Annotated in this window: 101 protein-coding genes (2 of these 101 only partly in view); 47 read left to right on the forward strand and 54 right to left on the reverse strand. The window is 38.9% G+C overall.

Annotated features, from left to right (window positions below; translation table 11 throughout):
• Positions 1–230, reverse strand: the 5' portion of a protein-coding gene (bioF, locus tag VXS03_RS00910) for an 8-amino-7-oxononanoate synthase (RefSeq protein WP_327762020.1). 910 nt of this gene lie to the left of the window's left edge; only the first 230 of its 1140 coding nucleotides appear in the window; it begins with the start codon at positions 228–230; the stop codon falls past the left edge of the window.
• Positions 217–1269: a biotin synthase BioB gene (bioB, locus tag VXS03_RS00915; protein WP_327761456.1), complete on the reverse strand. Its 1053-nt coding sequence runs from the start codon at positions 1267–1269 to the stop codon at positions 217–219. Before bioB ends, bioF begins: the two co-directional genes overlap by 14 nt.
• Before the next feature lie 200 nt (positions 1270–1469).
• Between bioB and bioA the strand changes: the two genes are divergently transcribed.
• The 7 genes from bioA (at position 1470) to VXS03_RS00950 (ending at position 9725) form a co-directional block, all read left to right on the forward strand.
• Complete coding sequence (bioA, locus tag VXS03_RS00920) at positions 1470–2750, forward strand: adenosylmethionine--8-amino-7-oxononanoate transaminase (RefSeq protein ID WP_327761457.1); 1281 nt, start codon at positions 1470–1472, stop codon at positions 2748–2750.
• 166 nt (positions 2751–2916) lie between these two features.
• Positions 2917–3480 (forward strand): LON peptidase substrate-binding domain-containing protein, encoded by a 564-nt coding sequence (locus tag VXS03_RS00925; RefSeq protein WP_327761458.1) that lies wholly within the window; start codon positions 2917–2919, stop codon positions 3478–3480.
• Positions 3481–4095: 615 nt separating this feature from the next.
• On the forward strand, positions 4096–5679 hold the full coding sequence (locus VXS03_RS00930; protein WP_327761459.1) for an L-lactate permease: 1584 nt from the start codon (positions 4096–4098) through the stop codon (positions 5677–5679).
• Positions 5680–5775: 96 nt separating this feature from the next.
• Entirely contained in the window at positions 5776–6495 is a 720-nt protein-coding gene (locus VXS03_RS00935; protein ID WP_080156633.1) for a (Fe-S)-binding protein, read from the forward strand.
• A gap of 12 nt (positions 6496–6507) precedes the next feature.
• Positions 6508–7923, forward strand: coding sequence for a LutB/LldF family L-lactate oxidation iron-sulfur protein (locus VXS03_RS00940; protein WP_327761460.1), 1416 nt, complete (start codon positions 6508–6510; stop codon positions 7921–7923).
• Between the two features lie 11 nt (positions 7924–7934).
• Complete coding sequence (locus tag VXS03_RS00945) at positions 7935–8678, forward strand: LutC/YkgG family protein (RefSeq protein ID WP_327761461.1); 744 nt, start codon at positions 7935–7937, stop codon at positions 8676–8678.
• Between the two features lie 144 nt (positions 8679–8822).
• Complete coding sequence (locus VXS03_RS00950; RefSeq protein WP_327761462.1) at positions 8823–9725, forward strand: LysR family transcriptional regulator; 903 nt, start codon at positions 8823–8825, stop codon at positions 9723–9725.
• Here VXS03_RS00950 and mlc read toward each other — a convergent pair.
• Entirely contained in the window at positions 9722–10936 is a 1215-nt protein-coding gene (gene mlc / locus VXS03_RS00955) for a sugar metabolism global transcriptional regulator Mlc (RefSeq protein ID WP_327761463.1), read from the reverse strand. The genes VXS03_RS00950 and mlc overlap by 4 nt on opposite strands.
• Positions 10937–11209: 273 nt before the next feature.
• On the opposite strand from mlc, the gene queE reads away from it, so the two are divergent.
• From queE to VXS03_RS00980, 5 genes are all read left to right on the forward strand, one after another.
• Complete coding sequence (queE, locus tag VXS03_RS00960; protein WP_327761464.1) at positions 11210–11890, forward strand: 7-carboxy-7-deazaguanine synthase QueE; 681 nt, start codon at positions 11210–11212, stop codon at positions 11888–11890.
• A 263-nt stretch (positions 11891–12153) separates the two neighbouring features.
• The gene (asnS, locus tag VXS03_RS00965) at positions 12154–13554 is read left to right on the forward strand and encodes an asparagine--tRNA ligase (protein ID WP_327761465.1); all 1401 of its coding nucleotides are present in this window, start codon (positions 12154–12156) and stop codon (positions 13552–13554) included.
• Between the two features lie 197 nt (positions 13555–13751).
• Positions 13752–15053: a GGDEF domain-containing protein gene (locus VXS03_RS00970; protein WP_327761466.1), complete on the forward strand. Its 1302-nt coding sequence runs from the start codon at positions 13752–13754 to the stop codon at positions 15051–15053.
• 169 nt (positions 15054–15222) lie between these two features.
• Positions 15223–16509 (forward strand): GGDEF domain-containing protein, encoded by a 1287-nt coding sequence (locus VXS03_RS00975; protein WP_327761467.1) that lies wholly within the window; start codon positions 15223–15225, stop codon positions 16507–16509.
• Between the two features lie 175 nt (positions 16510–16684).
• Positions 16685–17875 (forward strand): amino acid aminotransferase, encoded by a 1191-nt coding sequence (locus tag VXS03_RS00980; RefSeq protein ID WP_327761468.1) that lies wholly within the window; start codon positions 16685–16687, stop codon positions 17873–17875.
• Between the two features lie 80 nt (positions 17876–17955).
• Here VXS03_RS00980 and VXS03_RS00985 read toward each other — a convergent pair whose 3' ends face one another.
• Together VXS03_RS00985 and VXS03_RS00990 are read right to left on the reverse strand one after the other, a co-directional pair.
• Positions 17956–18261: a hypothetical protein gene (locus VXS03_RS00985; protein WP_080156643.1), complete on the reverse strand. Its 306-nt coding sequence runs from the start codon at positions 18259–18261 to the stop codon at positions 17956–17958.
• 207 nt (positions 18262–18468) lie between these two features.
• The gene (locus VXS03_RS00990; protein WP_327761469.1) at positions 18469–18831 is read right to left on the reverse strand and encodes a MarR family transcriptional regulator; all 363 of its coding nucleotides are present in this window, start codon (positions 18829–18831) and stop codon (positions 18469–18471) included.
• A gap of 458 nt (positions 18832–19289) precedes the next feature.
• Here VXS03_RS00990 and VXS03_RS00995 point away from each other — a divergent pair, with 458 nt between their 5' ends.
• Positions 19290–19808 carry a DUF2982 domain-containing protein gene (locus VXS03_RS00995; protein ID WP_327761470.1) on the forward strand — a complete coding sequence of 173 codons (519 nt, stop codon included), beginning with the start codon at positions 19290–19292 and terminating at the stop codon, positions 19806–19808.
• On the opposite strand, the gene VXS03_RS01000 is transcribed toward VXS03_RS00995, so the two are convergent.
• From VXS03_RS01000 to VXS03_RS01025, 6 genes are all read right to left on the reverse strand, one after another.
• Entirely contained in the window at positions 19805–21094 is a 1290-nt protein-coding gene (locus VXS03_RS01000; RefSeq protein WP_327761471.1) for an MFS transporter, read from the reverse strand. The two genes, VXS03_RS00995 and VXS03_RS01000, sit on opposite strands and share 4 nt — an antisense overlap.
• A gap of 34 nt (positions 21095–21128) precedes the next feature.
• Complete coding sequence (uhpB, locus tag VXS03_RS01005) at positions 21129–22685, reverse strand: signal transduction histidine-protein kinase/phosphatase UhpB (RefSeq protein WP_327761472.1); 1557 nt, start codon at positions 22683–22685, stop codon at positions 21129–21131.
• A complete protein-coding gene (gene uhpA, locus VXS03_RS01010; protein WP_327761473.1) occupies positions 22685–23293 on the reverse strand; it encodes a transcriptional regulator UhpA in 609 nt (202 codons plus the stop codon). Before uhpA ends, uhpB begins: the two co-directional genes overlap by 1 nt.
• A 208-nt stretch (positions 23294–23501) precedes the next feature.
• Positions 23502–24155: an MBL fold metallo-hydrolase gene (locus tag VXS03_RS01015; protein ID WP_327761474.1), complete on the reverse strand. Its 654-nt coding sequence runs from the start codon at positions 24153–24155 to the stop codon at positions 23502–23504.
• A gap of 79 nt (positions 24156–24234) precedes the next feature.
• On the reverse strand, positions 24235–24789 hold the full coding sequence (locus tag VXS03_RS01020; protein WP_327761475.1) for a YcbK family protein: 555 nt from the start codon (positions 24787–24789) through the stop codon (positions 24235–24237).
• A 200-nt stretch (positions 24790–24989) separates the two neighbouring features.
• Complete coding sequence (locus VXS03_RS01025; RefSeq protein WP_327761476.1) at positions 24990–26654, reverse strand: L,D-transpeptidase family protein; 1665 nt, start codon at positions 26652–26654, stop codon at positions 24990–24992.
• Positions 26655–27140: 486 nt separating this feature from the next.
• On the opposite strand from VXS03_RS01025, the gene VXS03_RS01030 reads away from it, so the two are divergent.
• Positions 27141–27647 carry a MarR family winged helix-turn-helix transcriptional regulator gene (locus VXS03_RS01030; protein ID WP_327761478.1) on the forward strand — a complete coding sequence of 169 codons (507 nt, stop codon included), beginning with the start codon at positions 27141–27143 and terminating at the stop codon, positions 27645–27647.
• 45 nt (positions 27648–27692) lie between these two features.
• Here VXS03_RS01030 and VXS03_RS01035 read toward each other — a convergent pair whose 3' ends face one another.
• Positions 27693–28022, reverse strand: coding sequence for a hypothetical protein (locus VXS03_RS01035; protein WP_327761479.1), 330 nt, complete (start codon positions 28020–28022; stop codon positions 27693–27695).
• A 297-nt stretch (positions 28023–28319) separates the two neighbouring features.
• On the opposite strand from VXS03_RS01035, the gene VXS03_RS01040 reads away from it, so the two are divergent.
• Positions 28320–29165, forward strand: a complete 846-nt coding sequence (locus tag VXS03_RS01040; protein ID WP_327761480.1) for a LysR family transcriptional regulator — start codon at positions 28320–28322, stop codon at positions 29163–29165.
• On the opposite strand, the gene VXS03_RS01045 is transcribed toward VXS03_RS01040, so the two are convergent.
• The 9 genes from VXS03_RS01045 to cmoM form a co-directional block, all read right to left on the reverse strand.
• Complete coding sequence (locus VXS03_RS01045) at positions 29116–29895, reverse strand: TSUP family transporter (protein WP_327761481.1); 780 nt, start codon at positions 29893–29895, stop codon at positions 29116–29118. The two genes, VXS03_RS01040 and VXS03_RS01045, sit on opposite strands and share 50 nt — an antisense overlap.
• Positions 29896–30011: 116 nt before the next feature.
• On the reverse strand, positions 30012–30467 hold the full coding sequence (locus VXS03_RS01050; protein WP_327761482.1) for a group II truncated hemoglobin: 456 nt from the start codon (positions 30465–30467) through the stop codon (positions 30012–30014).
• A gap of 100 nt (positions 30468–30567) precedes the next feature.
• Positions 30568–33048 (reverse strand): trimethylamine-N-oxide reductase TorA, encoded by a 2481-nt coding sequence (gene torA, locus VXS03_RS01055; protein WP_327761483.1) that lies wholly within the window; start codon positions 33046–33048, stop codon positions 30568–30570.
• A gap of 31 nt (positions 33049–33079) precedes the next feature.
• A complete protein-coding gene (gene torC / locus VXS03_RS01060; RefSeq protein ID WP_327761484.1) occupies positions 33080–34264 on the reverse strand; it encodes a pentaheme c-type cytochrome TorC in 1185 nt (394 codons plus the stop codon).
• Positions 34265–34304: 40 nt separating this feature from the next.
• Positions 34305–34475, reverse strand: a complete 171-nt coding sequence (locus VXS03_RS01065; protein ID WP_327761486.1) for a periplasmic nitrate reductase, NapE protein — start codon at positions 34473–34475, stop codon at positions 34305–34307.
• A gap of 220 nt (positions 34476–34695) precedes the next feature.
• Positions 34696–39156, reverse strand: coding sequence for a chromosome partition protein MukB (gene mukB, locus VXS03_RS01070; protein WP_327761487.1), 4461 nt, complete (start codon positions 39154–39156; stop codon positions 34696–34698).
• Complete coding sequence (gene mukE / locus VXS03_RS01075; RefSeq protein ID WP_327761488.1) at positions 39156–39902, reverse strand: chromosome partition protein MukE; 747 nt, start codon at positions 39900–39902, stop codon at positions 39156–39158. The genes mukB and mukE overlap by 1 nt, the downstream gene beginning before the upstream one ends.
• Positions 39883–41205: a chromosome partition protein MukF gene (gene mukF, locus VXS03_RS01080; RefSeq protein WP_327761489.1), complete on the reverse strand. Its 1323-nt coding sequence runs from the start codon at positions 41203–41205 to the stop codon at positions 39883–39885. The genes mukE and mukF overlap by 20 nt, the downstream gene beginning before the upstream one ends.
• Positions 41202–42035, reverse strand: coding sequence for a tRNA uridine 5-oxyacetic acid(34) methyltransferase CmoM (gene cmoM, locus VXS03_RS01085; protein WP_327761490.1), 834 nt, complete (start codon positions 42033–42035; stop codon positions 41202–41204). The genes mukF and cmoM overlap by 4 nt, the downstream gene beginning before the upstream one ends.
• A gap of 119 nt (positions 42036–42154) precedes the next feature.
• Between cmoM and elyC the strand changes: the two genes are divergently transcribed.
• Together elyC and VXS03_RS01095 are read left to right on the forward strand one after the other, a co-directional pair.
• Positions 42155–42961 (forward strand): envelope biogenesis factor ElyC, encoded by an 807-nt coding sequence (gene elyC, locus VXS03_RS01090; RefSeq protein ID WP_327761492.1) that lies wholly within the window; start codon positions 42155–42157, stop codon positions 42959–42961.
• Positions 42962–43163: 202 nt separating this feature from the next.
• The gene (locus VXS03_RS01095) at positions 43164–43400 is read left to right on the forward strand and encodes an RNA recognition motif domain-containing protein (RefSeq protein ID WP_327761493.1); all 237 of its coding nucleotides are present in this window, start codon (positions 43164–43166) and stop codon (positions 43398–43400) included.
• Between the two features lie 90 nt (positions 43401–43490).
• On the opposite strand, the gene kdsB is transcribed toward VXS03_RS01095, so the two are convergent.
• From kdsB to VXS03_RS01120, 5 genes are all read right to left on the reverse strand, one after another.
• Positions 43491–44237, reverse strand: coding sequence for a 3-deoxy-manno-octulosonate cytidylyltransferase (kdsB, locus tag VXS03_RS01100; protein ID WP_327761494.1), 747 nt, complete (start codon positions 44235–44237; stop codon positions 43491–43493).
• On the reverse strand, positions 44237–44416 hold the full coding sequence (locus VXS03_RS01105; RefSeq protein WP_045035565.1) for a Trm112 family protein: 180 nt from the start codon (positions 44414–44416) through the stop codon (positions 44237–44239). The genes kdsB and VXS03_RS01105 overlap by 1 nt, the downstream gene beginning before the upstream one ends.
• Complete coding sequence (lpxK, locus tag VXS03_RS01110) at positions 44397–45431, reverse strand: tetraacyldisaccharide 4'-kinase (protein ID WP_327761495.1); 1035 nt, start codon at positions 45429–45431, stop codon at positions 44397–44399. The genes VXS03_RS01105 and lpxK overlap by 20 nt, the downstream gene beginning before the upstream one ends.
• 2 nt (positions 45432–45433) lie before the next feature.
• The gene (gene msbA, locus VXS03_RS01115; protein WP_327761496.1) at positions 45434–47191 is read right to left on the reverse strand and encodes a lipid A ABC transporter ATP-binding protein/permease MsbA; all 1758 of its coding nucleotides are present in this window, start codon (positions 47189–47191) and stop codon (positions 45434–45436) included.
• A 140-nt stretch (positions 47192–47331) separates the two neighbouring features.
• Entirely contained in the window at positions 47332–49635 is a 2304-nt protein-coding gene (locus VXS03_RS01120; RefSeq protein WP_327761497.1) for a DNA internalization-related competence protein ComEC/Rec2, read from the reverse strand.
• 29 nt (positions 49636–49664) lie between these two features.
• Here VXS03_RS01120 and VXS03_RS01125 point away from each other — a divergent pair, with 29 nt between their 5' ends.
• The 4 genes from VXS03_RS01125 (at position 49665) to VXS03_RS01140 (ending at position 52313) form a co-directional block, all read left to right on the forward strand.
• Positions 49665–50189 carry a DUF2062 domain-containing protein gene (locus tag VXS03_RS01125; protein WP_327761499.1) on the forward strand — a complete coding sequence of 175 codons (525 nt, stop codon included), beginning with the start codon at positions 49665–49667 and terminating at the stop codon, positions 50187–50189.
• A 300-nt stretch (positions 50190–50489) separates the two neighbouring features.
• The gene (locus VXS03_RS01130) at positions 50490–51047 is read left to right on the forward strand and encodes an HdeD family acid-resistance protein (RefSeq protein ID WP_327761500.1); all 558 of its coding nucleotides are present in this window, start codon (positions 50490–50492) and stop codon (positions 51045–51047) included.
• Positions 51048–51232: 185 nt separating this feature from the next.
• Positions 51233–51655 carry a hypothetical protein gene (locus VXS03_RS01135; protein ID WP_327761501.1) on the forward strand — a complete coding sequence of 141 codons (423 nt, stop codon included), beginning with the start codon at positions 51233–51235 and terminating at the stop codon, positions 51653–51655.
• A complete protein-coding gene (locus VXS03_RS01140) occupies positions 51648–52313 on the forward strand; it encodes a DedA family protein (RefSeq protein WP_327761502.1) in 666 nt (221 codons plus the stop codon). The genes VXS03_RS01135 and VXS03_RS01140 overlap by 8 nt, the downstream gene beginning before the upstream one ends.
• 103 nt (positions 52314–52416) lie before the next feature.
• Here the strand turns inward: VXS03_RS01140 and VXS03_RS01145 are convergent, their stop codons facing one another.
• The 4 genes from VXS03_RS01145 to lolC form a co-directional block, all read right to left on the reverse strand.
• The gene (locus tag VXS03_RS01145) at positions 52417–52968 is read right to left on the reverse strand and encodes an outer membrane beta-barrel protein (protein ID WP_080156674.1); all 552 of its coding nucleotides are present in this window, start codon (positions 52966–52968) and stop codon (positions 52417–52419) included.
• A 620-nt stretch (positions 52969–53588) separates the two neighbouring features.
• Complete coding sequence (gene lolE / locus VXS03_RS01150; protein ID WP_327761505.1) at positions 53589–54836, reverse strand: lipoprotein-releasing ABC transporter permease subunit LolE; 1248 nt, start codon at positions 54834–54836, stop codon at positions 53589–53591.
• The gene (gene lolD, locus VXS03_RS01155; protein ID WP_327761507.1) at positions 54836–55525 is read right to left on the reverse strand and encodes a lipoprotein-releasing ABC transporter ATP-binding protein LolD; all 690 of its coding nucleotides are present in this window, start codon (positions 55523–55525) and stop codon (positions 54836–54838) included. Before lolD ends, lolE begins: the two co-directional genes overlap by 1 nt.
• The gene (lolC, locus tag VXS03_RS01160) at positions 55518–56726 is read right to left on the reverse strand and encodes a lipoprotein-releasing ABC transporter permease subunit LolC (RefSeq protein WP_327761508.1); all 1209 of its coding nucleotides are present in this window, start codon (positions 56724–56726) and stop codon (positions 55518–55520) included. Before lolC ends, lolD begins: the two co-directional genes overlap by 8 nt.
• A gap of 240 nt (positions 56727–56966) precedes the next feature.
• Between lolC and VXS03_RS01165 the strand changes: the two genes are divergently transcribed.
• From VXS03_RS01165 to VXS03_RS01185, 5 genes are all read left to right on the forward strand, one after another.
• Positions 56967–57551, forward strand: coding sequence for a PilZ domain-containing protein (locus VXS03_RS01165; RefSeq protein WP_327761510.1), 585 nt, complete (start codon positions 56967–56969; stop codon positions 57549–57551).
• Positions 57541–61002 (forward strand): transcription-repair coupling factor, encoded by a 3462-nt coding sequence (gene mfd, locus VXS03_RS01170; protein WP_327761512.1) that lies wholly within the window; start codon positions 57541–57543, stop codon positions 61000–61002. The genes VXS03_RS01165 and mfd overlap by 11 nt, the downstream gene beginning before the upstream one ends.
• A gap of 86 nt (positions 61003–61088) precedes the next feature.
• The gene (locus tag VXS03_RS01175; RefSeq protein WP_327761513.1) at positions 61089–61640 is read left to right on the forward strand and encodes a GNAT family N-acetyltransferase; all 552 of its coding nucleotides are present in this window, start codon (positions 61089–61091) and stop codon (positions 61638–61640) included.
• Between the two features lie 100 nt (positions 61641–61740).
• The gene (locus VXS03_RS01180; RefSeq protein ID WP_327761515.1) at positions 61741–61989 is read left to right on the forward strand and encodes a YecH family metal-binding protein; all 249 of its coding nucleotides are present in this window, start codon (positions 61741–61743) and stop codon (positions 61987–61989) included.
• Positions 61990–62086: 97 nt separating this feature from the next.
• Complete coding sequence (locus tag VXS03_RS01185) at positions 62087–62560, forward strand: FKBP-type peptidyl-prolyl cis-trans isomerase (RefSeq protein ID WP_327761516.1); 474 nt, start codon at positions 62087–62089, stop codon at positions 62558–62560.
• A gap of 80 nt (positions 62561–62640) precedes the next feature.
• Here the strand turns inward: VXS03_RS01185 and VXS03_RS01190 are convergent, their stop codons facing one another.
• The 6 genes from VXS03_RS01190 to hinT form a co-directional block, all read right to left on the reverse strand.
• On the reverse strand, positions 62641–63930 hold the full coding sequence (locus tag VXS03_RS01190; RefSeq protein ID WP_327761517.1) for an NAD(P)/FAD-dependent oxidoreductase: 1290 nt from the start codon (positions 63928–63930) through the stop codon (positions 62641–62643).
• A 178-nt stretch (positions 63931–64108) separates the two neighbouring features.
• Positions 64109–64648: an alpha/beta hydrolase YcfP gene (gene ycfP / locus VXS03_RS01195; protein ID WP_327761518.1), complete on the reverse strand. Its 540-nt coding sequence runs from the start codon at positions 64646–64648 to the stop codon at positions 64109–64111.
• Between the two features lie 213 nt (positions 64649–64861).
• The gene (locus tag VXS03_RS01200; RefSeq protein ID WP_327761520.1) at positions 64862–65779 is read right to left on the reverse strand and encodes a phosphotransferase; all 918 of its coding nucleotides are present in this window, start codon (positions 65777–65779) and stop codon (positions 64862–64864) included.
• A 35-nt stretch (positions 65780–65814) separates the two neighbouring features.
• On the reverse strand, positions 65815–66408 hold the full coding sequence (gene lpoB, locus VXS03_RS01205) for a penicillin-binding protein activator LpoB (protein WP_327761522.1): 594 nt from the start codon (positions 66406–66408) through the stop codon (positions 65815–65817).
• A 32-nt stretch (positions 66409–66440) separates the two neighbouring features.
• A complete protein-coding gene (locus tag VXS03_RS01210) occupies positions 66441–66836 on the reverse strand; it encodes a YcfL family protein (protein WP_327761524.1) in 396 nt (131 codons plus the stop codon).
• Between the two features lie 195 nt (positions 66837–67031).
• Entirely contained in the window at positions 67032–67382 is a 351-nt protein-coding gene (gene hinT, locus VXS03_RS01215) for a purine nucleoside phosphoramidase (protein ID WP_327761525.1), read from the reverse strand.
• 387 nt (positions 67383–67769) lie between these two features.
• Between hinT and VXS03_RS01220 the strand changes: the two genes are divergently transcribed.
• Positions 67770–69737 (forward strand): methyl-accepting chemotaxis protein, encoded by a 1968-nt coding sequence (locus tag VXS03_RS01220; RefSeq protein WP_327762021.1) that lies wholly within the window; start codon positions 67770–67772, stop codon positions 69735–69737.
• Positions 69738–69905: 168 nt separating this feature from the next.
• The gene (pyrC, locus tag VXS03_RS01225) at positions 69906–70937 is read left to right on the forward strand and encodes a dihydroorotase (protein ID WP_327761526.1); all 1032 of its coding nucleotides are present in this window, start codon (positions 69906–69908) and stop codon (positions 70935–70937) included.
• A gap of 89 nt (positions 70938–71026) precedes the next feature.
• Here the strand turns inward: pyrC and VXS03_RS01230 are convergent, their stop codons facing one another.
• The 4 genes from VXS03_RS01230 to VXS03_RS01245 form a co-directional block, all read right to left on the reverse strand.
• On the reverse strand, positions 71027–74116 hold the full coding sequence (locus tag VXS03_RS01230) for an efflux RND transporter permease subunit (protein ID WP_327761527.1): 3090 nt from the start codon (positions 74114–74116) through the stop codon (positions 71027–71029).
• On the reverse strand, positions 74116–75210 hold the full coding sequence (locus tag VXS03_RS01235; RefSeq protein WP_327761528.1) for an efflux RND transporter periplasmic adaptor subunit: 1095 nt from the start codon (positions 75208–75210) through the stop codon (positions 74116–74118). The genes VXS03_RS01230 and VXS03_RS01235 overlap by 1 nt, the downstream gene beginning before the upstream one ends.
• Positions 75207–76244, reverse strand: coding sequence for an efflux RND transporter periplasmic adaptor subunit (locus tag VXS03_RS01240; RefSeq protein WP_327761529.1), 1038 nt, complete (start codon positions 76242–76244; stop codon positions 75207–75209). Before VXS03_RS01240 ends, VXS03_RS01235 begins: the two co-directional genes overlap by 4 nt.
• Positions 76245–76449: 205 nt before the next feature.
• Complete coding sequence (locus VXS03_RS01245; RefSeq protein WP_327761530.1) at positions 76450–77964, reverse strand: fumarate hydratase; 1515 nt, start codon at positions 77962–77964, stop codon at positions 76450–76452.
• A gap of 174 nt (positions 77965–78138) precedes the next feature.
• On the opposite strand from VXS03_RS01245, the gene pabB reads away from it, so the two are divergent.
• The 5 genes from pabB to VXS03_RS01270 all read left to right on the forward strand — a co-directional run bounded on the left by pabB (position 78139) and on the right by VXS03_RS01270 (position 84455).
• Positions 78139–79527: an aminodeoxychorismate synthase component 1 gene (pabB, locus tag VXS03_RS01250; RefSeq protein ID WP_327761531.1), complete on the forward strand. Its 1389-nt coding sequence runs from the start codon at positions 78139–78141 to the stop codon at positions 79525–79527.
• A 40-nt stretch (positions 79528–79567) separates the two neighbouring features.
• Positions 79568–80176, forward strand: a complete 609-nt coding sequence (locus tag VXS03_RS01255; protein WP_327761532.1) for a CoA pyrophosphatase — start codon at positions 79568–79570, stop codon at positions 80174–80176.
• A gap of 180 nt (positions 80177–80356) precedes the next feature.
• Positions 80357–81610, forward strand: a complete 1254-nt coding sequence (locus VXS03_RS01260) for an aromatic amino acid transport family protein (RefSeq protein WP_327761534.1) — start codon at positions 80357–80359, stop codon at positions 81608–81610.
• Positions 81611–81853: 243 nt separating this feature from the next.
• Positions 81854–83215: an L-serine ammonia-lyase gene (locus VXS03_RS01265; protein WP_327761535.1), complete on the forward strand. Its 1362-nt coding sequence runs from the start codon at positions 81854–81856 to the stop codon at positions 83213–83215.
• 355 nt (positions 83216–83570) lie between these two features.
• Entirely contained in the window at positions 83571–84455 is an 885-nt protein-coding gene (locus VXS03_RS01270) for a helix-turn-helix transcriptional regulator (protein WP_327761537.1), read from the forward strand.
• A gap of 115 nt (positions 84456–84570) precedes the next feature.
• Here the strand turns inward: VXS03_RS01270 and VXS03_RS01275 are convergent, their stop codons facing one another.
• Entirely contained in the window at positions 84571–85167 is a 597-nt protein-coding gene (locus VXS03_RS01275; RefSeq protein WP_327761538.1) for an acetate uptake transporter, read from the reverse strand.
• Positions 85168–85681: 514 nt separating this feature from the next.
• The gene (locus tag VXS03_RS01280; protein WP_327761540.1) at positions 85682–86845 is read right to left on the reverse strand and encodes an iron-containing alcohol dehydrogenase; all 1164 of its coding nucleotides are present in this window, start codon (positions 86843–86845) and stop codon (positions 85682–85684) included.
• 330 nt (positions 86846–87175) lie between these two features.
• Between VXS03_RS01280 and VXS03_RS01285 the strand changes: the two genes are divergently transcribed.
• The 5 genes from VXS03_RS01285 to VXS03_RS01305 all read left to right on the forward strand — a co-directional run bounded on the left by VXS03_RS01285 (position 87176) and on the right by VXS03_RS01305 (position 92774).
• Complete coding sequence (locus tag VXS03_RS01285) at positions 87176–88129, forward strand: porin (protein ID WP_327761542.1); 954 nt, start codon at positions 87176–87178, stop codon at positions 88127–88129.
• 168 nt (positions 88130–88297) lie between these two features.
• On the forward strand, positions 88298–88561 hold the full coding sequence (locus tag VXS03_RS01290) for a GrxA family glutaredoxin (RefSeq protein WP_045035599.1): 264 nt from the start codon (positions 88298–88300) through the stop codon (positions 88559–88561).
• A gap of 260 nt (positions 88562–88821) precedes the next feature.
• A complete protein-coding gene (locus VXS03_RS01295) occupies positions 88822–90504 on the forward strand; it encodes an aspartate:alanine antiporter (protein ID WP_080156700.1) in 1683 nt (560 codons plus the stop codon).
• Between the two features lie 255 nt (positions 90505–90759).
• On the forward strand, positions 90760–91434 hold the full coding sequence (locus VXS03_RS01300; protein WP_327761546.1) for a response regulator: 675 nt from the start codon (positions 90760–90762) through the stop codon (positions 91432–91434).
• Complete coding sequence (locus VXS03_RS01305; protein ID WP_327761547.1) at positions 91431–92774, forward strand: ATP-binding protein; 1344 nt, start codon at positions 91431–91433, stop codon at positions 92772–92774. Before VXS03_RS01300 ends, VXS03_RS01305 begins: the two co-directional genes overlap by 4 nt.
• Before the next feature lie 74 nt (positions 92775–92848).
• Here VXS03_RS01305 and VXS03_RS01310 read toward each other — a convergent pair whose 3' ends face one another.
• From VXS03_RS01310 to VXS03_RS01330, 5 genes are all read right to left on the reverse strand, one after another.
• Positions 92849–93259, reverse strand: coding sequence for a PACE efflux transporter (locus tag VXS03_RS01310; protein ID WP_327761549.1), 411 nt, complete (start codon positions 93257–93259; stop codon positions 92849–92851).
• Positions 93260–93424: 165 nt separating this feature from the next.
• Positions 93425–94627 carry an enoyl-ACP reductase FabV gene (gene fabV / locus VXS03_RS01315; RefSeq protein WP_327761551.1) on the reverse strand — a complete coding sequence of 401 codons (1203 nt, stop codon included), beginning with the start codon at positions 94625–94627 and terminating at the stop codon, positions 93425–93427.
• Positions 94628–94841: 214 nt separating this feature from the next.
• Positions 94842–97091 (reverse strand): acyl-CoA dehydrogenase, encoded by a 2250-nt coding sequence (locus VXS03_RS01320; RefSeq protein ID WP_327761552.1) that lies wholly within the window; start codon positions 97089–97091, stop codon positions 94842–94844.
• A gap of 44 nt (positions 97092–97135) precedes the next feature.
• Positions 97136–97801, reverse strand: a complete 666-nt coding sequence (locus VXS03_RS01325; RefSeq protein ID WP_327761553.1) for a TetR/AcrR family transcriptional regulator — start codon at positions 97799–97801, stop codon at positions 97136–97138.
• 739 nt (positions 97802–98540) lie between these two features.
• Positions 98541–99374: an NAD-dependent epimerase/dehydratase family protein gene (locus VXS03_RS01330; protein ID WP_327761554.1), complete on the reverse strand. Its 834-nt coding sequence runs from the start codon at positions 99372–99374 to the stop codon at positions 98541–98543.
• Between the two features lie 341 nt (positions 99375–99715).
• Here VXS03_RS01330 and VXS03_RS01335 point away from each other — a divergent pair, with 341 nt between their 5' ends.
• Positions 99716–100573 carry a MurR/RpiR family transcriptional regulator gene (locus tag VXS03_RS01335; RefSeq protein WP_080156707.1) on the forward strand — a complete coding sequence of 286 codons (858 nt, stop codon included), beginning with the start codon at positions 99716–99718 and terminating at the stop codon, positions 100571–100573.
• 195 nt (positions 100574–100768) lie between these two features.
• Positions 100769–102214 (forward strand): pyruvate kinase, encoded by a 1446-nt coding sequence (gene pyk / locus VXS03_RS01340; RefSeq protein WP_327761555.1) that lies wholly within the window; start codon positions 100769–100771, stop codon positions 102212–102214.
• Between the two features lie 94 nt (positions 102215–102308).
• On the opposite strand, the gene rimJ is transcribed toward pyk, so the two are convergent.
• Positions 102309–102893 carry a ribosomal protein S5-alanine N-acetyltransferase gene (gene rimJ, locus VXS03_RS01345; protein ID WP_327761556.1) on the reverse strand — a complete coding sequence of 195 codons (585 nt, stop codon included), beginning with the start codon at positions 102891–102893 and terminating at the stop codon, positions 102309–102311.
• Positions 102894–103056: 163 nt separating this feature from the next.
• Between rimJ and VXS03_RS01350 the strand changes: the two genes are divergently transcribed.
• Positions 103057–103551, forward strand: a complete 495-nt coding sequence (locus tag VXS03_RS01350; protein ID WP_327761557.1) for a methylated-DNA--[protein]-cysteine S-methyltransferase — start codon at positions 103057–103059, stop codon at positions 103549–103551.
• Between the two features lie 77 nt (positions 103552–103628).
• Here VXS03_RS01350 and tyrR read toward each other — a convergent pair whose 3' ends face one another.
• The 6 genes from tyrR to pspA all read right to left on the reverse strand — a co-directional run bounded on the left by tyrR (position 103629) and on the right by pspA (position 109388).
• Positions 103629–105167, reverse strand: a complete 1539-nt coding sequence (gene tyrR / locus VXS03_RS01355; protein ID WP_327761558.1) for a transcriptional regulator TyrR — start codon at positions 105165–105167, stop codon at positions 103629–103631.
• A gap of 306 nt (positions 105168–105473) precedes the next feature.
• The gene (locus VXS03_RS01360; RefSeq protein WP_327761559.1) at positions 105474–106505 is read right to left on the reverse strand and encodes a YcjF family protein; all 1032 of its coding nucleotides are present in this window, start codon (positions 106503–106505) and stop codon (positions 105474–105476) included.
• Positions 106502–107899 (reverse strand): YcjX family protein, encoded by a 1398-nt coding sequence (locus tag VXS03_RS01365; RefSeq protein WP_327761560.1) that lies wholly within the window; start codon positions 107897–107899, stop codon positions 106502–106504. The genes VXS03_RS01360 and VXS03_RS01365 overlap by 4 nt, the downstream gene beginning before the upstream one ends.
• A 131-nt stretch (positions 107900–108030) precedes the next feature.
• Positions 108031–108417 (reverse strand): envelope stress response membrane protein PspC, encoded by a 387-nt coding sequence (pspC, locus tag VXS03_RS01370; protein ID WP_327761561.1) that lies wholly within the window; start codon positions 108415–108417, stop codon positions 108031–108033.
• Entirely contained in the window at positions 108417–108644 is a 228-nt protein-coding gene (pspB, locus tag VXS03_RS01375) for an envelope stress response membrane protein PspB (protein ID WP_045026590.1), read from the reverse strand. The genes pspC and pspB overlap by 1 nt, the downstream gene beginning before the upstream one ends.
• 75 nt (positions 108645–108719) lie before the next feature.
• A complete protein-coding gene (gene pspA, locus VXS03_RS01380; protein ID WP_327761564.1) occupies positions 108720–109388 on the reverse strand; it encodes a phage shock protein PspA in 669 nt (222 codons plus the stop codon).
• A gap of 217 nt (positions 109389–109605) precedes the next feature.
• Between pspA and pspF the strand changes: the two genes are divergently transcribed.
• The 6 genes from pspF to VXS03_RS01410 all read left to right on the forward strand — a co-directional run.
• Complete coding sequence (gene pspF, locus VXS03_RS01385) at positions 109606–110622, forward strand: phage shock protein operon transcriptional activator (RefSeq protein ID WP_327761565.1); 1017 nt, start codon at positions 109606–109608, stop codon at positions 110620–110622.
• Positions 110623–110758: 136 nt separating this feature from the next.
• A complete protein-coding gene (gene sapA / locus VXS03_RS01390) occupies positions 110759–112378 on the forward strand; it encodes an ABC transporter substrate-binding protein SapA (RefSeq protein ID WP_327761566.1) in 1620 nt (539 codons plus the stop codon).
• A gap of 3 nt (positions 112379–112381) precedes the next feature.
• Positions 112382–113344 (forward strand): ABC transporter permease, encoded by a 963-nt coding sequence (locus VXS03_RS01395; RefSeq protein ID WP_327761567.1) that lies wholly within the window; start codon positions 112382–112384, stop codon positions 113342–113344.
• Positions 113331–114218 carry a putrescine export ABC transporter permease SapC gene (gene sapC / locus VXS03_RS01400; RefSeq protein ID WP_327761569.1) on the forward strand — a complete coding sequence of 296 codons (888 nt, stop codon included), beginning with the start codon at positions 113331–113333 and terminating at the stop codon, positions 114216–114218. The genes VXS03_RS01395 and sapC overlap by 14 nt, the downstream gene beginning before the upstream one ends.
• 1 nt (position 114219) lies before the next feature.
• Positions 114220–115218, forward strand: a complete 999-nt coding sequence (locus VXS03_RS01405) for a peptide ABC transporter ATP-binding protein (protein ID WP_327761570.1) — start codon at positions 114220–114222, stop codon at positions 115216–115218.
• Positions 115215–115343, forward strand: partial view of a peptide ABC transporter ATP-binding protein gene (locus VXS03_RS01410; RefSeq protein ID WP_327761571.1) — the start only. The gene runs 696 nt beyond the window's last position; 129 of the gene's 825 nt are visible here — the first part of the coding sequence; it begins with the start codon at positions 115215–115217; the stop codon falls past the right edge of the window. The genes VXS03_RS01405 and VXS03_RS01410 overlap by 4 nt, the downstream gene beginning before the upstream one ends.

Consider the following 115343-nt stretch of genomic DNA (forward strand, 5'->3'; position numbering starts at 1 on the left):
GGCATCTGAAAACCAGCCACTAAAGGTGATGCCGTACTACCCGCACCATATATCGTCAATCCTTGTTGCCAAGCAGTGATAATTTTAGGCTCTTGTGCTAACCCAAGATAATCATTACTAGCAAAATTTAATTCAGATGAATTTATATTATGACACTGTAACTGCCGGTAAAGACCTTGTTGCTGGCGGGCTATGAGTGCTTGTTGGTGACGTTGATTAAAGAGAGGCATCATAAAATATGTCATCTTTTGTTGGTCGTGCGACAACCTGTTCTACGACTTGCTCTAATAATTCTTGTGCTTGAATATCATCAGGTTTTGCTGCTTGGTGTTGGCTGTTAATACCCAATTTGGCAAAAAGTTGCATGTCTTTATCTTCACCTGGGTTTGGTGTGGTTAACAATTTACAACCATAGAACACAGAATTTGCACCCGCCATAAAACACAAAGCTTGCATTTGCTCATTCATATCTTCTCGCCCAGCAGAAAGCCTTACTGCTGAATGTGGCATAATAATTCGAGCAACCGCAATAATTCTAATAAAATCAAATGGGTCAACACTCTCTGCATTTTCCAGTGGCGTCCCTTTCACTTTAACTAGCATATTAATCGGCACACTTTCAGGATGAACTGGCAAGTTAGCTAATTCCACCAACAGTCCTACACGATCTCGCGCGCTTTCTCCCATTCCGATAATGCCACCAGAACAGATTTTCATTCCCGCATCACGCACATGTGCCAAGGTATCTAATCTATCTTGATAAGTTCGTGTGGTAATAATATTGCCGTAATACTCAGGAGACGTATCAAGATTATGGTTGTAATAATCCAACCCTGCCGCCGCTAATGTCTGAGCCTGATCGGTCGTGATCATACCTAATGTCATGCATGTTTCTAGCCCCAGTTTTTTAACGCCTTGCACCATATCAAGTAAATATGGCATATCGCGATCTTTAGGGTTTTTCCATGCAGCTCCCATACAAAAACGTGTTGCTCCTGATTGTTTGGCTTTCAGCGCAGCATCCAATACACGATCAACTTCTAATAAACGCTCTTTTTCTATATCAGTACGATAGTGTGCGCTTTGGGGGCAATATTTACAGTCTTCAGGGCAAGCACCCGTTTTAATAGAAAGTAATGTGCTGACTTGCACTTGATTAGGCTGATGAAATTGACGATGAACCTGTTGCGCTTCAAAAACTAAATCCATAAACGGTTTCTGAAATAAAGCTTGTACTTCCTCAACAGTCCAATTGCTACGAACGTCCACAATACATCCCTCTTTTATATTTTTATTATTCAAAAACACTTTACTGTTGATAAGTATAAAAACGATGTAGAGCCGCTTTTATGCTGATATCACCCGTGTAAAATTTAACCAAATAGAGATTTACTCACCTTTTAGTTGTTGGCTAGTCTACTAATAGTACGTAGACTGTCAACCTTGAATGATAATTTAGGTTTACTAGTGTGCATAAAGAACTCGCAATCGATATTGAATTCGATCACCGTCATATTTGGCATCCTTACACATCAACCATCAACCCGCTCCCTTGTTACCCTGTAACACATACAGATGGAGTGTATCTTACTCTTGAAAATGGCACTCAATTAATTGATGGTATGGCTTCGTGGTGGTCAGCCATTCACGGCTACAGCCACCCACACCTAACAGCGGCGGCTAAAGACCAACTAGATAAAATGTCACATGTTATGTTTGGCGGCATCACTCACCAACCTGCAATTGATCTCTGTAAAAAATTAATATCAATGACACCACAAGGCTTAGATACCGTTTTTTTAGCCGATTCTGGTTCAGTCGCAGTTGAAGTTGCCCTTAAAATGGCATTGCAATATTGGCATGCTAAAAGTGAATCTAGATCTAAATTTTTAACTCTTAGACATGGTTATCATGGCGATACTTTTGCAGCTATGTCAGTCACAGATCCAGATAACTCAATGCACAGTCTTTATAAAGGCTTTGTTCCTGAACATATTTTTGCAGATTCACCTCAGTGTGGCTTCTGGGATGAATGGAATGAAGATGACATTACCGATTTTTCCAATAAATTAGCACAGCACCACCAACATATTGCTGCCGTAATTTTAGAGCCGATAGTGCAAGGTGCTGGAGGAATGCGTTTATATCATTCGACTTATTTACGTCGAGTACGTGAATTATGTGATGATTATGGCGTGTTATTAATTGCGGATGAAATTGCAGTTGGTTTTGGTCGCACAGGAAAGCTGTTTGCTTGTGAGCATGCCAATATTAGTCCAGATATTATGTGTGTGGGCAAGGCACTCACTGGCGGGTATATGACATTATCGGCAACGATCACCCATAAAAAAATTGCAGATACAATATGCAGTGGCGACGCCAAATGTTTTATGCATGGCCCAACATTTATGGGTAATCCCCTCGCCTGCGCCGTAGCTACCGCTAGCCTTGAAATACTAGAACAAAATCAATGGCAACAACAAGTTATATCAATAGAAAAACAGCTTGCAAATGAACTTCCCCCTATTGCGACACTTGATAAAGTAAAGCAAGTACGCTGGTTAGGGGCTATTGGTGTAGTTGAATTACATCAACCTGTCGATATGGCTGAAATACAACAAGCCTTTGTAAACGCTGGCGTGTGGATTCGTCCTTTTGGTCGACTTATCTATATTATGCCCCCTTATATTATTACATCAGCACAGCTGTCATGTTTGACTCAGGCAATATATCAAGTACTAAATACATAATGCTATGTGGCTAAACAGCCTTTTATTTTACCCTAGTATCATAAAGCAGACATTGTTCTATTCTTGTCTGCTTATACTGATTAAAGGTGCCCGACCAACATAATAATAACCATATCTCGAGCGACTATTTACTTATCATCAATATGTCTGATTTAGGGTTATTATTATGCAATTACCACTTTTCCCTGTTGATATTTATTTACTGCCTAATGGTATTTGTAAATTACAGATTTACGAACAACGTTATATGCGCTTAGTTAAACTGGCTACCGCTAATAATCATGGTTTCGGGCTCTGTATGCAAATTGATGACAATCTTTGTCATTTTGGCACTCGTGTTATTATTACTGACTTTGATCCACTGCCCAATGGATTCATGAGTATCACAATCCAAGGCACCGAAATGTTTTTGATCAATAATCACTGGCAAGAGCATGATCACCTTTATATAGGGGATACTTCACCAGTGCCTAACTGGCACAGTAAAAATATTGCTTTTATTGATCAAAATATTTCAGATCACTTAAAAAAACTGTTTCAACAACATCCAGATCATGCAAGTTATTATCCTGAACCTAAGTTTGATGACATTACTTGGGTGTGCCAACGGTGGCTCGAAATTCTGCCATTAGAAGTGAATCAAAAGCAATGGTTCATGAGTCGTAACGATTGTAGTGCTGCACTATCTTTCTTGCATACCGTGATTACAACTTCCCCCAACGCTGAATAAGCACTTATTCTTAAAAATCACACATCAGCCATACATGTATTTATGACTGAATATTTATTATGTTTAATAGTAAAAGACATTATCCTTTAAAATAATATTAATATGTTATTATTTAATTCAATTAATATATTTAATAATTACCAAAAAGTATTTATTATATTTCATTCAAGCACATTAATTGCATTATTACCCGCATAAGAGCCTTGTTTTTTAGTTAAATAAGCACCGTAGTGATAATCATTATCCTTACCGATGAGCAATGATTTTATTAATTAAAATAATCACTTAAAATATTAGCTTATGTATGCAAACATATTGTTTCCAATAATGTTCTAATCACACAACTTACTTGGTAGCATGACTTTCATAACAGCTTGATTTTTTAATAGTATTTAAATTTTAATTACTAATCGAATTTATATTCACATCACATTTAATTAATTAGTATGATAAATACAGAAAAAAAATAGATAGAAAGTTTCTTTTTCATGCCTACAATAATCTCCCCACTGAGGTAATCAGTACAAAAAATACTATTCACATAGTAATAATAATTAAAAATAAAATTCGTCTGTTTGAATACGGAATAAGACGACTCAGCCAGGGAAAAAAAACATGCTTAATCTAGCAATATCTGTCATTCCAATTTTATTATTAATTTGGATGATGACAAAAAAAAATGCGCTACCTTCACATGTTGCATTACCTTTAACAGCATTACTTATTGGTATTTTACAATTAATTTATTTTGGCACTAGTGGACGTTTATTAGCTGCGAATATTATTTCAGGATCTTTATCAGCGCTTACACCTATCTCTATTATTGCTGGTGCGATTTTATTAAATCGAACCCTCTCAATTTCAGGCTGTGAAGATGTTATTAAACAATGGTTAGAAGGGATTAGCAAAAACCAAGTCGGTCAGTTGATGATCATTGGTTGGGCATTTGCTTTTATGATTGAAGGCGCATCAGGTTTTGGCACCCCCGCAGCTATTGCGGCTCCGATTCTTGTTGGACTGGGATTTAACCCACTTCGAGTTGCCATGTTAGCGTTAGTCATGAACTCAGTTCCCGTTTCTTTTGGTGCTGTGGGAACTCCAACATGGTTTGGATTAGGAAACTTAGGACTGTCTGATGCAGAACTACTTCATGTAGGTAGCTTATCTGCCATCATGCATACAGCGGCAGCAATTGTTATTCCTGTTATTGCCTTAACCTTTATTGTTAGTTGGCAACAAATTCGTCGCAATATTATTTTTATTCAACTGAGTATTTGGTCATGTACGATCCCTTATGTATGGCTTGCACAATGGAACTATGAGTTCCCAGCACTTATTGGTGGTGCTATTGGTTTAACATTATCAATACTGTTTGCACGCTACAACATCGGCCTAGAAAAGAAAGCACCAATAGATACAGAAAAAACAACGGTTACTTTGCCATTTGGGCGCGTGTTTAAAGCTATGGCTCCCACCCTGTTACTGATCGTTATTTTAATTGTCACTCGAATTAAACAATTAGGATTAAAAGGCATGTTAAATGACGCAACTCCGATGTGGAATTTCCACTTAGGCTTTGCAGACTTACATATTAGCCAAGCATTGATTATTCATATTAGTCAGATTTTAGGCACAGACACAGCATGGGCATACAAAACGTTATATGTGCCTGCATTAATCCCTTTTTTCTTGGTTGTTTTTGTGTCGATTCCTTTTTTAAAGATGAACAGACATCAAGTAACAACAGTATTTAGCGACACCGCATCACGAATCAAAACACCTTTTATCGCTCTTGTTGGTGCCTTAATTATGGTGAAATTCATGATGATTGGTGGTGATAATTCCCCCATCATGACAACAGGTAATGCATTTGCACATCTACTAGGGAAGAATTGGCAATATTGTGCCGCTTATTTAGGAGCATTAGGCGCATTTTTCTCTGGCTCGGCAACGGTTTCTAATCTAACTTTTGGCGCGATCCAACAAAGTATTGCTCATACTGTCGGCTTACCAGAAACGATCATTTTAGCCTTGCAGTCGGTCGGTGGTGCGATGGGTAATATGGTGTGTATAAATAACATTATTGCAGTATCAGCCATACTTGGTATTGCCAATAAAGAAGGCTACATCATTAAGCGAACAGTTGTACCTATGATTTTATATGGCGTAATTGTCGCGATAGTAAGTACATTCCTTTAACCACTGAATAAAAATAGGTTGGCATACTGTGTGAAGATGCCAACCGCTAGTTTAACGTCAACATTTCAGGCGCCTTTACGCCATTGGAGCAATAAAATGAAGGTAAACTTTTTTGTCACTTGTCTTGGCGATACCGTAAAAGCAGAAGTTGCTAAAAAGACGGTACAACTGCTTGAGCAATTAGAGTGTGAAGTGATTTTTCCTGAACGCCAAGGGTGTTGTGGTCAACCCGCATTAAACAGCGGTTATATTGAAAAAAGCAAACCTGCAATGAAAAGCATGATCGAAGCTTTTGAAATCAACGATTATCCGATTGTGACACCTGCAGGCTCGTGTGCTGCTTCTGTGAAGAAATACCCTCATTATTTAGAAGATGAACCTGAGTGGGCTGCCCGCGCACAAAAAGTGGCTGACCGCTTATTTGAATTAACTCAATTTGTTGTTCGTCAATTAGGGGTAGAAAACGTCGGTGCACGTCTTAAAGGTAAAGGGGTTTACCACCCGTCTTGTAGCCTTATTCGTAAATTAGGCGTACGCGAAGAGCCACTAATTTTACTTAATAATGTTGAAGGCCTTGAGCTGTTACCTATCGATAACCAAGAAACTTGTTGTGGTTTCGGTGGTACTTTCTCCGTCAAGATGTCTGAAATCTCAGGTGAAATGGTGACTGAAAAAGTACAGCACATTAGCGCAGTTAAACCTGACTTCTTAATCGGTGCCGATATTAGTTGTTTATTAAATATTGGTGGTCGTATTAGCCGTGAAGGTCAACCTATTAAAGTAATGCACATTGTTGATGTGCTGATGAGTCGTTAAGAGGTCATTATTATGTCAATGAAAACTAGCAACGTTAAATTTAAAGATCGTATTCATCTAAAAATGAAAGACGAATCTATGCGTGCCGCTGTTGCCAACGCACAAGAACGTATGTTTAAAAGCCGTGCCGTTGCAGCTGAAAAACTCGGCAACTGGGAAGAGTGGCGTGAAATGGGCATGGATATTCGTAACCATGTACTGGAAAACCTTGATTACTACTTACAACAGCTTAGTGAAAATGTAGAAAAAAATGGTGGCCATGTTTTCTTTGCTGCAACAGCTGAAGATGCAACCAACTACATCGAAACGATTGTAAAGAAAAAGAACGCCAAGAAAATCGTAAAATCTAAATCAATGGTGACTGAAGAAATCGGTATGAACCAGATGATTCAACGTAATAACTGCGAAATCATCGAAACCGATTTAGGTGAATATATTCTACAAGTTGATGATTGTGATGCACCCTCACACATTGTCGTACCTGCATTACATAAAAACCGCACCCAAATTCGCGAAGTGTTCAAAGAAAAGCTCGGTTATGACGGCACCTCAGATCCTGAAGCCATGACCCGCTTTGTCCGTGAGCATATTCGTCATGATTTCCTTGAAGCCGAAATCGGTATTACTGGGTGCAACTTTGCGATTGCAGAATCAGGTACCGTTACTTTAGTAACAAACGAAGGTAACGCACGTCTAGCCACCAGCTTGCCAAAAACACATATCGCTGTCATGGGGATGGAGCGTATTGTTCCAACCTTTGAAGAGTTTGATATTGTTGCTAGCCTATTATGTCGCAGTGCTGTTGGTCTACCGTTAACAGGTTACGTAACCGCATTAACGGGTCCACGTGAAGGTGATAACTGTGATGGTCCAGAAGAATTCCACCTTGTTATTGTCGATAATGGTCGTTCAAAAATTCTAGGCTCAGAATTCCGCCCAATTCTACGCTGTATCCGTTGTGCTGCGTGTGTTAACACTTGCCCTGCTTACCGTCATATTGGTGGCCAATCTTACGGCTCAATCTATTCAGGTCCAATTGGTGCAGTATTATCACCACTACTTGGTGGCTATGAAGATTTTAAAGACCTACCTAATGCCTGTAGTTTATGTCGTGCTTGTCATGATGTGTGCCCAGTAAAAATTCCATTATCTGATTTATTACTCAAACACCGTCAGATCATGGGTGAAGAGAAAATCACCGCTTCATCAGAACGTGCCGCAATTACTGGCTTTAATTTTGTGAATGCACACCCTTTTATCTGGGACAAAACAGTTAAAATCGGCGCAATTATGGCTGGAAAACTGATTAAAGATGGCAAGCTACCCTTTAAAGTTGGCTTACTTAACGCATGGACACAAACGCGTGATTTACCAACACCAACAGGTCAATCATTCCGTAGCTGGTTTAAAAACAGAGATGACAAATAAGGAGCTTCCGCATGTCAGAGCAACGTATTTTTAACCGCGATAGCTTCCTTGATAATATCGCCAAACAACTTGGTCGTGAGCGTATTACAACACCGATAGTACGTCCAAACCTTAAGTATAACTGTCACAAAGACGTCTTTGCCGGTAAAAGCCAAGATGAATTAAAAGCTATTTTAGTGGATTACACTGAAACAACATTAGCCTCTCAGGCAGTGGTTACAACAAAAGATAAGCTGACAGAAACATTACGTAATGTATGTTTCCACTATTGCACTGATGATGGCGAAGGCCTTAATCCTATCGGAGAAACCATCTTTACAGCGGATAATCGTCTATTAGATATAGTAAATCCGAAAGATTTAGCTGAAAAGCAACATGGTGTCTACATCTGGGATCATAGTGCTGGTTATGATGCAAATATTGCAGTTGCAGAGCGAGCTAAAGTCGGCGTAGTATTCGCAGAACAGGCATTAGCTGAATCAGGTACTATGGTACTTTATAGTCAAGCAGCACAAGGTCGAGCCGTTAGTTTGCTCCCTGAAGCCTCTGTTTTCATTGTGCCTAAAAGTAATATCGTTCCTCGTTTAACTCAAGCGACAGAACTTTTACATCAAAAAGCACAGAATGGTGAACGTATTCCATCATGTGTGAATTTTATTTCAGGTCCGAGTTCGACTGCAGATATCGAGCTGATCAAAGTTGTTGGTGTGCATGGGCCCGTCTTTGCCACCTACATCATTATTGATGATATGTAATTTTACTTATCACCAATAGTGATAAACAAACTAGCAGGATGCTAGTGGTTAAGCACTTAAACGGGAATATGAAAAAACGCAGTTATCGGACTGCGTTTTTTTTCGCGTATAATTCAGCTATTAACAGACTATTGGAATATTGACATGCCTGCTATTGATGATCTCGTTCTTTTTACTCAAGTCATTGAGTATGGCTCATTCAGTAAAGTTGCTGAATTAAATAACATCACTAAATCTGTCGTTAGTAAACGCATCAGTAAACTTGAAACCAGCTTAGGGCTACAACTTATTTATCGTACGACCCGTAAGCTAACACTGACAGAGCCAGGCGAAGTGCTCTATCATCGCGCCAAGAGTATCAGCAATATTGCACAAACAGCCTTTGACTCAGTAACCGGTTATAGTGAAGCACTGTCAGGCAAAATTCGCATGTCAGTCCCTACTATTTCAGGAGAACTAGTACTAGCTAATGCTGTCTCTACCTTTTGCCAAAAACACCCTGGTCTAACGGTTGATATGTCGCTAAACAACCACTTTGTTGATCTTGTCGCTGATAATTATGATCTGGTGATCCGTACGGGTTATTTGGAAGATTCTAGCCTTATTGCACGCCATATTTTCAATTCACGTTGGGTAATCTGCGCTTCACCAGCTTACTTTGAGCAACACGGTACACCAGAAACACCCAAGGCACTCAATAGTCATAATTGTTTAGGCTATAACCCACAGAGTTCAGGTCCTTTTGACTGGCAATTTATTCGCCAAAATAAAATCTACACTCATAAAGTCAGTGGTAATTTTTCATCAGATAACGCTGCAGCTTTAAAAAAAGTGACATTAGCTGGTAATGGTATTGCTTACTTACCTACCTGCTTAGTGTATAACGAATTACAGCAAGGCCAATTAGTTGAAGTCTTAGCCTCACATGCGGGAAAAGTCGTCGGAATTTATGCAGTCTATCCCTATACTCGAAAACCTGCCAAACGCATTCAAGCACTTATTGAACATATTCGAGAGAGTTATATGGAAATTAAAGAGCAATTTTAGCCATCAATTAATTTCATCAATAAATGTCCGTCATAAAGAGCTTGCTTTACTAATGCCGCACCAGGCATCGTAGCTTGAGTATAAAAGCGGCTTTCTTGAAGTTCTAGATCGCGATTATAAATAGGCAATGTTTGAGAAATAACACACTCCATAATTGCAGGATATAACACAGATTTTGCGCGATTTAATTCTCCACCAATTAAAATACGTTGAGGATTAAATAAATTCACCATAATCGCTATTGCCTGGCCAAGATGATGCCCAAGATCAATAATAATTTGACGAGCAAGGGAATCACCAGCTACCGCGGCATCACAAAGCGCCTCAATGGTCAAAGTTGAAGCTGTGAGTATTGATGAATGCCCTTCTTGTAAACGGGTAAGAGTTTGCTCTAAAACGGCACTCAAACTTGCTACCGTCTCTAAGCAACCATGATTACCGCAAAAACAACGTTTGCCATAAGGTTTAACTTGAATATGTCCCAACTCACCTATATTACCAGTACGACCTTGCAGCACCGTATCATCTAAAATAATGCCAGCCCCGACTCCATTGTGCACAGACACTAAAATCGAATTTGAAATGCCACGCGAATTCCCAAATAGCTTTTCGGCTAATGCCCATGAACGAGTATCATTACCAACAAATACAGGTAATCCTGTTGCTTGATGAATAATATCGCTTAATGGTAGATCCTTAATAGTATAATGCGGCATTTGTAAAACAATACCATCAGCTGCATTCACTAATCCAGGAAGCGAAATTGCAATGGCTGAAATACGATCAAGTGCACTTACATGATTGGCAAAAAATGTATTAATTTCGAGTAACAACTTTGTAACCACATCATCTTGCTCAACTTGATTAATATTTTGGCGCTCTTCCACTAAAATATCACCACTCAATGAGTGTAAGGCAATCGTCAAATAACCTCGCCCCAATCTAATCGACAAAAATTGCCAACCTTCATTTGCAGGAACAAGTCCTATCGCTGGCCGTCCACGACTTGTAGATTCTTGATATTGTGTTTCTTTTATTAAATGTGCTTCAATTAATTCTCGAGTGATCTTGGTAATACTTGCTGGTGCTAATTGGCTACGTTTAGATAATTCAATCCGCGAAATAGGTCCGTACAGATCAATAAGTTTATATACGCTCCCGGCATTATTTCTTTTTATATGATCAATATGACCTGGCTGAGCGACATACATGTCGATACTCCTAGAGGAAAAACAGCGATAAATATCATTCTATTTTCAATTTTTTTACTTTGCGAAGTAATTGTGAAGTCTCTTGTACTCAGGACGTGACAGCCGTCACGAGGAATCCATAAAGACTTCCGCTTTCGCTTCTGACATAATGATAAATCGGCATTTCGCCGAGTATAAATTCAATTAGTAAATTTAATCTCCTCCGTGCTTTTGCTAAACGTCATTCACAGGTGGCAGCTAGATTACGATATCCAAAAGTAACGATAGAGAAGTATGAGGTTACGCGTGTACAAAATTAATGAAGTCTTCGAAACTATTCAAGGTGAAGGTGTATTCACTGGTGTTCCTGCTATTTTTGTTCGTTTACAAGTTTGCCCTGTAGGTTGCTCATGGTGTGACACTAAACAAACATGGACTGCTGAAGCTGAAGATTTAGTCAATGTTGAACGTATTATGATTAAAACCGAAGACTCTCCACTTTGGACCAAACTTGACGCAAATGGCATCGTTGATCTATTAGTTGAGCAAGGCTACACCGCCAAACATGTGGTGATCACCGGTGGCGAACCGTGTATTTATGATCTACGTCCACTGACAACAGCGCTAGAAAAATCCGGCTTTAATTGCCAAATTGAAACCAGTGGTACTTCAGAGATTTTAACCAGTGATCAAACGTGGGTAACGGTGTCTCCTAAAATCAATATGAAAGCAAAACTACCTGTATTATCGTCAGCGCTAGCACGTGCAAATGAAATCAAACATCCCGTTGGCACTCACAAAGACATTGAACAATTAGACGCTTTGCTAGCCCCAGTAACACTGCGTACTGATGTTACAATAGCACTGCAACCTATCAGTCAAAAACCACGAGCAACAGAACTATGCATTTCAACATGCATCGCGCGTAATTGGCGTTTATCAATTCAAACCCATAAATATTTAGCGATTGCTTAACCCTCAGCATTTTCATCCCATGCCATAATATCAACAAATAACAATGCAATGATAAGAGAGGTTTTGCTTATCATTGCCAAAACGATCATTTCTTGACCAACCTTCTGTATAAATTCCCACTTTCCTTCATCAATTTATCAATCTAATGAGATCAATGCTTGATGCTTGACGTAAGAAAGGTAATATTACTTATACAACGATATCTTTAAGCACGTAATACTTTAATTCCAAAGTGAAGTGCCTAAACGGAGAATAACTTAAACATGACTTACGCGCCTGTAACAGACGTATTAAGCGGTAAACTTGCTGTAGACAGTGAAGTCACTGTTCGCGGTTGGGTTCGCTCACGTCGTGATTCCAAAGCTGGAATTTCTTTCCTTGCCATTTATGACGGCTCTTGTTTCGACCCGATTCAGGCCGTGGTCTCTAATGAGTTAAATAATTACCAGGAAGAAGTTCTTAAATTAACAACTGGTTGCTCTGTTGAAGTCACAGGTACAATTGTTGCCTCTCCTGCTAAAGGTCAAGATTTCGAATTAGCAGCAACAGCCGTTAAAGTTGTTGGCTGGGTAGAAGATGCAGAAACATACCCAATGGCTAAAACACGTCACTCTATTGAGTATTTACGTGAAGTTGCACACCTACGCCCACGTACTAACGTAATTGGCGCGGTTGCACGTGTCCGTAACTGTCTATCTCAAGCGATTCACCGTTTCTACCACGAGCAAGGCTTCATCTGGATGTCAGCACCACTTATCACAGCGTCTGATTGTGAAGGTGCTGGTGAGATGTTCCGTGTGTCTACGCTAGATATGGCAAACTTGCCAATGACAGACAAAGGCGAAGTGGATTTTGACAAAGATTTCTTTGGCAAAGAAACATTCCTAACAGTATCTGGTCAATTAAATGCTGAAACTTATGCTTGTGCCCTAAGTAAAGTATACACATTTGGTCCAACTTTCCGTGCTGAAAACTCAAACACCAGTCGTCACCTAGCTGAATTCTGGATGGTTGAGCCTGAAGTTGCTTTTGCTGATCTAAACGATGTAGCAAAACTAGCTGAAGATATGCTGAAATATGTATTTAAAGCTGTACTTGAAGAGCGCCGTGACGATCTTGAATTCTTTGCTTCTCGCATTGATAAAGACGTTATCACTCGTCTAGAGCAATTTGTAACATCTGATTTTGCACAAGTAGACTACACTGATGCAATCAAGATTCTTCAAGATTCTGGTCGTCAGTTTGAGAACGATGTTGAGTGGGGCATTGATATGTCTTCTGAGCACGAGCGTTTCCTTGCTGAGCAACACTTCAAAGCACCAGTAATTGTGAAGAACTATCCAAAAGACATCAAAGCGTTCTACATGCGTATGAACGAAGATGGCAAAACTGTTGCAGCAATGGATGTACTTGCACCTGGTATTGGTGAGATTATCGGTGGTTCACAACGTGAAGAGCGTTTAGAACAACTTGATGCACGTATGATTGAAATGGGCCTAAATCCTGAAAGCATGGGCTGGTACCGCGACTTACGTCGTTACGGTTCAGTACCACACTCAGGCTTTGGTCTAGGTTTTGAACGTCTAGTCTCTTACGTAACGGGCATGAGTAACATCCGTGATGTTATTCCATTCCCTCGCACACCACGTTCTGCAAACTTCTAAATACTCCGTGTAATTAGTCGTAAAAAAACCATCTTCGGATGGTTTTTTTGTTTACAATCAATACAAACATAAGATCAAATATGTGACATTTACGCTTAATTCTTAATTATAATTTATAAAGATTGTATTCATTCCACAAATAGATTAAATTTACAGGGATCATTCACATAAAGAATACATGTAACGAAGTCTCTCCCATGAAAAAAAATAATAAGGATACTAAAAAGCGTCCTGTTCTCGTATTGAAAACTTTTGCCTTACTTTTTTTCGTATTCTCTAGTTTCTTTCTTATTTACAATATTTATCATCTTGAAAAATTTAAGCTCCGTTATATTGCTCGAATTCAAGATGTATATTCATATACCCGTCGTTTTGGTTCCTATTACAATAATACTCCAGAGGTATATAAACCTGAAAATCATTATATCAAAAATAATGTTTCATTAATTGTAAATACTGCAACTAAAGTCAAGACTCTCTCCAGTGGTATAGAAAAATTACGCTCACAATTAAATAGACTTACCAATAATAATATATGGACTATTGCCGTATTTGAAAATCCTGCAGATTACGCTCATTTTGATCCAATTAGACCAGAGTACTTAACTCAATTTGATAAATATGGCGAAAATTCAGTAATGCACCGTATTGTTCAACGGGAAGGTCTCGCTAATACTTATCAATCGTTTTACGGATGTAATATCAAACTAACAGAAAGTTATGTTGAAACAGGTTCAAATATTAAAATAAGAACCCTTTACTACCCTATTTATAATAATAAACATCTTGATGCTTTAGTCGCAATAGATATAAAAAACAATATTCTTTCTAAATGCTTACAACGTTATAATACAAGTTATTTAACTGTACTAAATTCTAATAAAAAGGGTAACATTTATAAAATAAAAGAATTATTACCTTGCTCACAATTAAATCCTATTAATATTGGTATTAATTTATTTTCTATTTTTAAAATGGTTTTTTTCCCTGCTTTAATATTAAGTTTTCTATCTAATTATTTTCAATCCTACCTAATTAAAAAAAGACATGCTATCCAACGTGATCATATGACTAATTTTTATCGTCGCGATTATTATGAGAAAAAACTATTAAAACAACGAAACTTTAATATATTAATTATAGATATTGATAACTTCAAAAAAATCAATGATACCTATGGCCATGAAGTTGGTGATGATGTAATACGTCATATTGCAATACGTATTAATAGTTGTATCCGTAAAAAAGATATTCCAATTCGATGGGGTGGCGAAGAATTTATCATTTCGTTTCCTGAGATGAACCATCAACAATTATATTTTAAAGCTAAAAAAATATGCCAAGCAGTTGCCTCTGATTCAATATTGGATATTGATATCACGGTATCAATTGGTGGCGTATCAGATACAAATATACACTTTAACGATGCTTATAAAGCAGCGGATAAAGCGCTCTATTACTCAAAAAACAATGGAAGAAATCAATACACTATTGCCTGAATAGATAAAATTTTAGCGATATAGGTCAATAAGCTAGCTAAAAAAATACCTCCAGAGAATTTAATAGCATTGATAAAAATAATTTATGGTTACAATATATATGTTTCACTTTAATCTGTAAAAGGAATATATAGAATGCAATGTCATATTCTAATATCTATGGATAGTAATGACGATAACTGTAAATAGTTTTTTAAAAAAAACGTTCAGCCACTTAAAGCTCTTTACTTTATTTTTCATAATTTGTTCTAGTTCATATTTTATTTATAATATATACAATATCGAAAAATTACAAACTCAGTACATTACTACATTAAATAATGTGTACTCGGTCGCCCGTCGTTTCGGTTCATTTTATAATAATACTGATACTGTCGCCTTAAACACAGGAAAATACCTGTTTAATGGAGTATCAGTTGTCGTAAACACACCTACAAATGCCAAAATATTATCGACTGGAATTAAAAAATTACGCTCAAACATCAACCAACTTACTGATAATAATATATGGACAGTTGCTGTTTTTGAAACAGCATCAGACTATTCGCATTTTGATCCTCTTAGACCTGCTTATTTAAAAGGTTATGATAAAATAGCGATTAATACTATTGTTAAAAATGAAGACTTGATGGACACTTATCGCTCATTTTATGGTTGTAATATAAAATTAACCGATATATATAAAGAACCAGGAACCGATCAAACTATCCGTACTATTTATTATCCTATCTATAATAATAAACAATTAGATTCTTTATTGGCAATAGATATTAATAATGCAGCATTTGAGAACATATTAGCTAAGTTTAATAAAAACAAAATGACAATTATAAGTATGGATAATAATAATATTTATCATACAAGCGAATTATTACCATGCTCAACAGTTGATCCTATCAATTTAGGCATTAATTTTTACACACTTTTAAAAGTAACCCTTTTACCATCCATTTTATTACTATTTTTATACCATTCATTAACACAATTGATTGCAAATAAAAATTTCATTTTACGGCATGACCAAATGACACGATTTTATCGTCGTGACTACTATGAAATTAAATTAATTAATCAACAAAATTTTAATTTACTGATTATCGATATAGATCACTTTAAAAATGTAAATGATACTTATGGTCATGAGGTTGGCGATGACGTTATTCGTGCTGTCACTAAGCGTATTAATAATTGTATTCGTAAACAAGATGTCGCCATTCGTTGGGGCGGTGAGGAATTTATATTATCCTTTTCTGATATGAATAAAGAGCAATTAAGAATAAAAGCCCAGAAGATATGTGATGCGATCTCTTTATGTCCAATATTAGATATTAATATTACCGTTTCTATTGGTGGACTTAGTGCAACTAATATACATTTTAATGATGCCTATAAATTAGCAGATCAAGCTCTCTATCATTCTAAACATAATGGCCGAAATCAAGTAACCATTGCTTAAAGAGCGATTGTTTCACCCCATACAAACAATCGATAGCTATGGAGATAATGATCATAGACATGCAATAACAAAACATAATTATAAATTCATAAATTTGTTACACCCTCTTGTCAAACTTCTATCACTAAGGGTATAAATAGGGGCATAACTCTTTAACTACCCATGGATGATCGATATGTTTGAAAAGATTACAGCAGCACCCGCAGACCCTATTCTCGGTTTAACAGATGAATTTAAAGCTGATCCTAGAACACATAAAATTAACCTCGGCGTGGGTATTTATAAAAATGAAGCTGGCAACACGCCTGTTTTAGCTACGGTTAAAAAAGCAGAAGCCATTCTATTAGCACAAGAAACAACAAAATCTTATTTAAGCATTCCAGGTACTCCTGAATATGGCCTAGCAGTGCAGCAATTACTTTTTGGTGCAGATTCAACGCTGATTGCGGAAAAACGTGTACAGACAGCACAGGCCCCCGGTGGGACAGGAGCATTACGTGTTGCTGCTGAATTTATTAAACGTCAGTTAGGTGATGTTACAGTTTGGATCAGTAATCCAACATGGGCAAACCACCATGGTGTCTTTGGTGCAGCTGGCCTAGAAACTAACACTTACGGTTACTATAACGCGCAGACAAAAGATATAGATTTTGATGCTATGGTCGCTGATTTAAATCAAGCTAATGCTGGTGATGTCGTCTTACTCCATGGCTGTTGCCATAACCCAACAGGTATTGATCCTACAAATCAACAATGGCAAACAATCGCTAAACTCTGTTTAGAAAAAGAGTTACTGCCAATGTTTGATTTTGCTTATCAAGGCTTTGCTCAAGGTGTTGAAGAAGATGCACAAGGACTGCGTATCTTTGCCGATCAGATGCCTGAACTACTTGTTGCAAGTTCTTTTTCTAAAAACTTTGGTCTTTATAATGAGCGTGTAGGCGCTTTCACTTTGGTTGCTAAAAATGCAGAACAAGCCGCTATTTCTTTTAGCCAAGTAAAATCTATTGCACGTGTTATTTACTCAAACCCACCCGCTCACGGTGCCGCTATTGTGACCCAGATTTTAAATGACGCGGTATTGCGCGCCGAATGGGAGCAGGAAGTAACAGAAATGCGCGATCGTATTCAAGAGATGCGTGTCTTATTTGTAGCAACACTAAAACAATGTGGTGTTGATACTGATTTTAGCTTTATTGAACGTCAAAATGGCATGTTCTCATTTTCAGGTCTTAATAAAGATCAAGTAAATCGTCTCAAAGAAGAATTTGCTATCTATATTGTTGGCTCTGGTCGCATCAGTGTTGCTGGTATGACAAAATCAAATATGTTGCCATTATGCCAAGGTATTGCTGCCGTTTTATAGTATAAAAACCGCTAAAATACACCAATAAAAAAGAGGATAATTATCCTCTTTTTTTTAGCTATTATATGACACAAATAATATTAGCCAGACTTATTCAGTGGTAATACATTACAATAAAGATCATGCTCATAATGCTTCTCTAATTGCTTACGCCAAGGCCGTTCTGATATTGGCACAAGATAAAACATTTCTCTTGTAGTATCTGTTACAAACGCCATTCCATGCCGCATCACTTCATAATGTATATCGTGAATATAACCGAGAGAAAAACTTTGTCTCCCTGTTAGCATATTAATATCTTCGCGACTAAGGGATACTCCCTGTGTTTCATCTGCAAATCGTTCAAGTAGCCAACCAGAAAATTCCTTTGCACTTATCATCGTCATAAGATCAATCTCTCCGAATTCTGCGTACTCCTTGAGAATTACTCTCCTTGTTTATAGTTATAGCAGAGTAAAAAAAAAGCGTCGGTTTTATGTCTTAAAGATAATAATAGTATAGACAATAGCTGTGATATGGATACAAAAAAGGAGGGGAATCAAAATCAAACGAGGAAATCCCCGCTTCTTAAAGAGAAGCGGGATCGGCATATCTTAAAGTGCTTTATATAACACTTTATTCCCTGCCAATTGGATGCGCTCAACTAACCCTTCTTCTGTTAGTTTTTTTAACGCACCAGTAGCCCAAGAAGCAGCCTTTGTCTCTTCCTGACCAGCTTGTAAACCAATACCCTTTGGATTTAGACCGTCAGCTTGGCTTACCACAATATCCAATACTTGTTGTTGCTTTGGCGTTAACGTTACAGCAGGTTTAGAAACAATCGTTTCAGTAACCATTGGCGTTTCAATGACCAGTTCCACTTCAGGCATCTTTTTAACTGCAAAGACTGTATTGCTTAAAAGAGGTTTCTGTTTATGCAGTTTACGTTGAACATTACGTTTGTGAGAAATTCTCATTACTTTTTTTACTCCGTTACACTACTTGCGATCTCCACTATTTTCATCGAGAAAAAGTGAGCGCGTTTTATACCAAGGTTATGTAACAATTACCAGCAAACGGTTATTTATCCGTCAATAAATATGATCACTCACAAACGAATATCAAATAATTGCGAATTTGTACGCATTTTTAGTAAAAGTATGCATCAAATTCATTATTTTCATCGGAATTCTTTTTTAGACAAATACATCTATAATATATACTTGAAAGCGATATTAATATCATTATCATCGTTTGAATGGTTAAGGAGGCCGTAATGGAAACGCTTCATATTCATACGGAAAAACTAACCACAAAACACTATCTCTGGATAGCGATAATATTCACTACCCTAACTTTTGCTTTATTAAGCTATTTTAATACACAATTTTCAACTATAAGTCTCTTGATGATAGCTATATCATTAGGATGCATCGTGTTATTAACTACCACCCTCTTTTTTAATCCATCGACCATGAGTTTTACATTGACCTTTATGCATTGCCAATTTCATAGTCATTATGGCGGTTGGTCAACAACATGGCATAATATTCAACAGATAGGAAATGTGACACTGTCTACCGATGGATGGCACCAACCTCTACCGTGGATTGGTGTTCGTCTGAAAAATTATGATAATTTTATTCGTACTATCTGCCCACGTGTTGCATCTCGGCTATTACTTGAACAACGAATTTTACTAGTCATGGCACTTAAGAATGGTTCTCACCCTCATCACCAACTTGAAGATATATTATTTGATGATAATCCATTTATAACCAGCAACGGTGAACAATTACGGGGTCTGCAAGCCATGCTAGCTAATCGAATGCGTTATAATCGAGAATTACTTGGATTTGATTTTTTTATTGCTGATGATGCGATTGATCGTCCAATAAGCGACTTTATAGGTCTATTACGTCGCTATAAAGCAGCCGCTCAATCTCATACCTAAATTGCCGAAGTAACCTTCTGAGCTTTAAGAAAAGGTAATAACAGCAACCCTATTAATGCAGCTGCGATTGAAATGACAACAAAAAAGCCAGTCCAATGATAATGGTTCATAATAATAGCCAACGGATACCCTGCTAATGCTGCCCCCATGTAAGCAAATAAGCCAACAAAACCTGTTGCAGCACCAACTGAATCTTTATGAGAACACTCTGCTGCAGCCATGCCAATTAGCATTTGTGGGCCAAAGACAAAAAAGCCTATCGCAAAAAAACAGCCCGCTTGTAAAATATAATTAGTGACAGGCATTAACCACAATGCTGCAACGGCCAAAAAGATCCCCATAGAAAAGAGTAGAATCATCGGGCCGCGGTTACCACCAAATAATTTATCTGAGCCCCAGCCTCCCACAAGAGATCCTAAAAAACCACCAATCTCAAAAAGTGATAACGCCCCATTTGCAGACAACAAACTATAGTGATGCTGTTCCGTTAAATAAATATTACCCCAGTCATTAATCGCTGTTCTAACGATATACACTAGTACATAACTTACTGCCAGTAACCACAAGTATTTGTTAGTTAAAACATATTTAAATAAGACTTGTCGCTGAGTAAGGCCGATCCCTTCATTTTCTTGGGCAACTTCTAAATAATCATGGCGCCATAAACCAACACTAGGTAATCCCATTGCCGTAGGTTTATTTCGCAAGCGCCAACAGAGGCCAATACCTATCACAATCGCAATAATACCAGGAATAAAAAAGCCGTAACGCCAACCATAATGTAGTGTTAAAAAGCCCACCAGCAAGGGAATCAATGCTCCCCCAACATTATGTGCCGTATTCCAGCACGACCACCACAAACCACGTTCAGAGCGTGAATACCAAGTTGTTAATAACTTAGAACAAGCAGGCCATCCCCATCCTTGAAACCATGCATTTGCTATCCACAATAACGTAAACGCAACGATGGAGCTGGAAAAACCAAAACAGATATTTATTATACCCGTCGCAATAAGCCCAATTCCCATAAAGTAACGTGGATTAGAGCGATCTGATATCATGCCTGATATAAATTTTGAACAGCCATAAGTTAGATAGAACAGAGTGCCCATCATGCCAATATCAGCTTTATCCCAACCTAAATCAGCAATCATGGTTGGCATTGCATAAGTAAAATTTTTACGCGTTAAATAAAACCCAGCATAGCCAATATACATGCTGATCATGATATGCAATCGCCAATATTTATAGCGTTGATCAACGGTTGAGTCTGATAATACGGCCATGTGGTACCTGATTATAAAGAAGTTAATGTTACTATCATGCTAAAGGCAAGATAATGACCAATGTCGTACCCGTATTAGTCACTTGTTTTTGTAAGCTTTTTTCTTGGGTACTATCACGGTAATGACTGACTATCGAACATTGCCCGCCTAGAATTTCAACCCGTTCACGAATACCTCGAAGACCAAAGCCTTTAAAAGCATCTTCTGCTTTAAATCCAACCCCGTTATCTTCAATTTGTAATCTAATTTGTTGGTCAATTTGTAATTCAATAATAACTTCTGTCGCGCGTGAATATTTAGCAATATTATTCAATGCTTCTTGGCATATACGGTACAGGGTCACACTTGTAGTATCACACAATAGCGGCTGATGACGCCCCCATGCCATGGCAACCTCAATCCCTTTATCTTCTAGTTTTAAGTCACACACAACCTGCTCTACAGCTTTCGCTAAACCGAGATCATCTAATGTTTTTGGCCGTAAACGTGATAATAAACCTTTGGTTGTATCATAAATATTAAGAGACAATTGCTCAATGGTTGACGCACATTGCTGAGTAACCGGTGCTATTTCAACCCGTTTTAAAATACTCGCTTGCATTCTAATTGCGGTAATATTTTGCCCTATTTCATCATGTAACTCTCTGGCAACATCACGCCTAACCGATTCTTCTGTTTTAATTAATTGACGTGATAAAACTTGATTTCTACCTAACTCTGACGATAACTTAGTATTAAGATCTCGTTGCCTTTGAATACCAAGACCTAACAGAATTCCAGTTAAACTTTGTGCTGACAGTGATAATAATAAATCCGTAATTTCCATATTACTGACATCACTTCGAGCGGCAATTAAAGCAATACTATTAAGTAATGTTCCAAGTAATGCCCCCTGCCATCCATGCCGAAATGCAAACACAATAATAGGAATAGCCAAGCAAAAAGGTGCAAACCGGCTAAGTTCATCAGGTAAATTTACTTGTAATAAAATATTAGCGATAAAAAGTAAGGCATATAAACACAAATCACGGTGACGTAATTCTAATGGTTTAGAAATAAGAGCGACAGTGAGTGGAATCCATGAGCGATTAAATAAAAAACTCCATAATAAGTAACATGTGGGCACTAACATTAGTCCGCCAGTGACACTGATTAAAAAGATCATCCCCATTGGCGATAGCGGAAGATGAATGATAGACCGAAATCCCATCACCATAACAACATTAATCACCGCAGTGGAGACAATAACCGCCGCCATAATGAATAACTGCCGCCATTGATCGCCATAATAATAACGACGAGCAAACCACAATACGGGCCATGATAAAATACTCGCAATTAAAATAGGCCACCACGGAAGATCATTAAGCGCTTTTGCCAATAATAAAATCAGCCCCCATTCAGTGCCATAAATAACAATCCAATAGCGACTAGCGGTATGCAGTGTTATTCCTAATCTCAGTGCGAAAGGAAAAAATAGAATGGCCAAAGCTGGATCAACGAGAAAATAAAAAGCAATAACCCACAAACAAAACCAGCTACAAATAAAAAATAAACATCCGCCTAATGACGTCAGTACATAATGGCGCATTACAATATTTCTAGTGGAAAATATTTAACTAACTCAACATTATTACTAACATTAAGTTTATCCATTGCATTCGCTCGATGCACATGAACAGTTTTATGGCTTAAACCTAATTCAACAGCAACCGCTTTAACATCTAATCCAGCAGCCAACATTTCACTGATTTGGCGCTCACGTTTAGTTAAACATGCAACAGATTGTTGGTAAGGATCTGTGGTTTCTAATTGCATTTCGATATCAGATGCTAAATAAGATTCGCCTTTTGCAACTTTTCGTACGGCTTGAACAAGTTCATCAGGGCTACAGCGTTTACTTAAATACCCTTTTGCGCCGGTTGTTAATGCTTTATTTATCACCGTTGCTGAATCATGCACGCTTAACATAATACAACTCGCACTATTGACTAAATCTTCAAGTAATGTTAAACCACTTTCATTTGGCATTGAAATATCAATAATACACACATCAACAACTTGCTTAGCTAAGCCATTACGCGCTTCTTGTGCCGAACTAAATTGATTGATCACTTTCATATCTGGTTCTAACGATAATAATTGAGCAAAACCAGAACGGACAATGACATGATCATCAACTAAAGCGATTGTAATCATAACGAGAAATACCCATGAGCATTAAAAAGCAACAAAAGAAGTCTTAATCGACATAAAGTACCGTTTGGAATAAATTCATGCAAGCTCTAGCCAACTAAATATTTCTTTGGTTGTAAAAAACACAAAAACCACTGCCAATAAAATCGCCAGTGGTTATTAACTTAGTCTATCTATACTATGCAGCTTACCGTCAAGTCACACAGTTGGTTTAATATAGTGGCATTTCGTCTGCTACAAACGGGTTAGTCACTCGCTCATGGCCAAAAGTAGAGAGAGGGCCATGACCAGGAATAAACGTTACCTCATTACCTAAAGGCCACAATTTGGTCTTAATCGAATTTATCAATGTTGGATGATTACCTTGTGGAAAATCAGTTCGACCGATGCCACCTTTAAATAATACGTCCCCTACAAACGCGACTTTAGCATTCGCGCTGTAAAAAATCACATGACCAGGCGTGTGGCCAGGTGTATGAAATACTTGTAATGTTTGATTACCAACAGTGACTACATCACCATCATTAAGCCATTGAGTCGGCGCAAATGCTTCTGTCATAGGAAAGCCAAACATTTCGCTTTGACGAGGTAATCCTTGTAACCAAAATTCATCATCTTGCTGCGGCCCAATAACGGGCACATTAAGTATTTGAGAAAGCGGCTCAGTACCACCTACATGATCTAAATGTCCATGGGTAAGTAATAATTGAGTAACGTTAACACCTAATGCTGCTACTTCTTTTTGAAGTTGCTCAATGTCACCACCGGGATCAATAATTGCACCTTGGTGTGTTTCATCGCACCAGATAATAGAGCAATTTTGTTGAAACGGCGTTACTGGTACTATTTTATATTGAAGACTCATTCATACTTCCTAAACAGAGACACTATTTAGCGAAGCATGCCACGAATATCCCTAAAAATACAGATGACACAACAATAAACTATCCTCTCCAATTACGAACCGGACCTGTATCAATATGAACAAATTGACTGTTTGGGTAGTAACCGACACCACCGATGTTTAAATCTAATGCAGCCTTGCGTATTTTAGCTAACGGCACTCCTTCAAGATTAAAATCAATAGCCTGTGCCTTCATATGATAGCTTTTTTTCGCAACTCCCCCGCGTTTTGCTAGCATCTTGTTAGTTTTAGCAGAACGATAACCAGAAAATAATTGAGCATAACCTTCATGACCAAGATAAGACTGAATTTGTGCAATAGCATCATATAAACGACGATCTATACGAGCAATTTCATTTTGACGAAAATCACGGCAAAGATGATCTAAACGTCTAACTTCCTTGCCAACATACGTTTTACCATTGAAATATTTAGTTTCTAATTCTTCACCCGTATGCAAATTACGCAATAACATTGTTCGAGGTGTTGTTGCTTGAAAAGGACTTGCTTGAGCAATATTAGGAAGTATACATGCTCCCACTGCGATTCCACTTAATGTTAAAAATTTACGGCGACTAATATCTAAATTTGACATAACTTACACAACCAAAAGAAAATGTTACCTATTGCTAAAGCAATTCATATACCAATATTGCAAAACATTATCTTTAGTCAATTAGTCAGTCAAATATCCAAGTCACAGAATATCAAATTGATATATCTATTTTTAAATATCATTAACTTACACTAATTTATTATTGTAAGCAGAAATTAATAGCGCATTATTTGTTGGCATTAATCATAATTGTAAATATCAAAGCGATAATTTATAGCACCTTCATCATTCACCCAAGCGGTTTGATAAATAATTTCAACTGGAACTTTTTTGCTTTTATTAAGTCTAATAGTGCGCGTTTTTTTACTTCTAGATAAAGTGTTAAATTGAGATTCATTTTTCCCTGAGTATTCTAATAGTGCCAAAGCGAGTGATTTTGATTCCAATACACGCACACAACCAGAGCTCAATGCACGATCATGCTTATTAAATAATACCGGGGACGAGGTATCATGTAAGTAAATGGCTTGATTGTTAGGTATATTAAATTTATATAACCCTAATGCATTTTTTTTACCCGGTTTTTGACGTAAACGATAAGGGAATTTTTTCGGAGAAAATAGACTATAAGGAATTGAATTTATATTTATTTTTTCAGTACTCCCCCAACTACGAAGAACTTCATAATTATGGCGCTTTAAATAACTTCGATTACGTTGAGCCTTTGGTAATATATCTTTTTTCATAATTGAATTAGGTACATTCCAATAAGGGTTAAACACCACAGAATTCACTTCAGAGTTAAAAATCGGAGTTTGACGTGTTGGCCTTCCCACTATCACTTTGCTGCTCATAACCCAGCGACCATTAAGCCATAACTTCATATAATAACTAGGAATGTTCACAACAATACCCGTATGAAGATCTGTCGACCACAACCGTAATCGCTGCGCATTTAGCGCCAATAGCCGCACTCGTTGGGTTGGATTTAATGCTAACCATTTTTGTGTTTGTGAGCCAATAATACCATCTTGTTTTAATCCATGCCGCGCCTGAAAACGCTTGATTGCCAGTACTAACGTACCGGTATAAAGCGATTTATTTTGTTGTTGGTAACGTTGCGACTCACGAAGTGTAATATCACCTAATCGTTCAAGTACTGTAAGTAAATCAGATATAAAGGTAATATTTTGTCCCGGTTCAACTTTGCCATTAAATCTCAAAACAGGCCATCGAAATGTATGCTTAGAATCTAATTTGTTGATTGATGTGATTAATTGATTATATTCTGAGAGTGGCGGCTTTAAGCTGATAATAAATTGATTAAAACGATTATTTTCATAACTATCAAGCATATTTTCAATCGTAACACGACTAGGCTGAGGCAATGTTGAAGGAGCAACTTCCCCAAATAACCATAATTTACCTTTGCCTTGTAATTGTTCAATAAAACTAATATATATTAGTAAGGTATCGGTCGCTATAACATCATATTGTTGCCAATTTTGTTGTCGTTGTAATTGAATAAGTAAATGATATCTAGCTGTTAACTGTTTATTTACGTCAGCTAATTTAATAATACGTAATTGATTGATGAAATCATTAACTGATTGTTGGTTCTCCCAAAATTGACGGAATCCGGTTGATAAATATAATTCGACGAGCGTTGACGAATATTTAAGATGCACTTTATTTGCATTAGCATCGACAACCCATAACTCAGCACTATTGAGCATATTCGTTGGCTTTTCGATAACCGCCGCTGGAGAGTAAGTGTTATTTATATTAACTAAAGTATGTTGATGATCATCTCCAAGTGATTGAGAATAGGCATATTGTATTGGTAAATAAAAGCTGATAAATACTAATATGGCAATAAAAAAAGCATTCTTAACTAATGTCATTAAATACTCCCATTCACACACTCAGCATGAAAGTAAAACTATATTCGATGATTAAATATAGAATAAAAACATATTCTCAAATCTTAGAAATACAATTATTATTCAGTATTTAGAATAACAACCTCTTTTTATTGAAGTTAAATACTGCCATGTAAATGTGAGTATTATGCACAATATTAGTACAATAAAATCATTCTTTAATTGATCGGTATATTTATCCACCGTTGTCGGTTACGTTATCTTCTACGCAACTGACAAAGATAAGAATAACTATCATTTCCATAAAACACTTAATTTTACAATTTTGAAACACTTTGGTGTGCAATCACTGACATGTAATTCCTTTTATCTATAAATAAATTAACTAGATACAGATAAAGAGCAATGCAAACATTATAATTCTTGTATACTCTCACCATGAAAGTACCTTATACATTAGAAAGATTTTATAGCGTTACTACACACAGATTTAATTGGGAGAGTTAGATGGATAGGCACGAAGAAGTATTGATTGCGCTACGACAAATTATTCGAGCAATTGACCTACATTCTAGAAAGTTGAATAAGAATGCCGGACTAACTGGTCCACAGTTAGTATTAATGCGTGCAATTCGTGGATCGGGTGAAATTACTATTCGTCAGCTATCTAATAACACCAATATGAGCCAAGCAACAGCGACAACAATTCTTGACCGTTTAGAAAAACGAGGCTTAGTTGTTCGTCAGCGAAGTGTACTTGATAAACGTAAAGTTCATGCTCATTTAACTGAGGCTGGCGTAACGTTACTTGATAAAGCACCATTACCGTTACAAGATAGTTTTATTTCTCAATATCAAGAACTAGAAGATTGGGAACAATCACTATTACTTTCTTCAGTACAACGGATTTCAACCATGATGAATGCCGAGCACCTAGATGCGGCACCATTACTTGAAGTTGGCAGTATTACAAAACAAGAGAAAGTAAATATAGACAGCTCTGACGACGAATAGCAACATCAAAAACCGACATTATTGTCGGTTTTTATTTAATTAAGACTATCCAGCTAATACAGGATCAACTTGATACTTCATTAATGTTGATGGCATTGGTTGTTGTGTTAACTCATACATAGCTAATACTAATGCTTGCTTAATTGCAACTTCATCATGTAACTCAACCGCAGATAAAGCACGATCCAGTGCCTGCTTTATCGCTTCTGCTTTCATGCGTATTAACATTATTTGTTCTTGTTCTGACAAGGCCAATTGAGTAATAACGTGTAAATTCGATTCAGTATTGTGAGCATGACTCAAAACACTGAGCTGTTGGCTTAGTAAATCTAAGGTATAAATCGTATTAAGTAACGATGGTGGAGATTTTATCATTGTAATATCCTTATTTATCAATGAAAAATAAATATTAATTTATAGTAATGCATATTTGTTCTGCAAGTTGTTAACGCGATCAAATAAGAGATATTACATAGAGTTAGGCAATATTTTACTCATTACCCCCTGTTATTATTACTGATAAACAAAACAGCAAAGACATCACCGCTATACACTCAACTTATATCTTTAAAACATTATATGTTCCATAGCACACTCTTCTTTTACTCACCTAGCCTCAATCGCTATCATCCCGTATTATTGATTCCTCTCTTTCATCAATGGAACCAACCAATGTTACTTGAAGGTATTGAAACGTTATTAGTACTCGCGGAAGAAGGTACTATGAGTCGCACTGGCAGTCGGCTGTATATTAGCCAATCAGCAGTAAGCAAACGGATTGCTAAATTAGAAACAACGTTAGGAACAAAGTTGATTATTCCAGCAGGAAGGTTAATAAAACTGACCCCCGATGCGCATGCGTTAATCAAAAACGTTGGGCCTAGTTTTAATGAAATTCGAGGGCTGATTTTTGAACATCAAAATATCGATGATCAAAGTATTATTACAATTGATTGCTCTGAAACTTTAGTCGCAGGGTATTTATCACATACATTAGGGCAGTATTTTCAATATGATAAATATATTTCCATTACCACCCACCATACGCCAGTCATTGTTGAAAACATTCAATCGGGTAAAGCATCAATTGGCTTTTGCGCTGGGCATTTACCTGCTAATTCTCACTTTATTGCAGAGCATTTAATGGATGAACCTTTCAAAGTCGTTTTTAATCAGCCACTACGCACATTACCTACCACAATTATGGCTAATGATTTAAGAAATCCATCCAATATATCTCAAGCTGCAATACTGCAAAAGCAAGGGATCACACCAATAATGGAAATGGATTCATACACCGCTTCTGCACAATTAGCACTAGCAGGCATGTTACCCGCCCTAGTGCCTAATTCGATAGTCAAAACCTTAAACATTGATACTGAGTTTTGTTTTGAATTTGAAGAATTAGCAGAACTAACTCGACCAATTCATCTAATTTATCGCCAAAATAGCTATAAATCACCGCGAGTTAAAAAACTAATTGAAACCATTGCGGGTGCTGTTGCCACAGCAACTTAATTGCCATTCCCATCGACATAATCACAACCATTGGTCGAATAAAGCGTTGGCCTTTGCTAATAACAACGTGTGCACCTAATCGGGCGCCAATAAAACCACCAGCAGCCATAATTAAACCTACTTTCCAGATCGGCAGCCCAGCCAAAATAAATAATATCAAAGCGGCAATATTAGAAGTGAAATTTAAAACTTTAGTACGAGCCGTTGCTTCTACTAATCCCAATTGAGCTATAACAACAAAGCAGATAGTAAAAAATGAACCTGTTCCAGGGCCAAAGAAACCATCATAAAAACCGATACTCGTACCGACTGAAAACGCAAAAGCAGCTTCGGATAATTTAGGAGTACCGCCCCCTGTACCAATATTGGGAGAAAATAAGAAATACAGTGAAATACAAACCAACAATATAGGAATAAGACTTGTCAGTATGCTCGCATCAATATACTGCACTAACACTGCACCCGCAGCTGAACCTGCAAATGTACAACCTATAGCTAATCGCATTTGTTTAAGGTTAACTAACCCATTGCGAACAAAATACCAAGATGCTGAAAAACTACCAAATGAGCTTTGTAGTTTATTGGTTGCCAATGCTTGAGCCGGTGGAATCCCAACAGACAAAAGTGCCGGCACTGTCAGCATTCCTCCGCCACCAGCTATTGCATCGATAAACCCAGCAGCTAGCGCAACACCAAATAAAATTACTAATACATCTATACCTAATTCCATTTACGATCACTTTATTAATCAACATACTAATAGCAGAATAATAACGGTGATTAAGTATATCGAACAGTGAAAGCTAGGATAGCAACCCATTCCGGTTTGGAATAGGTTTATGAGGCCTAATTTTGATTACGGCAGATCTCAGCTGGAAAAGACAATTGCACCATAATAAAACGCTTAAATAACTCATCATATGGTTGATCATCAACCGCTTTTTGCATACACATAAGCCATGCTTGTTTTTCAGCTAAACCAATAGAATGACGATGATGAGCACTAGCAAGGTTCATACGCCCATATCGCTCAACATAATTATCTTTCCCACCCATCCAACCAATTAAAAATGTAGTTAATTTCTGCTGAGCTTCAGCCAAATCGTCACTGTGCATAGCACGTATCATTGCCGCTTCAGGTAAGCTATCAATATAATAATAAAAATCAGTAACAAGCTGTTGCACACCCGCTTCGCCGCCAGCGGCCTGTAAAATGCTCTCTCCTTGTTCAAACTTGGGAACGTTACGTTTTTTTACACCTGAAAAATCATCCCCTTCGGGGAACTCAACTTTATCAACCATTTCATTATCACTTTATTAAAATCCTTTTTTTATAGTATAAGAAATAAATAAAGAGCAGCTATTGCCACTCTTTATTATTTATTGTTGATCACAGATTTAATTAACTCACATACAGAGGTCCACTAAAAGAGGTAACAGGAGGAACTTTTCTCGTGAATTTTTCAAAATTAACCACCACCGTATTAGCACTGGTTGCTTGAGCAAGCTCTGAGGTTGGTATGTCAATAGTTAACGTATTGGGATCGCCATAAGTATCAATAGCACCAATGTCATTATTAAGCGGTCCAAACCATGCCCCCTCTTCAATACGGATCACTCCGGTAGGATAATGACTTGAAATTACGGCTCCAGCTAACAACTGTCCACGATCATTAAACACTCTTACAATATCACCGTCTTTAATGCCTTTTTTCTTCGCATCTTCAGGATTGATATAAACAGGTTCATGCCCTTTTACGGCGTAAGTATTACGGAAATCTTCAGAATCACACATTTGTGAATGCAGGCGTTTATTGGGATGGCATGATTGCAACCAAAAAGGGAATTGGTCTGACTTAGGTCCACCATGTGAACGTTCTTCTTTTTCAAACCACATTGGATGGCCTTGGCAATGTTCATAGTTATACCGCGCAATTTTACGGCTATAAATTTCAATAAAACCAGAAGGTGTACCTAAGCTATTAATTTCAGGATCTTCTCTGAAAGCCGCATGACTAACATAGGTTTGATCGGTTGGAAACTCAACTAACCCTTGCTGCCAAAACTGGTTAAATTCTGGCATTTGATGCTTATCTTTGTTTGCTTTGCGGCAGTCATTATACAGTTGTTCTATCCACTGTATTTCTGTCATACCGCGGGTATACTGCTTACTTTTACCAAACCTTTCAGTTAATTCAGTGAATATCTGAAAGTCTGTTTTTGATTGATAAAGAGGATCGACCAATTTATGCATTGCCAGCACACCACTGGTTGAATAAGTACCATATTGATCTAAATCGTTACGTTCAAACTGAGTACAAGCAGGTAAAACAATATCTGAAAAACGACAAGTTGGCGTCCATGTATAATCAATATTAACCACCGTTTGCAGTTTCCTAAATGCCTCTTTCATACGGTTACGTTGCTGGTGATGATTCCATGGATTACAGCCACTAAACACCATCATTTTAATATCAGGTAAGACAACATCACTGCCGTTATATTGAATTTTCTTACCTGGCTCTATAATCGCATCAATCCAACGAGCAACGGGAATGGTCGAACTGTAACCTTTAAAATCAGTGTTATTCCAAATAGGCTGCTGACCTTCATCAACATTACGAGGAAAACCACCCGGCCCTGCCGCAGTACTAAAAGGTAAACCAACGCCACTATAAAAATGTGAATACGAAACCCCACCTCCAGGTAAGCCTATTTGGCCTAACATAGATGCTAACACCGCGCCCATCCAATACGGCTGCTCACCATGCTGCTGACGTTGCACTGCCCAACCAAACATTATCATCGTACGGTTTTTTACCAATCCACGAGCAAACTCTCGAATTGCATCTGCTTTAACACCACAAATAGGTTCAGCCCATTCAGGTGTTTTAGCTATTTTATCTTTACCCGTACCCAATAGATAAGGTAAGAACTCATTAAAACCAAGTGTGTACATTTCTAGAAATTGCTTATCGTACAAATCTTCTTTGTATAATGTATGTGCTATGGCAAGCATGAAAGGGACATCAGTTTGAGGATTAACGTATTGATGTTCACAATTAAAATATTTTTGCGATTTTGATACCACAGGATCAACCGAGATCATACGGATCCCACCATCGGCCACTTTTTGCTTTAATTGCGCATAATATTCATAAGAACCGTGAGTCTCACACTGCCAGCCAACTTGACTATTTTTTATCGGATCGTTTGACCACCATATTAAAGTTTTACAATCTTTAAGCACTGTCGACCATGTGGTTGCTTGCGCATAAACCTCCGTCGAGCCGAGTACATAAGGTAAAATAGTTTGCCCTGCACCCGTAGAATAATCACCGACTTTCTTAATAAAGTTACCATGCATACCCACTGCACGTTGCATGTGTGAAGTACAACTTTGGAACTGTCCTGTTTCTCGCCACCCGGTTTGACCTGCATGTAATGCCCACGGGCCATAGTCTTTCTGCACTCGTTGTAACTCTTGATAAAACAAATCTAATGCTTCATCCCATGTCACCCGCACAAAACGATTATTACCTCGAGTTTCGCCACTATATTTATTTTTCTTGAGCCAATCTAAGCGCACCATTGGATAACGCACTCGTGAGGGACTATATATTAGACCTTTGATACCATTGAGCATATCAGTAGGGTTTTTATCAAATTCTAACGGTTTAATTTCAGCGACTTGGCCATTATAAATTCGAGCTCGAAATGCGCCCCAATGAGATCCTGAGACTTTCCAAATACCCGAAACATCCGCTACAGGCGTATTAGTATCACTTGCTTGTGCTAGTTGTAATAATAGCCCAGGACCAATCACCGAAGCGGCACTGGTTGTTGCTACCCCTTGTAAAAATTTGCGCCGACTCAAAGACATAGATCTTTCCTCTTTTAAACGGAATACACTATCAATGTTTTTCTTTTGCAAAATCTGACGAATGATTTTGTAGATATTTCAAAACAATAGCTTCACTGTCGGTATCAAAATTCACAAATGCTAACATGCCATTAAACATTCCCGGCCACGTATTGGCATCAAAATGATTTTCGGCTGGTTGAGTATGACAGACACTACAATTGGTTTTATAAGCCGATTGTGCAACCGACCAGATATCATTAACATTACTTACAAATTTTGCTTTTTCGACCCATAAAGTGGCCGTCACTTGTTGCCATTTAAGCCCTGTTACATCATCTTCTTTTTCCGTCGTTCCTTTTACAATATCCTTATTTTGAGCCGCCGTTTTACTTAATGCTGCCGTCGGAATATTCATCCCAAAATCCTGATTAATAACGCGCCCAAATCCTTTCTCTTTACGCCAACCGTTGATTTCAATTTGTAGCATGTCATCTTTTACAGCGACAACTTTCACGCTCGATGCTGGCTCTAACGAACCACCATTTTGGGTTTTAGCTTGATCTTCATACATCGGGATAAACTGCATACTGTAATAGGTATTCCCTTGTTTATAATCAGTATTTTGTGCAATAGCCGCGAGTTCAGATACCATACCACCAGAAGAGTCCATATTTGCAGGTAAGTGGTGAGCTATACCTTTATGGCAATCGATACAACTTTGATCTTTTGCTGCAGCTTGTTTCATTTGTACTTGTGCTCGAGGGGACATTTCATCCCACTTCATACTGTCATAGCTATGGCAACTTTTACATTCAAGGGATTTATTAGCTGCAAAACGTTTCCACTCGTGTTGGGCGAGTTCTAATCGCTTCGCTTCAAATTTTTCAGGCGTATCAATGGTACCGACAATCGCCCCAAAAACTTCTTTACTGGCCTGCATTTTACGCGCAATTTTATCGGTCCAATTATGTGGCACATGACAATCAGGGCAAGTTGCCCTTACACCTGCATTATTCTCCCAGTGAATAGTGCCTTGTAATTCTGGATAAACGGTATCGCGCATTGAGTGACAACTAATACAAAACTTTTCAGTATTAGTAACTTCAAGTGCTGTATTAAACCCCCCCCAAAAGATAACACCTGAAATAAACCCACCAAGGGTAAGTACACCAAGACTTATCTTTGCTGCTGGACGCCAAAAGGTTAACCATAATTTTTTTATGAACGTCACCATTGCTCTCCCTCCGTTGCTTATTTCATCGAAACGTTACAACCTAGCCATGCCCTGGAGGACCAAAAACAAATACTTGTAACGCCCAGATCGTAAAACCATAGCCACTAACTAATGCTATAGATAACAATGGAAATAACAGAATAATAATGAATAAAAAGGCCCACCATTCATAGCGGCCTCGTTCTTGCTCAGTAATCTCAGTATTAGCCATAATTGACCTCTAGGTAATCATTACAATAGCGATATACCATTCACGAATAACAATGGATTAGTAAAATTATAGTCAATGATAGATAACATTCACGGCCAAACGATAAATAAGTTTCGACAATTTTGGGTTACTCAGCCCAATAACAGCCATAAAAAAAGCCAGCATTAATGCTGGCTTTTTGCTTCAACTCTCAAGAATCTATTAATTGATATAGACGCTTTTATACAGGCTCAATATCCAATAACGTTTGTATTGGCATTTCAACCTTAGGTTTATTACCAAAACCACGTAAACCCACTACATGCACATGTTCACGATCTTTAAATATTTTACGTACCAATTTATAAGTCGTGCCCTTTTCAGGACTGATATTCTCAGGCGCTGCAATTAATAGTTGCATATCTAAACGTTCACATAACTCAAATAACGTCGCAATAGATTTACCATCTAAACGCGCGGCTTCATCAAGGAATAATAAACGGCAAGGAATAATATCTTTACCGCGTAAACGGCGAGATTCTTCTTCCCAGCTTTGCACAACCATTAATAGAATTGCTTGACCAGTACCGATAGCTTCACCTGTAGATAACGCACCAGATTCTGCTTGTAACCAGCCATCTGTACCGCGGTTAACTTCAATATTCAGCTCTAGATAATTACGGTAATCCAGTAATTCTTCACCTAGAATTTGTGGTGAACGCTGGCCCATATCAATATGTGGGTTTAAACGCTGGAATAATTTCGCAATCGCTTCTGAGAACGTTAGACGGTTATTACCAAACAAATCATTATGCTGATCTTTTTGATCCAGTAACCCAAGCAGTAACGATTCATGCGTATCTCGTACTTTAACATTAAGGCGCACGCCACGTACCTGACCGAAACCTACACTTTGTAGACCTTGGTTAAGCATACGAATACGGTTCTGCTCACGTTGAATTGTTTTACGGATAATATTCGCTACCGAATCAGAACTGATTGCTAAGCGTTGTTCACGTGCCGTCAATTCTTCAGTTAAACGCGCTAGCTCAACTTCCATTTCTTCAATGGCTTCAACAGGATCATCGGTACGAATAATGTCGTGACGAATACGCTCACGCAGATGTTGATACACTGCAATATAGAACAATACCTTACGCTCAGGACGCGCCACATCTTCCGATGCACGTAATGCATCACGTAAGTTTTCATTATCAGCCACTGCCAGACGCAACGCACCCAATGCTTTGTCTGATAATGAACGTAATTCATCCGCTGACATGTACGCCATCTCACGACGATGTAAACGACGCTCAACATCACTTTCACGCGCAAGACGTAATACCGCACACCAGCCTGCTTTAGCATTAACAACCAGCTTACGGAAGTCTTGGTACTCTTTACCCACTTTACGTAAACGCTTCATCAAGCCTTTCATTTCAAGCTCAATTGACGTGGTTGATTTTTCTAATGTACTGCGACGATTACGTGAACTATGTAAACGTTCATTGAGTTCATTACGACGTACTAATGCACGTTCTTCGGCTTCAACATCCGCACGTACACCAAGCTCTTGTAACTCACGTTCAAACTCAAGCACGGTTTCATTCTTAGCTTGATGCGAACTTTTCAGTGATGCCAATAACTGATTATATTGGTTGGTTTGCGCACGAGATTGCTTCAAACTTGCACGAGCAGTATTACGTTGCTGCTCTGCTGTCGCTAATTTTAGTTTTAGCTGTTCATTAAGCTCTGAACTCTTATTCAATAACTCAACTGAATCAGCATAACTAAAGTGATGACGACGCTCTGCTAAATCTGCAACTGCAAAAATCAACGTTTTAAGTTGTTGCAATTTTTGATCGGCAGCTTCGTAATTCATTTGAAGCGCATCAAACTGCTCAGGATCGGCATCAAGAGCTGACACTAACCCTTCAAGTTCAATTAATGCTTTACCATGGCGATCAAGATAATTACGCGCCTCATCCATTTGTGATAATTGCTGTTCAACTTCAGCAAAACGTTCAGTTAGCGTTTCATCTTCAAGCAATGTTACGATTGGGTTTAATTTACCCAATAAGGTTAAACCTTCACGTGCAGCGGCCAGTTGGCTACGTTGTTGTTGCTCTTGTGCTTGCGACTCAGCTAGCTGACGCATGATCTGATTACGCTGATCACGTGCTTGTTTAAGCTCAACCTCAGGATCTGCATTGAATGCAATCGCCATATGGGTTGCTACAAAGCTATTAAAACTTTGGTATAAACGTTGTAATTTTTGCGAGTCAAATGCCGCTTTAGCATGATCTTCAACAACTTGATCACGCTCTTCACGTAAAAACTCTAACCGTTGTTCACGCGCTGCTCGACCAAACAGTGGGACTTTAGGAAAGCGCGAGTAACGCAGTTGACGATCATTGAGATGTACACATACCGCATTTTCAAGTTCATCAACATCAAAGCCGCTATCATCAAATGAGTCAGCATCACCTTCAATGATATAAAGGTCATCAGGACAATCATCTAGAGCAATTAGCTTTTCTTTAATACCACTTAAATCAGGCACAATAATAGCGTGGCGAGATGGGCCATACATTGCACTAAAATAAGGTGCATCGGCAAGCGTAATGTCATCATAAATTTCAGATAACATTGTACCGCCAAGCGTATCAGCTAATGCACGCAAACCTGAATTATCACTACCACCAGGCTGTGTCAAGTGCTCAATATCATACTCTAAGGTTTGCTTTTGTTGCGCTAATTGATCACGTTGTGCAGATACTTGACGTTCATTATCAAGTGTTTCTTGCATCGCATCCATAACAGCTTGACTGCTAGTTAACTCAACATTGGCTTGATCAGAAAGTGTCTCTAATGCATCTGATGCAGCAATCCACGCAGGAGCTGAAGCTTCAAGTGCAGTAATACGAACCGCTAAGCCTTGCTCGCTATGACGCATGTCATTACGCTGCTCGACTAAGCTTGCTTGATCTTGCTCTAAGCTTTCTAAAGTTGCTTCATGGCGCGCTTGTTCTTCTGCTAATGCCAATTCACCATCAATAGTGGTCGCAAATTTTTTCGCATACACGCCTGCTAACTCAATCGCTTGACGTTGGCTACGAACACTGCGCTCTAAATCACGATATTGCGCTTTTAGTTGATCGCCACGCTCAGAAACAGAACGAAGTTGACGGCCATGCTCAATGAGTTCACGCGCTTTATTACTCGCATTAGTACGATCAACAACACCCGCAATTGTCGTCACAATCGCTAAGCCTTTTTCAAACTGCTGTGCCGCAGCCGATGACATATCAAGTTTATGTTTTAATGCCAATAAAGCCGTTGTTTGCTGTTCTTGCTGCTGTTTAAGCTGTGATAAATACGGTGGTGCTTGATCTGCTAGCATTTGTGGATCACCCGATAGCTGGCGCGCCTTTTCTAATGCTTGCAATGCTTGTTGATATTGCAGCGCACGTGTCTGCTGCATATCTAATGCTTGTTGGTAATCTGCTAACTGGGTTTTTAAGCTATCAACTTCTTCTTCTGTTAGCTGTGATTGTTCTTCTGCTATTGCTAATTGCTCTGCAGCCTCTTCAACCACCATCACTTGCTCTTCAAGACGCTCTGTTAGCTCTTCAAGATCTTCTTTGTAGCGGGCGATTTTCTCAGCTTGACGAACCGCAGCTTGAACTAACTGTAAGTGATCAGATGCCGACTGGTGATCTTGCTCTAATGCATTTTCTTGATCAGTTAGCTCCGCTAACTCGGCATTCATATTATTTAATGATGACTGCTGATCTATCAACGTTTGGCGTGACCCCATTAGCTCACCACGTAAACGCAGGGTTTGTTCTAATTTTTGCTGACGCTCATTAGCATGGCGCATGTAGTCAGCGGCAACATAATTGGTTGCTTCTGAAATCAAATGCTTAAATAAGTCACGATCACTTTGAGTTAATTTAATCGCTTCTAGCGTCATACGGTTTTCACGTAATGCAGCTTCCATGTCTTGGAAGGCTTTTTTCACCCCAGAGTTATGCGGTAATAAATAATCACGCAATGAACGGGTGATCGCACTTGATATACCACCATATAGAGAGGCTTCAATTAGACGATAGAATTTTGAACGATCTTGGCTATTACGTAATTTCTTTGGTAATACGCCCATTTCAAACATTTGTACATGGTAATCAGTTACCGAGTTAAATGTTTTAAACTGCACCCCTTCGTACTGGCTGACTAGATCTTTAACATCATTAAGCTGACGAACACGTGCTTGGTTTTCAGAAATAGTTTCAACTAAAATTTCAGCGGGTTTGATATTTGATGGTAAACCTTGAATTAAAAATGGCTTAATATCCACTTTTTTATCACGGCCAGCCACTTGCTGTAATTTAACCGCAAAAATAATACGTTGCTGCTTTGAGTTAACCACATCCAGAGCGGCGTAACAGGCACCTGGTTTTAATTTACCGTGAAGGCCTTTATCACGAGAAGCATTTGAACTTCCTGCTTCAGTGGTATTACGAAAGTGAAGTAGGCTTTGGTCTGGAATTAATGTCGTAATAAACGCTGCCATTGTGGTAGATTTACCCGCACCGTTACCGCCTGAAAGCGTTGTCACCAAATTATCAATATCAAAAGTACGAGCAAAAAAGCCGTTCCAGTTGATCATGGTGAGCGATTGATACTTGCCGCGTTCCATTAAATACTACTCTCCTGTCCCGCTTGCTCTACATCTTGTTGCATTTCAAGCATTTCTTGATTATTAGTGTCAATATCATCAAGCAGACTTGATTGACTTGACGCTTGCTGGTGAACCACGGCTTCACCGTCACGAATCAATCGTAACTGTGCTTCACGAACATCATCACCTGTACGTACATCAGCACCAAAGCGGAAAACAGATTCACTGATACGGAACTTACCATTCTCACCAATAGGGATAAGCATTCCAAGGCGACGTAAACGGCGTAATGCGGTTTTTACTTTATCAAACAGCTTTTCACGATCAAGATCTGAACCTGAAGCGCGGTTAGTAACCAATTTCATTAACTTTTGTTCATCAGCTAATACCAACAACTCATCAAATAATTCTTGGTTAGTAAAGATACCTTCGTGAGCTAGACGCTCAGGGCTAAGGTAAAGAAAACATAAGACTTTACCCACTAGCATATCGATTTCAGATAATACTGAGCGACCAATCAATGAAGTCGAACGTGGGCGCAAGTATAAGAAACCTTCAGGTGCACGTACTAACTCAGCATTGTAGCGACGGTAAAACAACGCTAATTCTTTCTCAAACTCAATTAAATAAGCGTGGTTATCTAAATCTTCACTTGAAACATGGCGACCAGAACGCAGGGCGTTATCTAGTGCAGGGAAAAGTGGGTTAGCAATTGCTTTTGCCAACTTCTCCGGCATAAATTCTTCAATATTTGTCAATGACATGGGCTTGTACCTTGGCTCCGTATTCATTAATTGCTTTCCAATCAGGTTGAATGGCATTGAAATCAGCTTCGGAATACCCCATCCTTACAGCCTGATCAATCACAATCCGCGCTAAATCAAAATGTTGTGCATACGGATGTTGTGCCAAATAATCTTTAAGTAAAACACTCAAATTGATTGGTGCACCTGTTGCTTTGTGTGCTTTTAACATCAAACCGACTTTTTCAGCCAATTGATCGTTAACCAAATCAAGTTCTTCAAATTCCATTTCACCAGGAACAATACCGGTTACTTCATCATCCCGCAGAATTAAGGTTTCATCACGCATATCAAGTAGGCGTTCAGCGTCTGCAAATGTCAGTAACCATGGTGCATCGAAGTAATCAGTAACCGATTGGCGTAGTCGTTGACTAAAGGCTCGGTTTTTATCCATATCAATCGCAGTACGAATAAATTTATGCACGTGGCGGTCGTAGCCAATCCATAAATCAATCGTTTGTTGTCCCCAACTGATGATGCGATCTAACTTCATTTGCAGGATATAAATCATACCATCAACAAAATCAAGATCGTCACGGCCTTGAATCTCTTCTTGAATAGCAAGTAGCTGACTTTGAAGCTGATCACCCGCGGCTTGCAACGTATCTTGCAACTCACGCAATGTTGATGATGTTTCATCAAGTAAGACTTCACAACTACTGATAGCGGCTTGCCAATCTTGATTTAATAACTCTGCGATATCGAGCTTAACTTGCAGCTGTTGCTCATCCATTGCACGTTGGTTTAAATCGATACGATCAAATATTTCAGCAACGGAATATTTTAAAACTGCATGCACATTTTGACGCCAGTGTTTTTCATCACCGCCTTCTTGTGCTGCTGTTGCTGCTTTATTGATCTCATCGGCGACCATTGCTAGTTGAATCGATAACTTTAGCGTTGAGAACTCACGTTGGCGCACATAATAATCCGTAATGCCGAGCGCTAACGGACTTAATCGATAAATGCTAGCCCCGTCAGTAACCTCACTGGTAAAGCGCGATATTAGTCGCTGTCTTACCAATTCATTAATGGCGTTATTGGCGCGAAATGCCAGGGTTTCCTTGGTTTGGCCAAACATGTCGCTTACAATGCGAAATGCATCGACCAACTCACCTTCCCCTAATTCTTCATCAAAGCGATCACCGCTTAATACAGCAATCGCTAACAAGAACGCCAGCCGTTCTGTTGGTAAATTAAGGGCAAACTCATTGTTTTTGACCCAATTTACTAACTCAGGAACAGTCTGGGTAACTTCACTCATCCCTTGTCCTTATTGCTATCATTTAAATTTGTCACTACCGTTGATGTTACTTCTGTAAATGGCTTACGCGCATAGACATGGATATAACGGCCTAATGACAAAAAAGGTTCCTGACGACAAAGCTTTTGCTCCATATCAAGAACTTGTTCGAAACTGTAATCACCCATTCGATCATGATGCATGTAATCATGGAATGTGCGTACACCGGTTTTTCCCATTATGTCAAACCCAGCATCAGTTAGACACTGATATACGTCATCAGGCTTTATCCCTTGCTGAGGTTGTAATTTAAATCGTTTACGGTGTGGCATACCTTGTTCTATATGAGTTAAGTTACCACAAATCAGATTCTTAAATAGCAATCCATTATAGTTATAAAACATAACCGAGATAAAACCACCGGGTTTTACGTTATCTAATAAACCCATTAGTGTTGAAATTGGATCTGCTAACCATTCCATAACAGCATGAAAAAGAATTAAATCAACGGGTGCTTCTATATGTTCACCAATTTCTTGAATTGGTGAATGCACTAGCCGATATTGCTCAATTAGGCCATTTTTAGCAATTTCTTGCTCAGCTAGTGTCAACATTTCGCTAGAAAGATCACATAACGTCACTTTATGCCCAAGCGCCGCTATTTTTTGAGAAATCTGTCCAATGCCGCCACCTGCATCTAATACTTGCAAAGGTGAAGCACCATTCAATTCTTGCAATATATATTCAATATCTTGCCAAACAACAACTTGTCGTATTTGGCCTTTCGCTGTGCCATAAATATTATCAGCGAACTTTTTCGCCAAATCGTCAAAATTTCGGTCTTTTTTCATGGCTCATTTACGTTATGATAGCGACTCTAGAATATGGCTTATTTTCTCACAAGCAGTAAAGGAATAAAGGCTTGTGATCGATTTTAGGGCTCAACTGCTGAAATTTCGGACGACATATTATGTTTATACTTAAAAAAATCATATCTGCGCTACTGATGCCGTTACCCTTTCTACTATTGGTGGGCGTTATAGGTTTATGCGTGTTGTGGTTCACACGTCGAAAAAAATTAGCCTCTGTCTTGATGAGTATTTCTTTAATTGGCATTTTCTTATGTTCATTCCAGCCACTTACAGCAGCATTATTACGGCCACTAGAACAAGAAAACGCCGCTTTTGTCAGTACCACTAAACCAATTAGTTATGTCATGGTCTTAGGCAGTAGCCAAGTTATCGATAAAACATTTCCTATTACCTCAGAATTATCACCAACAGCAATTACACGCTTAGTTGAAGGGATCCGTATTTTCCGTTTGTATCCTGGCGCAAAACTCATTTTATCCGGCTATGGTGGTCTTAATTCTCATGGTATTAGTCATGCTCGTTTAATGGCACATTTAGCTATCGCATTGGGGGTTAATAAACGGGATATTCTGTTATTTGAATCAACAAAAGATACCAAAGAAGAAGCATTCCAAGCCGCAGATGTCGTTAAAGATAAAAATATGATTTTGGTAACATCAGCCAGCCAAATGTCACGTGCGCTTTATTATTTCCATCAAGCAGGATTAGACCCGATTCCAGCACCGACAAACTTTAGGGCCAGTAATAAAATGCGTGATTGGGTTCCTGACTCAAGATTCCTTACTCAGATGGAAATTGTTGAACATGAGCGTTTAGGGCAATTATGGCAACGCATCACCAGCAAACTATTAAACCCACAAATTGAACATCAGCAAGCAGAAAAAGTAAAACCAGAGACATTATAAGCTTTCCAATGTCATGTTTTTGTTAGCCAGTTGCGATATTATTCGCTCTGGCTTTTTTTAATTTATATCGCCATTTGCATAATTATTAAAACCACACTCTTTTAACATTTATTTTTATCGTATTATTTCACTTTAATCTCAACATGCTTTACTGTATTTCATGATAAAATAAAGACTTACTACTTAAGAAAGAATTTAATTCATGAAACTTTTAATCCGTAACCTTTCTCGCAGCACAACTGAAGTTCAAATTCATAAAATGTTTGAAGAATTTGGTAAAATTAGTGCTTGTAATCTTGTATTAGACGACAAAACAGGTAAATCAAAAGGGTTTGCATTTGTTGAAATGGCTGATGATGAGCAAGCAATTCGCGCAATGAAAGCTCTTCATGAAATGATGGTTGATAAAAGCCGTATCCGTGTAAAAATTGCTGAATAATTACAGCCGTTAATTTACTCATAAAAAAAACCGAGTACGTAATACTCGGTTTTTTATTATTGCGATAACGAATATAGACTCACTGTTTTATTAGCTAACTAACTGCCGTACTTTTTCCAAATCATCTAAGGTATCAACCCCTGCTGGTGGCGCATCAATGGCAACATCAACATGAATTTTTTCACCATACCAAAGCACACGAAGTTGTTCTAGTGATTCAATTTGCTCTAACGGACTTGGCTGCCAATTAATATAAGTATTAATAAACCCTGCACGGTAAGCATAAATTCCAATATGGCGCAGTAAATTATGGTGCACAATACGTGGTTGCTGAGCAAAGTTATCACGATCCCAAGGAATGGCTGCACGGCTAAAATACAATGCGTAGCCGTCTTTATCAGTAACCACTTTTACAGCATTAGGATTGAAAATTTCATCATGATGATCAATTTCTACCGCTAATGTTGCCATCGGTGCATTAAAATGCGCAATATTATCGGCAACTTGACGAATAATTGTATCAGGGATTAGCGGCTCATCACCTTGAACATTAACCACAATATGATCATCAGCAAGTTGATATTTCTCAACCACTTCAGCTAGGCGCTCAGTACCTGATTGATGATCAGCGCGAGTTAAGCACACCTCACCACCAAAGCCTTGTACCACATCGACAATACGCTGGTCATCAGTCGCAACAATAACTTGATCCGCACCAGATTTACATGCTTGTTCGTAAACCCATTGCACCATTGGTTTACCTGCAATATCAGCTAACGGTTTACCAGGTAAACGGGTTGACTGATAACGAGCAGGAATAATAACAGTAAAGGCCATTACTTAACCTCATCAGAACTTAATGTACGCGCTTCTGAATCAAGTAGAACTGGAATACCGTCATCGATAGGATAAGCAAGACGATCAAACTTACACACTAATTCATTCTTTTCTTTATCGAAATTTAATTTGCCTTTACATACAGGACAAGCAACAATTTCAAGCAGACGGTGATCCATACTTTTCCTTAACCTCTATAATCCGTTTAATAATAACTGATGCTTGTGGCTCAGAGATAACTGCGTCAACTGGCAGATACCACCAATTATCCTCAGCAAATGAGTAACATTTTACCGCATCTTTTTCTGTCATTACTAAATGCTGCCCTTGCTGGGCTAACTCTAACAATGTTTGATGAGTAAAGGGTTGATGATCAGCAAAGGGCTGGCATACAACAGGCTTTACTCCTAACGTATTCAATGTCGCAAAAAAACGCGGTGGATGCCCGATACCAGCCATTGCAACCACGGATGTTAAAGACGTTACAGCACAACGAGCACCAGTTTTAATATTAATTAACTCTGACGGTGCTAAATGCATCGCTGCTTCGTTAGTATGTGCTTTACCGCCATTACAAATCAAAAAATCAACTTGATTTAAACGCTGGCACGATTCTCGTAATGGGCCTAGTGGCAATAAGTGTTGATTACCAAATCGACGTTGACCATCAATGACAACCAACTCTATATCACGTGCAAGAGCATAATGTTGTAATCCATCATCAGTAATAATGATATCAACATCATGCTCTAATAGTAACTTTACCGCATCACTTCGAGCAGGAGCAACGGCAACGGGGACACCAGTACGACGCCGAATTAATACCGGCTCATCCCCTGCTATATCGGTATTGGTATCACTCTCGACAAAATACGGATAATGCGGGGCTTTACCACCATAACCACGTGAAACAACACCAGGTTTTAGTCCTTGAGCCAAAAGTTGCTCAACCAACCATACCACGACCGGTGTTTTACCATTACCACCGGCGGTGATATTACCAACAATAACTACAGGTACTGGCGCTCGATATGCTGTTTTTTTACCACTGGCATATTGCTGTCGTTTACGGCGACTTATTACACCAAATAACGTACTAAGCGGCCACAATAATGGCCATAGCAGCCAGTAAACAACCCGTACTTTTCCACTAAGTACAGGTTGATACCAGATAGCTTCAATCAATGAGGCCACTATTAATCACCAAATTGAATACGATGAAGTTGCGCATAAGCACCATTATGGCTGATTAACTCACCATGGGTGCCACGTTCAATAATTTCACCATCATCAACCACTAGAATCTGATCGGCATTTTCAATCGTTGATAAACGGTGAGCGATCACTAATACAGTACGATCTTTTTGTAGTTCATCTAAAGCACGTTGAATTGCACGCTCAGACTCAGTATCTAACGCTGAAGTCGCTTCATCGAGCACTAACACAGGCGCGTTACGTAATAATGCACGAGCAATAGCCAGACGTTGACGTTGACCACCTGACAAGCTCACACCATTTTCGCCAATAACCGTATCTAATCCATGCTCCATGTCTTTAATAAAGTCCATCGCATAAGCTAACTCTGCGACACGTTCAATATCAGCACGAGTAAACATATCGCCACTTGCATAAGCGATATTATTCGCAATCGTATCATTGAACAGATGTACATTTTGTGAGACGACCGCAACCTGAGATCGAAGATTTGATAAGGTATAATCTTGAATATCTACATTATCTAAATGCAGATCACCTGAATCGATATCGTAAAAACGCGTCAATAAATTAGCAATGGTACTTTTACCAGAACCTGAACGGCCCACGAGTGCTACGGTTTTACCCGCTGGAAGTTCAAAACTGACATTACGCAATGCAGGTGTATCTTTAGTTGGATAAGTAAAGGTCACATCTTTTACAGATACGTCACCTTTAACACGCTCAACTTCATGCTTACCATTATCTTTTTCAGTTTCTAAATCCATCAAATCAAACAGTGTATGGCACGCCGCCATACCACGTTGAAATTGAGAAGTTACACTGGTCAAAGATTTAAGTGGGCGCATTAAACCAAACATAGCACCAAATACGACGGCAAATGTACCTGGTGTTAATGAATCGCGTAATGATGGTGTGTTAGCTAGAATTAACACCACAACTAATGCTGAGGAAGCAATAAGCTGGATAATCGGGTTTGCTATCGCCTGTGCAGAAACCAATTTCATGGTTTGGCGACGCATTAAATTACTCACTTCATCAAACCGTTGCTTCTCAACACCTTGACCGCCGTAACTTAATACGACTTTATGGCCTTTTAGCATTTGTTCGGCAGAAGATGTCACTGAGCCCATCGCATCTTGCATACTACGTGATATTTTGCGGAATCGTTTTGAAACAACACTAATGCTAATAGCAACAACAGGGGCGATAACAATCAAAATAGCTGATAACTGCCAACTATTCCAAAACATCAAGACCATTAAGCCAATGATCGATGCCCCTTCACGAACAATGCTCACCAAAGCACTACTGGTCGCAGAAGCAACTTGTTCAGAGTCATAAGTAATGCGTGATAATAATGCACCAGAAGCTTCTTTATCAAAAAATGCCACCGGCATTTTCATAAAGTGCTGAAATAGTTGCCGACGAAGATTCATTACGACATTGCCTGACACCCACGATAAACAGTAGGTTGATACAAAGCCACTCGCGCCACGCATGATCATTAAGCCAACAAGATAGATAGGCATCATGGCAAGAAAACCTGAGTCCATGCTATCAAACCCACCAAAACTTTTATCAAGTAACGGTTTAATCATCGACAGCATCAAGGTATCACCAGCCGCATTTATGATCAGCGCAATAACAGCGACAATAATGCCAGCTTTGTAGATCTTGATATAAGGCCACAGTCTTTTATAAGTATCTTTGGTTGATTTTTCTGTTAATTGCGTCATGAATGCCAATTTTGATAAAATACAATCTCTCTATTCTACCCTTAACATTGCTATCAACCAAATTTGTCCACAATCCTTTTTTCTTAAACCACGTTTTATGCTCATAAAAACAACATCAATAATCATCAATCAAGCGTTTTTCATTTTAAGGCTAGCCACTGGGGGCGATACCATGCCTGAGAATAATGATAACGTTGTTGTTTTATTTGATAGTTATTCTGATGAATGGTGACCGTGACTTGGCCACTGTCTTGGGTACTGATCCAATCAATATTATTAGCTTGGTAACGCCGCTTAACCGCAGCAGATGGTAAGCCCCATGGATTAAAATACCCAATCGATACAATCGCAACCGAAGGTTGAATATTATCCAGTAACGTTTGTGTTGATGAGGTATTACTACCATGATGTGGCACAACAATAATATCTGCTTGTTCTGTCTGTGTTTGCGTCAGCATCACTAACTCAGATTTGGCGTCTATATCCCCCGTTAATAATACCCGCGGCCCCTTACCCCCTAATGCTTGAACATGAATAACACAAGAATCAGAGTTTGCCGCTCGAGTCGCTGTCGTAGGTGGCCATTTAACTGTGAATTCAAGACCCTGCCATTGCCACTTTTGTCCCATCACACAAGCTGAAAAGCCCTTACGTTGATCACTACTGTATTTTGTTACAGGCTGATAACGCTGGATTAGATAGTCACTACCACCCGCATGATCGTTATCCGCATGACTTAAAACGAGCCCATCAATGCCTGCAATCCCTTTATGCGCTAATATTGGCTCAATAACTGACTGGGCAATACTTTTTTCATCCCATGCATTCCCCGTGTCATAAATAAAGACCCGTTGTTGTTTCTCAATCAAAATAGCTAATCCATGTCCTACATCCAATACTGTGACCGTCCATGGCAATGAAGCCTGATTATCTAACTGTTTTTTCCACCACCCACAGAACACAATAAAAATAATGCTGATGTACAACCATCGAAAATGCATTAAAGGTAGCAAAGGCCATATAACAGTGATTACCGCAACAGCTATCAATAATGGCGTTACTGAGGCAGGTAACATCATCCATGCGCCATGACTCCACGTAGCAATATGTAATACAGGGACTAATGAAATATCAGCTAATAGCCAACATAATGATGATAACGCTGGCCACCATACCGTAATTACACCAACCAAAACTAACGGCACAGTTATTACGCTGAGCCAAGGCACCGCAAATAAATTGGTTAATGGTGCGGCCAGAGAAACACCACCAAACCACCACCACTGTATGGGCAACATTAATAGCAATAGATACCCTTGCACTTTGCACAACTGCTTTAAACGCTGATACCAACGGTGCTGCCAAGATAAATCAGCTAAAGCAGGTGAATTACCAATAATGACCATAACCAAAAAGATAATAACCGCGCTAAATGACAACCAGAATCCAGCGCTATAACTGATCAATGGATCCCATAACAAACACAAACTTAATGTCGCTAACAAAATTTGCCAAGGTCGCCAATTGATTGCCGTAAGTCGTAATACACCGACGATTAAACACATTAATAATGCGCGAATGGTGGGTAAACTAAAGCCGGCAAGCCATGCATATCCAAAAGCAAATAGCAATCCACAAAACAATGGCAACCATAACCAATAGACGGTTTGCGGAAGGCATAGACGTAATAAATAACCAAACCACCACCCAATCAGCATCGCCAAGCCAATATGTAACCCTGAAATTGCTAATAAATGTGCAAGTCCACTGTCGCGTAAATCTATCCAGTCCTGCGCTTCAAGCCCTTCTCTTAATCCAAAGGTTAAGGCCGTTAAATAACTTTGATAGCGGGTATTTTTTAGTAATGGAGTGACGTTATCTAACCATTGCTGACGAAAAGATGATGAAGATGATAATCGTACTGGTATCGTATTTCCCACAGTAACAACTGCACGCCCATGAATACTGCGGCTTAATGCGTATTGTTCACGATCAAAGCCCGCTTGGTTAACGCGCCCAACTATACGATTTAATCTGACAGGTAAACGCCATATCTGCCCTTGCTTTAATCTAGGTGCATCTTTCCAAAACACCATAAATCGTAATGGAAAGACAAAATCAACATTTTCAGAATGTAAATTCAGTACTTGAACCTCAAAATACTCAGAGGGTATATTTTCATTAAAAAGCGTACTCATGCTTACATCTATGGTAATATTAGTACTGTTTATTGGAATGTTATCAATATTGTTAATATATTGATTAGCATCAAAAACAGCCCAGAAGATAGCAAGTGAAAAGCAAATAAAAATAGCACTTCGATACACAATAAATACCATAATACCGATGGCTATTATTAATAGTAAAAACCAATACGGCGGCAAGGTGTTAAATAAATGTAACGAAAGATAACCGCTTATACTTGCTATGAATATTTGAACCATATGGCCTTAGCCAGTTAAAAAAAATTATTATGCCAAGACATTTCATTAAAAAATTTCTGCCTAGCCATGAAGTCATAAAACGCCAAAAAGCGTTAAAGATTTTTGGAAATTTACTTTATAACCCAAATCTATGGTGCCTAAACCGCCGTTCAGCATCTGGCGCATTTGCTGTTGGCCTATTCATGGCGTTTGTCCCACTTCCAAGTCAAATGTTGATGGCAGCAGGTCTGGCTATTATGTTTGGTGTTAATTTACCTTTATCCGTTGCACTAGTCTGGGTCAGTAATCCAGTAACCATGCCTGTCCTCTTTTATGGCGCTTACAAACTAGGAGCTTGGGTACTGCACAGTCCTGATGTTGGGTTTCATTTTGAACTAACATGGGATTTTCTATTAAATCAAATGAGCCAAATTGGTCCCCCATTCCTATTAGGCTGCTTTATCTGTAGTGTATTAAGTGCATCTATTGGCTATTTTGGTATTCGTTGGTTATGGCGCTATTCCGTCGTTCGTAGTTGGAACCGCCGAAAGTTTCGTATTTCCAAAACACGTTAACAGTTACTTTGTTATAACAATAAAACTCCATCCTTATGGGGTTTTATTGCCTGCACCTATTTTTTTGAGAAATAGCCTCCACTCTTTTTCTTTTTCGCGGTCAGTTTTTCACTATTATTCGATCTAGGCCGCAATTATTTTCCTATAATCACATCAAAAACTTATATTGCTAATTAGTTGCATTTAATGCCTAGTAATTATTATTGTTCAGTCTACTATTTAAAAATAGAATACAACCTTAAATAGCAGTAAGTTATTGTCAGCTAATAAGCATAAATATTTTGATTAAAGGGAAATAAAATGGAAAATCCAGTAAAAAATTTACTCACAAAAGGTTGGAAGTGGTTTGTTATCGTTGGTGTTATTGTTGCCTTAGCCGGCATTTTTGCAATTAGCTTACCTGTCGTCGCAGGCATGACAATAACAACTATTATTGGCGTGATCTTCTTAGTCATTGGTTTAGTACAGGTTTACCACACATTTAGTATTCCACAATGGAAAACTAAAATTTGGTATGTCATCAGTGCGCTATTTTACCTCCTTGGCGGCCTATTCATTTTAGGACAACCATTTATTGGCTTAGTTACTATTACCGTACTAATGATTGCCACTATGGTATTTAACGGTATTACACGAATGATGTTTGGCTTTAGTAGCCGAGAGCACCTTGCTGGTTGGCGTTGGATTGTCTTCAGTGGTTTATTATCAACTATCATCGGCATTTACTTCTTTAACTTAATGCACAACCCACAATTCTCAATGTCACTATTAGGTATTTTTGTTGGTGTTTCTTTAATATTTGAAGGTATCAGCTTTATTTTCATTGGTTCACAAATGAAAAAAGCGCTCACAAAATAAATATAATCAATAAAAAATAATGTTTAAAGCTTCAGCTAATCACTGAAGCTTTTTCTTTATGACTCAGACAGCACCCCACAAAAAATATGACCTACCATTATTTCATTACAATTTATTATAAAAACATTGCCTTTGGTTATCATTTTGAGTAAAAGTGTGTTTTTGATACTTGAGCATTATTGTTGATGAGTTACTTTACTCTCTTTAGCTTGCTACTAAATACATTGCTCGTAAGCACAACAAATTCGACAGAGCCAACAGTATGGTCTCAATATGCTTTATATCCAGCAGCAGTCTTTAATGTTATAAGTCATCAAGAAAACTGGCGCAATAATGCCATTATTTTATCGAATAATAGTCATAAAACACGACAGTTATCAAAAACAGAAAAAAAGAATTTTGTTCCTGCGCTGCATTATGACAACAATATCGTTCGACAGCCGTATCAAATAATAAGTCATTGTTCTAAACAACAACGGTATCCACATCTTGTTCTTGCTAATTTTCAATACCGTTTTACTCACAGTCGTAGGCAGTTAATGTTATTCAATTACCGCGACATTTACTTTAATTATGACTCTGACTACAAGGACTACATAGATGCTTGATTCATTTGTATCTATTTTTTCAGCGCTATGGCAACAAGATTTTGCAGCATTACAAAACCCTGAAAGCATTGTAATGATCTATTTTTGTGTCACCTTTGTTATTTGGCTAGAAAGCGCATTTTTACCCGCAGCACCACTCCCTTGTGACAGCATTGTTATTTTGGCTGGTACTCTAGGGGCAATGGGGATCATTGATTTTAAATTGATTGTATTTTTATTAATTATGGCAGCTGCTATTGGTAGTTGGCTCGCTTATTTACAAGGTCGCTGGCTTGATCATTTACCAAAAGTAAAACGCTGGGTTGATATGGTTCCGCCTCATCGAATGGAAACAGTTGATAAATTACTCATTCGGCATGGGGTTGTGGCCTTATTTACAGCACGATTTATTCCTGTAGTACGCCCACTATTACCATTGGTGATGGGATTTAGAATTAAGAACCAAAGCCACTTCTTCCGCTTTGCCTGGTTAAGTGCAACAGCTTGGATATTATTACTGACTGGCTTGGGGTATTTATTAACACTCTTGCCTGAAAATATAGCTCGAGTAACAACCATGATCTTAATGGTAGCGCCATTTATTACCTTAGGCATTGCCATCATTAGTCTATTGAGTAGCTGGCTTATTAAGCGTATTAAGAATAATAATATCGCTTAACCTCTGTTTACAACATCACGTTACAGAACCAGTTTACAAATCAATAGCTATAAAAAACCCGCTTAATCAGCGGGTTTTTTATCATCAATAAACGGGCTTAAACTTAGAAGTAGAAGCGAGTACCGAATACGATGTTAGTTAGGCTATCTTTCGCTTTACCACTTGAGAACTCAATATCGTCAGTTGCGATGTTGTAGTTAGCTTCTGCAGTTAGAGCAACGTTAGGGTTGATGAAGTATTTAACACCAGCCGCTAATTTAAGGTTTAATGCCCAAGAGTCACCATCTTTACCAACATTGGTATCAGTGCCAGTCTTGTCATTGTAGTTTAGACCTGCAAGTTCAGTTGCTGCACCAACGTAAGGAACCCAGTTAGTAGAGTTAACGAAGTTATATTCTGTAAACACACCAATCTTACCACTGAATGCATCGTTTTCATCTTTAGCTGCGATAGTTGCAGTACCACCAACTTCCCAGTTATCTTTTACGAATGTACCGTAAGAACCGTTTAGGTTTAGATCCCAACCGCTACCTAGTTTAGCATTACCTTGAATACCAAGCTCTTGTGTACCAGCTGGTAATTGAACAGCAGCTTGTGCAGCTACAGGAGCCATTACGGCAAAAGCGACTAATAAGCCTAGTGCATTCTTTTTCATTTTAAATTCCTAATTGTTTTATTTATTAACAAAGCGCTGTCTATTTATAGAATGACAGTCATACCGATTATAGAATAACCATCATATCGATGCAGAATAAATCCTGTCTAATAACGACCGCAGCACATTCGTTTTTTTAAGTAGCGCCAAATTATCATGTAAAAATGACTGTGTTAAATTAAACAATATAAATTCACAAAAAAATGAACAGTGTTCGTTATTTATCTACTATATAAATAATCATCAGAAAACTAAGATAAACCTCAACCAGCATCAGCACTGATGTGCGTTGTTATTTTTATAAAACCACATTATTAAATGATAAAATAAAAAAACAGAAAATAAAAAAAAACCAACATCAAAGTCTTTTTACATTCACATTTGAGTGTAATAAATAACCATTTCGCACAAAATTAACTCACAACTAATACTTTTTTAACTTATTTTTATATTAATTTATCATCAGCAATTGAACTTATTCGATATAAGCAATCAAAAAAACCAATACAGTGCCAATTAGTCTCTATTTACTTACCTTCAACTAATGAATACAAAAAAGCAGAGTCATAGACTCCGCTTTTCAATTCATATCAAATAGAACAAATTCTTGTCGTTATTACTTAGCACTTAGCACTTAATACTCGTGCTGGCTGTAATCGACTCGCTCGCGTCGCCGGATACCACGTGGCAATCAAACTTAATATAATCGCAGTAGTCGTAACAATCGCTACATCTTGCCAAGCTAATTGTGTTGGTAAGAAGTCCACAAAATAGATATCACCAGACAAGAACCGATGACCAATAATTTTCTCTATGACACGAACGATATGAGTTAGATTAATAGCAATTAATGAGCCAAATAACGAACCAATAATACTGCCTAGTACTCCTGATAATACGCCATGCCAGACAAAGATAGATTTAATCAACCGATCACTCGCCCCCATGGTACGTAATATTGCTATATCTGCAGCACGATCTTTCACCGCCATCATCAATGTTGAAACGATATTAAAACAAGCAACACCAATAACAAGTACCATAACCAAATACATGATGGTACGAACCATCTGAATATCTCTATACAAATAGCCGTATTTTTGTGTCCAGCTTTTAAGATAAACATAAACAGGTAATGTATCACCAACCTCTTTAACAATTTGCTGGGCGTTAAGCACATTATCAACATTCATTTCGATACCCGAGACACCATCTCCCATATCTAAATATTGCTGAGCATCTTGCAATGGCACAATGGCAAGGCTGTGATCAATTTGTCCACCTAATGCAAGTACACCAACGACCTGTAATCGAATACGCTTAGGTGCACGTAGTTTCATTTGCGGGTCAGTATTTGGAATCATTGCCGTGATCCAGTCGCCAACCTTCAATTGCAGTTTCGTTGCAACACCTTGACCTAAAATAACTTCGCGTTTACCTGCTGTAAATCGTGACCATGCATTATCTTTAACATAACGCGGTAACTCACTGACTTTAAGTTGCTCCTTCGGATCTACGCCACGGACAGCAACCGCTTTAAGTTTTGAGCCCCTTTCTAGTAATGCAGTAAATTCTACATAAGGTGCCGCGGCGGTAATATTAGGATGTTGCTCAACTTTCTTAAGTAATGGTTTCCAATTATTCAATGGTGGTTGTACCGCTTGTAATTCACCTTGAGGAATAACGGAAAGCACACGTGTTTGTAGTTCACGTTCAAAACCATTCATGGCAGATAAGCCAATAATGATCACCGCAACACCCACGGCAATACCTAGCATTGAAGATAATGAGATAAACGACACCATTCGATTTCGTTTTTTAGAACGATTAAAACGACTGCCAATATAGAGAGATAACGGACGAAACATTACTTCTCCTTAACCTCAGCTAAAATGCCATCTTGCATATGCATACAGCGATCGAGTTTTGATGCTAATTGCGTATCGTGAGTCACGACTAAAAAAGCAGTACCCGATTCTGCATTTAGCTTACGCATCAAATCATAAATATCTAACGCGGTTTGATGATCTAAGTTACCTGTTGGCTCATCAGCTAATACAATTGCAGGATTGTTCACCAATGCTCGAGCAATGGCAACACGTTGACGTTCACCGCCACTTAGTTCTGATGGACGATGCTCAAAACGATGCTTTAATCCCACCATCTCAAGCATATCTTGCGCTCGAGTACGCGCTTCACTGATCGCCACACCACCGATTAATAGCGGCATTGCAACATTTTCAGTGGCTGTAAAATCAGCTAACAAATGATGAAACTGATACACAAAACCAATATCCTGATTACGAATTTTTGCCTGTTTATTTGAGCTTAATGTATCTAAACGCTGCCCTTTAAAAAACACTTCACCATCAGTCGGCTCATCTAACGCACCAAGAATATGTAGTAAAGTACTTTTCCCTGATCCTGAAGAACCAACAATAGCTACCAATTCATGATCTGAAATATCAATACTGACTTGCTTTAATACTTCCGTTTGCAACTCGCCTTCTTGATATGTTTTACATAATTGATGACAAGATAATAATGCGTTATTCATAACGAAGAGCCTCAGCAGGACGGACAGCTGCCGCACGGTAAGATGGAAAAATAGTCGCTAATAAACTCAAAAGAATAGCGCCAACGATAACAGTCAATATTTGCATGGGTTCAAAATCCACCGGAAGAGAGCCCCCTATAACAGCAAGATTTACACCAAAGAATGCCATAATTGGATTTAAGTAATGCGACACAATGACTCCAAATACGCCCCCCAGTAGAGCTCCAATAACACCACTACTTGAGCCCTGCACCATAAATAATGTCAAGACTTGTCGATGAGTCATCCCTTGAGTTTTTAGAATCGCAACTTCGGCTTGTTTTTCCATTACCACCATAATCAGTGCTGAAATAATATTGAATGCAGCAACACCAATAATCAATCCAAGCATCAGTCCCATCATGTTTTTTTCCATTTTAACCGCTTGAAATAACTCACCACGCTGTTCACGCCAATCTGACCACTTCCAATCATTTGGCAATGGTGTTTTAGCTAACGTTGTTACCGCAAACGGATCATTTAGATACAAACGCCACCCAGACATTTGATCCAATTTGTAATGCAATAACCGCCCAGCATCAGAAATATTAGTGAATACTAGCTGTTTATCAACATCAGAACCTGTATCGTAAATACCAGACACAGTGAAATTACGCTGACTTGGTAAGCGTCCTAATGGTGTAAATTGACTGGCACTGGTTACCATTAATCGAATCTTATCCCCTGGCTGAACATCTAATTCAACAGCAAGTGATTGACCAATAATGACATTAAAGCTACCTGGTTGTAGGTCTTTCAGTGATCCAACCATCAAATGATCAGCTATAGGATCATATTGATTAGGTTCAATACCAATCATCATGCCAGCAGCTAATGAATTCGCACTCTGAATAATCGTTTCACCACGCGTTATGGCTGTTACTTTAGTCACATGCGGTAGCTGTTTTAAAACATTAGGCACATGCTCGGAAAGTGGAACTCGACCATCAGCGTTAGTAACAATCGCTTGTGGTAAAACACCTAAAATTCGGTCTTTTAATTGTTGCTCAAAACCATTCATGACGGACATTACTGTAATTAATGCCATCACCCCCACTGTGATGCCCGCGGTTGACATGTAAGAAACAAAGCGACTAAAACGGTCACCCGAACGTCCACGTAAGTAGCGTAAGCCAATAAAAAAAGATACAGGATGAAACATAGGCTTAAAAAACCACTCCTTTATTTGATAGCTCAAGAATACGCGTTAACGGCTCTATTTACCATCTAGCAAGGTAAATGTAATGTAAAAACAGAGAGTAAAGCCAACCTCTTTACTGAGATCGCTTGCTCGTAAGTACGCACTAAGTAATAATTAACACAAATGTCACCGGTATTATTCTTAGTTTGATAACCTCAACAGTGACACACTCGATGACAATTAACTGGCAGTGAGTAAGCAATGAGACAAGATGAATATTTTTCAGTTCACTTAGGACTAACAATCAATGTCGAACCATTAGCTGATAGTAAACCTCTCCCTAATGCCGATGCCTTCAATGCAGAAATACCACCGCTGTTTCGTATAGCTCGCGAATGTAACACGCTCGAAGAAAATGCAGAACGTCTATTAACCAACTTTGGTAAAGAAGACAGTAAGGCGCTAATTGATTATCTTAGTGCTCAAAATAGTAAAATAAACCTGCTGTTATCTTACGTGCTATCTCAACAAGATAATGCTAATTATCGTTATATAACCGAAACTTTTGGTGCCAGTAATCTGAGCTTTAATAGCCCACATCCATTTACACTTGGGCAAAATGTCACCGTTAAACTATTTTTAGATCACCCAGCTGCCGCAATTTATTGTTATGCTGAGGTGGTGAATTGCTCCGCTTTAGATGATCGTTTTTTAATTCAGCTACGCTATGTGCGACTGTTAGAAGAAGATCGTGATTTATTAATCCGTGCTGCACTGCATTGCCAACAAAAGCTTTTACGTCAGCGGGCCCAACAACGAAACATGAATAATAACAATGACGAATAAAACATTACTCTCAATCCCCTTACCAAAAAAAACTGGGGATAATCGTTACATCGGTAATTTATCTGGTTCTGCGTTGGCATTGTCATTAGCAGAAATAGCCACTAAACATAATGGTCCTATACTTGCCGTTGTTGCTGATACGCAAACAGCGTTAAAACTACAACCAGAGATCACTCAATTTTGCGATCTTAGCGTTCATGTTTTTCCTGACTGGGAAACATTACCTTACGATAATTTCTCGCCACATCAAGATATTATCTCAGAACGCTTGGCTCGTTTATATAAAATGCCAACACAGAATAATGGCATAATTCTAGTGCCTATCAGCACACTTTTACAGCGGTTAACACCTAAAGAATTTATTCACCAACATGCGTTAATCGTTAAAAAAGACGATCGTATCTCACTTGAAAAACTGCGATTACAACTAGAAGCATCAGGTTATCGTCACGTTGATCAAGTAATGGAGCACGGTGAATATGCTAGCCGTGGTTCATTGGTTGATCTGTTCCCAATGGGCAGTAACGCACCATACCGCATTGATTTCTTTGATGATGAAGTTGACTCTATTCGTCAATTTGATCCTGAAAATCAACGCTCAACAGCTGAAATTAATACCATAGATCTACTACCAGCGCATGAGTTCCCAACCGATGAGCTAGCAATAGAAAACTTCCGTATGCGATGGCGCGAACGTTTTGAAGCGCGTCGAGAGCCTGAATCAATCTATCAACAGGTTAGTAAAAAAATCTGGCCTGCCGGTATTGAATATTGGCAACCGCTGTTCTTTAATCATACCGATACTCTATTTGATTATTTACCAACCAATACATTGCTTGTAACACTTGGTGATTTAGAACCTGCGGTAGAGACTTTCTTACATGATGCTGAGTATCGATATGATCAGCGTCGTGTCGATCCGTTACGACCGTTACTTGCACCTAAAGAATTATGGCTAACTAAAGATGAAATGTTTGCCGGATTTAAGCAACTGCCTCGTGTACGTATACAACGTGAAGTAATTGATACAGACAAAGCAGGTCGCTATAATCCAGCTTTAACCCCCGTCCCAGCTATAACAATTAACCATCAACTCAAAGAACCATTAGCCGAATTACGTCACTTTACTGAGCAATTTAAAGGGAAAATTATTTTCTCTGTGGCTTCAGAAGGTCGCCGTGAAGCATTATTTGATTTGTTAGCTCGAATAAAACTTCGTCCAACTGTTTTTGATAGTCTTGAAACGGCAATGGCTGATAAAAAAGCCAAACATTGTCTTGTTATTGGTGCGGCTGAAAATGGTTTTATTCTAGAAAAACCAGCGGTCGCGTTTATTTGTGAAAGCGATTTACTTGGCGAGCGTATTCAACAGCGCCGTCGTAATGATAAAAAAACCACAGTTAATGCTGATACCATCATTCGTAACCTTGCTGAATTACAGGTAGGACAACCCGTAGTTCATATCGACCATGGTATTGGTCGTTATCAAGGACTTCAAACTCTTGAAGCGGGCGGAATTCAAACCGAGTATGTCACTCTTGAATATCAAGGTGGTGCTAAGCTTTATGTCCCAGTGGCTTCATTACATCTTATTAGCCGTTACTCCGGTGGCGCAGAAGAAACAGCGCCAATTCATAAATTAGGCGGTGAAGCGTGGGTTAAGGCACGGCGAAAAGCGGCAGAAAAAGTGCGTGATGTTGCCGCCGAATTACTTGAAGTTTATGCTATGCGTGAGCTCAAACCAGGGTTTAAATTTAAACTTGATCGTGAAAGTTATGCCGATTTCTGCACCAGTTTCCCTTATGAAGAAACCTATGACCAAGCACTAGCCATTAATGCCGTTCTGTCTGATATGTGTCAGCCAAAAGCTATGGATCGCTTGGTTTGTGGTGATGTTGGTTTTGGTAAAACAGAAGTCGCTATGCGCGCCGCTTTTGTTGCAGTAGATAACAATAAACAAGTAACAATTCTTGTACCAACAACATTATTAGCACAACAACATTTCGAGAATTTTCGAGATCGCTTTGCCAATACGCCTGTTCGCGTAGAAGTATTATCGCGTTTTAAAACCGCTAAAGAGCAAAAGCAAATTCTAGCCGATGTCGAAGAAGGTAAAATCGACATACTGATTGGTACTCATAAACTGCTAAATAGCAGCGTTAATTACCATGATCTCGGATTATTGGTTGTGGATGAAGAACACCGCTTTGGTGTTCGCCAAAAAGAAAAGATCAAAGCTATTCGTGCTGATGTTGATATTTTAACATTAACTGCAACGCCTATTCCTCGAACACTGAATATGGCAATGAGTGGCATGCGAGACTTATCAATTATTGCCACTCCACCGGCACGTCGCTTAGCTATTAAAACGTTTGTACGTCAAAGTGATGAAAATATTATTCGTGAAGCCATCTTGCGTGAGATTAGCCGTGGTGGACAAGTGTATTTCTTACATAATGAAGTCGATAGTATTGAACAAACCACGGAAGATTTAGCCAAATTAATTCCAGAAGCACGAGTAACATTTGCTCACGGCCAAATGCGCGAACGTGAACTGGAAAGAATCATGAGTGATTTTTACCATCAACGCTTTAACGTACTCGTTTGTACCACCATTATTGAAACCGGAATTGATGTGCCAACAGCCAATACTATCATCATGGATCGTGCTGATAATCTTGGTCTTGCTCAATTACACCAATTGCGAGGTCGTGTTGGTCGATCTCACCATCAAGCATACGCATATTTACTGACCCCTCATCCTAAAAGAATGACCAAAGATGCAGCTAAGCGTTTAGAAGCGATTGCCTCACTAGAAGATCTTGGTGCTGGTTTTACCCTTGCCACCCATGATTTAGAAATTCGTGGCGCTGGTGAACTATTAGGTGATGAGCAAAGTGGTCAAATTCAATCTGTTGGTTTTAGCCTGTTTATAGAAATGCTAGAACAAGCAGTAGAGTCATTGCGCGAAGGCAGAGAGCCTACACTCGATGACCTACTCAAACAACAAGCTGAAGTTGAAATGCGTATTCCAGCATTACTACCTGATGAGTATATTCCGGACATTAATACCCGTTTATCACTTTATAAACGTATTGCTAGTGCAAAAGATGATAATGAGCTCAATGAAATTAAAGTAGAGTTAATCGATCGATTTGGCCTTTTACCTGATGCCGCTATCAACCTGATTACCGTTAATAGCCTTAAACTTAAAGCCGCTATCATCGGAGTTAAGAAAGTTGAGAGTAACGAAAAAGGAGGTTACCTTGAATTTAAACAAGATGCCGCCATTAACCCTCACTTTCTGGTTGGTTTACTGCAAACACAACCTCAGAATTTCAGAATGGAAGGACCGACAAAGTTAAAAATTGTCGCGAGTGAAACAGATCGTAAAAAAAGAATTAAATTCATTGAAGAGCTCCTTAACCAGTTCAGAGAAAATATGATTTAACACAACTTGCCCTAGACTCTATGTCTGGGGCTTTTCTTTAATATCTTTAGTACATTACCGCTATTACTTTGTGGACAGAAATAATCATGAAACTTGATTTTGAATTAACGACTCCACGGCTGATCTTACGCCCATTCAAAGTTGCTGATTTAACTGCTTTTGTTGAAGCCGTTAATCAATCAAGAGAATGCCTTCAACCTTGGCTAGAGTGGTGTGATGCCGATTTTGATCAACAGCAAGCTTATGAATGGATCGAAGCCAGCCGTTTAAGTTGGCAACATGATTACAGCTATGAATTGGCTATTTTTGATCGATTTAATGATGAGTTTGTGGGAACTGTTTCTCTTAGCGCTATTATACCGTTATTTAATTCAGCGAATCTCGGCTATTGGATAAGCCATAACTATCATCGTCAAGGGCTAGCTACTGAAGCGAATATCGCAATTATTCAATTTGCTTTTCAAATGCTAGGTCTAACACGACTAGAAATCATTACCCATATTAATAATTATGCTAGCCAAAAAACCGCCATTGCGTGCAATGCCGTTTTTGAATGTGAAGCAAGAAATCGAATTTTTTACCGAAACCTACCTATAAATGGTTACGTATACTCACTCGTACCACAAGATTTATATTAGGCTGTGTTAATTGTATTGATATTGGTATACATCAATCTTTAACTCCCCTATTTAAGATAGTATTGCAGGCTCTTTGATTTAATAAAAATAGTTACTCATTATGAATACAACAGCAAGTCGCCATGGTCACGATGTAATTAATCTGATAGCAGATGCAACAACACCTTTCACTATCAAAACATTACACGCGTATGTTGAACAACATTGGGGAACTAACCTTCACTTTCATACCTGTAAATTAAATAATCTATCATTAGATGCGTTGATTACTTTTCTTTTATCTCGTAATAAAATCATACTTGAAGGTGAAAATTTGCACACAAACAGAGATAAAATCTGTCACCATTAATAAATAATATCTCTGATTTAAAAGGCAGATAATTTTGCGAGTTTGCTGTTGCGAGTAATGGTAAGATAAATCAATTTTATTAAGTAAGGACACACTCGTGCCAAAAATTATTATCGCAGTCGTTATCGCTGCATTAGTTGCATTTTTTCTTTATCGCTCTTACAGCAACAAACAGGCTGCGCAAGAAAACATTAAAATCGGGCAAGAGTTTCTTGCAGCAAACAAACTAAAAGAAGGCGTACAAACAACGGCATCTGGTTTGCAATATTTGGTCCTACAACAAGGCACAGGGACTGAACACCCAAAACCAACGGATACAGTAACCGTGCATTATCACGGTACATTAATTAATGGCACTGTATTTGATAGCTCAGTTGATCGTGGCGAAAAGATCTCATTCCCATTAAACCGAGTAATTAAAGGATGGACGGAAGGCTTGCAACATATGGTTGTAGGTGAAAAAGTACGTTTCTTTATTCCCGCAAACCTTGCTTACGGTAATAATGGTGCAGGCAGTATTCCACCCGGTTCAGTACTGATCTTTGATGTTGAGTTATTTAAAATCAACTAAAATAGACATCAATAAAAACGCCAGTAAGATGCTCAATTAACAAGCGTCATACTGGCGTTTTTTATTGTTCTAGTTTGTTATTAGTGTAATTTCAAACTTGGACGCAACACACGGTTGATACGTCCTACTAACATAATCAAACCCGTCTTAAACATACCATGTAACGCCATTTGGTGCATGCGGTACAATGAAATGTAAACCATACGTGCGATACGACCTTCAACCATCATAGAGCCTTTAGACAGGTTACCCATTAAGCTACCGACAGTAGAGAAACGGCTTAATGATACTAATGAACCATGATCGCTATAGATATAAGGTTTTTGCTCTCGATCTGTTAACTTAGCCACGATATTTGAAAAACAACGGCTTGCCATTTGGTGTGCCGCTTGAGCGCGTGGCGGTACAAACGAACCGTCTTCTTGTACACATGAAGCTAAATCACCAATAACGTAAATGTTATCATCACGGGTGGTTTGTAATGTCGGTTTAACAACAAGCTGATTAATACGGTTAGTTTCAAGACCGGCGATATCTTTCATAAAATCAGGTGCTTTTATACCCGCAGCCCAAACCATGATTTGTGCTGGAATATGTTCGCCATCTTTCGTTGTCAAACCTGTTTCATCAGCTTTAGTCACCATGGTTGCAGTACGAACATTTACACCTAATTTAGTTAACTCATTATGTGCCGCTTGTGATATACGTGGTGGCAATGCAGGTAAAATACGCTCACCCGCTTCAACTAAGTTAATGTTTAAGCGTGAACTATCAAGATCGCCAAAACCGTAGTTATGAAGTTCTTGAACGGCATTATGTAATTCAGCAGACAGTTCAACGCCCGTTGCTCCTGCACCTACAATCGCAATATCAACTGTTTTTTGGTCTTTATTTGCATGTAACTTCATGAACTGGTTATTCATTTCACTACGGAAACGGTGCGCCTGTTCGGGACTATCAAGGAAAATACAATTATCACGTACACCTTGAGTATTGAAATCATTTGAAGTCGAACCTAATGCCAAAACTAAAATATCATATTCTAACGAACGCTCAGGCACTAATAGTTCATTTTGCTTGTCATATAATGCTGCTAATGTGATCGTTTTTGTTTCACGATCAATATCCTGTAATGATCCCATCTGGAAATCAAACGAATGGTTTTTAGCATGTGCGCGGTAGCTAATCGCATCAACACCTGCGTCTAATGAACCCGTTGCTACTTCATGTAACAATGGTTTCCATAAATGACTAGCACGACGATCAACTAATGTGATTTCTGCACGACGTTTACGGCCTAATGTTCGACCTAATTTAGTAGCTAACTCCAAGCCACCAGCACCACCACCCACAACGATTATACGTGTCAAGATAGCTTCCTCTCTATTTTATGATTTTTAAAAACTGACAAAAACTGAATTGCATAGCAGTCTGCTGATAGTAAATAATCAAGCATAAAAACTGCTAGGCGAAAAAGTATTAGCTCACGCATGTAGGCAGACGGATCTACGACCCGTCTGTAATATGTAGGAGGTAATGGTTCCGTTGTTACTGCGCTTTAAACGCTTTTATTTTTTGTAGATGCTGCGAGATTTTTGCAAACTTATGAGATTCATTTTCATCCCAAATTATGTCGTAAAATTGATCTAGCGCATCTTTTGTTTGCTGATTATCTAACACTTCATCATGAGTTGAAAGGATACAAAGACAATTTCCTGTATTTTTTTTACGAAAATTTGTTACACACTTTGTCAAAATGTCTTCATATTCCTCAGGACGGTCTATTTTTCCTTCCATATTACGCTCAGGATGCAAATTAGGATTTAACATGACTTGTTTTATACCTGATAGGAATCCAATCCTTTCAGCCCAATAACCGCCAAGGCCAACACCACAAATTAAAGGCTGAGGGTCATCACTGGTTTCAAGTAATTTATGCACTTCTTTTAGAAGATGTTGCATATCATGTTTAGGGTGAAGTGTGCTGTAATTTAGAAAACGAACATCAGAATCAATAAACTGTAATTGTAATACTTTATCGTGATTACCTGGGCTTGTTGAATCAAAGCCATGTAAATAAATAATCATTGTTATCTCTCGCTATCTAGTAATAATTTTACTTACTATCTATACCTACATCGACGCGTTAAATCCATAATCCAAGTAATGTTTTAACAAATTTAAAACAAAAAACATGATCCCGCCTACAAAAACAGATTTTCCCTAAAAAGGGCATGTCAGTTTGCGTATGACTTACTATAAATTACTGATTTTTTGAAACACAATAATTGTATATATCACTTATTGATTATTAATATATTCAATGAGTTGCTGCTTTAATTGGAACGCTTGCTCTAAATATTCAGGCTGTTGCCAAATATCATATCCAACCAAATACCATAACAATGCCAAATATTGGCACCATGGTTGCCACGCAATAACGGCCGCTAACCACTGTTTTTGATTAAACACTTTGCCATCATTTAGATGCTGACGATAATCACAATAGTCAGTTACAGCTTGTTTAATATCTAACCCATTAGCAATGATAGTCATTGCTAAATCTAGACTAGGATCCCCAGCTGCCGCATATTCCCAATCTATAATTTTGGCACAGGCAACAGTGTCAGTATTAACAGATGGCACAATAACGTTATAGCGTCCAAGATCAAAGTGGCAGCAACAATCATCAAAAACAATAGGTAATGGTTGGCTCTGAAAGAAACAATAGATTGAATATAGAGGCGAGGTTTTATGATCTACATGGAGATGTTGCCAATAATGATCGGCACGCTGGTGAACGTCTAACCGCCACCACGGCAATGGAAGTTGATGTACTTTTGCTTGTAGTTGACACAGGCTCTGATCAGAAAATGCTGCTGTCGCTTCTACGCCTGGTAACCATTCAACCACTAGCCCTATCACTTGTTCTGTAGGTTGTTCACCATTAACAACTAGCTGTAATGGTTTAGGTGCTAACTCAGTATCAGCAACAAGTGACAATAATTGATATTCATGTTGACGTGCAATACCAAATGCTTGAGCAGATGCCGAGAATGGCCGCCAAACGTAATGTTTAGCCTGATTCTGTGACGGGTGAAACAAAGCGAGTTTCCAACAACGGTTGGTTAACCCTCCCGTTAGTTCACAGGCTGATATCAATTCAGTATCAGGTAAGGCAATGAAAAGATCACAATCAAAATGTTCATAATCAGCCATATTGCGATTCCTCACCTGATGCTAAAGCTGTGTAATTACCAAGCTGTACTATTTGCTGCAGTGCTTTGAATGACTTGATCTTGATCTGACCACTCGATCACACCAGACTTCAGATCCATCAAGCGCATTGTCACTTTATAATATGCCTGCTTACCATTTGAGGTTGATTTCATTACCGTCGAGACGTGGCCATAAAGCATATATTGTGCACCAACCATATTACCAAATTGAATGGCTGTACTTTGGTTTACAAAACGATCATCTTCACGGAAATTTAGCTGCTTACGTACCGCCTTTACGCGGGCAGGATCAACAAATTTAAATTTACCTGAATCTTGTAAACGCTCAGTAATTATCGCCGTTAAATCTTGTGTATCAACATGATGACGAGTTTGGTTCTTAATACTATCAACAACAACAATGGGTTCGCCGCGCGCTGTCATAGAACGCACAGCCGATGACGCTAACATTTTATCAACCATTGATAATGATAGTTTCTCTAAATCACTGGATCCAAAGTTAGTTACCGCACTTTCAAGTCCATGTAATCCGCCGCCATAATTAATCGGTTGAGCACAACCCCCTAATAACGTTGCTGCTGCTAACAAGGCCATTACACTCTTTTTCATCTTAACTACCTTAATGTCACTGTTCTTATTTATCAATTGTACGTGTCACGCACCACAATACGATATTGTGTTGCCGCCGTATTAGGAGCAATACCTTGCAATAACAAAACTTGATTATGATTAATGATCAATGTTTGTGATGTTGACGTTGAATGATTTATTTCTAATCCATTCGCATCATACCAATAAAAGTGATAACTCAGTGATATGGTTACGTCAGTTTTATTCATAACTTCAACAGATGCATGTAAATAACCGTCACGTCGTTGTGTTTTCGAATGACTAAATTGAAGTTTATTTGCTAAAACTGTATTTCCGATAACAACATGATGGTTACTATTTTCAAGACTGATTTTTGATATTGCAGAACCGCTACACCCTGTAATAAGTGTTATGCACAATACCAACAACATAGAGATATATTTCATGCTACATGATATACAGCTAGGCTGTAGCCTCCTACATTTCAATAAATTACTGAACAATATTATAAGTTTACTCAATAAAATAAAAAAAGCTTGAGTGATAAATAGCTGCTCATTATTAGTAGATTAGCCATCTTATACTCAAGCTTTATTCTCAACTTATTCTATTGCATTTTGTTGCTAAGAATAGATGACTTATTAGCTGACAATCATAGGGCCTAATGGGCGACCACCTAATAAATGCATATGAATATGGTACACTTCTTGACCACCAAAAGGGTTACAGTTAACAATCAAACGGTAACCATCTTCAGCAACGCCTTCACTTTTAGCAAGCTTACGTGCAACCGTGAACATACGCCCCATCATTAATTCATCTTCAGCCTCAACATCATTAACCGTTGGCAATAATTTATTCGGAATAATAAGAATATGGCTTGGTGCACGAGGATTAATATCACGAAATGCTGTCACTAACTCATCTTGATATAACACGTCTGCTGGAATTTCTTTGCGAATGATCTTACTAAAAATAGTTTCTTCAGCCATATCTGACTCCATTAAATAATCAGCTTATATTAGTTCTGAGCTAAGTATGCGCTACCCACGTCTAGAGGGCAATATTGAACACCGTTTTAAACGCTTTTTTCTCACCACATTTCATATTTTACCGTTTTTTTTGCAATCACCATCAAAATATTCATCAATGTTAACGCCAAAAAGTTAAGATTTTGAAGTTCGAGACGATAGATAAATCAAACTAACGTAATATTACAAATATCAATTATAACAATTAAATCAATCACTTTTAGAGTTACTTTTATACCAAGTGCCATCGTTATAAAGGATATTGCGATCATTAGCGGCGCAATTCTCGGACTTTATGAAATTAGGGATATTATGAAAAAGAAATCTCAAACCTCTGTCATACGTCGTATGTACTTAGGCTTCGCAATCTTAGTTGCATTATTTGTTGTTACTATTATGTTCATGCTTGATGGCGTTGATCGTATTCACAATCAATTAAAGTCCATTACAACTGGTGCCTTACCCCTCGTTTCAGCATCACATAATGTTAGTCTGCAACTGCTTGTCGCTGATAAAATTTTTAAAGATTACCTGACCAGTCAAGATCCAACAGCAATGGCAGCTTATAGTGTAGAATTTGAACAACAAACGACCCTCTTTCAACAAGCTCGAAATCAATTACAGCAAGTGACAAAAAATAATCCTCAATTAGAAAAATCGATTCTGGAATTAACCGAATTAGAACAACGTTATTTTGCTGAAGCCACTATTGCAATGACCAATTATCGTTTGTTACTACTTGCAACTAATGAACGTCAACAATCGTCACGTCAATTTCAACAACTACAAACAGAACTTAACATCGGTATGAAAGAGTTCATTAATGAACAAGATAATCTTACTGTTAAAATGTTGTCTAAAAACTATTTCTTAAAATTAAAAGAAACAGAAACGATCACTTTAGATGCCCTAGCATCTGATAATACTGCCGAGATCGAAAAAGCCATTAGAAGTAACAAAATTAGCGTTAATCATCTTAAAAACACCTTTCGTTCTTTATCTATATTACAACCAGAATTAACGCAAGCTTTCGGCAAATCAGTAGAACAATATGGACTTGATATTGGTCGTACTGGTGGCGTTCTCGACCAGCATTTTGAATACATTCAGGCACAACACCGCCTTTACAGTAATATTGCAACGTTAGCGAAAGAAATTAACCAATCCATGAATATTGTTGGAGATTTCAATAAACAAGCAAATAGCCAGATGAGTAATACGATTGCAACAGCAGATACGACCTACTCTAAAGTGGTGACAAAAGCCATTATCATTGGTATAGCAGTGATCTTGTTAGCTATTACTGTCGGCTGGTATTTAGCTCGCAGTGTGCGTCAACCTTTAATGGCGATATTAAAAACGTTAGAAGCACTCACCGCTGGCAATATGACACAACGAACAGCAACAAGTACGTTTATTGAATTTAGCCAACTTAACCATCACATCAATATGCTAGCGCAGAACTTACAACAAATTTTAACCCAAATTAGCCATACATCATCAGAATTAAGCACAGTTGCAACAGAAAACTACACTACAACAGCTGAAGCAAAACAACGGTTAAATAACCAGCGTCAACAAACGGCTTCTGCAGCAACAGCCATGATTGAAATGGAACACTCTGTAACTGATGTATCAAAAAGTGCGCAAATCACCATGGAGCGTGTAAATGAAGTAGAGCAAGCATCGGCAACAGGTCGCGAAGTGATGACCAGTAATATCAATACAGCTCATCAACTCTCTACCCGTTTGGATGAATCCGTTCATGCGGTTGAACAACTACAAAAAATGAGCAGTAATATTGGTTCAATCTTGGATGTTATTCGCAATATCGCGGATCAAACAAACTTATTAGCGCTAAATGCCGCTATTGAAGCAGCAAGAGCAGGAGAGCAAGGACGCGGATTTGCCGTGGTCGCTGATGAAGTACGTGTATTAGCAAAACGTACGACCGACTCCACCACAGAAATTGAGGAAATGATCAAAAACTTACAATCAAGCTCTGGCCAAGCAATGCACATGATGCAAAGTTGTGTCACTGAAATGGATAACAGCATCAGTCTCGCTTCAAATGCCAATAGTTCAATGGAAGAGATTCAAGCAATCATCATTGAAATAAGTGACATGAGTACTCAAATAGCACAAGCCGCAGAAGAACAACGCTGTACGACAACAGAAATAGCGCGAAGCTTAGAAAACATTAGTCATATTGCCGATAATAGCTATAACACGATGGAAGAAATGGCTGATACAGGTATAAAACTGGAGCACTTAGCCACAGAGCAAAATACCCTCGTAAGCCGCTTTAAATTATAACTCCTCACTCACCGACAATATGGTCGGTGAGTTTTCTCTGCTCTCCCTTCACTTTCAGCAAACGATTGCTTTCTAAAGCAGCAATTAACCACATTGTTTGATTTATCGACTTTACTTCGGCGCGCGATACTTTTAGAATCGGACAAATTTTTTGGGAGGGAAGAAAAAATGACGATGTTAACAATTACACGTCCGGACGACTGGCATACACATTTACGTGATGGCGATGTACTCGCTGATACGGTTCGCGATATTAGCCGTTATATGGGACGCGCGATCATCATGCCTAATCTTATCCCCCCTGTTACAGATACTGAATCAGCCTTAGCCTACCGTGACCGCATTCTTAACGTAAATCCACAAAGTCACTTCTCACCGCTAATGGTTATTTATCTCACCGATAAAACATCAGCTGAAGAAATTCAACGAGCTCATGCTTCTGGTCATATTTATGCAGCTAAACTTTACCCTGCTGGCGCAACGACAAATTCAGATTCAGGCGTTACGTCTATTGATCATATTCGTCCAGCACTAGAGGCAATGCAACAAGTCGGGATGCCACTACTCATTCATGGTGAAGTCACCCACCATGATGTTGATATTTTTGATCGTGAAAAAGCGTTCTTAGACACCGTATTAGCGCCTATCGTTAATGAGTTTACTGCACTAAAAATTGTACTTGAACATATTACAACCGCTGAAGCTGTTGAGTTTGTGACCAATGCAGGTCCAAATGTCGGGGCGACCATCACCGCGCACCATTTAATGTTTAATCGTAATCATATGTTAGTCGGCGGTATTCGCCCACATTTCTATTGCTTACCCATTTTAAAGCGTAATACTCACCAACAAGCGTTAGTTGCCGCAGCAACCAGTGGCAATGCTAAATTCTTCTTGGGCACAGACAGCGCACCCCATGTCAAAGGACGTAAAGAAGCAGCTTGTGGCTGTGCTGGCTCTTACACTGCCCATGCTGCAATTGAATTATATGCTGAAGTATTTGAGCAAGCAGGCGCACTGGATAAATTAGAAGCCTTTGCTAGCTTTAATGGGGCTGATTTTTATGGCCTACCGCGTAATACTGACACCATCACATTAACTAAAGATGCTTGGAAAGTTGCTGAAGAAATGCAATTTGGTCATGATACCGTGGTGCCAATTAAAGCCGGTGAAATGATGACTTGGAAAGTACTCACTTAATTTGGCCACTTTTATGATAACAAAAAAAGGCTTCCTAATTACGGGAAGCCTTTTTGTTTACATCATTATTATTTTAAGCTGTCTTTATTTTACACTATCGGCTGTGGTGTCGTTTGGTCTACTGGTATTTTCAATTTATGAAATAAACGATATAACACGGGTACGACAATCAGTGTCAGCACTGTAGCAAAACTCAACCCAAACATAATCGTCACCGCCATCGGCTTAAAGAAAACATCAGGTAGTAAAGGTAACATACCTAAAACAGTGGTTATCGCTGCCATACACACAGGTCGTACACGACTGACTGCGGCATCAACCACCGCATGGTATTTCTCTTTACCGCTTGCGATCTCAATCTCAATTTGATCTAACAATACGATACCGTTTTTCACTAACATTCCAGAAAGGCTCAAAAAGCCAAGTAATGCCATAAAACCAAAAGGCGTATTCAGCAGTAATAATCCGACCGTTACTCCAATAATGGCTAGCGGTACCGTAGCCCATACAATGAGGGCTTCTTTCACTTTATTAAAAAGAAAAATTGTAATTAAGAACATGGCTAAATAGCCCATTGGCATAGTTTGGAATAATGAGGCTTTCGCATCTGCAGATGATTCATACTCCCCACCCCACTCCAAGCTATAACCCGCAGGTAAATCAATAGCTTCAATAGCGGGTAAAATACGCGCTTGAACCGATGCTGCCGTTTCATCACCTAAAGGGTTCGGATCAGCCATAATAGTTAACATACGTTTTCGATTTTTACGTACCACTAATGGATCTTCCCAGCGCACATTAACATCCAAGACGACTTGTTGTAGTGGAATATAACCTTGAATCGCAGGGCTCCAAATCTTCATACCTTCGATTGTACTAATATCAACCCGCTCTTCTTCAGGCAACCGTGCCACGATTGGCATCAAGTTTGTCCCTTCACGGTACAAGCCAATGTTAATTCCTGAAAATGCCATCTGTAGTAGCTCATCAACATCTTTTTTAGTAATACCATAACGTCTTGCTTGGCTTTCATTAAATACAGGTTCAATGACTTTAGTGCGCTCTCGCCAGTCATGACGAATGTTAAAAGCTCCAGGATCGGCATTCATTACATCAACAACTTGCGAGGCAATACCACGCAGAATTGTGGGATCAGAGCCCACAATACGGGCTTCAATTTTAGAACCTGATGATGGGCCGAGCATCACCTGTTTCAATTTATACTCAACCTCCGGATAATCCTTATCCATCGTTTGGCTAAATTTACGCATAACAGGAATTACATCGTCAAAACTATCGACTCGAACGATCAATTCACCGTATGAGGCATAGCTCTTTTCAGGCGCGTAAGTCAACATGAAACGCTGTGAGCCTTTACCCGCACTAGAACTAACATGCTGGACACCTTGTTCTGCATTAACCACTTTCTCTAACGATTTTAAGGTGTCATTCGTGGCGCGAATATCCGTTCCTTCAGGTAACCAGACATCAACCATAAACATTGGCGTTGTTGAAGCGGGGAAGAATGATTGTTTCAATAGTGTGAAGCCGTATAAGCTACCACCAAGCATCAGCACCAATGTCAGTACAGTTAGCCATGCACGACGCATACAGAACTCTAGCGACTTACGGTATACCACAAAGAAAATACCGCCATAGGGATCTTTTTGATCAGCTCCTTGTTCAACTTTAACATTTTTAAAGAAAATATCGGCAAAGAAAGGCGTTAATGAAATTGCAGTAAACCAACTCAACATCAATGAAATCAGCAGCACTGTAAATAAAGTTCGGCAATATTCGCCCGTTGAATCTTGCGACAAACCAATAGGTGCAAAAGCCATCACTGCAATCACAGTCGCACCAAGTAGTGGCCATTTAGTTTGCGTAACAATATCTGAGGCTGCTTGCATTCGCGTTCGCCCCTTTTGCATTCCGATCAGAATACCTTCAACCACCACTATCGCATTATCCACCAGCATGCCTAGAGCAATAACTAATCCGCCTAATGATATACGTTGCAAATCAATCGCCATCCACTTCATAAACACAAAAGTGCCCAGCACCGTTAATAGTAAGATAAGGCCAATCAATAACCCTGAACGTAACCCCATAAAAAACAGCAGCACAATAATAACAATCGCAACCGCTTGGCCTAAACTCACTACGAAACCACTAACAGACTTATCAACTTCAGTCGGCTGGCTATATACTTCGTCAATATCAATACCAACAGGTTGTTGTTCTTTGAGTTCAGCTAATCGCTGCATTACACGTTGACCCACTTCAACAACGTTAACCCCTTCGACAAATGACACCCCCATATTAAGGGCTTGATGACCATTAAAGCTGACTAAATTATCAGGGATCTCTTTAAAACCTTTTTTAATATCAGCTACATCTCGCAAATAAATTAGCCCATCAGCTCCTTTATCGGTAATGATTAAATCACCTAATTCATCGACATTTTTAAACTCACCAGTTGGGTGAACACGAACATATTCATCACCAATACGAACGGCTCCCGCACTTGTAACTAAATTTTGAGTCGCTAGAATGTTATAAATAGTATCAAGAGAAATACCTAAACTGCTTAAACGTTGCATTGATATCTCAATAAACACTTGTTCTTGCTGATTACCCGTTACAGAAACCTTACCAACACCGTCCACCAGCTCAATTTCTCGGCGCAGATAATCGACATAATCACTCAACTCTTTGTAGCTATAACCTTCACCAGTGATCGCTAATAAAATGCCAAATACATCACCAAAATCATCAATTACTTTGGGCTTTGCGACACCGGGCGGTAGGCTCGATGAAATATCATTCACTTTACGCCGTAATTCATCCCAAATTTGTGGTAAATCATCAGGACCATAATTGTTTTTCATGGTAACGGTGATCTGAGAAAGGCCTCGACTAGACAACGAATTAACTTCATCAACATAAGTCAGCTGTTGAATAGCTTTCTCTATTGGATAAGTCACTTCTTCTTCTACCTGTTGAGGTGTCGCCCCTGGATAGGCGGTAACAACCATGGCATCTTTAATCGTAAAAGCGGGATCTTCTAACTGCCCAAGGCCAAAGAAAGACACGGTGCCGCCCACAAGAAAAATCAGTGTCAGCATCCAGCTAATCACTTTATTTTTAATAAAATAGGTTGCGATATCTTGTTTCATTACTGTGTCTCCTCCTGAGTAAATACCACCACTTTTTGTCCATCTCTTAAGCGGTTAACTCCTGTAACGACGACCTTTTCTCCTTCCTTTATACCTGATTTTAATCGCACCCCTTCTGGAATAACTTTATCGGTGACAACTTGACGCTTTGACACTGTATTATCGGCCGCAAGTACCCATACATATTTATTAGATGGTGTAATGTCATCCCCATCCAAATTAAATAATGCCTCTAATGGCACAATTTGCTGCCCCACTGTATACACTTGTAACTTTTGAGCATCAGCTTCAACTTCAACCGACATACCATCTAAAATAAACTGACCTTTAGGCATCGGCATGGTTAAGGTAACTAAAAATGAGCCTGAATCTGGATCCGGTTCAGTCGTAAACTCTTTTAATGTCACCGCATACTTTTCACCATTAGGTAAAATCGCTTTTGCCGTCGCCTGTTGCCCTTTATCAACGTCTAATATACTTTGCTTGGAGTAAATCATATCGGGGGCTTGAATCTCAATATCGACAGAATCAGTACTATGAATATTCATAATTTGCTGACCAACTTTGACATTCTCAAATTGCTCAACCGGAACAATTGAAATGACGCCACTAAAAGGCGCTTTAAGAACGGTAAAACTTAATTTTAATTGGGCTAAATCAAGGTTGGCTTTTGCAATACTTCGTTTGGCTTTTAACTCATCAAATTGAGATTGAGGTAAATAACCATTTTTTAATAATGTTGCTGAGCGACGGTATTGACTATTATTTACATTGTATTTTGCCTGAGCATCATCGACCTCTAATTTAAAATCACTGGGATCTAATCGAGCTAACACTTGACCTTTTTTAACCCTGTCACCAGAACGCACTAATATTTGAGTGACTTCACCGGCAATACGAAATGATAAAATAGATTTGTCAGCAGCAGACGCTACTGCTGGAAAAGTTAATTTTGGTACTTGTTTACTTAATTTTACCTGCTGTACTTTCACTAAAGGCAGTTCTTCACGTGGCTTAACCGTCGGTTTATCACACCCGACAACGAGCAACGCAATACTGATTGATAATACAGATAAACGACAACATTTGATCATAGTCCTCGCTCCTTGATCCATGAGCGGACCTTTTGACCTGATTGCAATTCAGAAACACCCGATGTAGCTATAACATCACCGTCATTCAACCCAGCAATAACGCGATTATTACTGTCTAATGTCACTTCAGTTCTAACAACTTGCTGCTTATCATTAACACGCCATACATAGTTTTTATTACCCTCAACCATAATCGCTCGAACCGGTATTGCCCCAGCTTTACCCTGTGGTAATACAATTGTTACGCTGCCAGACATGCCCGGCATAATATTACTGCCTTCAGGCCGAGCCATGGAAAGAGTCACTTTATAACTGGATGTTTTACTGTCAGGTTCAGTATCAATTTCTTTAAATTGGGCAGGAAATGTTTGATTGACTAAAGTATCGAACGCAACGGTAGGATCAATATTTTCAGCATTACCTTGAAAACGTGCTAAAAGATAATCAGGAAGCTGAAATGTCATGTTGATTAACTTGGCACTTTGAATATGCATAGCTGGCTGTTTAGCGCCAATATATTCATAGTTTTCAACCATGGACAAAGAAAGGTGTCCATTATAAGGCGCGATTAGCTTAGCATAGCTTAAATTTGATTTTTCTTTCTCTAACGCCGCTTTGGCCTGCTTTAGATTTGCTTTTGAAGTATCATAATCAAGTTCAGATACTACTTTTTTCTCACGCAGTTTTTTATCACGCTTAAATTGTACAGTTGCTAAATCATATTTCGCTTGTGCTTGTTTTACTAACAGTGACAATTCATCAGTGTTTAGTGTCGCCAGTATTTGTCCTTGAGTGACGAACTGACCTGGATTTACATCTACACTCGCAAGTTGTCCTGAAACACGAAAAGCTAAAACCGCTTTATCTCCAGCTTCGACAATGGCAGGAAAGGCACGTTGTGATTCATTATTACCAACTGACACTGATTGTAATTTTACGGGGCGAGATTCAGGTTCAGCAATCACTGCTTGATCATCCGTGCACCCACTCAATGCTAAACATATAAACAATGCCGCAAAAAAGTGATATCTCATACTACTCTCCATGATGTTTCATACTGAATATTTGTAATTGTTAAAATATTGTATGAATGAAATATATCTATGAATAGTAGAAGTGGATAACCAAAAAATCTCTTTTCATTTATTAGAATAGCGTCAATATCACAATCTATGCTGATATAAAAATGACAAAAAAAAGGAGCATAAGGCCCCTTTTATTTAATTATTCTCAAATAGCCTACTTTGCCATTTCAGCTATGTTTACACGCCATGTATCAGGCCCTGTTTGGTGAGCATTAACACCTTCAGCATCAACAGCTACCGTCACTGGCATATCTTCCACTTCAAATTCATAAATCGCTTCCATACCTAAATCGGCAAAAGCCACAACACGTGCTTTCTTAATTGCTTTTGCGACGAGGTATGCAGCACCACCTACCGCCATTAGATACACGGCTTTGTGCTGCTTAATCGATTCAATCGTTGCAGGTCCACGTTCGGCTTTACCTATCATGCCGGTAAGCCCTGTTTCGCCCAGCATCATTTCAGTAAATTTATCCATACGCGTTGAGGTTGTCGGTCCTGCTGGTCCAACAACTTCATCGCCAACAGCATCAACAGGGCCAACGTAGTAAATAAAGCGATTGGTAAAATCAACCCCTTCAGGTAAACCTTCACCATTTGCGAGCATTTCTTGAATACGTTTATGTGCCGCATCACGCCCCGTCAGAATCTTACCTGACAACAATACCGTTTCACCTGAACGCCACTCTTGTACATCAGCTTTAGTGACATTATCAAGATTAACGCGACGTACGTTATCACCAACTTCCCACGTCACTTGCGGCCAATCACTGAGTTTTGGTGGTGTCAATTCTGCAGGGCCAGATCCATCAAGAGTAAAATGAACATGGCGAGTTGCGGCACAGTTAGGGATCATGCACACAGGCTTAGAAGCTGCATGAGTTGGCGCGCTTTTGATCTTAACATCAAGTACCGTTGTCAAACCGCCTAAACCCTGCGCACCTATGCCCAACCGATTGACACGGTCATAAATATCTAATCGCAATGCTTCTTCTGTTGTTTTCGCACCACGTTGTTGTAACTCATGAATATCAACCGCTTCCATCAATGATTCTTTAGCAAGCACTGCTGCTTTTTCTGCAGTACCACCAATACCAATACCTAACATACCAGGAGGACACCAACCCGCCCCCATTAGCGGTACTGTTTTTTCTACCCACTCGGCAACATCGTCAGAAGGGTTCAGCATAACCATTTTCGTTTTATTTTCTGAACCACCACCTTTAGCGGCGATTTGAATCTCAACCTTATTTCCTGCCACCATCTCAATATGCACTACAGCTGGCGCATTATCTTGAGTATTCTTACGTGCCCCCGCAGGATCAGCAACAACAGAGGCGCGTAATGGATTGTCTAAATTGGTGTAAGCCTGTCGCACCCCTTCATCCACCATTTGCTGCACAGTTAAATCACTGTCCCACTGAACATGCATACCAATTTTCACAAAACAGGTAACAATGCCCGTATCTTGACAGATTGGTCGACGACCTTCTGCAGACATACGGGAATTAATTAAAATCTGGGCAATAGCGTCTTTTGCTGCTTGGCTTTGTTCTTTGTTGTACGCTTTTTCTAATGCTTTAATGAAATCCAAAGGATGGTAGTAAGAAATATATTGTAAAGCATCGGCCACGCTACTGATTACATCTTCTTTACGGATGATGGTCATAATTACCCTCGTTAAATATTATCATTCCATGGCGCCCTATAAAATCTTCCAAATTGTAGGGTATTGAACAATAAAATAACGTTGTTCAATCTTGGGCGTCTTTCGCCGAATATGATACTCTTGCCCATAACATTGCGCTATGCGCCAATCAAACCCCTTGTCACAAAAAAGAAAATGATTTGTAAATCACACCCAGAATTAAGCATTATTTCATTACCCTACTCAAAAGATGCCGCACTTTCATGGTTTACACCATTATCGGGATTACCTTGGGCTATGATATTACGTTCGGCAGCAGAAGCGCATCCAGATAATCGCTATGATATTTTAGTTGCTGATCCTTTAGCCACAATTGAATCACAATCTGATACAACTTATATTAAGTTTTCAAATGGTGAGCGACGTAGCACAACTGACGATCCATTTGCTGTCATTCATGCGCTACAACATGAGTTATTACCACCACTTAGCACAGAATTAGACTTACCATTTCTGGGGGGGACTTTAGGATATTTCAGTTATGATTTAGGCCGCCGTGTAGAAAAAATTGCAACGACTGCAAACCATGATATTCACTTACCAGAAATGGCTGTCGGTATTTATGATTGGGCTCTCATTATTGATCATAAATTACAACAGACATGGCTTATTGAACCGAAAGATAGTCACCGTCTAGCATGGTTAAACCAACAGCGCTCACAAGCAATAACACTACAATATAATAACCAGAATAAGACATTCAAATTAACATCTTCATGGTCATCTAATATGACTAAAGAGGATTACTGTAACAAATTTAACACCATACAATCTTATTTATTATCGGGTGATTGCTACCAAATCAATCTAGCTCAGCGATTTAAAGCGACTTATCAAGGTGATGAATGGCAAGCTTATTGTCGCTTAGATGCCGCCAATGGTGCGCCTTTTTCTAGTTTTATTCGCACCAATGAGAGTGCCATTCTTTCTGTCTCTCCTGAACGATTTTTACAGTTAAAACAAGAAAATATTGAAACAAAACCGATTAAAGGCACGCGCCCGAGAAGTAAAAACATCAGAGAAGATAATGCCAACGCACAAGCACTTCAGTTGGCACCTAAAGATCGCGCTGAAAACGTAATGATCGTAGATTTATTACGTAATGATATTGGTCGTGTTGCAACACCTGGTAGTGTTCGTGTGCCCGCTTTATTTGCCATTGAAAGCTTTCCTGCAGTACACCATCTAGTCAGTACCGTAACGGGTAAATTGGCCAGTCACTACTCAGCTACAGATTTATTACGAGCTTGTTTTCCTGGAGGATCGATAACAGGTGCACCAAAGGTAAGAGCAATGGAGATCATTGAAGAACTGGAACCACATCGACGTAGTGTCTATTGTGGCAGCATTGGCTATATCAGTCGTTGTGGCACTATGGACACCAATATTGCAATTAGAACACTCGTGGCTTATCAGCATAATTTATATGCATGGGCGGGCGGTGGAATCGTCGCAGATAGTGATGCTGAAAGTGAATACCAAGAAACTCTCGACAAATTAAGTAAAATTCTGCCAACCTTATAATAGCGCTAAATATAATAAAAAAAGTGTAATGGAGGCTTTAATGGGTGAACAACAGCAGATTTTAACGCGGTTTCTTATGGCACCAAGTCAACAGTATGACGCGAGCCATAAGCGTAGAATTGATCGTCATTTTAATGATGATAGCTCTTTCAAACCTGCTGCCGTTTTGATCCCATTAGTCCCTAGAGAGCATGGTTTTAATGTGGTATTGACCCGCCGTGCTGAACATTTAAAACACCATCCGGGGCAAATTGCTTTTCCTGGTGGCCGTTTTGAAACCCAAGATCACGATCTTATCACCACCGCATTGCGTGAAACGTTTGAAGAGACAGGTATTATTTGTCAACGCAATAACGTCATCGGTCAATTAACACCATTAGCAACGATCAGCGGTTATATTGTGACACCCTTTATTTCGACTATCAGCAATGATTATAACCCTAAACCTGATCCTGGCGAGGTCGATGCCATCTTTGAAGTCCCTCTAAATTACCTACTTAATCCCAATAATATCCACTCGCATCAGTTTCGCCTTCGAGGTGAATCCCACCGTGTTTATGCCATTCCTTATCACAATTATTCCATCTGGGGCGCAACAGCCCAGATGATTAAACTGCTATCCAACCAAATATGGGAAGATAAAAAATAACCAATTAGACGTTTTATTTTAATCTTACAAGCCTATTTTTGTGATGCAGATCTGATTTATTTGTATCACAAAAAGTTCGTATTACAGAACGAGATCTTTATCCTTGTTTTCCCCTCGTAAATAGCGACAATGCGCTCGTTCCTATATTCCGTTCCGTTCCCTTTTATTGGATATTACAGTATGCAAAACACATCGACAGCGTCAGCAACAAGTACGACAAAAACCAGATGGACCTACAAAGATTTCACTTGGGCTCTTTCTCTGTTTGGTACTGCAGTAGGTGCCGGTGTTCTATTCTTACCCATTAAAGCGGGTGCGGGCGGTTTCTGGCCATTAGTTATTTTGGCACTGATTGCAGCACCAATGACATGGTTTGCACATAAAGGTTTAGCTCGTTTTGTTCTATCATCAAAGAACCCTAATGCAGATATCACTGATACCGTAGAAGAGCATTATGGTAAAACAGGCGCGAACTTAATTACCTTCGCTTACTTCTTTGCTATTTACCCAATCGTATTAATTTACGGTGTTGGTATTACAAACACTGTTGATTCATTCATGGTTAACCAACTTGGAATGGAATCAGCACCTCGCTGGTTATTGTCAGGCGTACTAATTTCACTGATGACTGCGGGTGTTGTATTTGGTAAAGAACTGATGTTGAAAGCGACATCAGCAATGGTTTACCCATTAGTTATTATTCTATTAATTCTTTCTGTGTACCTAATCCCTGACTGGAACATGTCAATGGTACAAACAGAAGCAGATTGGTCAGCAATGCCAACAATTATCTGGCTTGCAATTCCAATTATCGTATTCTCATTTAACCACAGCCCAATTATCAGCCAGTTTGCAAAAGAACAACGTCGCACTTACGGTGATGAAGCAGTTAAGAAAACTGACATGATCACTGGCGGCGCAGCAATGATGCTAATGGGCTTTGTTATGTTCTTTGTATTCTCGGTTGTGCTTTCAATGACTCCTGAGCAACTAAACATGGCAAAAGAGCAAAATATTTCAGTATTGTCATACCTAGCTAACGTAAAAGATTCACCTGCAATCTCTTACTTAGGCCCACTAGTTGCATTTGCTGCGATTACATCAAGCTACTTCGGTCACTTCCTTGGTGCACACGAAGGTCTTGTTGGTCTAGCAAAATCTCGCTCTAAGATGCCTGTTGCTAACATTGAAAAAATCTCACTAGCATTCATCGTGATTACTACTTGGATTGTCGCTATCATCAACCCAAGCATTCTAGGTATGATTGAAACAATGGGCGCACCAATGATTGCTGGTATTTTGTTCCTACTGCCAGTTATTGCGATGCAAACAGTGCCAGCAATGGCGAAGTACAAAACATCAGTCTTTGCTCGTATATTCACAGTTTTATGTGGTATTGCAGCAATCACTTCTGTTATTTACGGTGCATTTTAATTTAACTATTAAAAATGTGCTGATTACGAATAATTAATCGTATAAAAGCAAAAATATGTGCTAGTTCTCATGGTGTTTACTAGCACAAATAACGTAAAATAGACGATACTTAAGAGTAAATATGCTTTTGGCATTTTTACTCTTTTAGTTTAAGTGCGCTCGCCAAGGAAGGAGCGAGGATATCAACGAATAACAGTCTTTACAGGAGGCAAGAACCGCTTCCCCTATGACTGAGGTAATAACATGATCAGTATTTTCGATATATTCAAGATTGGTGTAGGCCCTTCCAGTTCTCACACTGTTGGCCCAATGAAAGCAGGTAAAGAGTTCATCGACGACTTACGTGCGTTAGGCCAATTACGTGACGTGACAAAAATTACCGTTGATGTTTACGGCTCTTTATCGCTTACAGGTAAAGGTCATCACACTGATATCGCTATCATTATGGGCCTTGCTGGCAATTCTCCTGAACATGTTGATATTGATAGCATTCCTGGCTTTATCTCTCGCGTAGAAGAAACAGAACGTCTTCCAGTTGGTATGCATTGCCACACTGTTGATTTTCCACGCGATGGCGGTATGAATTTCCATACAACTAACCTTTCTCTTCATGAAAACGGCATGTCAATCCACGCTTGGATTGGTGATGACGTTATTTTCTCTAAAACTTACTACTCAATCGGTGGTGGGTTTATTGTTGATGAAGAAAACTTTGGTAAAGAACAAACAAATACTGTTGAAGTTCCCTACCCTTTCTCTTATGCATCTGAATTGCTAGAACAGTGTAGTGAACATGGCCTTTCTGTTAGTTCACTAGTAATGGCTAACGAACGCGCGATGAATGCAGAAGATGAAATTAACACATACTTTGCTAACATCTGGAAAACCATGCGTGAATGTATGGAACGCGGTATGAACGAAGAAGGTATTCTTCCTGGACCACTACGTGTTCCTCGTCGTGCAGCGGCATTACGTCAGCAACTCATTACAACAGAAAAGCTAAGCAATGACCCAATGACAGTCGTTGACTGGGTTAACATGTATGCGTTCGCTGTTAATGAAGAAAACGCAGCGGGTGGCCGAGTAGTGACAGCACCAACAAATGGTGCTTGTGGCATTATTCCTGCTGTATTAGCTTACTACGATAAATTTGTACAAACAGTTGGACCAAAAGAATACACCCGCTACTTTGCAGCTTCTGGTGCTATCGGCGGTCTATATAAGCGTAATGCTTCTATTTCTGGCGCTGAAGTAGGTTGTCAGGGTGAAGTAGGTGTTGCATGTTCAATGGCTGCAGCCGGCCTAGCAGAATTGATGGGCGGAAGCCCTGAGCAAGTTTGTATGGCAGCAGAGATCGCAATGGAGCACAACCTAGGTTTAACATGTGATCCAGTTGCAGGACAAGTTCAAGTTCCTTGCATCGAACGTAACGGTATTGCAGCAGTGAAAGCAATTAACGCAACGCGTATGGCACTTCGCCGTTCATCTGCTCCACGTGTATCACTTGATAAAGTTATTGAAACTATGCTTGAAACAGGCAAAGACATGAACGCTAAATACCGTGAAACATCTCAAGGTGGCTTGGCAATTAAAGTTATTTGCTAATCTAAATACAAACTTAGCTCAATTAACAAAAAAACTATCTTCGGATAGTTTTTTTTTGCTCAAATATCTATATAAAAACACCACTTATATTCAACTTGATTCATTATTAATCACCTTGCAATACCATTAAATTAAGATATTCAGTCATATTATATCAATATAACTATTAGCACTGCTCATTAGTTCTTATATCATCAATTGTGTCTATTCTTTCGTTTCTTTTAGTCCTATACTCAGTTAAATATACTCATTATCGTTAATGTAGTGTAAGCATGGATGCGTATATCGCCTTTACATCATTGATGTACGATATGTAATGAAGGATTTATTCCCTTTATAGAGAAGCAATATTGCTATGAAATATAAGCGTATCCTCTCGCAGAGCCATGTTGTTCTGAAAGAGTTTTATGTCGACCATCATTTGATTGTGAAATTATCTAACGCAGAAGGTAATATTCATATAAATGGTAATGTTATAGATGTAAAAAATAATAGCATTTTAGTTATACCTAAATTTAGTCATATATCTTGTTCAATTAATCAATTAAACAACCAAGAAAACATTGAACTACAAATTTTAATGATCAATGAAGAGTCTATTACTGAAGCATTTAAATATATAAGTGCTCTTAAGCAACCAACTTTAGCAACTTCACATTGCTCACCTATTTATCTCATTGATTCATCAGAAATTGTTGAGCAAAATTTCGCATTATTTAATCAACTATTGCCCAGCATTAGTGGATCAACAATGGAGCAAACTTTGCTGAACCAATGCTTAGTATTCATTTTGATTGCACTTAATAATACTGGAATTGATGTTTTTAATGTTTATCGCTTTAATTATGACGAGCCTAAAGAACGAACAATTGCAAGGCTGATTACTCAAGATCCTCAACGCAAGTGGAGTGTTGATGATATGGCAAAAGCCCTCTTTACAACGCAATCTACTTTACGTCGTCATTTAGCAAAAGAAGGCGTTTCATTTAGCCAGTTATTACTGGATGTTCGAATGGGACTCGCACTTAATTTCCTCACATTTTCCAATTACTCTATATCACAAATAGGTAATCGATCTGGGTTTGGTAGTGCCGCTTACTTTTGTGATGCGTTTAAGCGTAAATATAATGTAACACCGTCACAATTTAGAACTAGCTCAAGAAAAGAAAATGATATGGATACTGATGGTTGTTTTACCTGTAAAGATCACACTGAATATTTACCCGAAACCTGCCATTAACCATAATTGCTCAATAAAAAACCTCGTCGATACGAGGTTTTTTTTATACTTCACAAAAAGCAGATATAAAAAAGCCCCACTTCAGTTAGCAGGGCTAATTTCAAATTATAACAAATTACGCTGCAGCGTTAGCTTGTTGTAATTCGCGATCTTTAGGCGCAACACCAACAGGTAAAATCACACGACCGTACTCTGCATTTAATACTTGTGCCATTGCAAAATAAATAGCACTTAAACCACAGAAAATACCTTCGATACCAGCAATAAAGCCAATCGTTTCATTACCAGTAAAATCACGTGCTGCAAGCAAGAAGAATAGAATGGTTAGAGAACCGAAAACAACTTGCTTTGCTGGCGGGTAACGTAAAGAACCAACGTACATGAATGCTGTAAATACACCCCATAGCAGTAAGTACCATGCCATAAACGGCGCAGGACTTGCGGCAAAGCCCAATTTTGGCAAGATAAGCAAACCAACTAGTGATAACCAAAATAAGCCGTAAGAAGTAAATGCTGTAGTGCCGAAGGTATCACCACGTTTAAAACACATCATACCAACAAGAACTTGCCCTAGACCGCCATAGAAAATGCCCATAGCTAGAATCATCGAGTCTAGAGGAAAAAATCCAGCATTATGAATATTCAATACAACGGTCGTCATACCAAAGCCCATTAGACCTAATGGTGCTGGATTAGCAAGTTTTGTAGACATTTTTTTCCCCTACAGGATTTACAACAAAAATAATAAAAATTAAAAATATGTGCGCATATTTATGCGCGGAGGATCTTAATGTAAGCCGCGAAACAGATCAATGCTTATATCACTAAAACCAGCATCTAAATTAAAAAAATCGCATAAAGGCATAAAAATAACAACTAAGCTCTATGACACTGAACGCGTAATTTTATTGACGACTATCAAATCTCTGCTTTTTATCTTTTTGCCATAGATTCAGAACGAAAAAACACCATAACATAATGATTACTAGAGATTAATTTAAAATGGATTTTAAAATGAAAAATTGTCCACTTCATTTTAAGCTTAACTTTATTTGACATTTTAAAATTAATATTTAAGTAAAATCACTAAAAAATCGATTTTACCAAAATATAGAGCTAAAAAAAAAGCAACCTAAGTCACTTTTTTATACAAAACAAGTAAAAATCAATATAATCATAAATTCTTTGTATAAGTGTCTTTTTTCTTGCCATTAAATTTATAATCTTTAAGCATGGCAATCATTGTGACAAACTTGCCTCAAAATCGTAATTAATCGCTGCTGATTTAAAGGTAAAGGATTACCTTTAATAATACAGGTACGTAAAGCATCTTCAGCAACGTCTTCAAACATGGTATTACATAGACCATAATCAGATAATGTCGGTAGTTGTAATTTTGTTAGCATGCGCTCAACCCATTGCACACTATCTTCAATCTTCGCCTCATTATTTAATGTCAATATAACGGCCAGTTTACGATAACGAGCCAAAACATCACTTCGACCTAACTCCATTGCCGCTGCGATATTTTCAGTCATTACATAAGGCGATAAACGTGCGGTAATCAAGCCATGAGGAGCATTCAAACGGCCGCTTAATGCTGATGCTAATCCATGAGCTGCACCCAACTTAGCATTTGAACGTGCCATACCACCTAGCATAGCGGCAAAAGCCATGTCACTTCGAGAAGGATAATGATCATCTTTACAGGCGGGTAAAATTGACATTGCAATACGTTTTAGCCCTTCTTCACAAATCATATCCGTCAATGGATTTGGCTCACCACACACATAAGCCTCCATTAAATGAGTAAAAGCATCCATCCCACAATATCCAGATAGCACAGCATCCATGCCATAGGTCAACGTCGGATCAATAATAGCTAGATCAGGAAATAACTCGACATTACTTAAATTTACTTTTACTTGTTCTTGTGCTGATTGTAATACCGCACTTTTGCTAACTTCGGCCCCAGTACCTGCTGTGGTGGGAATAGCGACAAATGGCAGTGATTTAACTTGTAATGGAACATTACGTCCGACAACATCTACATAGTCATAAACACTGCCTTGATTAGGAATAAGTGCTGCAAGAGATTTGGCCACATCAAGCACACTACCTCCGCCAATACCAATCACCATATCTGGACCAAAAGTCCGCCCCATAGCCGCTAACTCTTCTATCATAGCAATTAAGGGTTCACCCCTTATCACTAAACGCTGATAGCGCATATTCTGTTGTTTAAAATACTGCTCCAATTGTAATGATCGTTGCTGATCTTGCCCTGTCACCAATAATACACTGTAACCAAATTGATTAAGCAGCGATAAAGAATCATGCAGAGCACCTTCACCAAACACAATTCGTGTTGAAGTCATAAACTGAAACATAGTTATTTATCCTGTCCTAATGATATTTATTCCATGAAAACCTCGTATTTGACCTTCGCTGCATCTTTACTAAGGCTCACTGATTTATAAGTAATCTAGATTTAGATTCTGCTAGATTGTGTATCTCAATATTGATTACAAACAAGTTTTTATACATTTCAATAACTACAGCCTCAAGATCAATTCTGACTCACATTTCGTGTTGATCGCCACAATAAAACACATGTAGTAAAAGTGACTTCTCATCGTAATAGAAGCGTAATAGTACGTCGTTAGTCTGCGTAGAGTTCAAAGGCAATGAAGCCATATATAATTGATGAGGAATGAACCATGAAAAACGCAGCAGTGGTCGCCGCTATTTTGACAAGTCTATTTACCGGAACAACAACCGCCGCCACCATTTATGATAATAATGGCACCAATATTGAACTTGGTGGCAGAGCTGAGCCTCGCTTTAATCTCTCCAAAGAAAATAGAGGAGACAATAATGATGATAATGAATTTAAAGATAAAAGCCGTGCGCGCTTAGCATTAAAAGGTGAGTCGGTTATTAATGAGCAACTCTCCGTTTTTGGTAAATATGAAGTTGAAATTTCAGATAATAAAAACAGCACCCTAGATACACGTTATCTTTATGCTGGACTCGATACTGCAATTGGTGCGATGTCCTACGGTAAACAAGATTCAGCACAAGTTATGCTAACGGATTACACTGATATTTTATCGACATTTGGTGGAGATGCCGTTGATCTTGTTGATGGTAATAAAGACAAACGAGAAAACAATTTTTTATATGTTGGCAAATTTAATAATATTGCTGTTGCCACTAACTACATCGCTGAAAATAATAACAATCTCAAAGACAGTGACAGTTATGGTATCGCAGCACAATATCAGTTCCCATTTGGATTAAGTATGGGGGCAGGTTACGTTAATGGTAATGATGGAACTAACATAGATGCTCGCCAATTTAACCTCGCCATAAGTTATCAACTCAACAATATTTATGCTGCCGCAACCTACGCTAATGGTAAACATGATGATGCTGATTTAAGTGGCTATGAGTTAGCAGCAGCTTACACCTTTGATCAATTTACAGCGCGAGGCGTTTATAACTTTCAGCAATCAGAGCAGAGTAATACCACAACCGACGAAGTGAATTATTTTGCTCTAGAAGGCCTGTATAAATTCAACAAATCTCTACGTACTTATGTTGGTTACAAGTTCCAGCAACTTGATGCAAAAGATGATGAATTACAAGCGGGTATTCGCTACGATTTTTAATTTAAACGCCGGTCTTTAAGCCAGATTTAATGTCTGGCTTTTTGGCTTTGATACTATTTTGGCTTGTATTCACTATTTCGCTTTTATCTATTGCTTTAACAGAAAAAACCCACTTCCGCTATTGTCTCTGCCGCGTTATAGTAATAAAAATTTATGCAGGAGAAACTTATGTTCGTTGTTATTTTTGGTCGTCCAGGTTGCCCATTTTGTGTTCGCGCAAAAGAATTAGCAGAAAAAATTAAAGAAGAACGCGACGATTTTAACTTCCGCTACGTTGATATTCACGCAGAAGGTATCAGTAAGGCTGATTTAGAAAAAACCGTTGGTAAACCTGTTGAGACTGTACCTCAGATTTTTGTTGATCAAGACCATATTGGTGGTTGTACTGAATTTGAAGCTTATGCAAAAGAGCATAACCTTCTTTATAAATAAGCATCAATCTTGATTAATCTAAAGGTTGACTGTGTCAGCCTTTTTTATCATTTCACTATTATTTTTCATTATTAAAACACTATTTTTTAACGTATGCCGCCCCTTTAAAATGCTAACTGAAATAAAAATAGCGATTATATTGAAGAGTTGGTTTATAAAATGGATTTTCGCCATTTATTTATAATATAAACTATTACCGCTTCCCAAAATCAGCTAGAATTTACCCCACTTTTATCTTTCCATTATTTCGGAAATCCGTCGTGAACATTGATGTAGCCGCTCTTCTACACCAAAATGATATTTTATTGCTATTTGTAGTCCTTGCTGTTGGTTTAAGTCTCGGTAAAATTCGTTTTGCTAAGATGACACTTGGTAACTCTATTGGCGTTCTACTGACTGCTTTATTGTTTGGTAATGCGGGCTTTACGTTTGACACAGATGCATTAAATATTGGCTTTATGCTATTTATTTTCTGTGTTGGTATAGAAGCTGGACCAAACTTCTTTGGCATCTTCTTCCGCGACGGTAAGCACTATTTATTACTCGCATTAGTCGTTTTACTCTCATCGATTGCAATCACCATGACCATGGCGCGTTATTTACACATGGATATCGGTTTAGCAACAGGTTTAATGGCGGGCTCACTTACAGCAACTCCTGTACTTGTAGGTGCAAAAGATGCACTTAATACGGGCCTGGCCGGTATTACCGATCCTGCGGTTATTAAGCAATTAAGTGAAAGTTTAAGTGTTGGCTACGCCATGTCTTATCTTGTTGGTTTAGTTAGCTTAATTTTCCTTGCTAAATTAATGCCTAAATTGCAAAAACAAAACCTTGCCGAGTCATCGCAACAAATTGCACGTGAACGCGGCATTGGTGAAGTAGCACAGCGTAAAGTTTACTTACCTATTATTCGCGCTTACCGTGCGGGTCCAGAACTTATTAACTGGATCGATGGCCGTAACTTACGTGAGTTGGGTATTTACCGCCAAACAGGCTGTTATATTGAACGTGTTCGTCGTAATGGTATTTTAGCGAACCCCGATGGTGATGCAATTTTACAAGAAGGCGATGAAATCGCACTCGTTGGTTACCCTGATAGCCACGCACGTCTTGATCCTAGTTTCCGTAATGGTAAAGAGGTTTTTGACCGCGACTTACTTGACCTTCGTATCGTTGAAGAAGAAATTGTAGTTAAAAATGACGGTATCGCCGGTAAACGTTTATCTGAATTGAACTTATCGGAATATGGCTGTTTCTTAAACCGTGTAGTTCGAGCACAAATTGAAATGCCAATGGACCATAATATTCTTTTAAACAAAGGGGATATTCTACAAGTCAGTGGTGAGAAAAGTCGTGTTTTAGGGCTGGCTGAGCGTATCGGTTTTATTTCTATTCACAGTCAAATCGCCGACCTTCTGGCATTCTGTTGCTTCTTTATTATTGGCCTATTAATGGGCTTAGTAACCATGAAATTTGGCCATGTCGCTTTTGGTTTAGGTAGTGCAGCTGGCCTATTGATTGCAGGTATTACATTAGGCTTCTTACGCGCTAACCACCCAACCTTTGGTTATGTTCCACAAGGGGCACTGAATATGGCAAAAGACTTAGGTTTAATGGTGTTCATGGTAGGAATAGGCTTAAGCGCAGGTTCTAATCTGTTTGCTTCTATTGGACATATTGGTTTAACCGTCTTTGTCACCAGCTTAATGGTCAGTGTTATTCCTGTCGTGCTAGCGTATTTATTTGGTGCTTACGTACTAAAAATGAACCGTGCTTTACTGTTTGGTGCCATTATTGGTGCTCGAACATGTGCCCCCGCGATGGACATGATCAATGAACATGCTCGCAGTACAATTCCTGCATTAGGCTATGCTGGAACTTATGCGATAGCTAACGTATTACTTACCATAGCAGGTACACTGATCTTTATTTTCCAATAATAATGATCAGGTAACCTTGATAGTGGGCTGACTTATTACTTCACTAATGAGTCAGCCCCTATTCAGTCTAATTCTCTACACTTAATACATACATTAAACTGTAACTAGCCGAACGTTAATTCTATCTTTTGTCATACTATTTACGCTAGTTTTCATACCTTTTCATGACGTTATGGTAACAATAACTAATGCACTTTATTAGTTGATACTTTACCATAGCTTATCAATACCATTTGTTATCTCTGGTGCCCAACCATGCGTATTCTTATTGTCGAAGACGATGCTATTCTTAGCCATCACCTAAAATCGCAACTTAGCGAATTAGGAAACCAAGTTCAATGTGCTAACACTGCCGAAGAAGGGCTGTTTTTTGCACAGAACTACCCCAATGACATTGTGATTGTCGATATCGGTTTGCCTGATAGAGATGGAATCAGTTTAATTAAAGATATGCGTAAAAAAGGTTTACGTTTACCTATTATGATTTTAACTGCGCGTTCAAACTGGCAAGATAAAGTAACAGGACTCGAAGCTGGTGCTGATGACTATCTCGTTAAGCCATTCCAAAAAGAAGAAATGGTAGCTCGTCTTAGTGCGCTTGTTCGTCGTAGTGCAGGTTTTGTCAAACCAGAAATGACCGCAGGTGATATTCGTGTAGATTTACTGGCTAAACAAGTTTATGTGTGTGAAGAATTACTTGAACTTACTGCGTTTGAATATGACTTATTAGAATATTTAATGCGCCATAGCCGTCAAGTCGTCTCAAAACAACGCTTACTTGATGTACTGTATGAAGACCAAGAAGGTGATCCGAATACCATCGAAGTTATGATCAGCCGTCTTCGCAAGAAATTCACTAAAACAGGACAAAATAACCCTATTTCAACCATTCGTGGTCAGGGCTATATTTTTGAAATCAGCGCGCAATGAAACATTTTTTCCAGCCTCGATTAAGACAACGAGTATTGATCACCTCGGTTGCTATCATTGCGTTAGTAACGTCCGCACTCGCTGCAGTGATCAATAAACTCTATTCTCAGAGTTATATGGCATCATATTCTTCGGAACTTGTTGCTCAAATGCCAATGGTTGTTGCACAACTTAACCGAGCTGGGTTAATTAAAGATGTCGATAAATGGATTGATTCCCTCGATCCTTCCGATACTGATTATATTGCGGTTGTCTGTGATCAAAGTGATAATACAACTTGGGTCTCAAATCAGTCTTCAAAAAATAATTTACGTGATGTTTGTCGTTACTTACCAGAAAATATTTCGACACCGACGTTAATTACAATGAAAAACCATCAAAATTATATTGCTTATAACCTTAGCCGCAATCAAGAAGATGGTACTATCTATCAATTGGTGGTTCTGCGTTCTGCTGACGCTTATGAATACTCCTTATCGCAACTACATAAACGCACGGCTTTCTATTTGGGCTTATTTGTTTTAATTGCCGTTGCCTTTCTTATTGCAGCCTTTCATTGGGGCTTTCAACCACTTCGAAAATTAGCCTCTCAGTTAGATCAAATGACAGAAGCTAAACGAGAAAAGCTGGATGACGATTACCCAATGGAGCTACAAGAAGTCACTATGGCAGTCAATCGACTTAGCCGCATTAGTCATGATCAGCAAGGACGTTATCGCCACGCAATGGATGATCTTGCCCATAGTTTAAAAACTCGTTTAGCCGCGACTAATGCTCTTCTTGATGATTCAACATTAGGTCGCCGTGAACTTAATCAACGCGTCATGGAACAAATCAGTCAAATGGATGATTTGGTACAATATCAACTAAAACGTGCCATGGTGGGTCAGCAAGGTCTACAAAGAAGCAATGTCGAGCTTAAACCTATTATTACCAGTCTAAATCGAATGCTAAATAAGATTTATGCTGATAAGCACGTTACCTTACATTATCACTTTGATGATGCTTTAAAGTTACCCATCAATAAAGATGATTTGATGGAATTATTTGGTAATATGCTGGAAAACAGTTTTCGCTTTTGTATTAGCCAAGTAAAAATATCCGTCATTGAAAACAGTGATTCTTTTACAATTATCATTGAAGATGATGGTCCTGGGGTTAAACCTACCTTACGCGAAGCCATTTTCCAACGTGGTGTGCGTGCCGATCAGCTCAATCCAGGACAAGGTATCGGTCTCTCTGTTTGTAATGAAATTATTGATAGTTACCAAGGTAATATTCATGTTGAAGATTCAGTACTTGAAGGAGCAGCCTTTATTATCAAGCTGCCAAAGAGCTAATGATTAACCGTTTTCTCTAATTTATTAGCCAGCCCTTTTGTGCTGGCTTTTTATTCCCGGCCAAATAAAAATCATTATGCATCAATCGGGTAAATACGATCATAAATCAAATTATACCCATAAGCATAAAATAAATAGAAAATCACCATGCCGATATCTAACACAAATGCATGCCATAAACTCACATTCAGCACCCACGCTAAAGCTGGAATAGTCAGTGTAAGTAGCCCCACTTCAAATCCGATGCTATGTATAACTCGCTGTGACAGTGTCTTTTTCGTATCGTTATATTTTTTGTGCATTAATTTATCAAACCACAGGTTATATAAGTAATTCCAAACGGTTGCCACAATAGAAAAAAACACCCCCACAATACCAACATGCCCAAGTTCAAAACCAAATTGACTTAAAATACCTATCATCAATATCAAACCAATAATTTCAAAACCAATAGCATGGCGAATGCGATCAAACGTTGTTCTCATAATAAATGCTCTTTTATGATTATCAATAATATCTATCGCTAATATATCTTCAAATAGCCATATAAAAAGTCATTAACTATCCGTTTAACAGATAGGAAAAAGAGCAGATATAAAAAAACCGCCATCACTGGCGGTTTATTCAATATCTATTTTATGATGCGATTATTAGATGTCTACTACGTCAAAATCAACAACAGGATTCACATCAGCATCGTAATCAATGCCATCAACACCAAAGCCAAATAGCTTCAAGAATTCATCTTTGTATTGTTGGTAATCAGCAACATCATATAAGTTATCATTGGTTACTTTTGACCATTGATCACGGCAATGCTGCTGAATGTCTTCGCGTAATTCCCAGTCATCTAAACGAAGGCGATTATCAGCATCAACCTCAGGCGCAGTACCATCTTCTTTGTACAAACGTTGCTTAAACATACGTAAAATCTGCTCCATGCAGCCTTCATGTACGCCTTCTTCACGCATTTTCTTAAATACCATTGCAATGTACAACGGCATAACTGGAATCGCAGAGCTTGCTTGTGTAACAACACTCTTTAACACAGCCACATTTGCAGAACCACCCGTCGCGCTTAGCTTAGTGTTTAATTCTTTTGCTGCGCGATCTAGGTCCATTTTCGCTTTACCTAACGCGCCATGCCAGTAAATTGGCCATGTCAACTCAGTGCCAATGTAACTAAAGGCAACGGTCTTACAACCATCAGCTAATACACCAGCATTCGCTAACGCATCAATCCATAGTTCCCAATCTTGGCCACCCATAACAGTAACAGTATCTTCAACTTCTTGTTCTGTTGCTGGCTCAATGCTGGTTTCAATCAATACGTTTTTATTGGTATCAACTGCAGTCGTTGTGTAAGTTTCACCCATAGGTTTTAGGCATGAACGTACCACTTCACCAGTTTGAGGTAATTTACGTACAGGTGATGCTAATGAGTAAATCACCATGTCAATTTGACCAAGATCTTGCTTAATCAAATCAATTGTTTTTTGTTTTGCTTCGTTAGAGAAGGCATCACCATTTAAACTTTTAGAGTAAAGGCCTTCAGCTTTAGCAAACTTATCAAATGCAGCAGAGTTGTACCAACCTGCAGTACCTGGCTTCTTCTCTGTACCTGGCTTTTCAAAGAAAACACCAATTGTTGCAGCGCCACCGCCAAATGCTGCAGCAATGCGAGATGACAAACCGTAACCACTAGAAGAACCCACAACCAATACACGCTTAGGTGCGTTTGCAATTGGGCCTTGTGCTTTAGTGTCTGCAATTTGCTGCTTTACGTTTTCTTCACAACCAACTGGGTGCGTTGTTGTACAAATAAATCCACGAGTCTTAGGTTTGATGATCATTTTCAACTTCCCTTACATAATTGTGAATAGGATAAAAGGTTAATGACAGATACGCATTAAATTTATGCCATAAATGAGCAAAAATCGTAGTGGTTGGAGGTGTTACACTAAATTTTGGTCAAAAAAAGTGCCACGTATTTACGTGGCACACGGGAGAATCCAGGTTTATATATCAAAGACTAAGTACCCTAAGTTGCCTTTCCTGGTAGCAAGCTTAGTTATTAAAATGGTTGGCACAGAAATGATCAACTTGGATCGCTTTCTGCCTTAGTTGCTCTGCATTTTCTATGCTTTTAACCTCATCTTCTGTGACCACTCCCGCATCCAAAGCCAACTGTAACTTCTTATTTAATAAAGCTTTGCGTGGGATCTCACCATTGCGTGTTGCTTGCATTAATTTACGCTCCAAAGGTTTGATCTCATGCAATGCAATAAAGGCACGTTCCATTATCGCAACGGGATCATCATGCTTATCTCCGACATAACATAAATGTGTTAATCGATCACGATGCACACTTGGTGTCATTAATAATGATGCTATTCGAATGCTGATCTCATCTTTTGGCGCAGCGTAATGTATACCCAGCGGGAATGTTAAAGTTCGTAATATACGGCCAACACCTTTACGCGGGAAATTAGTAAACACTTCATCAAATGCGACGCCACATTGATGCAAGCAATGCTGTAACGCATAATCAACTAACGGCAAGTCTTGTTGTTGACGACCTTGATCTTCAAATCGTTTCAACGTTGCTGAGGCTAAGTATAAATAACTAAGCACATCACCTAAGCGAGCTGATAATAACTCTCGACGTTTTAATTCGCCCCCTAAACTCAACATCGAGATATCAGCACAAACGGCAAGAGCCTTTGACATACGGCTTAAATGGCGATAATAATGACGCGTTTCACCACTAGTAGGAGAACGATTAAAACAACTCCCACTCACTGCATTTAACAATGATTTTGTTATATTACCGGTCGCAAAACCAATATGCTTTATCAACAAATGATCAAAATCTTTCATCCCTTGCTCTGCATCAGAATTTGCAGCTGCCGCCATTTCATCTAATACATAGGGGTGACAACGTGTGGCTCCTTGGCCAAAAATCATCAGATTACGGGTGATTATATTGGCTCCCTCTACCGTTATTGCAACGGGAATACCAAAATAATGGTGCCCTAAATAATTCATTGGCCCTAATTGAATAGCCCGCCCAGCATGCACATCCATTGCATCATTTAACACTATGCGAGACATCTCCGTCATATGATACTTAGCAATGGCGGTCACAATACTCGGAGTTTGCCCCATATCTAACGCTGTCGTCGTCAAGGTTTGAGCCGCTTCTAGCATATAAGTAAAACCACCAATACGACCCAGTGCTTGTGCGACACCTTCAAAATTACCAATCGACATTCCAAACTGCTTACGAACAACAGCATAAGCTCCCGTTGTTCTTGCGGCTAAATGCCCAACAGCCGTACCTAAAGCGGGTAAAGAGATACCACGCCCAGCAGATAAACACTCCACCAGCATTCGCCAGCCTTTTCCGGCATAATCTTGACCACCAATGATCCAATCGAGTGGAATAAACACATTATGGCCGCGCGTAGGACCATTCATAAATGCCATATTAAGTGGATCATGACGCTCACCAATTTCAACGCCAACATGATCCGCCGGAATCAATGCACAAGTAATGCCTAAGTCAACTTTATCACCAAGTAAACCTTGAGGATCTTTCATCTTAAATGCTAACCCAAGTACCGTCGCGACGGGAGCTAGCGTAATATAGCGTTTATTCCACGTAAGGTTTAAGCCTAGTACTTGCTCACCATCATATTCGCCATAACAGACAATGCCCTCATCTGGAATACCGCCAGCGTCAGAGCCTGCTTCGGGGCCAGTTAATGCAAAACAAGGAATATCGTCCCCATTTGCAAGGCGGGGTAACCAGTAGTCTTTTTGTGATTGAGTACCATAATGAGTCAACAATTCACCAGGACCAAGGGAATTAGGCACCATCACACACACTGCAGCACTTAAACTTCGCGTCGCTATTTGTGCCACAATGGTTGAGTTAGCATGAGCAGAAAAATCGAGCCCGCCATATTGCTTACTAATAATTAATGCAAAGAACTTCTCACGACGCAAAAATTGCCAAATATCTTCTGGTAAATCTTTTTGTTGCTGCACAATTTGATAATCATTTAGCATGGCTAATAAAGTTTGCAGTGTTGTATCAATGAAGTGTTGTTCTTCTTCCGTCAATGTTGGTTTAGGATAATCAAGTAATGTTTGCCATTGTGGATTTCCACCAAATAACTCACCATCCCACCACACACTACCCGCTTCCATTGCTTCTTTTTCAGTATTTGAAAGCGGTGGTAATAATGTTTTAAACCGTTTAAAAACAGGAGCACTTAAATAACGTTTACGCATGGTTGATAACGAGCTCATAATGCATATCCTTTTGTGATTCAATGACAACTATTCATGGTTTATTAACCGTTAAAATTGACTACAAGTGTCTCATTCAATTCTATTGGTGCCGCAACACCAGCTGCAAGATAAGGTACTAAGCGATTAATTAAATCGTCAATTTGAGTGTGGCTAGAAAAATCATTAACCGCGATTTCACATAATGCCGTACTTGATGCCATCGTAAAAACGGCAGCGCCAAGGGTAAAATGTAATCGCCAAAATAACGTTTCAGGATCTAAACAAGGATGAGCTCGACGTACAGCACGAATAAATAACTGAATAACGTCATCATAATGTGTAGTGATAAACCACCGCAGATGACCTTGCACATCGGTATAACCACGGCCAAGTAAAGACATAAAAATAGTGGTGCCATTAGTTTGGCTACTATTTAATGTTAGCAGCGGCTGTTTTGCACAAAGGAAGACCTCTTCCATAGAAAATTCATCACGTTGATGTAACGCAACTAACTCCATTTTTAATGCTGGCATAAATTGCTCAAGATATCGGCTTAATACTGCGCGAATTAGCCCTTTCTTATCACCATAATGGTAATTAACCGCAGCCAGATTAACACCAGCAGCCGTCGTAATCGCACGTAATGACGTTGCTTTAAAACCACGAGCAGCAAACAATAATTCGGCAGCATTCAGTATTCTATTCTTCGTCGTCGCTTGTTCTTTCATATATCAGCCCAAGATTAAAACGCTTGTTTAAATACTACACAAAATCATCATATTTAACAAACGAGCTACATCACAAATTGGTGTTTTTCATAGCTCACATAAAAAACAAACTAAGCTATTGATAATAAGAATAAAAATATTTTAAATTATTTATAAAATAAGATTGGAACCAATATGGGGAAAGAGTGTCTTATGAATACCACTGCTTTTTTTAGAAGTTTTTACTTCAGAGCCCATTAACAAATATTTGTTGATGGGTTTTCTTTATCTACACGGTAATTCACCGCTACCAAATAATATTTTCAAATAAGCACATTTTTTTTGAACTTTATCTTACAGCAGTACTCTTACTTATGTATTCAATTTGATAAATCGCTATTTTGCACTGCAATTATTCTTTTTATTAAATGTTTAATTCACTACTGCTTTAAATCCTAATTGTATTTTTTTGGATAATCTCCTTCCCGCTGATATTTATCAGCGGGATTTTTTTTACCTACCGCCATGACCTTATCTATTTCATTCATTATCATCAGATAAATATTTAAATCTTTTTCAATAATAAATGGAACTCTTTCATTAACACGCAGTCTGAATATATAAGAATTGAAGTTATAGATGATTATTTGTTTTTCAGGCCGTCAAACACAACATCTGTAATTTAAATTGCTACTACTGCTTTAACTCCTAATTGTAATTTTTGTTTACGCTGAAATATTTATTTCAGCGTTTTTTTTGCTTACTTTTCGTGTAGTTGTGGAGCATCCAGCAATAAATCATCATGTTGTAGTGTGATACCTAAGCAACTAACAGTTTGCTTTGCATTCACTTTTTTACCATCAAAGCCTTTATTATCATCATTGAACTCTGGAGCTGGCAACTGTGATTTAATTGCCATCGCAGTGTAATATTGCTCTCGACTCGGGTGTGTACTTGCTGCTAAATGCATTACGGGCATCACTGGAGCTTGCATGATAATGGCAGAGATCACACTAATACAGTCATCTAAATGTATTAAATTAACAGGTTGCTTACCGGCACTCAACTGCTGACGGGCTGATAAAAACGTGACTGGATGGCGTTGTGGCCCAATTAATCCGGATAAACGTAATACCGTTAACTGTTGCTGCCATTGCTGATGTAATTGCTGTTCTAATGCGTAATGTAATTGTCCAGAAGCCGAATGAGGATTAACCGCAGTTGTTTCTAATACCTCCCCTTGTAAAGAGTCATATACCGAAGTTGAACTGATAAAAATAATCCGCTTACACCCTGCTTTTTTTGCTGCTGTTGCTAACGACATTACATTTTTGATATGGGACTGAGGGTTAAGGTTCTTACGCCCAGGCGGGATTGCAATAATCAACACATCTGTTGTTAAAAATTGGATTGTTGTTGGATTCATCTCTTCAGTTAATGGCAATGTTAATAAGCAGCCATTAATGCCTAGTTGCTGTAATACATTAACGCCCTCTATCGTTGTTTTAGAGCCCCATACTTCAATCGCTTGGCTTTTTAATGATAATGCTAACGGTAATCCGAGCCATCCACAGCCACAAATACTGACTTTCATTGATTATCCTTTTTTATTTAAATATTATTCAATCTGTTATTTATTCAAAAACGATAGAACACAGTCACTCTTATTTATTTCAATGCTTAAAATAAATCTTTATTTATAAAACCCCCTCCAAACTGGTAAAATAAAACAACAAAAAATAACATTATTTGTTTTATAAATTTCAATTGTGAAAATAAAAAGTCGATCTTGATCAAAATCTAATAAGAACACACTGAAAAAGCCGCTGAATAGCTAGAATATGTTAATAGTTAAGTAGTATAGTTTCATTATATGGGCAACTTGATGACAAGAATGCTACAAATGAAATTCAATAACGAAGTGCATAAATACCTATGAATACCATAGAAAAAATACAAAATAACTTAGAACACTTCAGCAAATCTGAACGTAAAGTAGCGGAAGTTATTATAGCCTCGCCACAAACGGCTATTCATTCTAGCATAGCAACACTAGCAAAAATGGCAGATGTAAGTGAGCCGACCGTTAACCGTTTTTGTCGTCGACTTGATACTAAAGGCTTTCCAGACTTTAAATTACATTTAGCACAAAGTTTGGCAAACGGCACGCCTTATGTAAATCGTAATGTTGAAGAAAATGATGGCCCTGATGCTTATACAGCCAAAATATTTGAATCAACGATGGCTTGCCTAGATGTTGCTAAAAATAGTCTTGATCCGATGCAAATTAATCGCGCCGTTGATTTATTAACTCAAGCAAAAAAAATATCATTTTTTGGACTAGGCGCTTCAGCATCTGTTGCACATGATGCTCAAAATAAGTTCTTTCGATTTAACATTCCTATTGTGTGTTTTGACGACATTGTCATGCAACGCATGAGTGTCATTAATTGCAGTGATGGTGATGTTGTTGTTGTTATCTCACATACAGGACGAACGAAGAGTCTTGTCGAAATAGCACAAATGGCACGAGAAAATGGTGCAACAGTCATTGGTATTACCGCAAAACATTCACCACTAGAACGCGAATGTTCATTATCGATTTGCCTTGATGTACCGGAAGATACAGATATTTATATGCCAATGGCGAGTCGCGTTGTACAAATGACGGTTATTGATGTTCTTGCTACAGGCTTTACATTACGTCGAGGATCCAGTTTTCGCGATAACTTAAAACGTGTAAAAGACTCACTTAAAGACTCTCGTTTTTCTAAAGAACGTCACCTACTGTAATACCTACCGTTAGCGAAGTTTCAACTTCGCTAGCACACATTACCATGCATTCTTCGTTACCTCTCTGTTTGATAATAACTATCATCACTGTATCTTAATTACTGAATCGCATTTATACACACCTTATTTATCCCATAACTTATATACTGCAATGGCATTGGATAAATAAATCAGTTTATTTATATGGAGCTTATAATGTCTGAACAACTAAGACGTACCAAAATTGTGACAACCCTAGGACCTGCAACTGATCGCGGTAATAATCTAGAAAAAATCATTGCCGCAGGTGCTAACGTGGTTCGCATGAACTTCTCCCACGGAAGTCCAGAAGATCATATTCTTCGCACGCAACAAGTACGTGAAATTGCAGCACGATTAGGCAAACATGTCGCTATTTTAGGCGATCTTCAAGGGCCTAAAATTCGTGTTTCAACCTTTAAAGATGGCAAAATCCAGCTCAATATTGGTGATACTTTTACCCTTGATAGCGACTTACCAAAAGGTGAAGGCCATCAAGATGCCGTTGGCCTTGACTATAAAGAATTGCCCAATGATGTTGTTAAAGGTGATGTATTATTACTTGATGATGGCCGTGTTCAACTACAAGTTACCGAAGTCGCTGGTAATAAAGTACATACCATTGTTACTGTAGCGGGCCCTTTATCTAATAATAAAGGGATCAATAAAAAAGGTGGTGGTTTATCTGCGGCCGCATTAACAGCAAAAGACAAAGCGGACATTATTACAGCGGCAGCCATGAAGGTTGATTACCTTGCGGTTTCTTTTCCTCGTAATGGTGCAGATATGCACTACGCACGCCAATTGGCAACAGAAGCAGGATTAGCAGCAAAATTAGTCGCCAAAGTAGAACGCGCAGAAACAGTGGCAACAACAGAAGCCATGGATGACATTATTCTAGCATCTGATGTGGTGATGGTTGCTCGTGGCGATTTAGGTGTTGAAATTGGCGATCCTGAACTTGTTGGTGTGCAGAAAAAACTGATCCGTCGCGCTCGTAGTCTTGATCGAACCGTTATTACCGCAACTCAAATGATGGAATCAATGATCACCAGCCCAATGCCAACACGTGCAGAAGTGATGGACGTTGCCAATGCAGTATTAGATGGTACAGATGCGGTTATGTTATCAGCAGAAACAGCCGCTGGTGACTTTCCAGTAGAAACCGTTACTATCATGGCCAGTGTTTGCCTTGGTGCAGAAAAAGAACCTAGCATTAATATTTCTAATCACCGTTTAGATCGTAAGTTCTCAAATCCTGAAGAAACCATTGCAATGGCAACCATGTACGCGGCTAATCATATGGTCGGTATTAAAGCTATCGTCGTAATGACAGAGTCAGGTCGTACTCCACGTTTAATGTCTCGTATTTCTTCAGGATTACCTATTTTTGCATTATCAAGAAATAAGACCACCCTTAATCAAACCGCTTTGTACCGTGGTGTCACTCCAATATTTTTTGATCGTGATAGTGACGCAGGCTTAGAAGCAGCAAAACACGCGCTGAGTGTTTTAAAAGAGGCGGGATACGTACAACCTGGCGATTTAACCATTATTACTCAAGGCGATAAAATGGATACCGTTGGCTCAACCAATAATATGCGTATTTTAACTGTCGATTAACCCTTAACAGCACTGATATAAACACATTATTGATAGCAATGAATAACAAGGGCTGAGATCGTATTCTCAGCCTTTTCTGTTTTAAACAATTGGCTCAACTTATTGGCAATGACCAGTTAGGATTCACCAATGAGGTTAAGACATGATCCTGCCATTGACCATTGATCAATAAATAATCTTTTGCTAGCCCTTCTTGCTCAAAACCAACCGCTGTTAATACACTGCCACTTTTATTATTATGAGGCATATATGCGGCCATAATACGATGAAAATGTTTATCGGCAAAGAGCCACTCACATACCGCTGCTAGTGCACGACGCATCACCGCTTTACCTTGCTGCTCTCGATCTAATGAATAACCAACATGACAAGCATAAAAGGGAGACTTCACTAAATTACTGAAATTAATCACCCCGATAATAGTGTTTGTTTCACGATGCTCGATAACAAAATAAAAAGCCATCTCGTGGCGATGAAGGGTGGCAATTTGCTCAAGACGTTGTTGCCAACCAGCTAAGCTAAAGAAAGCCTCATGCCGTAATGGCTCCCACGGTGCTAGAAAATGGCGATTGCGCTGATAGTATGCTGAAATCTGTTCCGCATCTCGCGTTTCAATCAAGCGAATTTTAATATCATCAAGTACAATAGTTGATGAGCGATGTATAATTGAATGAAACAAGTACGACCTCGACATGACAATGTTAATTGATATAACGCACATTTTATGAGTTTACATGATATTGAATACAAGCCACATTCAATATTCGATATATTAGCATGCCATTGTCTGTTACTCTTTATCAGTCAATGTTATTAATTATTACGCCTTTAGTGAGTTATTGATGTATTACGATTGTATTGAAACAGAACTGGGAAACATTATGTTGCTGGCAGATCACCAAGGTCTTCGACAACTATCGATTACGAGCCCCAGCTATAGCCCTAATGAAATATGGCAGCATAACCCTGAGTTTATGGCGCCCTTCATTAGACAACTCAAAGAATACCTCATCGGCTCTAGACAAAAATTCACCTTTCCTCTCGCTCCACAAGGCACCTTATTTCAACAACAGATATGGCATGCTATCGCTGATGTCCCCTATGGCGAAACCGTTACCTACGAGCAAATAGCGGCCAATATTGGCAATACTAAAGCAACCCAAGCGATCGGTATGGCTAAAAATGTTAACCCTATTCCTATTGTGATCCCCTGCCACCGCGTGTTAAACAGCCATAATTCATTATGTGGTTATCGTTACGGCGAAGATATAGTCGCCCTACTATTAGCCTTAGAAGCCGGTGATACTATCTTGCTAGAAGCACATCAAAACGACTAATTCTCATAGCGTTATTATTTACTCAAAAAATAAAGAGATAGCAATAATGGCTATCTCTTTTATTTTATGTTTGAGAATCAACTGCGTTTACTCAGCCCATATTCTCGAAGCTTATTCGCCACCGCAGTATGTGAAACCCCTAAACGTTTAGCTAATTTACGAGTAGATGGATAACTCTGATATAAATTAGATAAAATGCCTGATTCATACCGCTTCATTATTTCATCTAACGATCCAGTTAACGTTTCTTCACTGATTACGGTACTTGACTCATTTTCAGGTAGTTGCACATCAGCCGATGTCATTTCATCCCCTTCTACCTGCGTCATCGCGCGAAATAACACATTACGCAACTGGCGAATATTACCCGGCCAAGCATATTGTTTAAGTGTTAATGCTAATTCTTCCGATAATGAAGGTTTAGGTTGATGTAGCTCTTGTGCAAATTGCGCTAAGAATAATTCAGCTAATGGCACAATATCAGCAGCACGCTCACGAAGTGGTGGCACGACTAAAGCCAGTACATTTAATCGATAATAAAGATCTTCACGAAATGCCCCTTCAGCGACTAAGTCAGGCAATTTTTTCTGAGTTGAACAAATCACCCGTACCGCTACTTTTATTTCAGCTTCTTCACCTACACGGCGGAAAGTACCATCTTGAAGGAACCGTAATAATTTAATCTGCAAGTGTTTTGACATCTCACCGATTTCATACAGAAAGACAGTACCACCAGCAGCCTGTTCAAAAATTCCTTTTTTTGCAGGTTCATTAACACTGCCAATGCAACCAAATAACTCGGTTTCTGCTGCATTATCCGGCATAGAAATACAGTTAACGACTAAAAATGGTTTATCACGGTGCACTGAACGTTGGTGGCAAGCACGCGCCAACATTTCTTTACCTGTACCCGTTTCACCTTGAATCAGCAAAGGGGCATCTAACAATGCAAGCTTCTTTGCTTGTCCCAATAAGTGCTTAAACCGAGATGAATGTCCAATCAGATGCTCAAATCCACTGTCACCATTAATGCTTCGCATCACAACCGGCATTTTAGCTTCCGAAAGCGATCTCAATAAGATCAAAGCACTTACAAGTACAGGTTCAGAGGTATCATCATTCACACAGACTGGCATGATATCCATTTGGTAATCTAGCCCAGCAATAACCACAATTTCACTGTGTTTCTGAGCTTGGCTTTTATCTAACCAGCGAGAAAAGTTAAACCCTAATAAAGTATGAATATTTTCATTAAAGAGATCATCACTACGGTGCCCCATTAATTGTTCAGCAGCTTGATTAGCAAAATCAACTTTACCATTTAAATTAATGGTAAAAAATGGATCAGGTAACGTCTGCAATAATGCTGATAATTCTGTATGTTCACGCTCACTTGGCATAAACTGAATTTTACGTACATCAGTAACACCATCAAGCTGGCGAATCTGTGACATTAACTGGCTAAATTGTTCAAATTCAACTTCAGGGCAATTTAAATAAATAATCCCGGTTCGATCAATTTCAATCCCACGAAGATCAATATCTTGGCTGGTTAAAATATCTAACAATTCACGAGTCATGCCAACTCTATCTTCGCAAAAGACCTGTAATCTCATTGTTTACACCTTCTTGTTATTCGTCTTTTGTGCGTAATTCATTACAGTTACCCATCAAGAGTAATTTTTAACAATACCAATAATAATCATAGTGTTAAGCTTTATGATTGAGAGTCTTAATCCACATAATGAAAACAATTTGTAACTGTCTACTGTCAACTATTCCTGACAGTTATGTCAGTGTGCGACGAACACATTAATGAGTCAAGCTACGAGATCGCATCTGCACTGATTAAATATAAAAAGAGATATTTCGATAATAAAAAAAGAGAACCTAAGTCCTCTTTTTAAAGTGTTAATATATGGTTAGCTTTTTTCTTGCTTACCCAGTTGGCTTAGTAAGTCTCGACGTATTTCACTTAGCCGAGGTTGTTCACCTTCCATCCACGGTAACGGACGCATAAGGTTAATTGCTTTAAGTCCTAATCGCCCAGTAAGTAAACCAACACCAACACCTTGTGCAACTCGTGTTGACATTCGTCCAGCAAGATCCATTGAAAGCATGTCCATCCCTAAATCAGCCACTACCTCAGACGCACCAGCAAATGCCATATTAGCGAGCACTAACTTTACTAATTTAATCCGTGACCAATAACTAAGTTCAATACCATAAACAGCAGATATCTGCTCAATTAGACGAAAGTTACGCCAAGCAACAAGCAACATATCCGCTGCTGCTAATGGGCTCAACGCAACCATTAATGCCGCTTCACTGGAGTATTTTGCAACTAGCTGTCGTGCCAATTTATCTTGTTGACTAACCACCAGCTGATCATAAAGCGCCAACACTTCTCGATCATTATGAGTCGCAGCCAGAGCATGTAACCAACGGTCATAACCATGATTATCCGTTGGAATTTGACTCAATTTAGCTAATTTCACACAAAAAGCTTTTCCCGACCCAATCCCATCAGCGGTTAATAATTGATGGGCTTGATCTCGTTCTGTCTGACGCTGTTTTAAACGACGTAAATTAATGAGCTCACGCCCTAACGCACCGACACCTGCAATAGCAATACCCGCAACAATGGCACTCCATCCTAATGATAGCCAATTACTGGTTTGATAAGCCGTTACAACATGATCTACTGTTTGCCAGCCCACCATCGCAGCACCAGCAACCAACAATCCTTTAAACCAACGGTAACGGTGTTTAGGTTTAGACGCTAAAATTTGCTCAAGTGTTTGCTCACTTTCGACTTCAGCACTTTCAACGGTATCGGGTAAAAACTCGCTTTGCTGTTCAAAGTTCATTTTTACGGTTAAATCCGGTTGCTGCTCACTTAATGGCTGTTGTGCTTCATCAAACACTATTTTTGCTTTTAATGGCTCAGTCATTGCAATTTATCTCCCAAAAGATATTCCAATGCTTTATCCATTCGAATATGTGGTAAAGGTTCATCTACTTGCTGAGGTAATGGACGTAAATTAATAAAATCAAATCCATTCCTATTCCAAAAATCTTGATTAGGTAATCGTCGCGGCACATCACCAGGAAAGAATGTTTGTGCGTTACCGTTAATATCTGTTCCACGTAATGCAGGCACTTGTTTGCCTTGATAGTTAACAAACCCAGGTTCACTGGCTTGAATCGATGCTAAGCTAACACAATCCATGGTAATACCTTCAAACGAGGCGGTCTGCCATGCTTCATTAACTAACTGCTGTAATAATCCCACTAAGTTTGGGTGTTGCTCTGGTGTAATATGATCCGCTTTTGTTGCGGCAAATAGCACCTTATCAATCCGTGGAGCAAACAATCGACGTAACATTGAACTACGCCCATATTTAAAACTTTGCATTAATTGATCTAACGCTTGGCGCATATCATTGAATGACTCATGACCAGCATTTAATGGCTGTAAACAATCAACGAGCACTATTTGTCGATCAAACTTAGAAAAATGATCATTGTAAAAAGCTTTCACAACATGCTGCTGATAATACTTATAACGTTTTTTTAGCATACCAAAGTTACTGTCGTCAGTAGCTGTAGCGAGTTGCTGTTCGGTATATTTATTGGTCCATATCATCGGGAAAAACTGCAATACAGGTGCGCCAGCTAATTCCCCTGGCAACACAAACCGTCCCGGTTGAACCCAATGCAAACCGCCTTCCGCCTTACATTGGTGCAAATAATCTGTAAATGACGCTGCTATTGTTTCAATTAACGCTTCATCAGCTGGCGCAAAAGGATCAAATTGTTCCCCCATAGCCAACCATGATTGCGCTAATGCTAACCGCTGCCCCTTTAATACTTGTGCCTGTTGTTTAGACCAGCTAATAAAATCAAGATCAAGTAACGGTAAATCTAATAACCACTCACCTGGATAATCAACAATATCGAGATACAAGGTTGCTGTATCTTGAAATAACTTTAATGCCCCTTTTTGTGGCTTAAAACGCAATGCTAATCGTGTCTGGCTAACATCACAGGTTGGCTGAGGCCATGCTGGTGGTGATGACAATAAGGCATTAATTCCCTCATCATAACTAAATTTAGGCACGTGCATATCTAATTGTGGAACACGTTTCGAACCCAATAAATAGCCTTCTCTTACCGCAGAAAACATCGGTAATCGAGGATTAGTACTTACGTGTAATAACTGATTAATCAGTGAGGTAATAAAAGCCGTTTTTCCCGCACGTGATAAACCCGTTACCGCGAGACGCACATGGCGATCAAGGCTGCGGTTAACCCATTTATTCACTTCATTGCTAATTCGATTCATCACGGTTCCTAATTAACATATGGTTTGATATACAACCATAAAAAAAGCAGGCCTGAACCATCAGTACCTGCTTATATTGATATTATTTACTTCGTGTCAGTAAGTAACATCAAGTACCTTAGTGTTTAACACTAAAGTTTATTGAATTCACGATCAACTTTAAAGGCTGATGATGTTACATAAGCTTCCATTTTTTGAATTTGAACTTCACTGCGCTCAAGTTCAGCTTCAACGTTATGCAAAATCTGCTGAGCTGATTGTCCGCTTTGCCATGGCTTTTGCTTAACATTATGCTCAGTATATTGATGTTGTTGTTCTTTGCGTTGTAAAGGCATCTTATCTAAGATTAACCAAGCCGCAATATAAGCGACCGTTGCAAAAAAACCGACCCCCAATAAAAAAGCAGTAACCGCCAAAATACGCATCAGCCAAATCTCGACACCAAAATATTCAGCTAAACCTGCACAAACACCGCCCAATTTACCATTTTTAGGATCACGGTATAACGTTTTACGCATTATTTTTGCCTCCATTGTGGCGCTTCGGCATCTAGAATTCGCTCAAGCGTAACGATTCGCTCTTGCATCACCTCTGCGCGTGCCACTAAGGTTTCTAACTTTTGATGATCCTCACCAGATAATCCCTCACCTGATTTGCGCTTACTGCGGTAATGAAGAATCAACCACAGTGGCGCCACAACGATCATAAACACCACTAACGGAACACTAATAAAACCCATCGACATTTGTTGTTCTCCTTTCACGCAAAGGTAATAGCACTATTATTGTTTTTCTATTATTGAAAAGGCAATACCTTACAATTATTGTTGTTTTTCGTTCACGCTTGCTTTTAAACGTTCAAGCTCTTTTTCAATATCATCTTGTGCTTGAAGATCAGCAAATTCTGACTCTAAGCTTTTTCCGCGTCCAAAACTATAGCTATCCGCTTCTGCTTCCATTTCATCAATACGACGCTCATATTGTTCAAACTTCGACATTGCTTCATCAACTTTACTTGTGTCAAGTTGACGACGTACATCTCGACGAGTACCAGCCGCTTTATGGCGAGTCACTAATGCTTGTTGACGAGCACGAGTTTCTTGCAATTTACGCTCAAGCTCAGCCACTTCTAACGAAAGTTTCTCAATCGTTTCATCAACTAATTTATATTCTTCATTTAACGTCAACGCAACATCAGCCAATTTTTGTTTTTCAATTAATGCTGCACGAGCAAGATCTTCACGCCCTTTTTGAATCGCTAGACTGGCTTTTTGCTGCCAATCTGTTGACTGCGTTTCAATGGCTGTAATACGACGACGTAGCTCTTTTTTGTCTGCGAGCGCTCGTGCTGATGAAGTACGCACTTCAACCAATGTATCTTCCATTTCTTGAATGATAAGACGAATTAACTTTTGTGGATCCTCAGCCTTATCTAATAATGAATTAACGTTAGCATTTACGATATCAGCAAAACGAGAAAAAATACCCATAATAAAACTCCTTGGTCAACCGCATTGAATTTCACTCAATTCACGGTTTCTATCATCAAACTCACAGTATGTTGTTATGTGAGGTGCCATTCTTTTATATACATATCAATTTGCGTGCCAATTTTTAAGTCATTGTTTTTTAGTAAATAATAAACATCCTCATCTTTCATCAAACAATGATATAGTGAATATAACTAATTATTAGTGAGATTGACCAATGAGAAAAACCGAAACATTAATCGGTGAATCAGACGCCTTTTTAGCCGTACTTGATCACGCATCACGGTTAGCAACACTTAATCGCCCAATACTAATTTTAGGTGAACGAGGAACGGGTAAAGAACTGATTGCAAAAAGAATTCACTATTTATCAACGCGATGGGAACAACCACTGATTAGCTTAAATTGTGCCGCATTAGCAGAAGGCGTGATTGATTCAGAACTGTTTGGTCATGAAGCGGGGGCATTTACAGGCGCGAAAGGTCGACATCAGGGGCGATTTGAACGCGCAGAAAATGGCACACTTTTTTTAGATGAACTCGCAACCGCACCAATGGGCGTACAAGAAAAGCTTTTACGTGTCATTGAATATGGTGAATATGAACGAGTTGGGGGTAATAAAAGCTGCCAAGCCAATGTTAGATTAATTTGTGCTACCAATCAAAACCTGCCACAACTCGCAGCAGAAGGTAAATTTAGAGCCGATTTATTAGATAGATTAGCCTTTGAAGTGATCCACCTTCCACCACTAAGAGCACGCATTGATGATATTCTACCGCTAGCTGAACATTACGCGGTTCGTATGTGCCGTGAGATGAACTTCAGTTATTTTGCAGGTTTTAGCGCTCAAGCCCAGCAACAATTATTAGACTACCCATGGCCTGGTAACATTCGTGAGTTAAAGAATGTGGTTGAACGTTCCGTATTTCGTCACGCGCTGGAAGATGAGGCTATTGATACTATTGTTATCGACCCTTTTAGCACTTCATGGGATGCTCCTGCACCAACCATCGAACGACCAACTGCCACACCACTGCCAAATCAAACAGCATCAACCGTGACCTTCCCGATTGATTTACGCCAACAGCTACAACAGCAAGAAATTACGTGGATTGAACAATCTTTAATCTTCGCTAAATTTAATCAAACAAAAGCAGCCGAGTTATTAGGGCTTAGCTACCATCAACTAAGAGGATTAATTCGTAAATATGAGCTCAATGTTAATGGTGATTAATCAATCAAATTACACATAAAATTCAACATAATTGACGCTTTTTTGCTAATTTAATTCAAAACAAGCAGGATAACTTGGTGACCGACATGGAAAATGTTAAATTTAAAAACTTAATTTCAAATAACGCCTATTAAATATGAGCGCTTACTATCGTCTTTTTATTGTTGGTTTAGTTCTATTAGCTCTCAATGGCTGTAAACAACCAACAAAAGATTCTACAACTCAACGTCATGGATTTGTCTATTGTGGTCAAGATACTCCCACAACGCTTAATCCCCAGTTAACAGACGGCGGACTAACAGCAGAAACCCTTTCGGCACAAATTTTTGACCGTCTGCTATTACTCGATCCTGTTAGCCACAAACCATTACCTGATTTGGCGAAAAGCTGGACCATCAGTGACGATGGCCTAATATACACATTTACCCTGCGTCAAGGGGTACAGTTTCAAACAACCTCATGGTTTACTCCAACTCGTACCATGAATGCGAATGATGTCGTCTTTAGCTTTGATCGCGTGATTAACCCTGATAATCCATTTCACCATATTTCAGGCGGACGCTATCCATGGTTTGAAAGTCTTGGTTTCGCCAATGATATCGAAGCGATTAAAGCCCTAAATCCTCATACGGTTCAATTTACTTTAAGACGCCCTGATAACTCATTTTTGTCTAATTTAGCCACCAGCTATGCGGTTATTTATTCTGCAGAGTATGGCAAACAATTATTAAAATCAGGACAAATTGGTAAATTAGATAACCGCCCTATCGGCACTGGGCCGTTTTATGTGGATCAATTTATTCCAAATGATCTGATTCGCTTAAAGCACCATCGTCATTACTGGCAAGGTGTTGCTCCTATGGAACAAGTGGTGTTTGATATTTCATCCCGCGGGATGGGCAATCTAACTAAATTATTAAGCGCAGAATGTGATGTTTTAGCTTCCCCAGTTGCAAGTCAATTGCCTGTTATTACAGATAATGACAATTATGAACTATTAGCTCAAACAGGTATGAACGTGTCATTTTTGGCATTAAACACCGATTTAAAACCGCTAAATAACATTAAAGTTCGAGAAGCAATTAGCTATGCCATCAATAGAAATACGCTATTAAATTCAGTTTATTATGGTACGGCTACCAAAGCGAAAAGCTTATTACCGCCGACCTCTTGGGCTTATAACAATAATAGTAAAGCTATAAACTATAACCCTAAAAAAGCAAAAGCATTACTTAAACAAGCAGATTATGACACTGCGCAAGTATTAACCATGTGGGTACCTTTAGAGTCACGCCCTTATAATCCAAGCCCACAAAAAACAGCGGAGCTTATTCAAGCAAACCTTAAAGCGATTGGTATCAATGTGGTTATTTATCATCAAGATAACATTGGTCGTCTAGGTGTGAATGATATGAATAAATACGATATGATGCTGGCAGGCTGGATTGCTGACAATGGTGATCCCGATAACTTTTTACGGCCATTATTGTCATGTAATGCTAAGCATGCAGGGCTCAATGTTGCCAATTGGTGTGATGTTCAATTTGATAATTTACTTGAGCTAGCATCACGTACTAATAAAACCCAACAACGGGTTAATTATTACCAACACGCACAAAATATTCTTGATCAGCAAGTGCCTATCATACCTCTTGCTCATGGCGTGCATTTCCAAGCGCATAACAAAACACTCGGTGGGCTGCAAATGAGTCCTTTCGGCTCGCGTTCATTTTCTAGTGTCTATCGGACTGAGTAAAATATGTTTATTTACACTATACGTCGCTTAAACCTATTTGTTATTACATTACTCATTCTAACAATAGTGAGTTTTAGTATTTTAAGACTTGATACTCAATTGCAATGGGCATATGAACCCTTTTGGCAAGGCTGGCTTATTTATTTACAAAACTTAATCTCAGGTAACTTAGGTATTAGTTCTACAGGTATTCCTATGAGTACAGAAATACTCAAGGTTTTTCCTGCTACATTAGAATTGTGCTTTTTTGCTTTTATGTTGTCTTTAGTGATTGGTATTCCTTTGGGCACCATTGCTGGTGTTCGTCGAGGCTACCCGATTGATACTGTTATTACTTCGATTACATTATTGGGCTATTCTATTCCATTATTTTGGTTAGCAATGCTACTTATTTTATTGTTTTCGTTGCATTTAGGATGGCTTCCTGTATCAGGACGCTATAGCCTGTTATACCAATTTAATCATGTGACTGGTTTTGCATTGGTTGATATTTTACTCTCCGATAAGCCTTACCGCATGGAAGCATTTTTTGACGCGATTAAGCATTTAGTCTTACCGACGATTGTGCTAGCAATGGCACCAACTACTGAAGTTATTCGTTTAACGCGCGCTTCAATTGCCGAAGTAATGACTAAAAACTACATTAAAGTCGCACAAACGAAAGGCTTATCAACTTTTGAAATTGTTCGTCGCCACGGAATGAAAAACGCACTGCCACCCATCATTCCTAAATTAGGTATGCAGTTTGCCGCCATGATGACTTTTGCAATGTTGACTGAATCAATTTTTAACTGGCCGGGTATTGGCCGCTGGTTACTCAATGCAATTGCTGCTCAAAACTATGTTGCCATTCAAGCAGGTGTGATTACTGTGGGTGGGTTTATTTTATTAGCCAACATTCTATCTGATCTTGTTGGTGCCATTATTAATCCATTAGTCAGGAAGGAATGGTATGCCATCAAATAGTGTTTACCAAGAAGCCACCATCCCGACACAATGGGAACGTTCATGGCAAAATTTTCGTGCCAATTCATTGGCCATGTTTGGCTTATGGTGCTTGCTGGCACTACTGCTAATTACCATTAATGCGCGTTGGCTAGCCCCCTATTCTGCAATAGAGCAAGTGGGTGAACTACTGATGCCGCCATCATGGGATAACTCAGGCCATGTATCATTCTTTTTTGGTACTGACGATCTTGGTCGAGATATTTTGTCACGACTGTTAATTGGTAGCCAGTTAACCTTTGGTTATGCGCTATTAGTTGCGATTGCATCCAGTATTATTGGGCTGTTAATTGGTATTTTAGCTGGCATGAGCAATGGTCTTAAATCAAGTTTCCTAAACCATATTTTAGACACTGTTCTATCTATCCCATCACTATTATTAGCAATCATTGTTGTTGCATATATGGGACCGGGTGAAACACATATATTACTCGCTATTTGGCTCGCACTAATTCCACGTTTTATTCGCGCAGTGTATACCGCAGTGCACATTGAGGTTGCCAAAGACTATATTATTGCTGCCCGTCTTGATGGTGCAAATAACTTTTATCTGCTTTATAACTCAATATTACCAAACATTCTAACCACTATAACCACTGAAATGACACGAGCTATTTCTGTCGCGATTATGGATATTGCCGCACTGGGTTTCCTTGGTTTAGGTGCTCAAGCGCCACAACCCGAATGGGGAGCAATGCTCGGTGATTCTATTGATCTTATTTACCTTGCGCCATGGACAGTTACCCTACCAGGGCTTGCGATTATGTTTAGCGTATTAGTTATAAACTTAGTCGGTGATGGTATGCGCCAAGCACTTAACGCGGGAATTGATTAACATGCCATTACTTGATATACGAAACCTCACCATAGAAATTGATACCCCTCAGGGAATGGTTAAAGCGGTTGATCGCATGAGTTTAACCATTAACGAAAGTGAAATTCGTGGCTTAGTAGGAGAATCTGGCTCTGGCAAAAGTTTAGTTGCTAAGGCTATCGCTGGTGTATGTAAAGATAACTGGCGGGTTAACGCTGATCGTATGCGCCTAGGTGATGTAGATTTACTCGCCTTATCCCCTCGTCAGCGACGTAAAATTGTAAGCCGCGAAATTGCGATGATTTTTCAAGAGCCCTCAACTTGCCTTGATCCCTCAGAGCGTATTGGTGAACAATTAGAGGAAGCTATCCCATCATCGTCATTCAACGGCCGTATTTGGCAGCGTTTCCATTGGCGCCAAAAACAAGCGATCGCACTGTTACATAAAGTCGGTATCAAAGAACATAAACGGATCATGCGCAGCTATCCTTATGAGCTAACCGATGGTGAATGTCAAAAAGTGATGATCGCAATGGCAATTGCTAACCGCCCTCGACTACTGATTGCAGATGAACCAACCAACGATCTTGATCCTATCACTCAGGCACAAATCTTCCGTTTACTCAGTCGCATGAACCAATTAGGTAACACCACAATTCTACTTGTCAGCCATGATCTCACTACCGTGACCCAATGGGCAGATAGAATTACCGTAATGTATTGTGGCCAATCGGTAGAATCCGGCACATCAAAGCAGCTACTTGAATTACCGCATCACCCTTATACTGCAGCACTGATGCGCGCAATGCCTGACTTTTCGCTAGGCATTAGTCACAAATGTAAATTAGAAACATTGCCGGGTTCTATTCCCCCACTGCAGCATTTACCAATAGGTTGTCGTTTAGGACCTCGCTGTCCTTATGCACAACGAAAATGTGTTGAAGTGCCTAAACGTCAAAAAATTAAAGGCCATAAATTTAGCTGTCATTTTCCGCTAAATATGAAGGATGACAATAAATGAGTTCATTACTTGAAGTAGTAAATCTGAAGAAAGATTACCATTATCGTTCTGGCTTATTCCGTCGTCGTACAATTGAAGCGGTAAAACCAGTTTCATTTCAGCTAAATGCTGGTGAAACTATCGCT

This window comes from Photobacterium sp. S4TG1 (assembly GCF_036040035.1).
Lineage (GTDB): Bacteria > Pseudomonadota > Gammaproteobacteria > Enterobacterales > Vibrionaceae > Photobacterium.

What these genes read in the sequence shown, in the direction of transcription:
- VXS03_RS01235 (WP_327761528.1), bottom strand. Translation starts at nt 75,210, where the DNA reads ATGATCAAATGTTGTCGTTTATCTGTATTATCAATCAGTATTGCGTTG.
- pspA (WP_327761564.1), bottom strand. Translation starts at nt 109,388, where the DNA reads ATGGGTATTTTTTCTCGTTTTGCTGATATCGTAAATGCTAACGTTAAT.
- VXS03_RS01260 (WP_327761534.1), top strand. Translation starts at nt 80,357, where the DNA reads ATGCAAAACACATCGACAGCGTCAGCAACAAGTACGACAAAAACCAGA.
- VXS03_RS01275 (WP_327761538.1), bottom strand. Translation starts at nt 85,167, where the DNA reads ATGTCTACAAAACTTGCTAATCCAGCACCATTAGGTCTAATGGGCTTT.
- VXS03_RS01335 (WP_080156707.1), top strand. Translation starts at nt 99,716, where the DNA reads ATGAATACCATAGAAAAAATACAAAATAACTTAGAACACTTCAGCAAA.
- hinT (WP_327761525.1), bottom strand. Translation starts at nt 67,382, where the DNA reads ATGGCTGAAGAAACTATTTTTAGTAAGATCATTCGCAAAGAAATTCCA.
- VXS03_RS00935 (WP_080156633.1), top strand. Translation starts at nt 5,776, where the DNA reads ATGAAGGTAAACTTTTTTGTCACTTGTCTTGGCGATACCGTAAAAGCA.
- VXS03_RS01000 (WP_327761471.1), bottom strand. Translation starts at nt 21,094, where the DNA reads ATGGCCGTATTATCAGACTCAACCGTTGATCAACGCTATAAATATTGG.
- VXS03_RS01180 (WP_327761515.1), top strand. Translation starts at nt 61,741, where the DNA reads ATGAATACAACAGCAAGTCGCCATGGTCACGATGTAATTAATCTGATA.
- VXS03_RS00940 (WP_327761460.1), top strand. Translation starts at nt 6,508, where the DNA reads ATGTCAATGAAAACTAGCAACGTTAAATTTAAAGATCGTATTCATCTA.
- pyk (WP_327761555.1), top strand. Translation starts at nt 100,769, where the DNA reads ATGTCTGAACAACTAAGACGTACCAAAATTGTGACAACCCTAGGACCT.
- kdsB (WP_327761494.1), bottom strand. Translation starts at nt 44,237, where the DNA reads ATGGCCTTTACTGTTATTATTCCTGCTCGTTATCAGTCAACCCGTTTA.
- pspF (WP_327761565.1), top strand. Translation starts at nt 109,606, where the DNA reads ATGAGAAAAACCGAAACATTAATCGGTGAATCAGACGCCTTTTTAGCC.
- VXS03_RS01360 (WP_327761559.1), bottom strand. Translation starts at nt 106,505, where the DNA reads ATGACTGAGCCATTAAAAGCAAAAATAGTGTTTGATGAAGCACAACAG.
- torA (WP_327761483.1), bottom strand. Translation starts at nt 33,048, where the DNA reads ATGTCTTTGAGTCGGCGCAAATTTTTACAAGGGGTAGCAACAACCAGT.
- VXS03_RS01040 (WP_327761480.1), top strand. Translation starts at nt 28,320, where the DNA reads ATGTTACTTGAAGGTATTGAAACGTTATTAGTACTCGCGGAAGAAGGT.
- VXS03_RS00975 (WP_327761467.1), top strand. Translation starts at nt 15,223, where the DNA reads ATGACGATAACTGTAAATAGTTTTTTAAAAAAAACGTTCAGCCACTTA.
- pabB (WP_327761531.1), top strand. Translation starts at nt 78,139, where the DNA reads ATGATTTGTAAATCACACCCAGAATTAAGCATTATTTCATTACCCTAC.
- pspC (WP_327761561.1), bottom strand. Translation starts at nt 108,417, where the DNA reads ATGCGTAAAACGTTATACCGTGATCCTAAAAATGGTAAATTGGGCGGT.
- VXS03_RS01015 (WP_327761474.1), bottom strand. Translation starts at nt 24,155, where the DNA reads ATGAGTCTTCAATATAAAATAGTACCAGTAACGCCGTTTCAACAAAAT.
- pspB (WP_045026590.1), bottom strand. Translation starts at nt 108,644, where the DNA reads ATGTCGATGGGTTTTATTAGTGTTCCGTTAGTGGTGTTTATGATCGTT.
- elyC (WP_327761492.1), top strand. Translation starts at nt 42,155, where the DNA reads ATGTTTATACTTAAAAAAATCATATCTGCGCTACTGATGCCGTTACCC.
- VXS03_RS01330 (WP_327761554.1), bottom strand. Translation starts at nt 99,374, where the DNA reads ATGAAAGTCAGTATTTGTGGCTGTGGATGGCTCGGATTACCGTTAGCA.
- VXS03_RS01255 (WP_327761532.1), top strand. Translation starts at nt 79,568, where the DNA reads ATGGGTGAACAACAGCAGATTTTAACGCGGTTTCTTATGGCACCAAGT.
- lolE (WP_327761505.1), bottom strand. Translation starts at nt 54,836, where the DNA reads ATGTTTCGTCCGTTATCTCTCTATATTGGCAGTCGTTTTAATCGTTCT.
- mlc (WP_327761463.1), bottom strand. Translation starts at nt 10,936, where the DNA reads ATGTATGTCGCTCAGCCAGGTCATATTGATCATATAAAAAGAAATAAT.
- uhpA (WP_327761473.1), bottom strand. Translation starts at nt 23,293, where the DNA reads ATGATTACAATCGCTTTAGTTGATGATCATGTCATTGTCCGTTCTGGT.
- VXS03_RS01280 (WP_327761540.1), bottom strand. Translation starts at nt 86,845, where the DNA reads ATGTTTCAGTTTATGACTTCAACACGAATTGTGTTTGGTGAAGGTGCT.
- mukF (WP_327761489.1), bottom strand. Translation starts at nt 41,205, where the DNA reads ATGAGTGAAGTTACCCAGACTGTTCCTGAGTTAGTAAATTGGGTCAAA.
- VXS03_RS01305 (WP_327761547.1), top strand. Translation starts at nt 91,431, where the DNA reads ATGAAACATTTTTTCCAGCCTCGATTAAGACAACGAGTATTGATCACC.
- VXS03_RS01065 (WP_327761486.1), bottom strand. Translation starts at nt 34,475, where the DNA reads ATGGCTAATACTGAGATTACTGAGCAAGAACGAGGCCGCTATGAATGG.
- VXS03_RS01325 (WP_327761553.1), bottom strand. Translation starts at nt 97,801, where the DNA reads ATGAAAGAACAAGCGACGACGAAGAATAGAATACTGAATGCTGCCGAA.
- mfd (WP_327761512.1), top strand. Translation starts at nt 57,541, where the DNA reads ATGACGAATAAAACATTACTCTCAATCCCCTTACCAAAAAAAACTGGG.
- VXS03_RS01165 (WP_327761510.1), top strand. Translation starts at nt 56,967, where the DNA reads ATGAGACAAGATGAATATTTTTCAGTTCACTTAGGACTAACAATCAAT.
- VXS03_RS01350 (WP_327761557.1), top strand. Translation starts at nt 103,057, where the DNA reads ATGTATTACGATTGTATTGAAACAGAACTGGGAAACATTATGTTGCTG.
- VXS03_RS01220 (WP_327762021.1), top strand. Translation starts at nt 67,770, where the DNA reads ATGTACTTAGGCTTCGCAATCTTAGTTGCATTATTTGTTGTTACTATT.
- VXS03_RS01265 (WP_327761535.1), top strand. Translation starts at nt 81,854, where the DNA reads ATGATCAGTATTTTCGATATATTCAAGATTGGTGTAGGCCCTTCCAGT.
- VXS03_RS01270 (WP_327761537.1), top strand. Translation starts at nt 83,571, where the DNA reads ATGAAATATAAGCGTATCCTCTCGCAGAGCCATGTTGTTCTGAAAGAG.
- VXS03_RS01035 (WP_327761479.1), bottom strand. Translation starts at nt 28,022, where the DNA reads ATGATAAAATCTCCACCATCGTTACTTAATACGATTTATACCTTAGAT.
- asnS (WP_327761465.1), top strand. Translation starts at nt 12,154, where the DNA reads ATGACTTACGCGCCTGTAACAGACGTATTAAGCGGTAAACTTGCTGTA.
- VXS03_RS01200 (WP_327761520.1), bottom strand. Translation starts at nt 65,779, where the DNA reads ATGGCTGATTATGAACATTTTGATTGTGATCTTTTCATTGCCTTACCT.
- VXS03_RS01230 (WP_327761527.1), bottom strand. Translation starts at nt 74,116, where the DNA reads ATGAAACAAGATATCGCAACCTATTTTATTAAAAATAAAGTGATTAGC.
- ycfP (WP_327761518.1), bottom strand. Translation starts at nt 64,648, where the DNA reads ATGATTATTTATTTACATGGCTTTGATTCAACAAGCCCAGGTAATCAC.
- VXS03_RS00985 (WP_080156643.1), bottom strand. Translation starts at nt 18,261, where the DNA reads ATGACGATGATAAGTGCAAAGGAATTTTCTGGTTGGCTACTTGAACGA.
- msbA (WP_327761496.1), bottom strand. Translation starts at nt 47,191, where the DNA reads ATGACGCAATTAACAGAAAAATCAACCAAAGATACTTATAAAAGACTG.
- VXS03_RS00990 (WP_327761469.1), bottom strand. Translation starts at nt 18,831, where the DNA reads ATGAGAATTTCTCACAAACGTAATGTTCAACGTAAACTGCATAAACAG.
- mukE (WP_327761488.1), bottom strand. Translation starts at nt 39,902, where the DNA reads ATGTCATTGACAAATATTGAAGAATTTATGCCGGAGAAGTTGGCAAAA.
- VXS03_RS01405 (WP_327761570.1), top strand. Translation starts at nt 114,220, where the DNA reads ATGCCATTACTTGATATACGAAACCTCACCATAGAAATTGATACCCCT.
- VXS03_RS00930 (WP_327761459.1), top strand. Translation starts at nt 4,096, where the DNA reads ATGCTTAATCTAGCAATATCTGTCATTCCAATTTTATTATTAATTTGG.
- VXS03_RS01120 (WP_327761497.1), bottom strand. Translation starts at nt 49,635, where the DNA reads ATGGTTCAAATATTCATAGCAAGTATAAGCGGTTATCTTTCGTTACAT.
- VXS03_RS01135 (WP_327761501.1), top strand. Translation starts at nt 51,233, where the DNA reads ATGAGTTACTTTACTCTCTTTAGCTTGCTACTAAATACATTGCTCGTA.
- VXS03_RS01175 (WP_327761513.1), top strand. Translation starts at nt 61,089, where the DNA reads ATGAAACTTGATTTTGAATTAACGACTCCACGGCTGATCTTACGCCCA.
- lolC (WP_327761508.1), bottom strand. Translation starts at nt 56,726, where the DNA reads ATGTTTCATCCTGTATCTTTTTTTATTGGCTTACGCTACTTACGTGGA.
- lolD (WP_327761507.1), bottom strand. Translation starts at nt 55,525, where the DNA reads ATGAATAACGCATTATTATCTTGTCATCAATTATGTAAAACATATCAA.
- cmoM (WP_327761490.1), bottom strand. Translation starts at nt 42,035, where the DNA reads ATGAAAAAAGACCGAAATTTTGACGATTTGGCGAAAAAGTTCGCTGAT.
- VXS03_RS01285 (WP_327761542.1), top strand. Translation starts at nt 87,176, where the DNA reads ATGAAAAACGCAGCAGTGGTCGCCGCTATTTTGACAAGTCTATTTACC.
- VXS03_RS01025 (WP_327761476.1), bottom strand. Translation starts at nt 26,654, where the DNA reads ATGACATTAGTTAAGAATGCTTTTTTTATTGCCATATTAGTATTTATC.
- VXS03_RS00980 (WP_327761468.1), top strand. Translation starts at nt 16,685, where the DNA reads ATGTTTGAAAAGATTACAGCAGCACCCGCAGACCCTATTCTCGGTTTA.
- sapA (WP_327761566.1), top strand. Translation starts at nt 110,759, where the DNA reads ATGAGCGCTTACTATCGTCTTTTTATTGTTGGTTTAGTTCTATTAGCT.
- VXS03_RS00950 (WP_327761462.1), top strand. Translation starts at nt 8,823, where the DNA reads ATGCCTGCTATTGATGATCTCGTTCTTTTTACTCAAGTCATTGAGTAT.
- VXS03_RS01050 (WP_327761482.1), bottom strand. Translation starts at nt 30,467, where the DNA reads ATGGTTGATAAAGTTGAGTTCCCCGAAGGGGATGATTTTTCAGGTGTA.
- pyrC (WP_327761526.1), top strand. Translation starts at nt 69,906, where the DNA reads ATGACGATGTTAACAATTACACGTCCGGACGACTGGCATACACATTTA.
- VXS03_RS01020 (WP_327761475.1), bottom strand. Translation starts at nt 24,789, where the DNA reads ATGTCAAATTTAGATATTAGTCGCCGTAAATTTTTAACATTAAGTGGA.
- VXS03_RS01290 (WP_045035599.1), top strand. Translation starts at nt 88,298, where the DNA reads ATGTTCGTTGTTATTTTTGGTCGTCCAGGTTGCCCATTTTGTGTTCGC.
- fabV (WP_327761551.1), bottom strand. Translation starts at nt 94,627, where the DNA reads ATGATCATCAAACCTAAGACTCGTGGATTTATTTGTACAACAACGCAC.
- VXS03_RS01245 (WP_327761530.1), bottom strand. Translation starts at nt 77,964, where the DNA reads ATGACCATCATCCGTAAAGAAGATGTAATCAGTAGCGTGGCCGATGCT.
- tyrR (WP_327761558.1), bottom strand. Translation starts at nt 105,167, where the DNA reads ATGAGATTACAGGTCTTTTGCGAAGATAGAGTTGGCATGACTCGTGAA.
- VXS03_RS01125 (WP_327761499.1), top strand. Translation starts at nt 49,665, where the DNA reads ATGCCAAGACATTTCATTAAAAAATTTCTGCCTAGCCATGAAGTCATA.
- VXS03_RS01240 (WP_327761529.1), bottom strand. Translation starts at nt 76,244, where the DNA reads ATGAGATATCACTTTTTTGCGGCATTGTTTATATGTTTAGCATTGAGT.
- VXS03_RS01320 (WP_327761552.1), bottom strand. Translation starts at nt 97,091, where the DNA reads ATGAGCTCGTTATCAACCATGCGTAAACGTTATTTAAGTGCTCCTGTT.
- VXS03_RS01030 (WP_327761478.1), top strand. Translation starts at nt 27,141, where the DNA reads ATGGATAGGCACGAAGAAGTATTGATTGCGCTACGACAAATTATTCGA.
- VXS03_RS01300 (WP_327761546.1), top strand. Translation starts at nt 90,760, where the DNA reads ATGCGTATTCTTATTGTCGAAGACGATGCTATTCTTAGCCATCACCTA.
- VXS03_RS01145 (WP_080156674.1), bottom strand. Translation starts at nt 52,968, where the DNA reads ATGAAAAAGAATGCACTAGGCTTATTAGTCGCTTTTGCCGTAATGGCT.
- VXS03_RS00945 (WP_327761461.1), top strand. Translation starts at nt 7,935, where the DNA reads ATGTCAGAGCAACGTATTTTTAACCGCGATAGCTTCCTTGATAATATC.
- VXS03_RS00925 (WP_327761458.1), top strand. Translation starts at nt 2,917, where the DNA reads ATGCAATTACCACTTTTCCCTGTTGATATTTATTTACTGCCTAATGGT.
- torC (WP_327761484.1), bottom strand. Translation starts at nt 34,264, where the DNA reads ATGGTGACGTTCATAAAAAAATTATGGTTAACCTTTTGGCGTCCAGCA.
- sapC (WP_327761569.1), top strand. Translation starts at nt 113,331, where the DNA reads ATGCCATCAAATAGTGTTTACCAAGAAGCCACCATCCCGACACAATGG.
- VXS03_RS01140 (WP_327761502.1), top strand. Translation starts at nt 51,648, where the DNA reads ATGCTTGATTCATTTGTATCTATTTTTTCAGCGCTATGGCAACAAGAT.
- lpoB (WP_327761522.1), bottom strand. Translation starts at nt 66,408, where the DNA reads ATGAAAAAGAGTGTAATGGCCTTGTTAGCAGCAGCAACGTTATTAGGG.
- VXS03_RS01210 (WP_327761524.1), bottom strand. Translation starts at nt 66,836, where the DNA reads ATGAAATATATCTCTATGTTGTTGGTATTGTGCATAACACTTATTACA.
- VXS03_RS01045 (WP_327761481.1), bottom strand. Translation starts at nt 29,895, where the DNA reads ATGGAATTAGGTATAGATGTATTAGTAATTTTATTTGGTGTTGCGCTA.
- VXS03_RS01130 (WP_327761500.1), top strand. Translation starts at nt 50,490, where the DNA reads ATGGAAAATCCAGTAAAAAATTTACTCACAAAAGGTTGGAAGTGGTTT.
- uhpB (WP_327761472.1), bottom strand. Translation starts at nt 22,685, where the DNA reads ATGCGCCATTATGTACTGACGTCATTAGGCGGATGTTTATTTTTTATT.
- VXS03_RS01395 (WP_327761567.1), top strand. Translation starts at nt 112,382, where the DNA reads ATGTTTATTTACACTATACGTCGCTTAAACCTATTTGTTATTACATTA.
- VXS03_RS01095 (WP_327761493.1), top strand. Translation starts at nt 43,164, where the DNA reads ATGAAACTTTTAATCCGTAACCTTTCTCGCAGCACAACTGAAGTTCAA.
- mukB (WP_327761487.1), bottom strand. Translation starts at nt 39,156, where the DNA reads ATGGAACGCGGCAAGTATCAATCGCTCACCATGATCAACTGGAACGGC.
- VXS03_RS01365 (WP_327761560.1), bottom strand. Translation starts at nt 107,899, where the DNA reads ATGAATCGAATTAGCAATGAAGTGAATAAATGGGTTAACCGCAGCCTT.
- VXS03_RS01310 (WP_327761549.1), bottom strand. Translation starts at nt 93,259, where the DNA reads ATGAGAACAACGTTTGATCGCATTCGCCATGCTATTGGTTTTGAAATT.
- queE (WP_327761464.1), top strand. Translation starts at nt 11,210, where the DNA reads ATGAGGTTACGCGTGTACAAAATTAATGAAGTCTTCGAAACTATTCAA.
- VXS03_RS01105 (WP_045035565.1), bottom strand. Translation starts at nt 44,416, where the DNA reads ATGGATCACCGTCTGCTTGAAATTGTTGCTTGTCCTGTATGTAAAGGC.
- VXS03_RS00970 (WP_327761466.1), top strand. Translation starts at nt 13,752, where the DNA reads ATGAAAAAAAATAATAAGGATACTAAAAAGCGTCCTGTTCTCGTATTG.